This is a genomic window from Mesorhizobium loti (genome assembly GCF_003148495.1).
In the GTDB taxonomy this organism is placed as follows: domain Bacteria; phylum Pseudomonadota; class Alphaproteobacteria; order Rhizobiales; family Rhizobiaceae; genus Mesorhizobium; species Mesorhizobium loti.
Genome location: NZ_QGGH01000001.1, coordinates 1,531,084 through 1,640,814 on the forward strand (window position 1 = coordinate 1,531,084; position 109,731 = coordinate 1,640,814).

Sequence of the window (109,731 nt, forward strand, 5' to 3'; positions counted from 1 at the left end):
TCCCGAATATGAATTGCATCAGGTGATCTTCACCAATGGCCGCTATTTCGTCGGCGACTTCATCGGCGAGTTCGAGCCGGGCAATCTGGTGCTGACCGGGCCGAACCTGCCGCACAATTGGGTCAGCGACATCCCCAGGGACAGCTCGATCCCGCTGCGCGGCCGCATCATCCAGTTTTCCGAGAGCTTCATCGGTGACGCCATGCATGTGCTGCCGGAGCTGGCGGGGCTGGGGCACCTGCTCGAAGCGTCGCGGCGCGGCGTGCTGTTTTCCAACCGCACCAGCAAGGCGCTGGCGCCATTGATGGAAGAGATGATGCAGGCGCAGGGTGTGCGCCGCATCGAGCTATTCATGATGATCGCAGGCCTGCTCAGCCGCGCCCAGGAATTCCAGCTGCTGGCCAGCGCCAGCTACCGGCCCGATCCGTCGGGCTACATGACCGCCGGCATGAACAAGGCACTCGCCTATATCAGGGAGAACCTGACGCAGCTGTTCGACGAGGCGGATCTCGCTGCCATTGCCGGCCAGTCGACCGGCGCCTTCTCACGCTCGTTTCGCCGCCACACCGGCATGTCGCTGGTGCAGTATGTCAAGCGGCTGCGCATCAATCTCGCCTGCCAGATCCTGATGAGCGACGAGCAGGCCTCGATCACCGACATCTGCTACGAGGTCGGCTTCAACAATTTGTCCAATTTCAACCGGCAGTTCCTGGCGGAGAAGGGCATGCCGCCCTCGCGCTTCAGGCGCCTGCTGGCCGACAACATCAATGCGGGCAAAGCCGCTTAACGGAGGAGCCAGGGAGGAACCAAGGGAGGAACAACACTTTTTCGCCTGAAGGCGTGGCCCGCATGACGCGGTCCGCGATGGAGAGCGCTTGTCTTGAAAAAGGATGTCGGCGCGGCTCGAAAGGCCGGCGCCGGGGCTCTGGTTCCCAATTGCAGTTGGGGCGAGGGCGGAGGCGTGTCTTCACACCAAAGCAGTCAACGACCTTCTTACAACCATATCCAGAAACGGAGAAGACCGAATGACCAAACTTTCATTGAAATCCGCTGGGAAGTCCGCCGGCATGGCAGCAATTGCGCTGTCGCTGCTGGCCGGCACCGCCGCGATCGCCAGGGCCGCCGAGGTCACCGACGCCACTGTCGCCTTCCTGATGCCCGACCAGGCCTCGACCCGCTACGAGCAGCACGATTATCCCGGCTTCGCCGCCGAGATGAAGAAGCTGTGCCCGGGCTGCAAGGTGCTCTACCAGAATGCCGATGCCGACGCCTCGCGCCAGCAGCAGCAGTTCAACTCGGTGATCTCGCAGGGCGCCAAGGCGATCGTGCTCGACCCGGTCGACTCGACCGCTGCCGCCTCGCTGGTGAAGCTGGCGCAGAGCCAGGGCATCAAGGTCATCGCCTATGACCGGCCGATCCCGACAGCACCGGCTGACTTCTATGTCTCGTTCAACAATGAAGGCATCGGCAAGGCCATCGCCGACTCGCTGGTCGAGCACCTGAAGGCGCTGAAGGTCGATCCGGCCACGGGCGGCGTCTTGCAGATCAACGGCTCGCCGACCGATGCGGCGGCCGGCCTGATCAAGAAGGGCATCCATGCAGGCCTCGACAACAGCGGCTACCAGATCCTGGCCGAATACGACACGCCGGAATGGGCGCCGCCGAAGGCGCAGCAATGGGCCGGCGGCCAGATCACCCGCTTCGGCCCGAAGATCCTCGGCGTCGTCGCCGCCAATGACGGCACCGGTGGCGGCGCCATCGCGGCGTTCAAGGCGGCCGGCGTCGATCCCGTGCCGCCGGTGACCGGCAATGACGCGACGATCGCAGCACTTCAGCTGATCATCGCCGGCGATCAGTACAACACCATCTCCAAGCCGAGCGAGATCGTGGCTGCGGCCGCCGCCAACATCGCCATCAAGCTGCTTTCGGGCGAGACGCCGAAGGCCGAGATGACACTGTACGACACGCCCTCGCAGCTGTTCACGCCAGCCGTGGTGACGCAGGAAAACCTGAAGGCCGAGATCATCGACAAGAAGATCAACACCGCGGCCGAACTCTGCGTCGATCGCTACGCGGAAGGCTGCAAGAAGCTGGGCATCGGGAACTGACCGCGACCCTTGCCCGCTGCGCTGCCTGGCCGCCCGCGCGGCGGCCAGGCAGCGCACATCCGATTTATTGAACCGGTTCTTTTGAAAGGTGTTCCAGGCATGATCGATACCCCGGACGGACCGGTTCCGACAGGCGAGCTGGTGCTCAGCCTGCGCGGCGTTTCGAAGAATTTCGGCGCCGTCTCGGCGCTCACCGATATCGATCTCGATGTCCATGCCGGCGAGGTGGTGGCGCTGGTCGGCGACAATGGCGCCGGCAAGTCGACGCTGGTCAAGATCCTGGCCGGCGTGCATCAGCCGAGCTCGGGCAGCATCAGCTTTCGCGGCACGCCTGTGACGCTTGCCGACCCGAGTGCGGCGCTGACGCTTGGCATCGCCACCGTGTTCCAGGACCTGGCGCTGTGCGAGAACCTCGACATCGTCGCCAACATCTTCCTCGGCCGCGAGCTCAACCCGCTGCGGCTGGACGAGGTAGCGATGGAAGTGCGCGCCTGGACGCTGCTCAACGAGCTTTCGGCGCGCATCCCGAGTGTCCGCGAAGTCGTCGCGTCGCTGTCGGGCGGCCAGCGCCAGACGGTGGCGATCGCCCGCTCGCTGCTGCTCGAACCCAAGCTCATCTTGCTCGACGAGCCGACGGCCGCACTTGGCGTGGCGCAGACAGCGGAAGTGCTCAATCTGATCGAGCGGGTGCGCGACCGCGGCCTCGGCGTCGTCATCATCAGCCACAATATGGAAGACGTGCGCGCGGTCGCCGACCGCATCGTCGTGCTGCGGCTTGGCCGCAACAACGGCATCTTCTCGCCCGACGCCTCGAACCAGGAACTGGTCAGCGCCATCACTGGCGCGTCGAACAATTCGGTGTCGCGGCGCGCCGAGCGCCGCCAGGCCCAGACCGCCCGGCCGGATCAAACCCAGGAGCCACGCCCATGAGCAGCGACGTGCAACAGACGGCCCCGGTGCCGCCGCAGCTCGACCGCGCCGATGTGCGCGTCAAGCACGAGGCCGGGATCGGCGGCGCCATCCGCAGGTTCTTCGACCGGGTGCGCTCGGGCGATCTCGGCTCGCTGCCGGTCATCGTCGGGCTGGTCATCATCTGGACGGTGTTTGCCAGCATCAATCCGATCTTCCTGTCGAGCAGCAACCTGGTCAATCTGCTGTTCGATTGCTCCACCGTCGGCGTCATTGCGCTCGGCATCGTCTGCGTTTTGATGGTCGGCGAGATCGACCTGTCGGTCGGCTCGATCAGCGGCTTTGCCTCGGCGATGGTCGGCACGCTGTGGGTCAACCAGGGCTGGCCGGTGGCGCTCGCCATTCTTGCCGCTATCGCCGTCGGCGGCTTCATCGGCGCGCTCTATGCGCTGCTGTTCAACCGGCTCGGCATGCCGAGCTTCGTCTCGACGCTGGCCGGCCTGCTGGCGGTGCTTGGGCTGCAGCTCTACATCCTCGGCTCGACAGGCTCGATCAACCTACCTTACGGCTCGAACCTGGTGAATTTCGGCCAGTTGCTGATGATGCCGAAGTTCGTGTCGTTCGGGCTGGCGGCCGTTCCCGGCATCGTCATGCTGGTCACCGGCCTGCGCACCGTTGCGCGCCGCCGCGCCGCCAATCTGTCGGCGCCGTCGACGGGCGGTCTCATCACGCGAGCGGCCGTCATCACGGTCATTCTCGAACTCATCGTCTTCTATCTCAACCAGGCGCGCGGTATTCCGTGGATGTTCGGCCTGTTCGTCGGCCTGGTCATCGCAATGCATTACGCGCTGACGCGGACGAAATGGGGCCGCTCGATGTCGGCGGTCGGCGGCAACCGCGAGGCGGCAAGGCGCGCCGGCATCAATGTGCGGCTGATCTATTCCAGCGCCTTCGTGCTGTGCTCGATGCTGGCCGCCTTCGGCGGCGTGCTGTCGGCGGCCCGCCTGGCTTCCGCCAGCCAGCAGGCCGGCACCGGCGACGTCAATCTCAACGCCATCGCGGCGGCCGTCATCGGCGGCACCAGCCTGTTCGGCGGTCGCGGCAGCGCTTATTCGGCACTGCTCGGCATCATCGTCATCCAGTCGATCGCCAGCGGCCTGACGCTGCTCGATCTGTCCTCGTCGCTTCGGTACATGATCACCGGCGCCGTGCTTGCCATCGCAGTCATCGTCGACTCGCTGGCACGCCGCTCGCGTGTCTCGCATGGCCGGGCCTGAACCCATCAACAGGAAGCAAGACATGAGCGAAGAACTGTCCGGAAAAGTTGCCGCCGTCACCGGCGCGGCATCAGGCATCGGCCTCGAATGCGCCAGGCATATGCTGGCGGCCGGCGCCACCGTGGTGCTGGTCGACCGCGCCGAGGCGACGCTGAATACATTGTGCGCCGAGCTCGGCCCCAAGGCGATCCCGCTGGTGATCGACCTGATGCAGCCGGCAAGCGTCGCCAGCATGATGTCTGAGATTCTGGAGAAGGCCGGCCAGCTCGATATCTTCCATGCCAATGCCGGCGCCTATGTCGGCGGCGAGGTGGCAACCGGCGATCCTGATGCCTGGGACCGGATGCTCAACCTCAACATCAATGCCTGCTTCCGCTCGATACAGGCGGTGCTGCCGCACATGATCGAACGCAAGACCGGCGACATCATCGTCACCAGTTCGATCGCCGGACTGGTTCCGGTGGTCTGGGAGCCGATCTACACTGCGTCCAAGCACGCCGTGCAGGCCTTCGTCCACACGGTGCGGCGGCAGGTCGCCAAGCATGGCCTGCGCGTCGGCGCCGTGGCGCCTGGCCCGGTGGTGACGGCGCTGGTCAGCGACTGGCCAAAGGCGAAACTCGAGGAAGAACTCGCCGCCGGCGGCCTGATGCAGCCGCGCGAGGTGGCCGAAGCTGTCATGTTCATGCTGACCCGGCCGCGCAACGTGACGATCCGGGATCTGGTGATTTTGCCACAGAGCAATGATCTTTAGGGCAGTAGGGCAGTAGGGCAGTAGGATTGCTCTGCTGTTCAATGCCCGGGCCCAAGCCAAGCCACTATTCCCTATTCCCTATTCCCTATTCCCCTACTGCCTTACTGCCTTACTGCCCTACTCCCTTACTGCCCTAAACCGAAGGTTTCCCCCCATGCCCCACTATCTCGGCATCGACGTCGGCACCGGCAGCGCGCGGGCCGGGGTGTTCGACCACACGGGAAACCTGCTTGCCTCGGCCAAGCAGGACATTGAGGTCTGGCGCGAGGCAGGCGACATTGTCGAGCAGTCGAGCAATGATATCTGGCGGGCGGTGTGTGCCGCCACGCGCGCTGCCGTCGCTCAGGCTGGTATAGCGCCCGAGGCGATCGCCGGCATCGGCTTCGACGCCACCTGTTCACTGGTGGTGCTGGGCGAGGGCGGCGTGCCACTGGCTGTTGGCCCGTCCGGCAATCCCGAACGCAACATCATCGTCTGGATGGATCACCGCGCAGCCGAGCAGACGCGCCGTATCAACCGCAGCGGCGAGGCGGTGCTGAATTATGTCGGCGGCGTCATTTCGCCGGAGATGGAAACGCCGAAACTGCTGTGGCTGGCGGAAAACCTGCCTGCCACTTTCGACGCCGCCTGGCAGTTCATGGACCTCGCCGACTTCCTCACCTGGCGGGCGACCGGCAGCCTTGCCCGCTCGGTCTGCACGGTGACCTGCAAATGGACCTATCTGGCGCATGAGAGCCGCTGGGACGAGGCCTATTTCCGCAAGATCGGCCTTGGCAGCCTGGCCGACGAGGCGTTCGCGCGCATCGGCACCGAGATCGTGCCGGCGGGCGCAGCGCTGGGCGGCGGCCTGACCGCGCAGGCGGCGTCGGACCTCGGCCTTGTCCCCGGCACGGCGATAGCGGCAGGCCTAATCGACGCGCACGCCGGTGGCGTCGGCACGGTCGGCGCGCGCGGCGAGTTCGGCAGCGTTCTGTCGCGCATGGCCTATGTCTTCGGCACCTCGGCCTGCACCATGTCGTCGACCGCGGAGCCTGCCTTCGTCGACGGCGTCTGGGGTCCGTATTTCTCTGCCATGGTGCCGGGCCTGTGGCTGAACGAGGGCGGGCAATCGGCAGCCGGTGCGGCCATCGACCATCTGGTGGGCATGCACCCGGCGGCCGGTGAAGCGGCGGCCAAGGCGCAGGCCGAGGGGCTGAGCCTCAGCGCCTGGCTGTCGCTGCAGGCGCAAAGCCGCAAGGGAGCCGCGGCGACGCCGGCGCTGGTCGGCGGCATCCATGTCGTGCCGGAATTTCTCGGCAACCGCGCGCCTTTCGCCGATCCGGATGCACGCGCGCTGATTGCCGGGCTCGATCTCGACACCAGCCTCGACAGCCTGGTCGGGCTCTATGTCGCCGGCGTTTGCGGGCTGGGCTACGGCGCGCGCCAGATCGTGCGGGCCGAGCATGACAAGGGCATTCCCGTCGACACCATCGTCGTCAGCGGCGGTGCCGGGCAAAGCCCGCTGGTGCGCCAGCTGCTTGCCGACACGACAGGCATGGTGGTGGTGGCGTCGACCTCACCCGAGCCGGTGCTGCTCGGCTCGGCGATGCTGGGTGCCGTCGCTGCCGGGAGCTACAAGGACCTGGTGACGGCGATGGCCGGCATGTCGGAACTCGGCGAGGTCTATCATCCCGACGCTACGCTGGCCGACTGGCATGCCAAGCGCTTCGCCGCGTTCGAGCTGCTGCAGCAGGCGGGCAAGGCGATCCGGAGTTGAAGCGAGCGACTCCTGTCTGGCTTTGTCAGGAGCGTCGCGAACGCCGCTTGGCGGCTTAGCCGGAAGCTGGCAGCTTTGTTCTGACGCAGACCCTCTGGCAGCATGGCTATGCGACGAGGGCAGAGCGACAGGGAGGCCCGATGGCAGACGAGAAACCGCCCGTGCCATTCGCATCGGACAGCGTGCCATGGACGGAATGGTCCGATGTGCCGCGCTTCGGCGTGCGCTACCGGCATTTGTCGCTGGCCGCGCTTGGTGAGAATTACCATGTCGGCGTGGCGATCGAGGAGTTGCCGGCGGGCAAGCAGACCTCGCCGGCGCATTACCATATTTTCGAGGAGGAGCATGTCTTCATCCTCGAAGGGGCGCTCACCGCTTATGTCGCCGCCGCCGCCTATGCCATGAAGGCCGGCGACTATATCTGTTTTCCGGCCGGTGCAGCGGCGGGGCATTGCCTGATCAACACCAGCGACGCGCCGTGCCGCTATGTCATTGTCGGCGAGCGCAACCCGAACGACGTTGTCGTCTACACCGCCTCCAACAAGGTGCTGGTGCGCGCCCTGGGCAGCCGTGCGATCTTCGATCTCGCTGCAACCCGAAGCTACTGGGACGGCGAGGGCACCGGCCTTGCCGCCGGCGATCCGTTGCCGTCGGATGTGACGGCCGGTGTCACCAAGGCAGCAGCCACTCCGATCCCGCCGGTCGCCAGCGATGCCGTCGAGTGGAAACAGGAAGGCGAGGGGGTGCGGTTCGGTGGTCAGTCCAAACACCTCACCTATGCCGCCTTGGGACGGCCCGACTATCATGTCGGCGTACTGATCGAGGCGCCGGCCCCCGTGATGCGCCTGGCGCCCCGGCACTACCACATGCTGGAAGAGGAACATGCGCTGATCCTGGAAGGACAAGTGACGCTGCTGCTTGGCGAGGAGCGCTATGAAATGAAAGCCGGCGACTATGTCTGTTTTCCCGCCGGCCTGGCGGTCGGCCATTCCTTCCTCAATAGCGGTACGGGACCGTGCCGCTATCTGATGATCGGCGAGAAAAACCCCAACGAGGTCTGCGTCTATCCCGATTCCAACAAGATGGCGGTCGACGCCTTGCGCCGGCGCGACGGCATTTTCGACATGGCTGGGGTGAAGCGGTACTGGGATGGCGAGGCGACGGAATAAGACGCTCCAGCCACACCAATATCGCGCGCTGAAGCTGTTTCTCGTGAACTCATTGAACAGACTGGATGAGCCATAGGAGAGCGAGAAGGTTGGCGAGCGATGTGCCGGCCGGGCCGAAGGTTTTCATCCGGTCGTCGATCGAGGTGCCGATGACGGCATCCCCAGCCTGCACGAGGATCATTATCCAGGCGATGGCTTCAAGCCATTCCGTCGAACCCGTAAAAAATGGCACGGCGCTTGCGACCACCAAAGCTGCGCTGCGCGCACAGCCGTACAATGCCACTGTCCGGGCGCTGCCGGTTTCGTTCATGACGGCAGCCAAGGAGAAACCGAGACTGACAACCGCGCTGAGAGCTGTGACCAACGCGCAAACGATGAAGGGTGCGAACATGAGATTCCATGGTTTGTGTCAGGGACATCTTACTCGAATAGCCACCAGTGAGGAGATCAAGATTTTTCACGGCCTGCTGCCCCTCAGTTACAATGCCGGCGCGGTCACGTTCAGGATGGCGTCCACCGCGCTCACAGTTCCTTCTGCGCCAACTCCCTGAATTCGTCGGGCACCGAGCGTGCCGCCTCCAGCGCCACCGTGCCGTAGCCGACCGCCTGTTTGCCGAAGCGCTCGCGGATCTTGTCGATGGCGCGGTCGGCGTCGAAGCGCGCCAGGCCTTTCCTGGTGCCGGGCCGGCGTTTCTCGTCGGCGAGGCCAAGCGGCAGGTCGAGCTGCAATTCGAAGCTTTCCTCGAGATGCGACACCGAGATCGCCAGCAGCGAAATCGTTTTCTCCTGGCGGTGGTCGGCGAGCACGCCGCGCACCAGATCGCCGGCGATCTCGGCCAGCATCGTGGTCGCCGAGATCGGCTGGTCAAGGGTGATCGAGCGGGTGACGGCGCTGAGATCGGCAAAGCGCACGCGCACCGTCACGGTGCGGCCGGGCCGCGCCTTGGCGCGCAGCCGGCTGGCGACGCGGTCGGCCAGATGCAGCAGAGTGGGCACGATGACATCAGCCACGGCGGGCTTTTGGCCGAGCGCCGATTGGGCACCGGCCGAGCGCGCCCGGCGATGCGTTTCGAGTTTCCGCGGGTCGCGGTTCCATGACAGCGCGGCGAGCTTTTCGCCGGCGGCCGGACCGAGCAGCCGTGTCAAGGCGCTGCTGTGCGTCCTGGCCAGTTGGCCGATGGTCTCGACACCGATTTCCGCCAGCCGAGCCTTAGTCGCCGGGCCGACGCCCCACATCAGCCCGACGGGCAGGTCGTGCAGGAAGGCGATCTCCGTGCCGGGCTCGACCACCACCAGCCCGTCGGGCTTGGCGACCTGCGAGGCGATCTTGGCCAGGTGCTTGGTGCGCGCCACGCCGATCGAGATCGGCAGGCCGAGTTCGGCCCGCACGCGGCGGCGGATGGTTGTGGCGATCTCTTGTGGCGAGCCGAACAAATGCGTGCAGCCGGCGACGTCGGCAAAGGCCTCGTCGATGGAGATGCGTTCGACCAGCGGCGTGAAATCGTCGAGCACCTTGATCGCCGCGTCGCCAAGCCGCTGGTAGTCGCTGAAATTGCCGCCGACGAAGATCAGCTGCGGGCAGAGCTCGCGCGCCTTGCGCCCCGGCATGCCGCCGCGCACGCCAAAGGCGCGCGCCTCGTAGGAGGCGGCGAGCACAACGCCACCGCCCACCGCGATCGGCTTGCCGCGCAGCGACGGGTCGAGCAACTGCTCGACCGAGGCGTAGAAGGCGTCGAGATCGGCATGCAGGATGGTGGCTGTCGTTTCCATCCCGACCGCACATCCGCAGTTGCTGATAGACCGGAACAAATAGAGAACAAAGGCGGATCATTGTCAAGCTGCGAGCGATTTGTGCAGCAAAGAGCAGTGCCGGCTCGGCTTGAGCCCCGCCACCTAGACGATATGATCCGCCCGCAGCGCTGCTTTCATCTGTTCCAGCGCCGCCTCGCCACCGGCCGCCAGCTCGTCGGCGATCCGCGCCAGATGATCGTCGGCCTTGCGGTGCTTGCTGCCCCAGGCGCCGAGCGTCACCAGCACCGGCAACAGGTCGATGCCGGCCTCGGTCAACCGGTAGACCGTCTTCAGCCCATGCGTCGGGTCGTCGCTGCGAATGAGGATGCCTTCGTCCTGCAGCGTCTGCAGCCGCTCGGCCAGCGTGCGTGACGAGATGCCTTCGTCGGATTGCAGGAATTCGCGAAAGTGCCTTTTCCCGGCGAAAACCAGGTCGCGGATGATGAGCAGCGTCCAGCGGTCGCCGACGAGTTCGAGCGACAGGTTGATCGGGCAGCCGGATTTTTCGCGCGTCGACATCTATGGTTCCATTTTTAAATCACTTTACTGTTGACATCATTTTAGTCTTGCGTCAATAGTTCCAAATGTAAACCATTTAACGCTGACCATGCCGCTCGCTGCCCCGCAATTTCGCCTGCACGCTTTGAGCCGGGACAAACCGAGGAGAACGATGATGAAAAAGCTGATCCTTCAGATGCAGATGTCGGTCGACGGCTTTGTCGGCGCCAATGAGGACCATGCCTGGCAGCTCTGGGAATGGGGTGACGAGAGCGGCTGGGACGACGAGCTGAAGCAGGACTTCAACGCCGTCTTCGCCGGCATCGACACCATTTTGCTCAGCCGCAAGATGGTGCAGGAGGGGTATCTTACCCATTGGGGCAATGCGGCGAAGAAATTTCCGCGCGACCCGTTCTATGCCTTTGCGCAGCGCGTCGTCGACGCCCAGAAGGTGGCGCTGAGCGACAAGCTCAAGCACTCGGTATGGGAGCGCACAAGGGTCGCCAGCGGCGACCTGCCGCGCGAGGTCAATGCGCTGAAGGCGGGCGAGGGTGGCGACATGGCGGTGTTCGGCGGCGCCGGGTTCGCCTCGGCGCTGATCGCGGCCGGGTTGGTCGACGAGTTCCAGCTGTTCATCAATCCGGCGGTGCTGGGTGCCGGACGCCGCATCTTCGACCAGGGCGGTTTCCAAAACTTGGCGCTGCTCGGCTCGAAGGCCTATGCCTGCGGCATGGTGGTCAACAGCTATGCGCCGGTGGGGTGAGGCAGAGAGAGAAAATCAGGGCTCCGACGTATCTTTCTTGTCCGCCCGTTCGTCCTTGGCTTTGGAAGGTCGCGCAGCCCGCGATCCGTAACCAGGGAGATCATCATGGCGAGCACGCAGAGCGAGGCAAACAGGAACCACTACGCGGCGATCGCCGCCAATGCCGGCAGGCTGACCAGCCCGCAAGCGATCATCGACCACAACGACACCCATTGGACGGCACTGACCGGCGAACCCGGCGGCGTCGACTATATCGAGGTCGATGCCGGCGGCGTGCCGGCGATGTGGACGGTGCCGAAGGGCGCCGACGAGGGGCGTGTGCTGCTCTATGCGCATGGCGGCGGCTTCATCGGCGGCTCGATCTACACGCACCGCAAGCTGGTCGGGCATCTGGCCAAGGCCGTCGGCTGCCGGGCGCTGCTCTACGACTATCCGCTGGCGCACCGGGCCAAGTATCCGGCCCAGCTCGACGTGGCGATGACGGTCTGGAACTGGCTCGCCGATCGGGGCTTCGACGCCGGCGACATCGCACTTGCCGGCGATTCCTGCGGTGCGGTGCTGACCTATGGCGTCCTGCAGCGGCTGCGTGCGCAAGGGCGGCTGCTGCCCGTCGCCACGCTGATCATCTCCGGCTGGTTCGACATGGCGCTGACCGCCGCCAGCTACGAGACCAACCGCGAAAAGGACCCGGCCTTCGCCAAGGCCGCCGTCGACTGGCTGGTGACCAACTTCATCGGTGACGGCGACCGGCTCGATCCGGAGGTCAGCGCGCTTTATGCCGACCTTACCGGCTTTCCGCCCGTGTTCCTGCAAGCCGGCGCCGACGAGACGCTGGTCGACGAAAGCCGCATGTTCGCCGAGCGCGCCAGGCAGGCTGGGGTCGAGACACGGCTCGACGTCTTCGAGGGCATGCTGCACTCCTTCCAGATGATGGCCGGCCGGGCGCCGGAAGCCGACGACGCGATCGGCCGCTTCGCCACCTGGATGCGGCCGAAACTGGGCCTGCCGGCCACCCGTGACGAGGCCGCCGGCGACAAAGCGGCGTGAGTATGCGCCGGCTGGTCGTATCGCGATTCATGCTTGTGGATGTGCCGTGCCTGCGCGATGCTGCGGTGACGCTGACCGACGTGCCGCGATGAACCAGCAGATCCGCAAATCCCGTGAAACGAGGCAAGGCATGCAGCCGCGCCTCGACCCCGAGGGCCTGTTCGACCTGCGCTACGCCGCGTTCCTGGGGACGGTTTCGCATCTGCGTATCAAGCTGCACCGTTACTGCGCGCGCATGACCGGTTCGGCCCTCGATGGCGAGGACATCATGCAGGAGGCGCTGTTCGAGGCCTATCGCAAGATCGAACGGCTCGACGATGCGCAGGCGCTGCGGCCCTGGCTGTTCCGCATCGCCCACAACCGCTGCATCGACTTTATCCGCAACCGCCAGGCGCGACAGCGGGCCGAGGCCGGCTTTGCCAGCGACGACATCGTGCTGCCTGTCGAGCCCGCCGGTCCCGGCGCCGGCCGCGCCATCGAGCGGCTGGTCGTGCACCTGCCGCCGAAGGAGCGCGCCTGCGTGCTGCTCAAGGATGTCTTCGACCATTCGCTTGAGGAGATCGCCGAGCTGGTCGGCTCGACATCAGGTGGCGTCAAGTCGGCGCTCAATCGTGGGCGTGCCAAGCTCGCCGCCTTGCCGGCGCAACCGGGCGCGGCACCCGCACACGACCCCGAACTGGCGCGGCTGCTCGGCCGCTATGTCGAATTGTTCAACAAGCGAGACTGGGACGGGGTGCGGGCGCTGACCAGTGCCGATGCGCGGCTGCGGGTCTCGGATTGCTACAACGGCCTGCTGTCAGGCTCGCCCTACTTCATCGAATATGAGCGCAGCGAGCTGCCTTGGCGCATGCGGCCAGGCGTGATCGAAGGGGAGATCGTGCTGGTCCTCGACAGGCGGCATAGCGAGGAATGGCTGCCTGCGTATCTGGTGCGGATCCATGCCGATGGCGGCGTCATCGACCGCATCGCCGACTATTATGCGTGTCCGTGGATCCTGGAGATGGTCTTTGCCGACGTAGGACGAAGTGCCTCTCCTCCGTAACCCTCACTTCGCATCATGAAAAATGATACCGACGGTGTGGCGCATGCCTGAGCGCAAGCGGCTGACGCCGTGGCGCAGGTTGACGCGGTAGTTGCCTCTGGTTCCCTGCACCGGCCGGTTGTGGACGGCGAAGGCCACGGCGTCGCCCTGGCGCAATGGCACCACTTCGACGCGGCTCTGCATGCGCGGGCGCTGCTCGGTCAGCGCGAACTCGCCGCCGGTGAAATCCTGGCCCGGCTCGGAGAGCAGGATCGCCACCTGCAGCGGGAAGGCGAGGTCGCCATAGAGGTCCTGGTGCAGGCAGTTGAAGTCGCCAGGCACATATTGCAGCAGAAGCGGTGTCGGCCGCGTCTGGCCGGCGCTATGGCACTGGTCAAGAAACGCCGCATGCGTGGCGGGATAGCGCATGGCGATCGCCATACGCTCGTTCCACCGGTTGGCGACCGCGGCCAGCCTGGGATAAAGCGCGCTGCGCAACCCGCCGATGAGGTCAGGCAAGGGATAGCGGAAATAGCGATATTCGCCCTTGCCGAAGCCGTGCCTGGCCATGTGGATGTGACTGCGGAAATGCTGCTCCTGAGGGTAGAGGCCGGCGATCTGCCGGCACTCTTCGGGCGACAGCAGCTTTTCAATTACCGCGCATCCGAAGCCGTCGAGTTCGGTGGCAAGGGCCGGCCAGTCGTAACCGGCAATGCGTGTCTCGGCAGCTTCGACCACCGATGCGGCAACCTTGGTATGGGCGTTCATATCGCAGCCTCCTTGTTAAGCAGAGCGCGCTTGCGCTCGACGCCCCAGCGATAGCCCGACAGCGTGCCGTCGGCGCGGACAACGCGGTGGCAGGGAATGCCGAGCGCAATCGCGTTGGCCGCACAGGCGGTCGCCACGGCACGGGTGCCGTTCGGTTGGCCGAGACGCCGGGCCAGAGCGGTGTAGGTGATGGTGGCGCCGCACGGGATGGTGCGCAGCGCGGCCCAAACCTGTTGCTGGAACGGCGTGCCGTGGCGCATGTCGAGCGGCAGGTCGAGGCCGACGCTGGGCGTCTCGATGAAGCGCGCGATTGCCGCGAGATCGTTGCGCAGCGTTGTTTTGTCCTCGACCAGCGCCTTGCCGGGGAAGCGGTCGCCAAGGTCCTGCTCCAGCGCCTCGGCGTCCGAGCCGATCAGGATGGCGCAGACGCCGATATCGCTGCGCGCCGCCAGGATGTTGCCAATCGGGGATTCGCCGATGGCGTAGGCGATGGTGTCCAGGGCATTGTGGACGGTCGCCGCTGCGGTCATTTGAGTTCGCATGAGGTTCATTGCCTTCACTCCTTTGTCTGTGCCTGAACCCTACAGAGACGGCTTATCGCGCTCACTCCGATGCTTGCTTTCAAATTCGAAAAGGTAGGTGCTCATGCCACGCGGGTGACATCGAACTCTCCAAGCAGGAACACCTCGCCAGTCGACAGGCGCAACTCGATGTCGCCGCTCGTGATCAAGCTCCACTCGGCTTTGCCGTCATCGACCATCCGGCCGATGGCGGTCATCACCCGTGATTTCGCGTCAGGGGCGCGCCGGCGGCCGGCAGCTTGGGTCTGGGTGGTCGCATCGGGAGACCTTGCCATCGCGCGCATTGCCGGTCCTCGTCAGGCCCGCACCGACCGGTTGGCATTGTCGGACGCTGCCTCGCGGTCGAGCAGCGCGCGTTTGCGCTCCGCGCCCCAGGCGTAGCCGGATAGGGCGCCGTCCTTGCGGATCACGCGATGGCAGGGAATGGCGACGGCAAGGCTGTTGGCGGCGCAGGCGGCGGCGATGGCGCGGGTCGCTTTCGGCGCGCCGATGCGCTGCGCGATCTCGGCATAGGAAACCGTGCGGCCGACGGGGATGTCCTGCAGGGCTTGCCAGACGCGCTGCTGGAAGGCGGTGCCGCGCACGTCGAGCGGCAGGTCGAGGCCGAGCGCCGGCACTTCCACGAAACCGACGACGCGGGCGACCAGCGCCTCATAGTCGCGGTCGCCGCCGATGAGCCGTGCCTTGGGGAAACGGTCCTGGAGGTCGCGCACCAGCGCGTCGGGATCGTCGCCGAGCAGGATCGAGGCGACGCCCTTTTGGCTGGAGGCGACCAGGATGGCGCCGAGCGAGGATTCGCCGACGGCGAAGCGGATTTCTTCATGGGCGCCGCCGGCGCGATAGCGCGTCGGCGTCATGCCGAGCATGAAGGTGGATTTCTCGTAAAAACGCCCGCTTGAATTGAAGCCGGCATCGTAGATCGCCGTCGTCACGCTGGCGCCGTCTTCCAGGCCCTGGCGGACCCGGGCGGCGCGGTGGGCGGCGGCATAGTCCTTCGGCGTCAGGCCAGTGACGGCCTTGAAGATACGATGGAAATAACCGGCGCTACGGCCGGCGGCGTCCGCCAGCTCTCCGAGCGACGGTTCTTCTTCGCTCTGCTCGATCCTGCGGCAGGCAGCGGCGACCATTGCGGCGTTGCCGGCCTCGAGCGACGGGCCATCCGGGTTGCAGCGCCGGCACGGGCGAAAGCCGGTTGCCCTGGCCTGATCGAGCGTGCCGTGCAACTGCACATTCCTGGGGTTGGCGCGCCGCGACGGGCAGGAGGGCCGGCAATAGACGCCGGTCGTTGCCACCGAATACCAGAATTCGCCGTCGGCCGATTTGTCGCGCGCAACGATACGCGCCCAGCGCGGATCGTCGGCGACTTGCAGCGGCGCGGGGTGAAGATCCTTGGCCAGAGTGATGAACATGCCGCATTGAAGCCGCCAAAAGCCGGCCTCGCCACCCGTTTCCTGACAAGCGTCAGGAAAGTGCAAATCTGCCTTTCCCAATTTGGGAAAACACTCTTGTTCCCGATTTGGGAATTTGCTATATCAGGTCATGCAGATAATTGCCAAGAAGGCGCTGAAGGACTTTTGGGCCAAACACAATCAGGCCGAAGCTCCTTTGACGGCTTGGTATGTGGCTGTAGGCAATGCTGATTGGAAGACCCCGGCTGACGTTAAAGATGCGTTTGGAGCGACCGTTGATTTCGTCGGCGACAATCGCATCATTTTCGACATCGGCGGCAACAAGTACCGCCTGATTGTCCACGTCGCCTACAAGTTTCACCGTGTTCTGATCAAATTCGTCGGGACGCACAAAGAGTATGACAAGATTGATCCGGAGAAGGTGTGATGGAGAACATTCGACCCATTAAGACCGAAGCCGATTACGATTGGGCGATCGCCGAAATCACTAAATATTTCGAGAATGAGCCGGAGGTCGGCTCTCTCGAAGGTGACCGTTTCGACGTTCTCGCAACTCTGATCGAGGCTTATGAGGACAAGCACTATCCGATCGAAGCACCGGATCCCGTTGAAGCCATTCATTCGCACATGGAACTGTTCAACCTGTCGCGAAAGGCGCTGGCCGAGGTGATCGGATCATCGCCCCGGGCGACCGAGGTGCTGAACAGAAAGCGGGCGCTTACCCTGGATATGGTCTTCAAACTGAACAAGGAATGGAACATTCCTGCCGAAGTCCTCGTGCAACCCTATCACCTTGCAAATGACAGGGGCCGCAAGCGCGCCTAAGCCGTCGCCCGTGGTGCCTGATACCCTCGTTCCTAAGCCGCGCGCTTGGGTTCCACCGCGAACGGGCTGAGCCCGAGCCATGTCTGCATCTTCCTGCCGATGGCCTGGTCGCCGGTCAGGGCAACCTTCGCGCCGGCCTTCTCGACGGTCAGCAATCCCATCCAGATCGCCGTCATCGTGTGCAGGTCGGTCGAGACGTAAAGGTCGACATCGAAGCCCGGATCGTACCAGCACAGATCGACCTCGCCGTGCTTCTCGACGATGAGCCACCACGACCGTTTGGACGCCGGTAGCTCCTGATACAGGAATTGTATCACCGTGCGCCCCTCGGGCAGCGGCGAGGGGTTTAAGTTGCGCCGCATGTCCCACATCAGCAGCGACGGATCGAGGTTCTTCAGCGACAGTCGGGACTCGACCCATTTCTGCCCCCAGAAGCCCATTGCCTCGACGACCGGGCGCAAATCCCGGCCGGCTTCCGTCAGCCGATATTCGAATATCCCTTTTTCGCCCGGCACTTCCTTGCGCTCTACGATGCCGGCCAGTTCAAGTTCCTTCAGCCGTTGCGACAGAAGGGTCGGCGACATTTTGGGGACGCCGCGGCGCAGGTCGTTGAAGCGGGTCGAACCCGCCACCAATTCACGCATCAGCACCATCGTCCAGCGGGTGCACAGCACCTCGGCGGCCATCGATAGCGGGCAGAACTGTTTGTATCCGTGCTGGGTCATGATCTGTGTCCCTCCCTCGAAACTGGGCCGAACATTAGGCCTTCATGAATGAAGCGGCCAGTACGGAAACTGTACTGCCCCAGTACAGATCGCGGACTGGTTGGCTAGGGCCTTGCCATGCGAGCCCTTTGGCCGGTTGCACGGGATACCTTGTGCACCGCAACCAGGAGACTACCATGACCGCTTACGTTATCGCAGACATCAAGATAAACGACCCGCAGTGGGTGCCGGCCTATGCCGCCTCGGTGCACGACCTCGTCCACAAGCATGGCGGCAGGTATCTGTCGCGCAGCGGCAATGTGAAGACGCTCGAAGGCAAGCCGCTCGACACCACGCTGATCGCCCTGATGGCGTTCCCGTCAGAAGCGGCGGCCCGCGCCTTCACCAGCGATCCGGCCTATGCGCCCTTCGTTTCGGCCCGTCAGGGCGGCAGCGACAGCCGTTTCCAGATGATCGACAACACCGATCTGGCCGGAACGATCCCGTATCTGCCGAAGGGATGACCGGCATCCCTGGCATCGTTTTCGGGATCTCCAAGCAACAACAGCCACAGCGCTTGCCTGCCGGGCCTCCGTATTTTCGGCGGCCGGCCAGCTGGGCTTTTTCAAGAAGAATGGAATGAAGATGCTATCGAACTTTCACAACCGGCCAAATTTTCACTACAGGTTTGTCATGGCCGGGGCCATGCTGGCTGTCTGCACCACCTTCGCACAGGCGCATCAGGAAGCGGCCGCGCCGGTGTCCGGCCCCAATCCGCTGGCCGACAAGGTGCGGGCCGCCAACAGCCGGTTTCTCAACGTCAAGGCCGCTATATCAGAGGGCTATGCGCCGATTCCGTGCGCCAGCGGCATCACCGGCGGCGCCATGGGCATCCACTATGTCAACGGCCAGTATCTGAAGGACGACAAGATCGATATCGCCCGGCCTGAAGCGGTGATGTACGAGCCGATGGCTGACGGCACGCTGCAACTGGTGGCGGTCGAATACATTACCTCGAAGGGGCCGGCGTCGCTGGACGGACAGCTGTTCAATTTCAACAGCGCGCCCAACCGCTACGGCCTGGGTGAGTTTTACGAACTGCATGTCTGGGCCTGGAAGGGCAACCCGACCGGCACTTTCGCCGACATGAACCCGAAAGTGTCATGTGAGCACGCGATGGCGCCGAGCCAGTAAGCAATGAAGCCAGGCGGCGCCAATGCCGCCTGGCATTCTCCCGAGTCAGTCGGAACGCTCCCGCCCAGCGCCCCGCTTTGGGCGAGACAATCGTTGAAGGCCAGGCCGGTGTGTGTGCCGCTGCCGCTCCTCGCGGCGTCAGAAGGATACGGTCATCATGCCGCTTGATCTGGAATCGCCAGTCCCACCTCGCTGATGGTATCCCGGCTCGCTTGCGGCAAGACGAAGCGTCCCGTCACATACCAGAGCAGGGACACGACAAGGATCGAGAGATAGCCATCCACGGCATAGTGCCAGCCGGTGTAAACCGAGCTGAACAGGATGAAGGTTGCGAAGGACCAGCCGGCGATTGCCCACCGGCGGCCGAATCCGGCCAGGAAGAGTGCGTTGAGCGTGGCGATGGCGACATGCATGCTTGGCATGGCGGAGATGCCGCCGCCCAGTTCCGGGCGGCCACTCTGGTAGGCTGCAAGCAGATAGTCGGCATAGACATGGACCGACGCGGCGTAGCTATTCTGCGCCAGGGCGGTTCGCAGCCCGACGAAGCGGTCACCGCCATAGAACTGGTCGTGGAACATCGGGCCGGTGGACGACAGCAGGGTCGCAAGTACGGTGCCGCACAGGATCGTGGTCAGCGCGAACGCCCACAGATAGCGCAAGCGGCTGACCGGATTGTTCCAGAAGGCGACGAAGAGCACCGTGCCGAACCATTGCACGAGCCAGCCATATCCATAGCCGGCGAAAATGACGGCCGAGACCGGTTCGGGAACCACGCTGTGCGTCCATGTCCAGGGATCGACGCCATGCAGCCGAAGATCAAGCTCCGCCAGGGCACGGTCGGCGTAGAACGGCACCGTGTCCGGGATGGCGACCTTCAAGGTGGTGAAGGCGGTGACGCCGAGAAAGAACAGAAGGATAACGGGCGCGGCTGTCAGCCAACGCTGCCCGAGTATGTCGAGGATGAACCTCGTCGGGGTATGTCGGGCAAATGCCAGCCCCGCCACACCAAGGCCAGCCGCCAGAAGCGTGGGCAGGAAGAAGGCGAACGGCTCGGCATAGGATTGCGCCAGATGCAGGTAGCGATCCGGCTGCAGGCAAAGAGCGGTCAAGGCATAGGTCAGACACAAGGCAACCAGCAACCAGCCGCTCCTGGTTGTCGCGATGTCCAGGTCAAGGATTGCAGCTGGGCGGCGATTGTCGCCGCGCTGACCGGTGTGCTCACTCATGGAAGGACATCCCGCCAGCTGCCCAGAAGATTGTTATGGGGTATTTCGCAGATGATGTATTACCATTCAGTTACACCTGTTCCAAAGTAGAGTATTAAATATTAGATAGGTATAATTCATTATTTGTTGGCAATGATCTGTTTACGAAAATGCTACGCGGTTACGCGCAGGCATCATTCGTCGCCTTTCGAGGCTTTCAACGGTTACAGGCTGCCTGTCGTCGGGTTTCGGCTACGATTGAGAGAGGGAGGGCCATCGCCTGGTGGCGATGGCCCCTTTCCATCATGCGGCTCGATCAGGCGGCTTTGATCAGGCCGAGCTGGGTGAGGGCGGCGACGCCGTCATCGAGCCCGATCTCCTCGACGATCCTGCCGTTGACCACCTTCAGCACAGTGGTGCCGGTAAAGCGCATGGCGCGGCCGGTGGCAGCCGGCAGCGAGCCGGCGAGGAAATCGCCGAAGGCGGGGCCGGTATGCGTGCCGCCGCCCTCCCACTGGCCGACGACATAGTCGCCCTCGGCAATCAGGTCGGCCGTAGCCCAGAAGTTGAGGTCCGGGAAGGCGTTGCGGAAGTCGGTCATGAAGGCCTTGATGTCGTCGCGGCCGCGGCGCGGCTCGTGCAGCGAGTATTTCAGCAGCATGTCGGGTGCTGCGATGTCGTCGACGACGGACAGATCGCAGGTTTCACCCCAGAAGTCGGTGAACCATCTAACGACGACGGCCTTGTTGTCTTCTTGCTTGGTCATTGGGAGGTCCTCTTGTGTTTGCACGGAGAGATCACCGGATTGGCCGATGACCTGGAGCAAGCAGTAGGACGATCAGGCGGGTGCAAAACTCCGGTTCTTGCCGGCCAATCGAAAGGCGACAGGACCTAGGCTATCCGACTCGCGCCGGAAGCGAGCGGTGAACACCGTGACCAAGCATCGGTTCAAGTGCCGCTCAGCATTTTGCAACACTCTGCCTACAGAAAGCTGTCGATGAAAACGGCGCTCGCCCTCCTGTTGCTTTTGCCTGCCCCGGCCGTTGCCGGGCAGTGCTACATGAGTGAAAATCATCCGGGCTGGAAGGTCATAGTCGATGACGGGCCGGGCTTGCCGCATGAAATGAGCTGGTCGCGAAGCGATGGCTTCAACCAACGGCTTCGCTACGAGAGCGCCCCTCCGGGCGAGGCGCCGCGTTTCGTCATCGGCAGTACCGACGACGAAAGATTCAGCATCGGTTTTGTCGGAGAGCCCATGGTACTTGATGGTGAACTCTACAGGCCGGGCTGCCCATAATCTGGCAATGCCGGGTCGCCACTCTCGGCCGGCCTTCCAACGGTAACTGTTTCTTCTCTGGTTTTACTGCAGATTGCCGCGTGGCGGGGAATGAGCGAAACAGACGATGGCGCGTCAGGACAAGAAAAATCGCAATGGAACGTTCTGGGCGAAGGCCCTGGAACGCGCCCATCTTGGCGTCTGGGATTGGGATCTTGCGACCGGCGACTGCTTCTATTCCGCGACCTGGGCGCGGATGCTGGGCTATGATGAAGGCGAACTTGCCAACGCCAGCGACCTGTGGCTGCAGCTGACCCATCCCGATGATCGCGAGCGGGCGCTGGCCAGCGGCGACCGCCACATTGCCGGACGGACGGATGCCATCGAGACCGAGCTCAGGCTGAAGCACAAGCAGGGCCACTGGGTGTGGGTGCTCGATCGCGGCGGCATCGTCGAGCGTGACGCTTCCGGAAAGCCGCTCAGGCTGATGGGCGTGCAGACCGACATCACCAAGCAGAAGGCCGCCGAAGCCGAGCTCGAGCAGGTCAATGTGCGCTTCCGGCTGGCACTCGCCGCCAGCGGCACCGGCATCTGGCACTACGACATCGCCACCAACAAGAGCTATTGGGACTCCCGCACCAGAGACATATTCGGCCTCGTCGCCGATACCGACGAGGTAACCGCCGACCTATGGCATACTTTCCTGCACCCCGACGACAGGGAAGTCACCGAGCAGGCGCATTTGCCGACACCCGGCTCGGACCGAGTTACCGCTTCGCAATACCGCATCATCAAGCGCGACGGCGAGATACGCCATGTCGAATCTCTGGTGCGCTTTATCGCCATTGCCGGTGCGGCTGGCCAGGTTCTTGGCACGGTGCGCGACATCACCGAGGAAAAACTGCGTGAGCAGGAGCTAGCCTATGCCGCCCGTCACGATGCGCTGACCGGCCTGTACAATCGCTCCGCCTTCGATCGGCTGCTCGCTGACCATATCGCGGCGGGTGCGCCGCTGGCTGTGTTCTATGTCGATCTTGATTACTTCAAGGCGCTCAACGATTTTGCCGGCCACGCTGCCGGCGACCTGGCGCTGAAGAGCGTTGCCGCCGGCATCCGCGCCTGCCTGCCGCCGGCAGCACACGCGGCGCGGCTGGGTGGCGACGAATTCGCGCTGCTGGTGCCGCATTGCGATGCCGCACAGGCCGAGAGGATCGCCGCTGCGGTGCTTGGCGCGGTGCGCGAGGCCGATCTCGGCGCGGCCGCGTCGACGCGCAAGCTGGCGGCTTCGATCGGCATCGCCTTCGTTGATGACGCCAACACGACGGTGGCCGACGCGCTGGCCTGCGCCGACGACGCCTGCTACGCAGCCAAGGCCGCCGGGCGCAACCGCTTTGCCATCTTCTCCACCGAGACGGCATCGGGTTCCGGCGGGCTGAACGCGGCGCGTGTCGCCGCCGACACCGTCGATGCCATGGAAGACGGGCGGCTGAAACTGTTCGGCCAGGAAATCCATCTGCTGGGCCGGCCCTGGCAGGAAAGCCGCCATGTCGAAGTGCTGGCTAGGCTCGTCGCACGCAACGGCCGGCTGGTGCCGCCTGGCGAGTTCATTCCGGTGGCCGAGCGCTTTGGTATCGCGTCGCGGCTCGACCGCTGGATCATCCGCACCGCGCTGTCGCGGCATGGTGCTGCCTTGCGCTCGGGTGCATTGACACTCGGCTTCAACCTGTCGGCGCAGACGCTGAGCGATCCGCAGCTGTGGGACTTCGTCGACAGTGTCATCGAAGAGACCGGGGCGCCGCATTCGGGCATCGGCTTCGAGATCACCGAAACCGCCGCGGTCACCAATTTCGACGCCGCCGAACAATTCGTGCGCAAGGCGCGCGAGCGGCACTGCCGGGTCAGCCTCGACGATTTCGGCGCCGGCATGAGCTCGTTCGAGTATCTCAGGCGCTTTCCTGTCGACACGATCAAGATCGACGGTTCCTTCATCGAGCACATCACGCAAAGCCGCTTCGACCGCGAGATCGTGCTGGCCATCACCAGCATCGCCCGCAGCCTCGGCTGCGACGTGGTCGGCGAGAAGATCGAACGGCAGGACACGCTGGCGATGTTGAGCGACATGGGCGTCGCCTTCGGCCAGGGGTTTTTGCTGCACCGGCCGGAGCCGCTGGAGCAAATTGTCGTGCGCGCGGCAGGGGCAGAGACGGCCCGTAAGGCATCGTGATCCCGGATGTATCGAGATTCAGGCCGGGCCGGTTGGCCTGACCTGAATCTCGACATGTTCTATCCGGTTCGCCGCGCCGTTGATTGCGGAAACTCCAGCACTCCAGAATCGGATGGCCTGTGCTGCGCTTCCGCCACTGTTTCGATCAACAGATCGAGGGCGTCACAGGCCGTGCGGCTCGTCTCGTCATTGCCTTGCAGATAGTGATAGGCGCGTTCGAGGTGGATGCGGGCGGCTGAAAAATCGCTGGTCAATGGTCTCTCCATTATCCCACCCTAAAATACCTTGCCGGAGGCGAGGGAACGCCGGGTAAATATCCACAGGCGGCTTTTATTCAAATGCCACGGAAGGAAGGCAAGGCAGTGATGCGCTGTCAGGAAAGACGCGGCCCAACTCTTTGCCATGCCGTGCCGCGCGGCTAGACTGTGCCTCCCTGTCGGAGGTGAGACCGATGATCGTCCAGGCCTGCATCAATGGCGCACGTTCGCGCGATTTTCATCCCCAGTTGCCGCTGACTGCAGAGGCGATGGCGAGCGACGCGGCCGCCTGCGTCGCCGCCGGCGCGGCCGAACTGCATATCCACCCGCGCGGTGCCGACGGGCGCGAAAGCCTGGCGGCCGTCGATGCGATGGTGCTGGCGGTGCGCCGGGCCTGCCCGGGCACGCTTGTCGGCGTGTCGACCGGCGCCTGGATCGAGAGCGATGTCGAGCGGACCCGCGCGGCGATCGCAGCCTGGCGGGAGCTGCCCGACTACGCCTCTGTCAACCTGTCGGAGGCCGACGCGCCTCACGTGATGGAGCTGTTGCGGCAGTGTGGTGTCGGCATCGAGGCGGGGCTTGCCACCGTCGCCGACGCCGGGCGCTTCGTGGCGCTTCCCGGCCACGACCAAGTGCTGCGCATCCTGATCGAGATCGACATCCCAGACCTGTCGGCGGCACTCGACGAGGCGCATGGCATCGCCGCCGTGCTGGAGCGCGCTGGGGTGCGGCGGCCGATCCTGCTGCATGGCGTCGACGCCACCGTCTGGCCCTTCGTGAAGCTTGCACATCAAAAGCGCTGGTCGACGCGGGTCGGGCTGGAAGACGGCAAGACGCTCGCCGACGGAACGGTGGCGAAGGACAATGCGGAAATCGTCGCGGCGGCTGCTGCGATTTTTCGATCCACGCCGGCAGACTGATCGGCGGTCTGTCTCAAGCCTTCCCGTCTGCCGGTGCCATCCGTGCGCGCAAAATGTGTTTCTGGATCTTGCCGGACGCGGTGCGCGGCAGCGCCTGCGCGATCAAAAATTCCTTCGGCACCTTGTAGCGGGCGATACGGGCGCCGCAATGGCTTGCCAGACCGGCCGGATCGAGAACGCGACCGGGCTTCGGCACGACAAAGGCGCGTCCGACTTCGCCCCAGCGCTCGTCGGCGACGCCGATCACGGCTGCCTCGGCGATGTCGGGATGATCGAGCAGCGCCATCTCGATTTCTGAGGGATAGACGTTCTCGCCGCCGGAGATGAACATGTCCTTGCGGCGGTCGACAAGGGTGACGAAACCTTCCTCATCCTGCCTGGCGATGTCGCCGGTGCGGAACCAGCCATCGGCGGTGAAGGCCCGCGCGGTCTCTTCCGGCCGGTTCCAGTAGCCAGGTGTGATGCTGGGGCCGGACAGCCATATCTCGCCTAGTTCCCCGGTAGCGACATCGCGGCCAGCGTCGTCGACGATGCGCAGCCCGATGGTCGGCGCCGCAAGGCCCGCCGAGCCTGCCTTGCTGGCGATGCGGTCGGCCTCGATGGGCATGCCGAGCACGGTGCCGGCTTCGGTCATGCCGAAGCCGTCGACCATGCGCACACCCTGTGCCAGCCACCAGTGGATGTTTGCGGCCGGATTGGGCGCGCCGCCAGTGAAGATGGCGGTCAGCGCGGTCCAATTCGAAGGCGCAAAATCTGGATGGTCGCGCAGCATCCTGGCCATCTGCGGTACGCAGAAATAATGGGTGACCCCGAGCGCGGGATCAGCCAGGCGACGATTGGTGACGCCGGCGTCGAAGCCGGGCGAGATCAGCACCGTGCCGCCTTGCAACAGCGGCGGACGCAAGCTGGTGATGAGGCCGATGACATGGAACATCGGCGCGTCGCAGAGGAAGACGCTGGCGTTGCCAACGCGTCCCAGTACGCCGAAATTGACCGCAGTGGCCAACGCATTGCGTTCGGTGACGATGACCCCTTTCGGCCGGCCTGATGTGCCCGAAGTGTAGAGGATGATCGAAGGCGCATCGCTGGCCGGCAAGGACCGGCGCGGTGCCGGAACCTGTGCCTCGACTGCCGCCGTGAAGGCCGCGACTTCGATTGACATGCAGCCCTTGGGCGGCGCCATTTCAAGGGCGGTGTCATGCAACAGCAGCACCGGATCGCAATCGGCCAGGATCGCCTGCTTCTCGGCACTGGCGAGCCGCCAGTTGAGCGGCACGAAAATGGCGCCGAGCCGCATCGCTGCCTGCTGCAGGACAGCCAAGTCTGCGCTGTTGCGGGCAAGCGTGGCGATGCGCTGCCCCGGCTCGATGCCATGGCCGGTTTCAAGCACGCCGACAGCGCGCTGGATGGCCTCGTCGAGCGCGGCATAGGTCCAGCGGCGACCGGATGCCAGGTCGACACAAGCGATACGATCCGGCTGCGTCCTGGCGTGCAGGGCCACGGGATCCGATGTCGTCCAGGCCGGCATCTGCAGCTCCTCCCCAGGATTGCCTTATGCTTGCACGGTCACCTTGCCTTGTCGTAGGCGGCAAGGCCGGGCTTGTAGCTCTTCTCGTCGATAAACTGGCGGATGCCTTCCTTGCGGCCGTCATTGTCGTAGGAATTGGCGGCCTCCTGCGCCCGCACCAGATAATCCTCGGCATTGTCATAGGTCATCTCGGCGACGCGGCGGATGGCGTCCTTGGTCGCCTTCAGGGCAATCGGGTTCTTCTTCAGCAGGATGGTCGCGACCTCGGTGACGCGCGCCTTCAGATCCGCCAGCGGCAGGCTTTCATTGACCAGCTTCCAGGCGGCGGCCTTCCGGCCGTCGATGAGCTCGCCGGTCAGCGCGTGGTACATGGCATCGCGTATCGACAGGAGGTCGACCACCACCTTGGTGGCGCCGCCGCCGGGCAGGATGCCCCAGTTGATCTCGGACAGAGCGAACTGCGCCTCGTCGGCGGCGAAGGCGAGATCGCAAGCGAAGAGCGGGCCGTAGCCGCCGCCAAAACACCAGCCATTGACCATGGCAATGGTCGGCTTGCCGTACCAGCGCAAGCGCCGCCACCAGCCATACGCTTCCGACTGCGCCTTGCGGATGGCGCCGAGACCCTTGGCCTCGGTCTCGCGAAAGTACTCCTTGAGGTCCATGCCCGCCGACCAGGCGCTGCCTTCGCCGGACAACACCAGCACGCCGACATCGTCGCGGAACTCAAGCTCGTCGAGAACCTCCATCATGCGCCGGTTGAGCGCCGGGTTCATGCAATTGCGCTTGTCCGGCCGGTTGAAGCGCACCCAGGCAATGCCGTTCTCGACATCGAAGGCAACGGTCTCTTCGGTCATGGTCAGGTCCTCTCGTTCCGTCTGACAAATTGCTATGTAGCATAGCTATCGTATTTGCTATGTCGCATAGTCTTTTTTGCTTGACAAGAGGGGATGTTCGTGGCGATCGGTTGAAGCATGGAAAAGACCCGGCTCCGCACCAGTCCCGAAGACGCGCTCGACGCGCAGATCGGTTATAATCTGAGGCGCGCCTCAGCCTTGGCCTTGAATGATTTCGCCGTCGAGATGACTGACGCGGCGCTGCGCCCGGTCACCTACGCCATGCTGGCGCTGATCGACGAGAAGCCCGGCATCCGCGCCGCGGAGCTGTGCCGCCTGCTCGGCATGAAGAGCGCCAACATGGCGCCGCTGCTCGCCGAACTGGAAGAACGCGGACTGGTCGAGCGCGACGATCATGCCGAAGACGGACGCGTGCAGGTGCTCGCCCTGACGCAGGCGGCCAGGGAGGCCATGCCGGGATGGCGGCAACAGGTTCGCCGGCACGAGGACCGGTTCCTCCACAGGCTGACAAAAAAGGAGCGGGCGACGCTGCTTCGGTTGCTGCGGCTGATCTGGACGGACGAAGACTGAGGGGGCGGCCTACTTGGTTTCCTCGTCGGGCGCCGAAAGTCGCAGCAGCAGGGCGAAGAGCGCAATCACCGGTGGAATGACGAAGCACCATACATTGGCGAAGGCAAAGCCAAGTGCAGCGGCGGCGCAGCCTACCGCGAACACGGCGACCGCCAGTGCCATGCGCCGCAGGCGGGCGATCAGGGCAGGGCGGGTCTCCGGAGCTACGCCGCCGATGAGATCACCAATGTCGAGCATGATCTGGGTGGTGGTGCCGGTCATCAGTGTCGATGGCGGTGCGGCCGCGAGATGGACACGGTGCACCGCATTCTGGATCGCCATCGCGGCGACCAGCGCCATGCCGGTGACAATCGCGGCCGCGCCGTCGCCACTGGCGAAGGGACCAAAGCGGATCGCCAGCGCAGCACCAATGACGAGCAGCGCCAGTTTGGCCGCCAGCAGGACCCCGAGCGCCGGCAGCCCCCGTCTGCGCAAGCGCTCACCGGCGAGCCGGGTCAGGATGACGACGACGCAGAAGACCGGCAATGCCAGCAGCTTTGCCAGAACACCCGAAATGCCGAGCACCAGCGAGGCGCCCAGCGTGACGAAATTTCCCGTCACATGCGCGGTGAACAGGCCTTGCAGCGCCAGGAACCCCGCCGTATCGACATAGCCGCCATTGAGGCTCAGCAGTAGTGGCAGCGTGGGTTTCATGGCGGCATCTCCAGTGACGGGCCTGGGATACCGTCTCATATCTCGGCGAGCCGTTCCATCATCTCGCCGCGAGTTGATCGTCTGTCGCGGGGTAGCGCATCATGCGACGGCCCGCGGCGCAGAACACCCTTCACCCCAGAATGATCTGGATCGCCTTGTCGACTACCGGATGCAGCCCACTCGCCTGGAAGGACAGCCGGTTGCCGGAGCCGACATTGCTGGTCATGGCGATGGTCAGGCTCGACTCCGGATCGTGCAGCATGACGGCGACGTAGCCGGGGATGCTGCCCTGGTGGCCGTAGAAGGCGCGGTCGGCGTAGGCGCTCTGGAACATGCCGGCGCCCGTTTCGCGCATGCGTGTGCCGGGGAAACTTGCCGGCACGCGGTGTTCGAACATCCCGGAGAAGAATGGCGGCGACAGCAGTTTGCCGGAGAACAGGCCGCGTATGAAGCTCACCATGTCGGACGGCGTCGACACCATGTCGCCGCAGCCATAGGCGGCGCCGAACGGGAAGGAATCCGAAGAATCCTGCAACGCATCGGAGTAGGGCAGCACGCCGTCCATGCGCCACATCTCGCCGCCCGAGGCGATGTCGGTGGGCGCGTTCGCCGCCGGCGGCGGCCGGTGGTAGTAGCCGCGCACCATCGATTTTTCCGGGAAGGCTTCGGTGGCCGGCGACCAGGTATTCTCCAGGCCGAGCGGCTGCAGCACCGCGCTTCTGACATAGCCGCCCAGCGACTGGCCAGAGACGGCCTCGATCACCATGCCGGCCAGCACATAGCCGGTGTTGTTGTAGACGGCGGGTCCGCCCGGTGCCTTCTGCTTGTCGGAGGCGAAGGCGATGTCGACCAGCTGTTGCGGCGTCCATTGCCGGCTTGGGTCCATCGGAATGTAATATTCGAACTCCGGCAGGCCGCTGCGGTGGTTGATCAGCTGGCGCGCCGAAATCTCCTTGGCGCCCGGCAGGTCGGGAAACCAGGAGGCGATCGGCGCGCCGAGGTCGAGCTTGCCGTCCTGGGCGAGCTTGACCAGGGCGGCGGCAACGAAGGTCTTGGTGCAACTGCCGATCTTGAACAGCCGGTCGGGCGAGACGGCAACGTCATGTTCCCGATCGGCGAGGCCGGCGGTGACGGCAGTTGGCGTCGCGCCGTTCAGCGCGTAGGCAAGCGAGGCGCCCACCGCGCCGTCGGTGAGATAGGTCTTGAGGAGGGCGTTCAGGTCTTCACGCATGGATTCTGCTTTCGCCTCTAAATCGCTGGTTTTATACATGTTGGTGCACCCTCGGGTCGAGCCCGAGGGCAGGGTCGCCAAGCTTCACTCCGCCATATCGACCGCAGCAAAGTTCTGCCGGCCGAAGGGGTCGAGCACGTAGTTGAGCACGCCCTTGCGGATCGGGATCGCCACCACCGAATGGGCGATCGGCGCCACCGGCACCTCGATTTTGAGGATCGCCTGCGCCCTGGCGTAGATGTCGGCGCGTTGCTTGGGGTCGGCGGCGACGCGGCCGTCCTGCAGCAGCTTCTCGAAGGCCGGATCGCACCAGCGCGAGCGGTTGGAACCGCCCTTCACGCCGTCGCAGGAGAGCAGATAGCTCAGCATGTTGTCGGGGTCGCCATTGTCACTGCTACCACCAAGCAGGTAGGCGTCCTGCTCTCCCGCCGCGGTGCGCTTGAGGTATTCGCCCCATTCGAAGCTGACGATCTCGGCCTTGACGCCGATTTTTGCCCAGTCGGCCTGGATCATCTCGGCCATACGCTTGGCGTTGGGGTTGTAGGGTCGCGACACCGGCATCGCCCACAGGCTGATTTTCAGGTCGCTCTCGTGGCCGGCTTCCTTCAGCAGTTTCTTGGCGCCGTCCGGATCATAGTCGATGCCGGCGTCGGTGACGGCGCCGATCTGCGCCGGCGGCACGACGCTGCCAGCGACCGTGCCGGCGCCGGCATAGACGCCGTCGACGATCGCCTTGCGGTCAATGGCCTTGGCCAGCGCCATGCGCACACGGACATCGCCAAGTGGCTGGTGCTCGACATTGAAGCCGAGAATGCCGATGTTCTGGCCCTTGAGGTCGAGCACGGTGATATTGGGGTCGGTGCGCAAATCGGCGACGGCGCTTGGCGGCGGCGGGGCGGCGACCTGGCACTCATTGGCCTTGAGGCGCTCGACGCGCGTGGTCGGCTCGGGCGTGATGGCGAAGACCAGCGTGTCGATCTTCGGTGCGCCGCGCCAGTAGTCCTTGTTGGCGGCGTAGCGGACTTGGCTGTCAGGGACATAAGCCTGCAGCACGAACGGGCCGGTGCCGACCGGTTCAGAGTCGATCAGTTCCGGCGTGCCGGCGGCCACCATCTTCTCGGTCTGCTCCAGCGACAGGATGGAGAGATAGTCGAGCGCAATGCCGGGCAGGAAGGTGACGTTGGCCGCTGTCAGGGTGAAGCGCACCGTGTAATCGTCGACCTTGTCGACCTTTTCGATCAGCGTGCCCATGCCCAGCGCATTGAAGTACTCGTAAGCGCCGCCGCCGAGCTTGTGGTAGGGATTGTTGGCGTCTCGCTGACGGTTGAAGGTGTAGAGCACGTCGTCGGCGTTGAAATCGCGCGAGGGCGTGAAATGGTCGTTCGACTGGAATTTCACGCCGTGCCTGAGATGGAAGGTGTAGGTCTTGCCATCGGCTGAGACATCCCAGCTTTCGGCCAGCGCCGGACCGACTTCGGTCGTGCCCGGCTTGAACTCGACCAGCCGGTTGAAAATCGTCTTGGCGGCGGCGTCCATGGTGGAATCGGCGATGCCTATCGCCGGGTTGAAGGTCTCGGGATTGGCTTCCGAGCAATAGACCAGGGTTTTGGCGTAGGCCTGCCCGCCGAGAAGGACGGATGAGGCCAGCAGGGACGAGGTAAGGACTGCGCGCAGAACGGTGGATTTCATCGCAAACGCTCCTGATGACACGTTACGGGTTGAGGGAAGGGCAGGCCGGTGAACTTCATGGTGTCGCCGCCTCGGTGATGAAGCGATCGGGAGCTAGCGCCGCAGAAGTGACGCCGCGTGCCGCGAGATCGTCGGGCAGGGGCTGGCCGCGCAACAGCGCCGAACCCAGCCGCGCGAGCGTCAGCGACACCTGGAAACCGTAGCCGCCCTGACCGCCGAGCCAGAAGAAGCCGGGCAGCCGCGTGTCGAAACCGACGACCGGCGTGCGATCGGGCGAAAAGGTGCGCAGGCCCGCCCAGGGCGTCGACGGACGGCCGATGCGCAGCGATGTCGCCTGTTCGATGCGGTCGACTGCGATGGCGACGTCGATGTCTTCCGGATAGGCATCGCAGGGTTCGGAATCGGTTTCGTCGGCGAGCGAGCCGATCAGCCTGCCGGCATCGGGCTTGAAGTAGAACTGTTCGTGCAAGTCGACCACCAGCGGCCAGGTGCTGATGTCCGTGCCAGCGGGCGGATCGAACAAGAAGGCGGTGCGGCGCTTGGGCCGGAAGCCCAGGGCGGAGAGGCCAGCCAGGCCGGCGACGACATCGACCCAAGCGCCCGCAGCGTTGACGACGATATCGGCCTGGTAGGCGCCGGCACTGGTGGTGACGCTGAAGCCGGCTGCCGTGCGCGCGATCTCACGAACCTCTTCGCCGGCGCGGATCACGCCGCCGCCCGTCTTGAGTGTGGAGGCCGAAGCCGCCAGCATCTTGGCCGTGTCGACATCCAGCGCGCCGGGTTCATGCACGCCGCCGCAGGTGGTTGCCGTGGCGATGACCGGCACCAGTGCGGTGACTTCCGTAGCCGACAAGCGCCGCACGCTGGGCACCAGCGCCTGCATCTCCGCCGCCATGCGGTCGACGGCAGCATTGTCCTCGACGCCGCCGACATGCAGCGCGCCGCGCCGGTGCGCGGCAAAGCCGCCGTCGACGATTTGCGGCCGGCTGGCCAGCGACAGCGCCCGCACCAGCGCATTGCCGTAGGTTTCAGAAAACAGCGCCGCCGAGCGGCCGCTGGCGTGGTAGCCGAGATGCGGCTCGCGCTCGATCACGATGACCTCGGCCCAGGGCTGCACGGCCGCCGCCAGCGAGAGGCCGGCAATGCCGCCGCCGATGACGACGACTTTTTGGGGAGACTTCGACTGCATCCTCTAGGGGTAGAAATAATTTCGTATCCAGTCAATAATTAGCGTATAAGAAAATTGTTGATGTTGTTGATGGCAGCAGGGAGTTGGACTACCTAGGAATGACAGGCGGCTCGATGGGCCGCGCAACGGAGCTGACGATGTCGGAGCAACCGAACCTCGGTGATTGCCTGCGCGGCTTGAGGAAGACGCATGGCTGGACCTTGCAGGAGGTCAGCACGCTGACCGGCGTCGCGGTGTCGACGCTGTCCAAGGTCGAGAACGACCAGATGTCGCTGAGCTACGACAAGCTGCTGCAGATCTGCGAGGGGCTGGGCATCCATGTCACCGAACTGCTCAGCGGCGACCGCAAGCAGCCGTCCGCGCGCACCCGTCGTTCGGTGACCTCACAGTCCAACACGCTGCGCCAGCTGACCCGCAACTATGATTACCGCTATCTGGCGACCGACCTTGTGCGCAAGCGCATGGTGCCGATCCACGCCTTTGCGCGCGCCCGCACGCCGCAGGAGTTCGGCGCGCTGACCAGGCATGCTGGCGAGGAATTCCTGATCGTGCTCAAGGGCGAGATCGAATTGCACACCGACCAGTATGCGCCGGTGCGGCTGAAACAGGGCGAAAGCGTCTACATCGATTCCACCATGGGCCATGCCTATTTGTCGGTGGGCGAAGGCGACGCTGAGATGCTGTGCGTCTGCTCGGGCGACGAGCCGGATATGGAGGGCACGCTGCTGAGTGTGCTGGAGACGGTGGAGGGGTAGGGGCTGGCCCTGACTTCCCGACATTTGCGCCGCCCCATCTGGCTGCCGCCATCTTCTCCCCGTGAACGGGGAGAAATGCCCGGCAGGGCAATGCGGGGCAGCGCTGGCTTCAACAATCAGGCGGCTCCACTAAAGCACAACAGCCCGCCCCAATCCCCGCCGAACCGCCTCGCGATAGGCGAGGTCGGCTGCCACCATGTCCTCCATGGCGACGCCCATGGCCTTGTAGACGGTGACCTGATCGGTGCTGACGCGTCCCGGCCGCAGCCCGAGCAGCATGTCGCCGAGCTCGGTTCCGTTTTTCGGGTCAATGCCCGCCAGTTCGCAGGAACCGACCGGCGTCGCGACAAAGGCCTCCCTGGTCTCGACGAACAGGCTGGCCTTGCCGATAAGCTCGACCGGCAACTCGCCGCCGGGCGGGGCGACGCCGACCGATGAGACGTGGGTGCCGGGCCGCACCCAGTCGGCCGAGATCACGGGCTGGTAGGAATGCGTGGCAAGGCAGACGACGTCAGACGAGCGCACCGCGGCCTCGATATCGGCGACTGCAACGACACCCGGATGCCCAGCGGCAAGTGCTTGCGCATCTGAAAACTCCTTCGAGACGACGCGGATTTCGGCGAAGTCGCGCACCAGCGGCAGAAGATGCAGATGCTGGCCGGCCTGCACGCCGGCCCCGACCACCGTCGCGACCTTGGCGTCGCGGCGGGCGAGTTCACGCACCGAGAGCACGGCGGAGCCGGAGGTGCGCACGGCGGTGATATAGGTGCCATCCATGACGCAGACCGGCATGCCCGTCCCAGGGTCGAACAGATGGATGGTGGCGAGGTGGCTGGGGATGCCTTTGGCGATGTTGCCCTCGAAGACGTTGACGATCTTCACCGTAAGATGCATGCCCGCCGTCCAGGCAGGCATCGCCAGCGAATAGCCGGCCTGCGGAATGTCGAGCTGCGGCCGTGCCGGATTGACGACCTTGCCGCCGGACAGCGCCTTGAAGCCGCCGGCGAGCGCGTCGAGAAGCTGGCGCAGGTCGATGCAGGTTTTCACCTCGGCCTCGCTCAGGATGAGCACGGGCGCGTCGCCCTTGGCCTGGGCGCTGCGGGAGGTCGATAGAACCGATGTCATGGGATCCGCTTTCGTTGTCTGTTGCACGACAACGGTATTGCGATCCATCTGCGTGATGAAATATATTGTTTTCGCTATTTTAGCGTGACTATCACGCTTATTCCGGTTCAGAAGTGTGAATCCTGAAATGAACGATCTCGACCGCATCGACCGCATCGACCGCTCGCTGCTGCGTTTGTTGCAGGAGGACGGCCGCCGCACGACGCTCGATCTGGCACGGCGGGTCGGCCTGTCGCCGACCGGAGCGGCGCAGCGGGTCAAGCGGCTGTTCGCCGAAGGGTTCATCCGCGCGGTGCGCGCTGTGCTCGATCCGGCCAAAATCGGACAGGCGCAACTCGTCTTCATCGAAGTGCGGCTCGACCACACCGCGCCGCATGTCTTCGACCGCTTCGCCGAGGCGGTTCTGCGGGCTCCGGAGATCATCGAGTGCCACATGGTGGTCGGCGGCTTCGACTATCTGGTCAAGGCGCGCATCGCCGACATGGCGATGTTCCAGGATTTTCTGCAGCGCGTCATCCTGCCGCTGCCCGGGGTGCGGGAAACGCACACCTACGCCTCGATCGCCAATGTGAAGCCCGACGCCTTGCTGCCGATCTAGACCGGCGGCCTTTCTCCGGCATCGAGCAGCCACTGCCGCACGGCCTGCGTCGGCTCGGGATGGCGCTGCTTTCTCGGCATCACGACATAAAAATCCTGCGTGCCGCGCATTTCACCGCTGACCGGCTGAACCAGTCGGCCGGCGGCGAGGTCGGCGGCGACGAGAAAGCGGCTGGCCAGCGCTATGCCCTGGCCGGCGATGGCCGCGTCGATGGCGAGGCCCGTCTGGTTGAAGCGCATGCGTTTCAGCTCGGTCGTCATCTTCAGGCCGACTGCCTTTTCCATGAATTCCGGCCACAGATTGTGCGCATCGTGCAGCAGGACGTGATGCTGGATTTCGGTGGCCGCGATCTCGGCCGTGCCGTGTGGCAGCAGGGCCGAGCTGCAGACGGCGATGATCTGTTGGGGAAACAACAGGTCGACCATCAGGCCGGCGCCGAAGGGCGGCCGGCCTTGCCGCACCGCGATGTCGACACCGTCGACCTGGAAGCTCGACAGGCTCTCGCTGGCCAGCACGCGCAGGTCGACCAGCGGATTGTAAGTCACAAAATCCTGCAGCCTGGGGATCAGCCATTTGGTGGCGAAGGTCGGCGTCACGCTGATCGTCAGCCGCGCCGGTTCGGGACGAAGCAGCAGCGTCGCCTCCGAGATCAGGTCGAAGGCGCGGCGGATGTTGGGGACATAGGCGCGGCCCTCATCGGTCAGCGCCAGCCCGCGCGGCAGCCGCTCGAACAGCTTTGTGCCGAGATCGGCCTCCAGCCCGCGAATGTGCTGGGCGACCGCCCCTTGCGTGACGTTCAGCTCTTCGGCCGCGATGCGGAAGTTGAGATGGCGCGCCGAGGCCTCGAAGGCGCGCAGCGCATTCAACGGCGGCAGGCTGAGGAAGGCTTCGGGCATGCAGGAGTTTTTCTACAGGTTGATTTCAGGCATTCTGGTTCGAACCGGCAGGGAAAACCAGCTATATCAACGCTCAACTCCCGAAAACACCGCTTGCGGTGCCTGCCAACCCTGAGAGGAAAATCCAATGAGTGTAGAAAAAGTAGCTGTGGTCGTGGCCGGCGGCAGCGGCATGGGTGCGGGGGCGGCGAAGCGGCTGGCGGCGGACGGCTTCAAGGTTGCCATCCTGTCGTCCTCGGGCAAGGGCGAGGCGCTGGCTGAGGAATTGGGCGGGCTCGGCGTCACCGGCTCGAACCAGTCGAACGACGATCTGCAGCGCCTGGTCGATTTGACGCTCGATCGCTATGGCCGCATCGACGTGCTGGTCAACAGCGGCGGCCATGGGCCGCGCGCCCCGATCCTGGAAATCACCGACGAGCAATGGCACACCGGCATGGACGTCTACCTGCTCAACGTCATCCGGCCGGTGCGCATCGTGGCACCGCAGATGGTCAAGCAGAAGGGCGGCGCCATCATCAACATCTCGACGGCCTGGGTGGTCGAGCCGAGCCCGATGTTCCCGACGTCCGCCGTGTTCCGCGCCGGCCTTGCCGCCTACACCAAGATCTTCGCCAACACCTATGCCGCCGACAATGTGCGCATGAACAATGTGCTGCCCGGCTGGATCGACAGCCTGCCGGCCACCGAAGAACGCCGCGACAGCGTGCCGATGCAGCGCTACGGCACCTCGGAAGAGATCGCCGCGACCATCGCCTTCCTGGCGTCGGAAGGCGCCGGCTACATCACCGGCCAGAACATTCGTGTCGACGGGGGCATCATCCGCGCTATTTGAGGGCGTCGGCCGAGAGGTCGATTCTGACCTCTCGGCTCAAGGAGCAAGAAATGCGGCTTTTGATACTCGGCACCGGCTGGATGGCGCAGGAACATGCGCGGCGCTTCAGCGCCATCGAGGGCGTCGACATTGTCGGTGCCGTCGATGTCGACCCGGCGCGCGTCGGCGAATATGCCGACAGCTTCAAGATCGCCAATCGCTTCACCTCGCTGGAGGCGGCGCTGGAATGGGGCGCTTTCGATGCGGTGGCCAATGTCACGCCGGACCGCATCCACCACCCGACCACCATGGCGCTGATTGCCGCCGGCAAGCCGGTGCTGTGCGAGAAGCCGCTGGCCGAAAATTTTGGCAAGGCCACCGAGATGGCTGACGCCGCTGAGGCCGCCGGCATCGTCAACATGGTGAACCTGACCTATCGCAATGTCGCCGCACTGCAAAAGGCCCGCCAGATGGTGCAGGCGGGCGAAATCGGCACGGTCAGGCATGTCGAAGCGTCCTATCTGCAAAGCTGGCTGGTGTCGAAATTCTGGGGCGACTGGCGCACCGATCCGAAATGGCTGTGGCGGCTGTCGCGCGGCCACGGCTCGAATGGCGTGCTCGGCGATGTCGGCATCCACATCCTCGATTTCGCCAGTTACGGCGCCGCGCTCGACATCGACCATGTCTTCTGTCGTCTGCGCGCCTTCGACAAGGCGCCTGATAACCGCATCGGCGAATACGGGCTCGACGCCAATGACAGCTTCGCCATGACGCTGGATTTTTCCAACGGTGCCTTCGGCGTGGTGCATGCCAGCCGCTGGGCATCAGGCCATCTCAACGAGCTGCGCCTGCGCATCTATGGCGATAAAGGCGGCATCGAGGTGGTGCACAATCTCGACGGCTCGGCGCTCAAGGCCTGCGTCGGCGAGAATGTCGAGAACGCCAAATGGGAAGAGCTCGACGCCGGCACGGTGGCGACCAACTACCAGCGTTTCGTCGATGCGGTGCGAACTGGCGTGCAGGCCGAACCGTCGTTCCGACACGCCGCTGAGTTGCAGAAGGTGCTCGATCTGGCCGTCGTCTCGGACGAGAAGCGTGCCGAGCTGCGGGCAAGTGCGGATACGCAGTAGGCTTGGGTTCCGCGAGGCGCTGCCAATCTCGCGGCCAACGCGCAATTCTTTCAATCATTTCTTGAAATGAGGATTGGCCGTTTCGTGATTTGATGGCGTCGGAGAACAGGGGAGACGCCATTGACCGATTTCATCGGACTGCCGAAAGCCGAAGTGCACATCCACGTAGAGGGCTGCTTCGAGGCCGATGATGTGATCAGGAACTGCGAGGAAGCCGGCATTCCGCTGCGTGCACCGCGCGACAGGCTCTTCGAAGCTCATGACCTCAAGAGCTTCCTCGAGATGCTCGACTGGCTGTGCGGGACGTTCCGGACGCGCGAGCAACTCGCCACCACGGCCTACAAGTTTGCACAGCGCATGGGTCGAAGCGGTGTGCGTTACGCCGACGTCATCGTCAACCCGACGCATTGGCCGCATTGGCATGGGAATATCCCAGGGATGATCGACGCATTCGATGCTGGTTTCGCGGCCGCCGAGCAGGACGGACACCCGCCGGTCGGGCTTTGCGTCAGCCTGCTTCGCACCCAGTCGGCGGCGGATGCGATCGAGCTGGTCGAGTTGCTGAGCGAAATCAGACACAAGCGCGTCGTTGCCCTGTCGATCGACGGGAACGAAGCGGCCGCCGGCCGCACCGGCCCGCGCTTCGCCGAAGCGTTTCGCCGTGCCGGCGCGGCAGGCTTGCGGCGCACCGTTCATGCGGGCGAGTCGAGCGGCCCGGAAGGTGTTCGCGACGCGATCGAACTGCTTGGCGCCGACCGCATCGACCACGGCGTGCGGGCGATCGAAGACCCGGACCTTGTCGACCTGCTGGCGCAGAAGCAGATTCCCCTAGGCGTCTGTCCGATCTCCAACGTGGCGCTCGGCGTGTATCCGTCGCTTGCCGAACATCCGCTCGACGCTCTGCGCAAGGCCGGTGTCCCCGTCTCGATCAACACCGACGATCCGACGCTGCTCGACACCACGCTTGAAGCATCCTACGCCGCCTGCGCCGAGGCCTTCGGCTGGGACGGTGAAACCATCCGTGAACTCGCCGCGACGTCGGTGCAGGCGAGCTACGCCGACCCGGCGCTGAAGGCGCGGATCCTGACCGATCTAGCGGCCTGGCGGAGCTAGGTGCCGCTACCGATCTTGCCAGGAAGTATCCCGCGCGGCCGCCAGCGCCGCGTCGCCCAGTGCCATCGTGCTGTCTGGCGGATTACGCGGTCAGGGCTTCTGGCTGTTCGAAAAGCGCATGAAGCTCGGAGGCTGGCATTGGGCGGCCAAAGAACCAGCCCTGGACATCCGTGCAGCCATTCTCCCTGACCAGCCTGTACTGGTCCTCGGTCTCGACGCCTTCGGCTGTCGTCGTCATGCCGAGCGTGGTGCCGAGTTCGGCGACGGCCTTGACGATCGCCCGGCTTTCGCTGCTCTCGCACATCAGGCTGACGAAGCTGCGGTCGATCTTGATGCGGTTGAACGGGAACGACCTGAGATAGCTCAGCGAGGAATAGCCGGTGCCGAAATCGTCCATTGCTATGGAGATGCCGAGGTCGCGCAGGCCGTGCAGCGTGTTTAGCGTGTTTTCGTTGTTCGCCAGCAGCACCGACTCGGTGATCTCCAGCTCGAGCCGCGACGGCAGCAGCTCCGACGCCGCGAGCGCCGCGGCAACCTGAAGCGACAGCCCCTGCTGTTTGAACTGGGCCGGCGAGAGATTGACCGCGACCTTGACGGGCAGGGGCCATTTCGCGGCGTCGGTACAGGCACGCCGCAGGATCCACTCGCCAAGCGCGTCGATGACGCCCGTCTCCTCGGCCAGTTGGATGAACTCCGACGGCGGCAGCAGGCCGAGGCGCGGATGGCTCCATCGCACCAGCGCTTCGAAGCCGGTGAGTTGCGAGGTCTTTGCGTCGTGCAGCGGTTGATAGTGCAGGACGAACTGTTCTTTTTTCACGCCGAGTACCAGCTCGGATTCGAGTTGGCGCCGCTCCTGCAGTCTCGCGTCCATTCCTGGCTCGAACGACCTGCAGGTCCCGCGGCCTTCCATCTTGGCCTTGTACAAGGCAAGGTCGGCATTGCGAATAAGGGTTTCAGAATTTTGCCCGTCGTCGGGGAAGACGGCGATGCCGATGCTGCCGCCGATGTTGATCTTGTGGCCATGGATGGAGAATTCGTCGGACAGGGCATGAATGACGCGGCTTGCCAGCACGCCGGCCTCGTCGTTACCGTCGAGCAGGAGCTGAAGGATGACGAACTCGTCCCCACCAATTCTCGCCACCATGGCGGTTTCGCCGGCATGGTGTTTCAACCGCTTCGCCACCGCACCGAGCAGCTCGTCGCCGACCGGATGGCCGAGCGTGTCATTGACCGGCTTGAAACGGTCGAGGTCGACGCAGTGGACGGCCAGCTTCTCGCCGTCCCTGAGGCTTCTCAATGCCTCGTCCATCGTTTCAGCCAGCAGGCCTCGGTTGGGCAGGCCGGTGAGAATGTCATGCGTGGCCAGGTGCTGGATCTCGGCGGTGCGTTCCTCGACCCGCCGCTCCAGGGTCTCGGCTGCCTCGACCTGCATCGTCATCGTCCGCCCGATCGCATACCAGCAGGCCAGCGCCAGCAGCGTGACCACCGCGACCGCCGCATAACCGGCCAGTTCGAATTCATGCACGGACTGGACGTCCAGGTTACTGTCGAACCGGCTGTTGGGGAAACCGGCCCAGAGACGCCATGCACTCCTGGGATCGTTGAGCGAGAGCGGGATGACTTCGGAATAGATCAGATTGGGGTCGGCCGCCGTGAAGGCACGGGAATCCGCCGCGAGCGCCGTCGACATCTTGTGCTGGTCGGATTCAAAGCCGTAGCCTGAATTGACGATGACATAGTCGCTGCTCGGCAACAGTTTGCGCAGCGCCGAGGTAAGCATGATCGCCGAGACGGAGCCGCGCAGGTTGCCATCCCCGCCGAAGACCGGGACCGAAAGGATGAAGCCGGAGCGGTCCGCGTCATTGCCGGTGTGGATGAAATCGGTGTTGTCGCAGGTGATGAGCTCCTTCGTGCCGATAATCGGCACGTTGAGCCCGTCGATGGCGCTTGAATTCGGATAGTTCGTCTTCAGCCAGGCGAGCTGCTTTGCCAGTTCGTGGTATTCATAGGTCTCGATCTCCTCGGGGGGGCGGACCAGGGCATTCTGGTCCAACTTTCCGGGCTTCGCGTCCGCGGCGACCTCGGATCTCGCCTTGGCATTCACGATCAGCTGGTCGAATTGGAGGATCGGCTCCTCGAGCTTGCCGGTCACCGCATCGAAGCGGTCCGGGTTGAAATCCAGCGGCAGGAAGTAAACCTCGGAAATGGAGACGTTGTTGGCGAGGTTGTTGTAGATCTGCTGGATTGTCGCGCGGCCTTCGTCGCCCAGATTGGTGCCATGCCGGTCGAGGTTTTGGACGCTGGGCAGATAGGTCAAGGTCCGCACATTTTCATAGACGGCCCGCAAGGCGTCTTCGACGGTCTTGGCTGTCGCTCTGGAAGCGGCCTGGGAATTCTCGAGATAGCGCTCCTTGGCCAGCGCGAAGTTTCGCTGGGCATCGATATGCAACGCCGCCAGCGTCGCCGCGCCGGTCAACATGATAACAACAAATCCGGCCGCTCGCCTGAATGCGTTCATCGGCGCCCCACCATCGAGTGACGAGGATTACCGGAAAGCGGTTTAGGAAGCGCTAATGGGATATGTCTCTCTTTACCGGTCCCAAGCGTTGCGGCGCATCAAATCCGGCAAATCCAGAACCCTTTCTTTCGCCGGCGGGCAGGCCAAACGAGCAAGGCGGTTCAGTTCGCTGGCGCTGCCTGCTGGTCGGCGTCGGTCAGCGTTTGCAGGAAGGCGACGATGTCGTCGATCTCGGGATCGGTGAGAGCTGGCTTGTTGCCGGGCTTCTTGCCGAAGGGCGGGTCCTGGTTGAGGTTGACCCAGTAAGCCTTTGGCAAATCGGCGTTTTGCCGGACCGTGCCGTCGGTGTTTCTCGGGTACCAGCGGCCGGGATCGGTGTCGCGCGTCGCGTAGAAGGCGACCGCGTCGCGCAAGGTGTGGAAAGTGCCATTATGGAAGAAACTTTTGCGCACCGCCACGTTGCGCAGCGTCGGCGTGCGGAACAGGCCGCAGTAGTCAGCCCGGCTTTTGAAGTCCGTCCTGAGCGGGCCGCATAGGCCGAGATCGACATAGGCGGGGTCGGCATTGGCGGGAATCGCCCTGTTGCGTGGCACGGCAATGGCGATCAGGCCGAAATCGGTGAATTGCGGCGGTTCGCCGTCATTGGCCGGTTCGCTCAGATGGCAACTGGCGCAATTGCCCTTGGCCGCGTCCTCGAACAGCGCGCGGCCGCGCAATTCCTGTGCCGACAGCGTCGCCTTGCCGGCGAGGAAGACGTCGTAGCGGCTGGAATAGGGATAGAAGTCGGGCGCACTCTGCTCGAAGGTCCCAAGCGCCTCGGCGGCGGCGTCGAAAGCATCGTCCGGATGGTCGAGAACGTCGTCGCCGAAGGCCGCCTTGAAGTCGTCAGCATAGGCGGCCTTGCGCAAGGCGGCGGTGACGGCAGCGGCATCCTTGTTGGCCATCTCGAACGGCGACAGCAGCGGGATCTTCGCCTGATCGCTGCCGCGGTCGGCGCGGCCGTCCCAGGTCAGGCCGCCGGTTGGACCATTGTCGACGCTCTCGTCGCCCTCATCCTCCGAATCGTAGAAATGCTCGGTGAAGGCCGGCGCGGCCTGCAAATAGCGAAGCGAGGGCACGGCACGCAGTCCGGGCTGGTCGAGGCCCGCCCATTTCGACTGAAGCCGCCGAGGCCGGGCCGAAGGCATGGTGCGGGTCGTGGCAGGACGCGCAGGCCTGCTTGCCGGACGCAGACAGCGCCGGGTCGAAGAACATTTTTCGACCAAGCGTGGTTAGGGCGGCGGCGCGTGCGAAGGCATCCGCCCGCGACATCGGCCCGGGATGGACACTGCCGGTTCCGGCGCGAACAAGGGTTGCCGGCAGGGTCACGGCAAAGCCAAATATCGATGCTGCAGCGGCCGCGATCATCAGGCTTTTCCATCGTCCTGTCGTCATGGGTTCAATCCGGTTTGCCTGGGAATTAGGTGCGCACTGCAACGGATTGATGACTGGTCCAGCCGCTCACGCAACCGTGTTCGCCGGCAGCGCAGATGTCACAAAGGTGACAAGGCATCGACTTAGCCTTTGCAGCCATGGCCGTTGCCCCCAGCCATGCATTGCCCCCTCTAGCCATCACCCCAGCCATGAGGACTTCCCATGACGCGGCCTTTTATCTCCCTTTGCCTCGCCAGTACGGCCCTGGCATCCTTCGCCAGCGCGGCCATGGCCGCACCGCCCGGCTACGACAAGATCGACACCGTCGTCGTCATCTACGCCGAGAACCGCAGCTTCGATAATCTCTATGGCGGCTTCCCCGGCGCCAACGGCCTGGCCAATGTCTCGGCCGACCAGGCGCGCCAGCTCGACCGCGACGGCAAGCCGCTTACGGAATTGCCGCCGGCCTGGGGCGGGCTGACCGCCAAGGGCGTGACGCCGCCGGTCACCGAGGCGCAGTCGGCGCACCTCACCAATGCCAGCTTCGCCATCGACGATGCCAGCGGCTTCAACGAGAAGACCTCGGTCATCACGCGCGACCTTTGGCACCGTTTCTATCAGGAGCAAATGCAGATCGACGCGGGCAAGAACGACAAGTTCGTCGCCTGGGCCGATTCCGGCGGCCTGGTGATGGGCCATTATGACGGATCGGTGCTGCCGATGTGGGCGGTGGCGAAGAAATACGTTCTGGCCGACAATTTCTTCCAGGGCGCCTTTGGCGGCTCCTTCCTCAACCATTTCCAGCTCGCCTGCGCCTGCGCGCCGGTCTATCCGCACGCCGACACCAGCCCGGTGAAGGGGCAGATCGCCGTGGTCGAAGCCGACGGCAAGACGCTGAAGGTCGCCGACAATTCGCCGCCGTCGGCACTTGGCGGCGCACCGAAATTCGTCAATGACGGCGCCATCACGCCCGACTTCTATGCGGTCAACACCATGCAGCCGCCCTATCAGCCGAGCGCCAACAAGCCGGTCGAGGGCGGCGACAAGGCACTGGCCGATCCGGCGCAGCCGACGACGCTGCCGCCGCAGCACGACATCACCATCGGCGACCTGCTGACGCTGAAGGGCGTCGACTGGGCCTGGTATGCCGGCGCTTGGCAGGCAACGCTCGACGGCAAGAACGCGACGCCGGTGCCGAACTTCCAGTTCCACCACCAGCCGTTCAACTATTTCGCCGCCTACGCGCCGGGCACGACCGCGCGGACAGAGCACCTGCGAGACGGTGGCCTGGATGGCGCCGAGTTCATCAAGGCGATCGACGACGGCAAGCTGCCTTCGGTGAGCTTCTACAAGCCGCAAGGTAATCTCAACGAGCATGGCGGCTATGCCGATGTGGCGAGCGGCGACCAGCATCTCGCCGACCTCGTTTCGCATCTGGAAAAGAGCCCGCAATGGAGCCACATGCTGGTGGTCGTCACCTATGACGAGAATGGCGGCTTCTGGGACCATGTCGCGCCGCCCAAGGCCGACCGCTGGGGGCCGGGCAACCGCATCCCGGCCTTCATCATCTCGCCCTATGCGAAGATGGGCACGGTCGACCACACGCAATACGACACGACGTCGATCCTGCGCTTCATCACCGCGCGCTACGATCTGCCGGTGCTGACCGGTATCGTTGCCCGCGACAAGGCGCTGCGCAACAACGACCAGCCGCCGATGGGCGACCTGAGCGCAGCGCTCGATCTCAGCCGGTAGGTGGACTTCAAATCTTGCCGCCGCGTCGCAAAGGCGCGGTGGCCTGTTTCAAGGGCCGGTCACCAAAGCGAAAACCAGTTTCTGCAGATTGCCACCATCGCCGAATTCGACGCGGTCGAAATCGCGGCTTGCTTGTACACGCGCCTTCGAGATCGCGTCGAGCCGCTTGACCACCTCGGCCCTGGTCTTGCTGCATTTGGGATCGTCGGCAATGGTCAGGCCGTCCGTCGCCGCTTCAATGTCGTGGACCATCTGCACCATGCTGGCGCCATGCACTTGTTCATGGGCGCTGACGCTGGCGATGAAGACGTCCCAGCTCTTCTGGACGGCCGGCGGCAACGAACCCGCAGGCTTCGGCAAGGCGTAGGTGATGATCAGTTTCGGCCGCCCCATTGTCAGCACGCAGTCCTTGCCCCTTGGCTTGTAGTCCCTGCCGCTCCAGGTCAGTTTGAAGTTGGTGTAGGCCATGGTGCGCGTCTTGGCGCCGCGGATCAGCGGCCCTTGTTCGCCGATCGAGCGATAGAGTTCGGCGCCGGACTGGCCCGAGATGGCGTAGGTCTCGACTTTCTCGACCGGCTTCCACTGCGCATGGGCGGTGAGCGGCAAGGCCAGCAAGGTGGCCAACAGAAGACACAGACGAACACAGGCTCTCAACACCGCTCTCCGCAAAATCAGGACCGGGCGACATCTGCGCGACGGGCAATGCCACAGGACAGCTTTTCCTATAGAATGCCTGCTGGTGCTGCAAATGCCCTAGAGGGGGTCAATTGGGGGAAGTCATGAGAGCTGGATATCTCGTCGTCGCCGGTGCGGTCGCGGTCCTGCAGGCCGCGCAGCCGACTTTTGCCGCGTCGTGCGGCGGCTGGGCTGCGAAGATGGAGGAAGACGAGGGCGGCAGCGTGCTGACCGCCTCGGTCTGCGGCGGCCCGAAAGGCGATGCGTATCTGATGCTGACCTGTTTCGACACGCCGGTGCTGAGCTTCGATCTCGGCGCCACAGGCCAGCAACTGGAGCCTGGCATCAGCGGTTCGTTCGAGTTCAAGGCCGACGGCAAGACAGTGACCAAGACGCTGCAGCTCGAGGCCATGTACAATTACTTCGTGGTCAATCTGGCGAAAGCCGATCCGCTGCTGGACCTGCTGCGCGGAAAAGGCGAGGTCAGCGTCAGCGCGGCCAAATACGGCCAGACCAGTTTTCCGCTGAAGGGCTCGAGCGCTGCCATCGGCAAGGTGCTGGCGCAGTGCGGCAAGGCCAAGCCGGCGGGTGATGCGGATTGAACCTCAGAGGGTTGTGCCAGCGCCCGGTGGGAGCGTATCCAAATCTTGCCGCTGCCAGCGCCTCACGATATGCCCGACACCATGATCACCTTCCGCCGTGCGCAAGCCTCCGACCTGCCTGACATCGTCGCCATGCTGGCCCATGATCCGCTTGGCGCCGGCCGCGAGGACGCCTCGGTGCCGCTGGCGCAAGGCTATGTCGATCCTTCAACGCCATCGATGCCGACCCCAACCAGCTGCTGGCGGTGGCCGTCGAGGGCGCCGAGGTGGTCGGCACCTTGCAGATCACTTTCCTTGCCGGCCTGTCGCGCAAGGGCGCCTGGCGCGGGCAGATCGAGGCGGTTCGGGTCGCCGGCCACAGGCGCTCGGGCGGCATCGGCAGGCAGATGATGGAATGGGCGATCGCGCAATGCCGGGCGCGCGGCTGCAGCCTCGTCCAACTGACCACCGACAGGTCGCGCGCGGACGCGCACCGGTTCTATGAAAGCCTCGGCTTCATCGGCAGCCATCTCGGCTACAAGAAGAGCCTTTAGCCGGACGGAAAACCGCTGCACACTTTTTGTGGAATTGCTCGCGGCGTTCGTGCATTGCGCTGGCGCATTCGGGAAATCGTTCAGGCACACTTCAATTCGCAGGCAAGAGGGGATATAGGTCAGGCAAGTTGACCTATATTGCTGCGTCTGGGGAGGCGTGTCGTGACTTTGATGAACCTGTTGGCTTCGCGCTCGTCGCGCATGAAAGCGTCCGAAATTCGCGAACTCCTGAAGCTGCTCGACCAGCCCGACATCATCTCGTTTGCCGGCGGCATTCCCGATCCGGCGCTGTTCCCGGCCGAGGCCATCCGCGACGCCTATGCCGATGTGCTGGGCGGTGCAGAGGCGGGTGCCGCTCTGCAATACCAGGTCTCGGAAGGCTATCTGCCGCTGCGGCGCTGGTTGGCCGGGCAGATGGGCAAGCTCGGCGTCGCCTGCGACGAGGCCAACATCTTCATCACCTCTGGCTCGCAGCAGGCGCTGGACTATCTCGGCAAACTGTTCCTGTCGCCGGGCGATACCGCGCTGGTGACATGGCCGACCTATCTCGGCGCCTTGCAGGCCTTCAACGCCTACGAGCCGCGCTATGAGCGGCTGACGGTGGACGGCGGCAACATGACGCCGGATGCCTATCGCGCGGCGGCTGCCGCTAATGGCGGCAAGGCCAAGTTCGCCTATCTGGTGCCGGATTTCGCCAACCCGACCGGCGAGACCTTGAACCGCCAGCAGCGCGAGGCGGTGCTCGACCTTGCCGGCGAACTCGACATCGCCGTCATCGAGGATGCCGCTTATCGCGCGCTGCGCTACGACGGCGAAGGCGTGCCGCCGATCCTGGCGCTCGACTGCATCAGGTCCGGCGGCATCGACAAGGCACGCACGCTCTATTGCGGCTCGTTCTCGAAAATCCTGTCGCCAGGCATGCGAGTCGGCTGGGTCTGCGCGCCGCGCCATGTGGTCGAGAAGCTGGTGCTGATGAAGCAGGCCTCCGACCTGCACAGCCCGTCGATCAACCAGGTGGTGATGCATCGCGTCGCCGAAGCCGTGTTCGACGGCCAGGTGGAAAAGCTCATCGGCGCCTATCGCGAGCGCCGCGATGGCCTGCTGGCAGCACTGGAAGCCAACATGCCGGAGGGCGTGACCTGGAGCCGTCCGGAAGGCGGCATGTTCGTCTGGGTGACGCTGCCCGAGGGTTCCGATGCGACAGCGCTTCTGGCGCGGTCGGTGAAGGAGGCGCGGGTCGCCTTCGTGCCCGGCAGTGCCTTTTTTGCCGACGGCACCGGGCGCAACACGCTGCGGCTGTCCTTCACGCTTGCCGACCGGCGCGCGGTGAGCGAAGGCATTCCAAGACTGGCCGCCATCCTGAAGGGATAGGCCAGGCGCCGGAGGCCGGCCTCCTACGCCGTTACGCTCACCAGGTGCTCGAGCTTCGACAGCCTGGCGCGAGCCAGCTTGCCCAGCGATTTCCGGAACCCTTCCTCGCCGTTCTCAACGACGAAGACCAATGTCTTGAAGTCCAGCATGAACTCGTCGATCGCCGTCGTAACCGCCTGCGACCTGCCCTTGAACCGACGCAGCAGGGCGTTCGCTTCTTCGATGCCGTTGATGCCGGCGCTATCGACAAGCGCTTCGAGCCTTTGAAAACAGTCCAAGCAAAATTCCTCCCAGCCGCGCCACAAAACCCAGTTGGGAGCGGAAGGTTCCAGTTGGGAGAGGTCCCGCGAAAAGAAATCGCCTCCTACCGCTTGAATTACGCGGATTCGACAGCCCGCCGGTTATATTTCTGTTCGGGTGGAACCTCTGCGGCCAATAAAGGTTCTCACCATGTCTGATCCCCCGTCAGACATCTGAAAGCTCGAGTATCCGCTTTCCAAAGGCCCGCTGGAGTCCCCCTCCCGGCGGGCTTTTTGTTTGCAAGACAATGGGCTCTTTGTTTGCAAGACAGACTGGGGGTTTGCAAGACAGACTGGGGCCGGGCTTGCGGCAGGGGTTGGCAGTTGGAAGGCGCGCCCACATTGACGGCGCGCTCTCCGAACCTAAATTCGAAAGCCTCACGAGGAGGCGTTTCATGGAAACCCAGGAATTGCATCGCGGCCGGCTCATCGACCATCTCCAACTGGTGGTCAGGGATCTCGCCGCCAGCAAACGCTTCTACGAGGCGATCTTCCGGGTGCTCGATGTTCCGATCGGAGGTGTCGGCGAGGGGTATTTCTGGGCCGACGAATTGTTCATCTCCAGTGCCGACAGCCCGGCGGCGTTGGGAAAACTCACCGGCCGCCATCATCTGGCCTTCCAGGCAAAGGACCATGCCATGGTCGAGGCCTTCTACAAGGCCGGCCTCGCCGACGGCGGGACGGACAATGGCGCGCCGGGCGAACGGCCCTATCACCCCGGCTATTACGCCGCCTTTCTGCTCGATCCAGACGGCAACAACATCGAGGCCGTCTATCACGGTCCGCACACACGCAGCGCCGCTTCGGTGAAGATCACCTTTTAAGATGCGGCGCAGGCTCTCATCAAACACAGGTCATTGCTGCAGAGCCCGTATTTCCGTGTCTATCCGTCGGGCCGCGCGGCGGTTCAGGATGACGACGAAAACAAGAAAGGCAAAGGTCGAAGCTCCCCCGACAAGCGCGAAGATCGGACGATCTGGATGTGCCGCCCATGACCCGAGATAGATCAGGACGAACCCAGGCACCATTGGCCCGAGATACCAAAGCCAGGCGGAGCGGAGCAGGTCGCGCTCCCCGAGCAGCCGACGCTGCAGATGGTCAATTCCGCTTGCCGCCAGATCGGCGTCGGCGCGCGTGCTTTTGCGGAAGATATTCAATCCCACGGCCACAAGGCCGAGAGTAAGCGTCGCAAATCCCGCTGCCATGGTCCAGTCGGCCGCGGTCCGGGCGGCAAGGAATGTCACCACGCTCATGACGAGCAGAAATGCCGCGGCCATGCCTCCCGCGATATATTCCAAAGTGTTGCGACGGGTTGTGGTTCGACTCAGAGTGGCATGTAGTGCCTTGATCCGGTCGAGTTCGATGGCTGAGGTCGTCACGGGCTGTTCCATCCATGAATGTTGGGATCTGTCTGTCATCGTATTGCCTCCAGGTCGAGCTGACCGGCCAGAAGGCGTTTGATGCGGCTGATACGGGTCGCCACGGCGCCGGCTGAAAGACCGGAAACCTCTGCAATGGTCGCGGCATTCTCCTCTTCCAAATAGAGGATCATCACCTGCCGGTCGATCGGCTGCAGGCGGTGGAGCATCGCGTGGATCTGCGCCAGCGCCAGCCTGTCGGAGACCTCCTTCTCCGGAGAGGGATGCGGGTCCGCAACGATCTCCGCCGCCTGATCGAGACCGATCATGCCCTTTTGGCGTCGGGCTCGCCCGACATGATCGACGGCTACGTTGTGTGCCACGCGGTAGACCCAGGTGCGCAGTGAGCAGCGCCCGTCGAACGACTTCAGGCTGCGCCAGACCTGCAGATGGATATCCTGCAACAGGTCCTGCCGCTCGACGGGATCGGCTTCATATCCTGCCGCCAGCCGGGCCAGCGCGCGCTCCAGCAGCTCTACGGCCAGCTTGTAGAGCTCGTCAGCATCTCGTGGCGCAGCCGGCTCGGCATCGCCTGTCTTGTCCTGGTGTACCATGGTCATGTTCAGATAGTCGTGCCTGGGCGGAATTTCTTACACACCAACGAAGAACGGCCACGCCAGGCGGCTCTTCGTGGCTTTTCACGCGCCAGGGATCCTCGTAGACGATACTGAAGCGAACCGCCCAAGGGGGCTTCATGGACGCATTGCCTGAAACCGTGCCGTTTTTCAGCCAGTGGGAAACGCCAGACATGACCATGGCCGTGCTTGCCGACGGCGCCGAGGTGGCGCTGCGGCGCGATCCGCTGTGGCGGGGGTCGGGCGCGGAAACGCTCGAAGAATACGCGGTCTGGGCCGCCAACATCTGCGGCATGGCATGCCTGAAGATGATCCTGGCGAGCCGCGGCGAGATCGTGCCGACGATCGAACTGGCCAGGCGCTGCACTGGATATGGCGGCTATGTCGTCAACGAGGGATCGATCAGGGGGCTGATCTACGCGCCCTTCGTCAGCTTCGTGAAAGAGGTTTTTGGGCTCCGTGCCGAGGTGATGACCAATGTCGCGACAGCGGACATTCCGGCGATCCTGGAGCGGCAGCGCTTCTTCATCGCTTCGGTCAGCAGTTCGATCCGTTGGCCCGAGCGCGAGCCGCCATCGAAGGGCGGCCATCTGGTGCTGGTCACAGCGACGTCGGACAAGGGTTTCCGCTTCCACAATCCGTCCGGCCATACCAGCGCCACACAGGCAAACGCAGTGTTGGCGCCAGCCGATTTCGACCGTTTCTTTGCCAATCGCGGCATTGCCGTCGCCATATGATCTTTGACAGTTGAGGGATTTCGATGACCGGTAAGACAAGAGTGGCCATCCTTTATGGCGGGCGTTCGGCCGAGCATGACGTGTCGCGCCTTTCGGCCGCCAACGTGCTGAAGGCGATCGACCGGACGCGCTACGACATCGTGCCGATCGCCATTTCCCGCAACGGCAGATGGCTGCTGCAACAATCCTCCGTGGCCGACGGGGCAGGGGCGCCGGCATCCGAGGACGGCATGGAGGTTGCGCTTTTGCCCGGCGGCAAGGGCAGGCTGGTCGCCGTGTCGCGGGATGGAACGCAGCCTGACCCGGTCGACGTCGTCTTTCCCGTGCTGCACGGGCCGTTCGGCGAGGACGGCTCGGTGCAAGGTTATGCGGAAGTCGCCGATGTTGCCTATGTCGGCTGCGGCATCCTCGCCTCGGCCGCGGCCATGGACAAGGATGCCGCCAAGCGGCTGATGCGCGAGGCGGGACTGGCTGTTGCCCGCTCGCTGACCTTGCGGCGCTGGGAGCCCGTGTCCTTCGAGGAAGTCGCGGCGAAGCTCGGCCTGCCGGTGTTCGTCAAGCCGGCACGCCAGGGCTCGTCCTTCGGGGTCAGCAAGGCGACCGACAGTGCCGGCTTCACCGCGGCCGTCGAGGCGGCTTTCCAGCATGACAGCAAGGTTTTGGTGGAGGAGTTCGTCGAAGGCCGCGAGATCGAATTCTCGGTGCTGGAGCGCGCCGACGGCACCCTGACGGTCTCATTGCCCGGCGAGATCATTCCGGCCGGCAAGCACGGCTTCTACACCTATGAGGCGAAATATCTCGATGCCGACGGTGCGGTGGTCAAGGTGCCCGCCGATGTCCCGGCCGCCGTCGCCGACAGGGCCAGGGAGATGGCGCGGCAGGCTTTCCAGGCACTCGGCTGCGAGGCCATGGCGCGCGTCGATTTCTTCCTGCGCGCCGACGGCAGCCTGCTGGTCAACGAGGTCAACACCATTCCCGGTTTCACCGACATCTCGATGTATGCCAAGGCACTGGCGGCGTCAGGCATCGGCTACAGCCAGACCATCGACGTGCTGATCGAGCACGCGCTGGCCAGGCATGCGGCGCGCTGATCCCGTTCGGGGAGCGGGGCCCATATTAGCCAGGTCTTGAAGGCCATGTGAAGCGTAGTTACATCAATGATTGAGCGTGCGTTGCACGCGTACTTAACGCTTTGGTCAAGCTTCATCTATGGAGGTTGTCATGGCTAATACACTCATGGAAGGAAAGAAGGGCCAGGACTGGCTCAATCTGGTCCTTGCCATCTGCCTGTTCATCTCACCTTGGATAATCGGCTTCGCTGCTGAAACCGCTCCCGCATGGAACGCCTGGGTTGTTGGCGTCGTGCTGGGCGTCATGGCTCTGGCGACGCTTGCCGCATTCGCCGAATGGGAGGAATGGGTTAGTATCGTTCTCGGGCTCTGGCTGATCGCTTCGCCCTGGCTGCTCGGCTTCGTGGCGAATGGGTACGCGATGGCCACCCACGTCATTCTCGGCGTGCTGGTGGTTGCCGCATCAGGTTGGGCCGTCTGGGACTTCCGTCATCCGCACGCACATGCGTGACCGGTAAAGGGTGGGGGCCTGGCGCGCGAGCGGCGGGCTCCTCCGGATTTGAATACGCCCATGCGTTTGTCGTCCGGGCCGTGCGGAGCCGGGTTGCCGGCTTGCAATCCTGCGACCGCGCCATGGATTTCGGTGAGATTGGGTCCCAAATCCTGCCCAGGGAGCCCATATCCTGCCCAGGGAGCTTTGAGCGTGACCTTCGCGCGGGTGGCCCTTCTTGCCGCGGCCTTTGTCGCCGCAGCTGTCTTTTCTCCCTTCTCTTCGGCCGGGAGCGAGAGGGTCGCGCTGAGCGTCGCCATTGACGGCGTCATCGGACCGGCAAGCACCAGACAGCTCGAGGACGCGCTTGATGCAGCCTCCACGCGGGGCGCCGAAGTCCTCATCCTTCAGCTCGATACGCCAGGCGGACTCGTCACCTCGATGCGCGAGATGATCGCCGATATCCTTGCCTCGCCCGTTCCCGTCATCGGCTATGTCGCGCCGGCCGGTGGCCATGCCGCCAGTGCTGGAACCTATATCCTCTACGCCACCCATGTCGCGGCGATGGCGCCCGGCACCAATCTGGGTGCGGCAACGCCGGTTGAGATGGGTGGGCTGCCGTCGCTTCCCGGCGGCGACAAGGACAAGGACGAGAAGGACGCCACCGGGCGGCCGGCGGGCGACGCTATGATGGCCAAGGTGACCAATGACGCGGTCGCCCTGATCCGCTCGCTCGCGGAATTGCGCGGTCGCAATGGCGACTGGGGCGAGAAAGCCGTGCGCGAAGCGGCGAGCCTGTCGGCCAATGCGGCGCTGCAGGAACATGTTATCGACTTCGTTGCCGGCGATACCACCGAGCTGCTGCGACTGGCCGATGGGCGCACCGTCGACGTGGGCGGCAAAAAGCAAGTGCTGGCGACGAAAGGGCTGCGGGTCGAGACGCTGGAGCCTGGCTGGTTCATCCGTCTGCTCTCCGTCATCACCGATCCGAATGTCGCCATCGTCCTGATGCTGATCGGCGTCTATGGCATCATCTTCGAGTTCACCAGCCCCGGCGCGGTGGCGCCCGGCGTCATCGGCACCATCTGCCTCGTGCTCGGCCTCTATGCGCTCAATTTCTTGCCGATCAACTATGCCGGCCTTGCCCTGATGCTGCTCGGCATCGCCTTCCTCGTCATCGAGGCCTTCAATCCCACCGTCGTGCTTGGGCTCAGCGGTGTGGCCGCCTTTCTGCTCGGCTCCGCCATGCTGCTCAAGACCCAAGGTCCGGGCTTCGAGGTGTCGTGGGCCGTGACCGGCGCCGCCGCCACCGTCACGCTTGGCCTGGCATTGCTCACCGGCACCTATCTCTGGGCGGCGCGCAGGAGCCTGCCGCGCGTCGGCGGCGAGGCGATGCGCGGCTTGCCGGCCGAGATCCTCGACTGGCAGGGCGGCGAGGGCCATGTGCTGGCCCAGGGAGAGCGCTGGCGGGCGAAGGCCGACGAACCCGTCGCACCGGGCGACAGCGTCGAGGTGACCGACATCAGGGACCTCGTGCTGACGGTGCGGCGGCGCGATGCGGGAAGGAATGGAGCAAGACAATGATGATTGGTTATGTGGCCTATCTGATCGTTGCGCTGGTCGTGATCATGTTCCTGTCCGCGGCCATTCGCATCCTCAGGGAATATCAGCGCGGTGTGGTCTTCACGCTCGGCCGCTTCACCGGGGTCAAGGGTCCCGGTCTCATCATCCTCGTCCCCTTCGTCCAGCAGATGGTGAAGGTCGATCTGCGGGTGGTGGTGCAGGACGTGCCGCCGCAGGACGTGATTTCACGAGACAACGTCTCGGTGAAGGTCAACGCGGTGCTCTATTTCCGCATCGTCGACGCCGAGCGGGCGATCATCCAGGTCGAGGACTTCATGGCCGCCACCAACCAGCTGGCGCAGACCACATTGCGCTCGGTGCTCGGCAAGCACGAACTCGACGAGATGCTGGCCGAGCGCGACAAGTTGAACAGCGACATCCAGGAGATCCTCGACCAGCGGACCGATGCCTGGGGTATCAAGGTCTCCAATGTCGAGATCAAGCATGTCGACCTGAACGAGAGCATGATCCGCGCCATCGCCAAGCAGGCCGAAGCCGAGCGGCTGCGGCGCGCCAAGGTGATCAATGCCGATGGCGAGCAGCAGGCGGCGGCAAAGCTGGTCGAGGCCGGCAAGATGCTGGCGGCGGAGCCGCAGGCCATGCAGTTGCGCTATTTCGAGGCGCTGCACGACATTGCCGGCGAGCGTTCGTCGACGGTGGTGTTTCCGCTGCCGATGGACCTGCTGACGATCTTCAACAAAAAGCCGGACGGGGCCAAGTGAACTGGCCTCGTGCGCCGAGCAGCCACGCCGCCCAAAATGAATCGTCGTAGCGTGCATTTCCGGCTCTTGTCGACCTCACGGAGCGCCATAATTCCATTCAAGGCTGAGCGAATTCAGCTGCTGAATAGGAGGCGTCCGTGAAGCATCAAACCGTTGACCAACTGCATGCCGTTGCCGACGTCCACGCCGAGGCAACCTATCTTGTCGCGACTCGAGGAGAACGCCTCGAACGTTGGGCGCAGCTTCTGGAGCAAAATCCCAACAGGTGCCTAGGGGCGCTGGCGGGGACCGAATACCAATCTGTGGAGATGCGCGAAAGGATGCGTTCCGCGGGATCACCGATCACAGTTGCTTTCGAAGATCCGATCTTTCGCGCGCTGGGCTTGAAGGAGGATACCTACGGGGAGGCCAAGCGCTTCTTCGAGCTGAGCGATTGGCAGCTCCACGAAATCGTCTGCCATTGCCATGTCGGCGCCACGATGCCGGCACGATGGGCCGCATCCCGTGTCCGCGCGGCAATGTCGGGAAGATCCGGTTTCTTCGCGTGGCTGCGAGGAACGTTTCTGCACTGAAGGCCGATGCTCCGGCTGGTAAACATCGCGCACGGTGTCGGCTGAACGACTGCTTGAAGAACGATGAGGCGGCAGTGGATCTGTCCGCCTCCTGTCGATTGTTCTGGACGGTGCCGCTTATCGGCTACCAGCGGTGATCTCGCCGAACACGATGTCGAGCGAGCCGATCTCATCGCGTCGAACATGGGAACGCTCGCTGATGGACTGAGAAAGTTGCACGCCGGCTCAATATGCCGGATCATGGCGGCGTGGCAGGGGGAGACATCGCGTGGCCAATCGTCGAAACGGCATGGCGTCTCCGGCTGATGGGTCGGAGGACATGCTTTCGGCCGTCGCGCCCCGCCCGCGAACCGCATTGCCCAACGTGGCAACCACCGTCACCACAGTGGCGGCGCTGTATTTCGGGCGCGAGGTTTTCCTGCCGATCGCGATTGCGCTGCTGCTGACCTTCGCGCTCGCGCCGCTTGTCTCGGTGCTCAAAAAGGTCGGCATTCCCCGGATTGCCGCCGTCATCGCCAGCGTGCTCGGCGCTTTCGCGGCGCTTGGCCTGTTCTCCTTCATTGTCGCCACGCAGGTCAGCGAACTGGCGCAGAACATCCCGGTCTACCAGACCAACATCCTGACCAAGATCCGTTCGCTCAAGGAAACCGGGGTCGGGGGAGGGATCATTGCCCGATTGAGCCAGGTGGTCGAGCGCGTCGGCCAGGAGATCGACAGGCAGGACGCCTCGCTGCCGGCCGCCACCCCGGAAAAGCCGCCGCGCGAGCCGGTGCCCGTCGAGATCGTCGCGCGCGAAAGGCCGCTCCAGGTCCTGCAGAACATAGTCGGGCCGCTGATCAGCCCGCTCGCGTCGGCCGGGCTGATCATCGTCGTCGTCATCTTCATGTTGCTCGAGCGGGAGGATCTGCGCGACCGCTTCATCCGGCTTGTCGGCTACGGCGACCTCCACCGCACCACCGAGGCGCTTCAAGATGCCGGCAAGCGGGTGGGCCGCTATCTGCTGATGCAGTTGGTCGTCAACATCGTCTACGCCATACCGATCGCGATCGGGCTCTGGGTCCTCGGCATCCCGAATGCGTTGCTGTGGGGGCTGCTCGCGCTGGCGCTGCGTTTCGTTCCCTATATCGGCCCGATCATAGGCATGCTTTTGCCGCTGTTCCTGGCGCTGGCCGTGGCGCCGGGCTGGTCGCTCGTCCTGTGGACGGCCGCCCTGTTCGTGGTGATGGAGCTGATCACCGGCAACGTCATCGAACCTTGGCTTTACGGTTCGCGAACCGGACTGTCGCCGCTGGCGATCATCGTCGCGGCGATTTTCTGGACGTGGCTCTGGGGGCCGCTCGGGCTGATCCTGTCGACGCCGCTCACCGTCTGCCTGGTGGTGCTGGGCAGGCACGTGCCGCAGTTTGAATTCCTCGACGTGCTGTTCGGCAACGAGCCCGTGCTCGAACCCCATGCGCGCCTCTACCAGCGGCTGCTGGCCGGGGATCCCGAAGAAGCTACCGACCACGCCGAGGAGATGCTGGAGGAGAAATATCTCGTCGAATTCTACGACAAGGTCGCCATACCGGCACTGCTACTGGGCGAGCGCGACCGGGTGCGCGGCGTCATGGGCGACCTGCAAAGACGGCAGCTGGCGGCCAGTGCCCTGACGCTGGTGGCCAACCTCGACGACAGCGCGCAGGAGGAAGCGAGCGAGGAGGAGGAGCCGCACGTGGTCGCAGAGGGGGACGACGATGGCGATTCCAGCGGCGAGGACGAGACCGAATTGCCCGACGGCACCGGCATGTCAGTGCTTTGCGCCGGCGGGCGTGGCGAGCTCGACGATGCCGCCGCCGCGATGCTGGCGCAGGTGCTGGAAGTCCAGGGCGCGACAGTGTCGAAGGCCGGCTTTGCCGATATGGAACCCGCCAACATCCGCCGCCTCGACCTCGAAACCGTCGACACCGTCGTGGTCGGCTTCCTGAACCGGGATTCCGTCAAGCACGCCCGCTTTCTGGTGCGCCGGCTGAAGCGCGCGAAGGCCGCACTTCGGGTCGGAATCGTGTTCTGGTCGGAGACCGCTGCTGAGGATAAGGAAACGGCGGCCAAGCTGGCCCAGGACATGAACGCCGATTTCGTGGCGCATGGCATGGTCGACGCCGTGTTGGGCGCGCTGTCAAACGAGCCGCCGGTTGCGCTCAAGCTCATCGCCAAACGCCGCATGCGGCGACAGCGGGCGACCCCCAAGAAGGTTGCGGCAGCGGCGGCGAGTTAGGTCGAAACTCGCAATGATCGTGTTCGGCCCGAAACACATCCTCAGAGGTGGAAGGCGCGCATGGCCGCTTTGCGCCTCGACGCCGCCATTTGGCATCGTCAGGTGCGGATGCGACGAAAAAGCGTTTCTACGATCACGTTGAACCGCTCCGGGTCATCGAACGCCCGGGCGGCAAGCATGGCTCCGTATACGGTCGCCATGAAAGCTTGCGCCTCGACCTCGGGGGATGCCTCGAGATGCACTGCCCCCTGCTTTACACCAAGTTCCAAAAGCCGTTCCAGCCATTTGCCGAGGTCGACGAAATGACCGCGGACGGAAACTGCCACCTCTTCGGGCAGACCCGGGAATTCGGCCGCCAGCACGGCAGCCAGGCAGAAGGGAGCGGACTGATCCTTGATACAGCGCTCCCAATACCCTGTATAAAACCGCAGCTGATCCAGTGCCGGCGAACCTTCCTCCAGTGCCGCACTCTGGGCTCGGATACCGGCGCGCGCTTGTTCGACAACTGCTACGACCAAATCGACTTTGGAGGGGAAGTGATGGTGAATGCTGGCCTTACGGATGCCAAAGCGCTCCGACAGGTCGGCATAGCTGAAGCCGTTGTAGCCGACACGCATGATCAACTGGGCGGCTCCGCCAACCAGTTTGCTCGCGGTGTCACTCAATGCAGTGTTCATTGTCACCCTTCCGGTAAGTTGAGGTAGGAAATTTTGCCGGTCCTCGCAAGGTTTGTCCGAGCCAGCGGAACAGGAGCGCGGCTTGACCGCCATTCTCTTTTGAAGGGAGATGCGCCGTCCTCCAGGAAGGGCAGCGCACCACTCGTTAGCAGATCAACAGTTCTTCAAGACGCATCTAGCTGGCGATCCGCGGTGACTTCCGAAGGATATCGGTGACCGTCAGCCACGCTGCCGACACCAGGAAGTAGAAAGCACCGAACGCAGCGTAGGGCGCGACATTCGTGATGCCGATATCTTCAACGCCGCCGGCCATCTTCACAAAAAAGATGCCGGCCAGTGCCGATTGAGCGCCGCTCAAGATCATCGCCCACTGCGCGCCGGTGGTCTTCCAGCGCCGCAGTGCGGTAATCAGTTGAAACAGGCCAGATAGAGCAGCCCAGACACCGTAGACCGCGAGCACTGCGTTCATGCTGTTGGTTAGCGCGACAGCGACCGCCAAGGTGGCAAGCACGCTGACGACAAAATTCAGCAGCTGCGACTTATTGCGGTTCAATCCGCCGGTGCGCTGGGCATCGACGACATTCGCAAGGGCGTCCCAGGCAGGATACGCCACCAGCATGATCGCGGCCAACGGCGGCATGGTCTTAGCGAGGGTAAAGGCCAGTGCGACCCATGCCGCGGAAACGCCGAACCGGACAAAATAATAGCTTTTGAGCCATGTGTTGGAAGCTTGGGTGAGGGTGGCGGTGTTTTGAACAGGCATACCGATTTTCCAATGTTGGTTGATAGCAATCTACCTACTAGAAGGTAGACAAGCTTTGGTCAACCGATTTCACCGCTCATCGAGTAAGTTTGGTTGCGTGCGAGGGCGGGCCGTTGCCAGAGGCCGCGGGAGGCCCTGGGCGAAACTGTGCTGCACCGCAGCGCCAGAAGAGCGTGGCTGCCGGATCTCGATCGGACGTCATGAAACCTTTTGATTTTTAAGCCGTTATCGGCCTTATGTCCGGGGCCAAACTCAAGCCGAAATCGGTCGACGGCGCCAAGCCACGCGGGGCTGGAAAATCGCGCCCAAAAAAGGCATCGGCCGCCCAAGCCGCGCCCGAGGCCGACAGCCAGCCCGCGCCCGAGGTCGACGGACAGGCCGCGCCGCCACCCGATGCCGTCGAACCCGATCCAGAACTGACGCCCGAGGAGGCGGAGCAGGCGCGCAAGCGATATTTGCTGCGGCGTTTCTGGATCAGCGCCCGCGGTTACTGGAGCCGGCGCGGCGACCGGCTGGGCTGGCCATTGACGATCGGGGTGCTGCTGCTGATCTGCATCAATATCGGCTTCCAGTATGGCATCAATGTCTGGAACCGCTCGATGTTCGATGCCCTCGAGCAGCGCAACGCCGGCAGCGTCTATTTCCTCAGCGCCGTCTTCGTGCCGCTGGTGATCTGCAGCGGCAGCCTTGTCGTCGCGCAGGTCTACCTGCGCATGACGATCCAGCGCCGCTGGCGTTCCTGGCTGACCACCGCGGTCATCGCGCGCTGGCTGGCAAGCGGCCGCTACTACCAGCTGAACCTCGTCGGTGGCGACCACCAGAATCCCGAGGCCCGCATGACCGAGGATTTGCGCATCGCCACAGAGTCGCCGGTCGATTTCATCTCCGGTGTTCTCAACGCGTTTCTGTCGGCCTCGACCTTCATCGTCGTGCTGTGGACCATCGGCGGCGCGCTCACCCTGCCGATCGGCGGCGAGAGCATCACCATTCCCGGCTTCCTGGTCATCACCGCGGTAATCTATGCCGCCATCACCTCGACCTCGATGGTGGTCATCGGTCGCAATTTCGTCCAGCTCTCCGAGCGGAAGAACCAGGCGGAGGCCGAACTGCGCTACACGCTGACGCGCGTGCGCGAAAACGGCGAGAGCATCGCCCTGCTGGGCGGCGAGGAGGAGGAGCGCAGCGGCATCGACAGGAATTTCGGCCATGTGCTGAGGCAATGGGCGCTGCTGACCGGCCAGCATATGCGCACGGCGGCGGTGTCGCAGGGATCGAGCCTGTTTGCGCCGGTCGTGCCGATCCTGCTGTGTGCGCCAAAATTCCTCGAAGGCTCAATGACGCTTGGCGAGGTGATGCAGGCAGCGTCTGCCTTTGGCATCGTGCAAGGCGCTTTCGGATGGCTGGTCGACAATTACCCGCGTCTTGCCGACTGGAACGCCTCCGCGCGGCGCATAGCCTCGCTGATGATGTCGCTCGACGGGCTCGAGCGTGCCGAGCAGAGCGACGCGCTTGGGCGCATCCAGCACGGTGAAACCGATGACGGTGCGATGCTCGTCCTCGACAATCTCGCGGTGACGCTGGACGACGGCACCTCCGTGGTCAAGGAGACCGAGGTTGCGATCGAACCGGGTGAGCGGGTGCTCGTGGCGGGCGAATCCGGCTCAGGCAAGTCGACGCTGGTGCGGGCCATTGCGGGCCTGTGGCCGTGGGGCGGCGGCGGCGTCAATTTCCACGCCGGCAGGCGTCTGTTCATGCTGCCGCAACGTCCCTACATCCCCTCGGGGACCCTGCGCCGCGCGGTCGCCTATCCTGCGGCGGCGGATAAGTGGACGATCAAACAGATCAAGGCCGCCCTCGACAAGGTGGGCCTTGCGTATCTTGCCGACAGGATCAAGGAAGAAGCGCCATGGGACCAGACGCTGTCGGGCGGCGAAAAGCAACGCCTCGCCTTCGCGCGCCTGCTGCTGCACCGCCCCGACATCGTCGTGCTGGATGAAGCGACCTCGGCGCTCGACGAGAAGAGCCAGGACAAGATGATGGAGACTATGATCCGCGAATTGCCTGACGTCACCATCATAAGCGTGGCGCATCGCGCCGAGCTGGAGGCCTTCCACAGTCGCAAGGTCACATTGGAGCGTCGCGCGGGCGGGGCAAAGCTCGTCAGCGATGTCGACCTGGGACAGCGCAAGGGCAGGCGCAACCTGCTCCGGCGCGCGCTGTGGGGCTCCGGCACGCGCAACAAAAGGCAAGCGTGAGCTTCAACAGAGCGGACCTCGGACGTAGTCACGCCGGCCGATAAATCTACGCCACCGAGCCGCCCCAAGCGGGGAAGCAGGGCGCGCCGCCGAAACCTTCGGCGGAGCGCGTCACCCGAAATCATAGCCACCGCGGCCTTGGCCGCATGGACAGCTACGCCGCCTTTACGATCTCGACCAGTTCAACGTCGAACACCAGATCCTGCCCGGCCAGTGGATGGTTGCCGTCGAGCTTGACTCTGGCGTCGTCCACTTCGACGACTGTTACCGGCATGGGTTGCCCGTCGCGGGTTCTGACCTGCAATCGAGTGCCGATATCGACGTTGATGTTGTCTGGCACCTTGGCGCGGTCGATGGTCACGACCGCTTCGGGGCGGTGGGGGCCATAGGCGGCGTCGGCGGGAACGGTGACGGTGCTTCTCGCACCCACCTCCATGCCCTCGACATGGGTTTCAAGACCGGAGATCACCTGTCCTTCACCCAGCGTGAATTGCAGCGGTTCGCTGCCGGAGGCATCGAATTGAGTGCCGTCGACTAGGCGTCCATTGTAGTTGATGCGCACGGTGTCGCCATTCTTGGCCTGTGTCATAGCAGTCATCCTTTCGGAAGTTTTTGAGGGGGCCGGCTGAGGTTCACGGTCCCGTTCTCGATCATCCACGCACTCAGGTGCACGGCGCGAAACCCTAAAACTAGGTGCCTGGCCGCCGATGTAAACCCAAAATGCCGATTGATTATCCAGAGCGCCTCTTACCGATCGACCATGGCCATGGCGCGCTCGGTGTAGCGCGGGCCGGAGATCTTTCCCGGCGCGAGCGCCTCGTCGAGCGCGGCCATCTCAGTGGCGTCGAGCATCAGCGATGCGGCGGCTACGTTCTCCTCCAGATATCTGATCCGCTTGGTGCCGGGGATCGGCACGATGTCGAGGCCGAAGCCGTTGCCCTTCGCCAGCAGCCAGGCCAGTGCTATCTGTCCGGGCTTGACGCGGCGGGCCGTCGCAATGTCGCGCACCTTGGCCGCCGCCTCGACATTGGCGTCGTAGTTCTCGCCCTGGTAGCGCGGGTCGTTGCGGCGATAATCGCCTTCGGAATAGTCCTCCGCACGTTTGACCTCGCCGGTGAGAAAACCACGGCCGAGCGGTGAGAACGGCACCAGGCCGATGCCGAGTTGTCTAAGCAGCGGGATGATCTCCGGCTCGAGATTGCGCTCCCACAGGGAATACTCGCTCTGCACCGCCGACACCGGATACACTGCATGCGCCCGGCGGATGTTGGCCGCACCCGCCTCCGACAGGCCGAAGAAGCGCACCTTGCCTTGCTCGATCAGTTGGCCGACGGCGCCCGCGACATCCTCCATCGGCACCGCCGGATCGACGCGGTGCTGGTAGAGCAGATCGATATGGTCGATGGCGAGCCGGACGAGCGAGGCTTCCACGGCCTCGCGAATGTGCTCGGGCCGGCTATCGGTTCCGACCTGCTTGCCGTTTTCGATGCGGAAGCCGAATTTGGTGGCGATGGTCACCTGGTCGCGCTTGCCCTTCAACGCCCGGCCGAGCAGGGCTTCGTTGATGTAGGGGCCATAGACCTCGGCGGTGTCGAGGAAAGTGCAGCCAAGCTCGATGGCGCGGTGCAGCGTGGCGATGGATTCGGCCTCGTCGGCCGGGCCGTAGGACTGGCTCATGCCCATGCAGCCGAGGCCGATGGCCGAGACCTGCAGCCCCTGGCTGCCGAGCTTGCGTGTTTTCAGGGTCATCGGGGCGCTCTCCGGCGAGGTTGCAGAAACTATGGCGTTGGCTGATTTTGTCGACACGCCTTACTCGACAAGGATGTGGGCTTCACGCGCGGCTTCGACAAGCGCCTCCCTGGCGATCTCGGCGGCAACATCGCCGCTCGTCGCCCGGCGGCAGGCGCGCAATGCCGATTGATGTTTTGGACTGCCGGCGTCACGCCAGTGTGTCGTGAGCAATTCAATGGCTTGCTGCGTGTTGGACAGATGGCGGATGGAACCGGTGACACCGACAGACACCGCCACGGGTTTGGAAAACCATGCAGTTTGCATTGGAACCTCGACTGGCTGAAGCGATAAACGCTTTGGGCAGTCCAAGGTTTCGTCACTCTGGCGTGAAAGTTCCGAAGCAGGCGTTTCAACGAACCATCCACATCGAGAGACGCCCGGTCTGTTCGCCTTTCGGCGTCACTCACATGTTCGAGGCGACGTCGCGGGTGGGCGGTGGTTTGGGCTTGTGGGCAGCACGCTGCCTTGTCGTTTGTTCGGCGAAGCGGGGCGCGGCCTTGACCGTGTTCACGGTATTGGGCGATTGCGCCTTGCGGCGCTTGAGCCAGCTGGATGACAATTCGGCAAGGAGACTGCGCAGGTCTTTCACGACGTCCTCCTCTTGTAAGGCGACAGGATAATTTCCGTCAGTCCAACTTGTTCCGCCGGAAAAAATCGTCCCGACCAAACAGAAGATTCTTGCCGTCGAAAGCGGCCCAGCATCACCTGCCAATATAGGCGGCCAGTTCGTCCGGCGTCCCATTTGGGAAGGCCTGTTTCAGGAAGTCCAGGAAGGCCGACACGCGCGCGCTGAGCAGCCGCCGGGATGGGTAGAGCGTCCATAGAGCGATCTCGGGGCCGTCGATATCGCCCCAATTCACCAGTGTACCGTCAGCCAGGTCGTGGGCCACCAACGAAATGGGAAGCCGTCCAGCGCCGACGCCGGCTCGCACAGCATCCCGGACCATGATGAGCGTTGACAAAACGAGGACGGGCTCGATTGTAATTGTTGACCGGCCACCTTGTGTCTTCACGTGCCATGTTTGCGGTTCGCCTGCCCCTCGCGCAACGCCAGGGGCGGCGCGCTGACCGGTCGTGCGAGGAAGGTCGGGGCTCGCCACGACAATCAGACGGTCGCGGAGAAACGCCCGTCCGACCAGGCTTTCGTCGGGATCTGGATTGACCCGGATTACCAGATCGTAGCCTTCCTCGATCATGTCGACAGCCCGGTCCTCAGTCGTCACTTCAAGCCTCACCTCCGGATATTTGAGGGCAAACCCCGCGGCGATCCTCCCCATAGCGGTCTGCGAGAAATGGAGAGGTGCGCTGATCCGCAGTCTGCCCTTGGGTCTCTGACCGCCCGAGGCAATCGCCGAAGCCGTCTCGTCCAGTTCGGCAAGCAATGCCCCCGTCCGCTCGAAGAGCGCCCGTCCTTCTTCGGTCAGCTTCAGGTTACGCGCACCCCGTTCAAACAGGCGCAGATCGAGACTGCTTTCCAAGTCTCCAACGCGCCGGGACAGCGTTGCCTTGGGCCGGCCGGTGGCCCTTGCCGCTTTGCCGAAGCCACCATGGCGGGCAACGAGATTGAAATCGGCCAGCGCAAGAAGATCCATGAGTGTTCCACCAGTGGGACGGTGCGTCCAAAATATCCGTCTGTTGGACTGTTTGTGAGCCGCACATATTGGGCGTGTCAAGCAACCCAACAGGAGAAATTCCCATGACCATTCTCGTTACCGGCGCCACCGGCAATATTGGCCGCCAGGTCGTCGAACACCTCGTCAAGCGCGACGCCGATGTCCGTGCTCTCGTCCGCGATCCGTCGAAAGCCGGCTTCCCGGCAGGCGTATCCGTCGTGCAAGGCGACTTTCTCGATGTCGATTCGCTGCGCAAAGCCATGTCTGGGGTTTCCACGCTGTTCCTCTTGAACGCCGTGGTTCCGGATGAATTCACCCAGGCTTTGGTCGCGCTGAACGTTGCCCGATCGGCCGGCATCGAGCGGATCGTCTATCTCTCGGTGATCCACGCCGACGTGTATGTGAACGTGCCGCATTTCGCGGGCAAGTTCGGCGTCGAGCGAATGATCGAGCAGATGGGCTTCAAGGCTACGATCTTGCGCCCGGCCTACTTCATCCAGAACGATCTGATGGTCGAAGACATCATCACCGGCTACGGCACCTATCCAATGCCGATCGGCGCCAAGGGTCTTGCGATGATCGACGCCCGTGATATCGCCGAGATCGCCGCCCTTGAGCTGCTGCGCCGCGAACAGTCCGCAGAGCCGCTTGCGCTCGACCGGATCAACCTCGTCGGTCCGCAGACACTGACCGGGACGGACATCGCCGCCATCTGGTCAGACGTGCTCGCTCGCCCGATCAAATACGGCGGCGACAATACGGAAGGTTTCGAGCAAAATCTCAAGCAGTTCCTGCCTGCCTGGATGGCGTACGACATGCGCCTTATGGGCGAGCGGTTCTTGACCGACGGGATGCTGCCTGAGGCCGGCGACGTCGAGCGACTGACGGCGCTTCTGGGCCGCCCACTGCGCCCATATCGCGACTTCGCCTCGCAAATCGCGGCCTCCGCCTGAGCAGCTATCTGACTACTAGGACTATCATCATCTCCAGAAACAAGAACAGGGCGCCACTCGAGGGGGCACCCTGCCTTGTAGTCGAACGCGGCTACGACAAAACAGCGCTTCTGCGCCCGCTCCCTACTGCAGGGAGGCCGGGTGTGGCAGATCGACCGAGGCGTTTAGACGTTCGCCATCCTCGCCAGCAAGGCCATCCACGAACATACCGGCCATGCCGTCGAATTCAATTGCCACGCCGATGAGTTGCGCGGCCTGCAGGACCAGATATTCGATGTCTTCGAGGGCGACGTTCTCGGCCAGATTCTTGACCCTGACGTGTTCGGCCACCGCCGTGATGTTGACGATGCCGGTCTTCTTGAATGCCATCAGGACCGCTGAACTGACGTCACCGCGCAGTTGCGTCGAGTAATTGTACCGCATAGAAACCTCCCAAAGGGAACGGTTTTCTCTCCATAGTCGACCATGCGCCGGCTGCTCAGCGATGGCAAGTAACAATATAAATAATATCCAAATAAATCAATTAGTTAGCATAGTTACACAAATGCATGTCCAGCGCCGAATCCTCATCATGCGCGTGATGCGTCATTCACCCATCGCACGCTCTTGACGCGTTATGCGGCCTATCCTAACTATAAGTGGAGTGAGGTAGATACTAACTCGACGTATTCTTGGTCTTGAGCGAGAAAAGCGCCATGGCTGAACTGGAACGCCCCGAACGACTGCAAATCATGCTGACATCTGACGAACTGGCCGCGCTGGAAAACTGGCGCTTTGACAAGCGCATGCCGAGCCGCTCGGCCGCGGTTAGGGAACTGCTGCGGCGCGGTTTGGCCTCGGATGGGTTCCTGACGGCGGAGCAGGGGGCGAAGTCGCAGGATTTTGGCATCTTGCCTGCGGACGGCAACGGGATTGCCGACAGCGGCAAGGAATAGGCGCGGCCGCCGGTCTGCTGGTCGCGACCGGCGGGCAGAGTGCCGGCTGGTATGCCGGACCCTGACTGCTCTCGGCTCTACAGGATATTGGTCGTCACTTCGACGACGATGGCGGCACCTTCCAAGCTGCCGTTGGTCACATGCACGACACGCGATACCCGCAGATCCTGCGCATTTCCGTTGATCGACAGGGAAACGCTTTCGCCGATCCGCGGAACCGCCTGGAAAACGGCATCGGTGGCTTCCGGCCGGTTGTCGATGGATATGCGGCAGTTGACGGTCATGAGATGTCTCCTGGTCTGGCGGGTGCCCCGCCCATCAACGCAGGGTCCGCGAAATGGTTTCAGGAGCGCCAGATGCAACTTAATGGCGCCCGAATTCGTAGAGCAGTAATTGCTCCATTGTTCATCGTAGCGGAGCAGCAGGCTCGCCGGGGAGGCGTTGGGGTTGCCCCGGCGAGCTTGACCCTCGTTGCCATCGGCGTTGCGCCACCATGACCAGCGTCAGCGTTGATGATGGCCAAGCTTCGGCGGATCGCCTCTAATCATTTTGCGGCCCGCGGCACGAGATAGCTCGTCGCAGCGCCGTTCCCAATGCCTCGCGTGACCACGACCGTGGTGTAGTCTGTCGGAAGTGAAGCAGTGACGGTGGGATCAATTGACCGGCACCTTCCGACGATTTCGCCGTTGGGCGAGCTTGCCAACCTGTCGGCCAAAGACGCTCGGCATTGATCGAGGGATGCGTACAGTGTCGGCGCCATATCGACGGGTTTGCATATTGACGCCTCTCCTTGGCTGCAGGAGAGCAAAAGCATCACTGCCTGGGTTGCTAGATCCATTCTCTGAACTCCACGTCGAACGAGGCTCAACGTGGAAGTGCGACCTTGGTTTCGCTGTTGCTAAAAAACGGATTCGTATTGCCTGGCGGGCTCATGGGCTCGAACCACGGTTCACGCTTCAAAGGCAGTTCCTATCACTTCTCCCCTCGGGCGTGGCGTCACCGAGGTGAGAGGGGGACGAGTTTCGGTGCCCGCAATTCCCCGGCCATTTTTGCCGCCTGGAAAATTGTCAGCAAAACCAGGATTGGCTCACCTTCAGTCGGGTTGATGGTCAGGACCACACGGCCAAGCTCGTCGCTCATGCCGCAAGACCAGTCCTTGACCGCAATCATCTTTCTCCCGGACATATCCATCTCCCGGACGGGAGGCACCTCGCGGGCTACACCGTCTGGAGCTGTTCGATAGAACCTTCGCCTGACATTGCAGTCAGCCGTACGGCGGCAAATGCTGCCAAAATCATGAAAACCGCAGTGATGTTCAGGAGCATTGTCGAGGCAAAGATGCCCCCGCTCTGGTCAAAACAACTCAGTTCCATGGCGCTGCACCCCTTCAAGCCGCTAACAGCTTGCATGATGATCCTGCTTCAAGGGAAATACAAGCATATGCTAATAAGCATGGGTTGGAGCGGTTTCTCTGGAGGATCAGGTGAGCTTTCTTCGCCCCCGGCAAAAACCGAAAAAGGCCTACCCGAACAGCGATCGGTTCGGAGAGGACGGTCGGCGGCTCTATAGTGCCTACGCCAGCACAGATCGAAAGCAGCCGGTTAAGACCCGCAAGCAGAGACACCTGGCGCTGATCTTGGGTGGGGCGGCAGTCACTGCCATAGTGAGCGTGTTGATGTATTTGATATCGGCGGGCTAGGCCATGCGCGCCGCTTCGGCTCTCTGTGGTCGAGGCCTGCAAGCGCTTGATTTTGGTTCCCGCTCATGGGCTCGAACCACGATTCACGCCTTCAAAGGGCGCTGTCCTACCATTAGACGAAGCGGGAGAAAGCAACTGCGCCCACACCCCTAGCCGGTTCGCGCGCCGGGATCAACGCGGTGCAGCGGCAAAGGCTGCTGGCAAGCGACATCAGTTCGGGAAGTTGTTGACCGGTTCCTCGCAGCGGTAGACCGGACAGCTTCCGTCACGGGTCGGCACGTAGGCCGACATCGGTACCTCGGGCCAGTCGCATTCGTTGCCGAACTGCCTGACATAGCGGTCATAGGTGTTGGGGCCGGTGGTCAGCACCACGGCGCGATGGCTTTGGATCAGTTGCTGGAGTTGGTCGCAGCTCATCGTGCGGGTATCGGGCCGAGCGTCGGCCAGGCCGGTCGCGGCAAGCAGGATCGCTGCCGTCATCGAGGCAATTCGGCGGATGGGCATGGCGGTTTCCTCAAGCTGATGTGTCACGCCAAACTCGCATCCAGGCCGGTGGTTCCGCAACAGCCGGCTGGCCGTCTTCGGCGCGCAACCAAATGGTCCGTCGCGCATTGCTGGGGATGGATGGCAGGAAACCCTACGAGACCCCGCAATGGCGGCCCGGAAACGGAGATCGCGAAGCTATGTGCTGTTCCTTTTGCGGCGGCCGCGACCACCGCTATGAGGATTGCCCGCAGCGGGACCCCGCCGCCAATCCTCCCTTGGATGCTCCCGACCGTGTCATCCCCAAACCGAACTGATTGTGAGTTGGCTCCCGGGCGCTACTTCGAGCCCGCGCAATGCCGCGTGCCGATTGCAACCAAAATGCTCCGCCACGCATTGCTGGGCGTAGGCCCCAAGGGCGGTTGCGAGACCGCGAGACGCAAGGCGGTCGACGTGATGTGGGGAAGGTGGGGGCAATGACGGAATTGGCAAGCAGCGGCCTGATCCATATCACCGCCGATTCTCGGCTGGCGGCGATCGTCGAGTCGTCCTTCGACGCCATCATCAGCAAGGACCTGAACAGCGTCATCACCAGTTGGAACGGGGCGGCGCAGCGCATGTTCGGCTATGCTGCCGAGGAGGCTGTCGGCCGATCCGTGCTGATGCTCATTCCCGACCATCTCAAGGATGAAGAGGCCGATATCATCGGCCGGGTTCGCAATGGCGAAGTCGTGGCCAGCTATGAGACGATCCGGCGACGCAAGGATGGCGGGATCATTGCCGTTTCGCTGACCGTCTCGCCGATCAGGAATGAATCGGGCGAGATCATCGGCGCCTCCAAGATCGCCCGCGACATCACCGCGAGCAAGGAGAGCGAGCGCCGGATCCGGCTGTTGCTGCGCGAAGTGAATCATCGCGTCAAGAACCAGTTCGCGGTGATCCTCTCGATGGTCAGGGAGACAAGCAAACGCTCGACCGATCCACGCGAGTTCGAGGCGCTGATCCGCTCCCGCATCATGGCGCTGTCGCGGTCGCACGATCTGCTGGTGAACTCGGAATGGGCCGGCGCCAGCCTTTTCGACCTCATCCAGGAGCAGCTCAAGCCGTTCGGGCACGAGGAGCAGGTATCGCTCTCCGGACCGCTTTTGACCTTGCAGCCGAACGCCGTGCAAAATCTCGGCATGGCATTTCATGAGCTCGGCACCAACTCGTCCAAATACGGCGCTCTGGCTGGTGATGTAGGGCGGCTTGAGATCACCTGGCAGATCGCCGCCGGTGTTTCGGGAAAGCGGGAAATCCATCTCGTCTGGGACGAGACGATGCCGGTGTATGAAGGGGACCGACGGGACGAAAGCACACGCAAGGGTTTTGGCACCGTCGTCCTGCAGCGGGTCGCGCCGCAATCGCTGAACGGCTCGGCGGTGCTGGAGCGCAGCCCCGGCCATCTCAGTTGGTCGCTGACGGCGCCGCTGGACTCGATCATCGTCCCGCAGCTCGGCGCCGAAATCCCTGCTGCCGAGCCCGAGCCGTCCTTCGGCCCTTGAGGGCTCACCGGCGCGAAAGGATCTTCTGGGCGGCATGGCCCGGTTCGCCGAAGAAGCCGGCCAGCGCGTCGACGGTCTGCGCCGGATTCTCCTCGGGAAAGAAATGTCCACCTGGCATCGCCTGGCCGCGCACGTCATCGGCCCAGCCGCGCCACAGCGCCAGCGGCCCGCCTTCGCCGGCATACCATTCGGCCAATGCGCCTTGACCGCTCCACAGCGCCAGCAGCGGGCAACGGATGCGCCGGCCGGCGGCCTTGTCCGAACGGTCGTGCTCGCGGTCAAGCGTCGCCCCTGCCCGGTATTCCTCGCAGATTGCATGGATGTGGGAAGGGTCGCGCAAGGCATCGACATAGGCCTGACGCACCTCGGCTGGAAACGCCGATGGTGATGAGCCCCAGCCGCTCAGCGCATTTTCGATGATCGCCTCGGCAGCGCCAGCCAGGATCGTTTCCGGCAACGGCTCGGGCTGCGCCAGCAACGACCATGGCCAATAGCCCAGCGCCAGCCTGGCGTCGGCTCGATCCCAGACATCGGCCGTGGCTATGATGTCGAGCAAGGCGAGCTTTTCGATGCTGTCGGGATGATCAAGCGCCATGCGGTAGCCGACACGCCCGCCGCGATCATGGCCGGCGACCATGAAGCGGCTGAAACCAAGTTTTTCCATCAGCGCCACCATGTCGGCGGCCATGGAGCGCTTGGCGTAGGGCGCGTGATCGGGAGTGGAGGCCGGACAGGAACTGCCGCCATAGCCGCGCAAATCGGCGCAGACGACGCTGAACCGGTCGGCCAGGACGGGCGCAATGTCGTGCCACATCAGATGTGTTGGCGGAAAGCCGTGCAGCAACAGCAACGGCGGCCCGCTACCGGCACGCAGGCAGAATATGCCGGCATCACCGGTGTCGATTTCCGCGCTTTGAAACTCATCGAACATAGTCGCCTCCGGCACGCGCAACGGGCGGCGAACGGATTTGGTTGCAACACGGCTGGCGCGCAAGCGGCCAACCTTTTTCATCGACAAGCGTTGTCCCTGTGAAGGCAAAGGTCGCGCGGGCGGCCGTGACAGGAAGAAGGAGGCCGAGATGAGAATTCTCGCCATCGTCCCATTCAGCCTGATGCTGGCGCTGGCAATGCCGGCTACGGCCCAGCAGCAGGACGACAGCCAGGCGCCGCAGGCCGACAAATGCCGGGTCCAGACGGAGCAAGACGCAAAACAGGAACAGCAGCCTGGCAGCGACAATCTGACGGAGAAGCTCAACGATTGCGGCGGTGTGCTGAAACCGCCCGCCACCGGCGACCAGGGAATGGCAGCGCCGGCGCCCGATGAAGGCAAGATGCCGGTGATCAAGCCGGGTCAGGTGCCGGCTCAGCCGCCGAAACAATAAACGCAGGCTCGCCGGTATCATCGCTCAAGCTAATGGAACCTCGGTTTCCTAGGAACGTTTCTCTCACGACTGGAATTTGGAGAGATTATTGTGAGAGATATTGCGACCACGGCCACATTGCTTGCCTCGATTGCCGTTGTGATTGCTTTGGTTCTGCTGGCGCCAAAGAGTTTTGGCTTCGAAAGCTCTAACCCGATCGTACAGGGCGAGCTTCCCGCCGAGTGATCAGACCGATTTTGCACCAAAAAGCAGGCGAGGCACCGTGCCTCGCCTGCTTCTTGGTGCCTTACCGAACCAGCACGCCGGCATGGTTGCAGAGCGCGGCGAACGCTTCCTGCGCCTCGGCGGCACCCGCCTTGCCTTCCAACGCTGCTTCGACCTGTTCGCGCGCGGCCTGATAGAACGGGCCGCGCTTGGCCTGCGGCCAGTCGATGAGGATTTCGCTGGCGTCCCCGAGCGTGGTGATGTCGCGGATCGTGTCGGAGCCATGCGGTCTGATCCGCATCGGCGTGGACAGCATCAATTGGGCCATGTCCCGTTTCCGGCTACTGGAGGAATTTTGCTTCGCGCGCGGCGTCGATCATTGCCCGCATCGCCTTTTCCGGCGGCGTCCAGCCGTCCAGCGCGTCGCGACAGCTGCGCAGCGCCGCCCGGTATTGCCGGCCCTGGCCGGCCGGCCAGTCGCCGAGGCATTCCAGGCCTTCCCAGGCACTGCGCACGACGCGCTCACGCTCGGGGGCAAACTTCAACTTGATGGGTCGGGGAAACATCTTGTCGTTCAACGGTCGTCTCCGTGACTGATGCATGTCGCCCAAAAGTGCACAGCGGTTTTGGGGAAAACGATATGCACAAAGAACGAGGCGCCGGATAACGTCGCCGGCAGGGGTGGGTTCCCTGCCGGCGAGATCAAATCTCACTCGGCCGCGTCGGCATCCGACAGCGACCTCGGCGTCGGCACTTCGGCGTCGTGCGCCGCCGGCCGGTCATGCTCGAACTGTTCGGTGTCGGGCAAGGCATGCAGCCAGGTCTCGCGCCTTGAGGTCCACAATTCATATTCGGGTACGAGATCGGTCGGCGCGATGTCGAGGCTGCCGATCGTCACCTCGGCCTCGTTGTCGTCAACCCAGGCGACGCGGCCACCGCAGGTCGGGCAGAAGCTGCGTGTGCCATAGGAACTGACAAGGCCTGTCGTCTCGAAGGCCTCGCGCGGCCAGATGGCAAAGGCCGAATAGACCGAGCCGCCGGCCTTGCGGCAATCCTTGCAATGGCAAAGACCAATGCGCAGCGGCGCACCACTGACCGAGAACTGCACGCCGCCGCACAGGCAACTGCCGGTCCTGCGTATGGTGTCGGACATGGCAACCTCCGTCATTGCGTGGCGCTGCGGGCGGGCGGGACAGGTGTCCGAAACAGAGCCGGATCGGCTCGTCCGGGACAGAGCCGGATTGGCTCGTCCGGATTGAGCCCCGTCCCGATCCCGGGAAAAGGCTCTAGCCGCGCGCCGCCATATGGGCATCGAGCTTCTTGCGCGATGGCCCGTAGCGCTTGATGATGGTCTGCGCCTCGCTTGGCGGAATGCCGTATTTGCGGGCAAAGGCGGCGACCTCGTAAGGCTCTTCGCTCGAGACCAGCTTCCTGTTTCGTCTTCGACTTGTCGTCAGCCATCCCAGGCCTCACTTTCTGTTGTCGGGGAAACGCGCAGCCGTCGGCGCCCGATCCCGCGATCAACAGGACATAACACAGATCGACGTCGCTGGTTCCACCGGCACGACAATAACGCCATGCCCCGCCAAACGCCGCCAGGTGCGGCTACGGCTTCGCAAGCCTGTATCAGGCCGATGGCCGCATCGGGTCGGCGTCGGAAAGGTGGTCGCCGTCACATTCGGAACAGGCGGTGCTGACTCCGGGGCAGCCGCGCTGGTGCGTGCCGGCGGGGCAGCAATTGCCATTGGAACTCGTCCAGCGCGGGCATTGGAAGACTTGGCCGGCGCCGCCGCAGCCGCTGCATTCCAGTGCCGTCGACCGGACGGCAAGGGATTTTATCCTGAACCTGAGGTTCGTGCCCAATTTCAAACCCGCCCGAATTAACTGCACCGGTACACGCCTGTGCATTAGCCCCAGCTAACAATAGCACAATCGCGGTTACCAACAAGTTTCATGATCAAGGGATGCACCGATGATCAATGCCTTGGCCATGTCCATTTCCCCCTTCGAGCGGGCAATAATATACCGTCAGCCGGCAAACCGAAAATCGGTCCTGCCGGCACGGTGCATGGTTTCAAGAGGCATCCCGGATCCCTGGCGGAGCGCCTGCATCGCGCTTGTCGATTAAAAAATTGGCCTGATGTGTCGGACCTGGCGATCGTCGCGCGTCCTAGGAGCGACCAACCTGCAAAGCTGGAGAACGAGCATGTCGTCGCAAATCACCCAATCGCCGTGGCAGACCGCGGCCCTTCTCATCGCCCGGCTGATCTTCGCGGGCGTCTTCCTGATGGCCGTGACCTTCAAGTTCATGGGCATGGAGGCGACCGCCGGCTATATCGCCGCCGCCGGCTTTCCGTTTCCGCTGTTCCTGGCCTGGTGCGCGGCGATTCTGGAAGTCGCCCTGGTGCTGTGCTTCCTGACCGGCGCCTTCTTCACCCAGGCGGCCCTGATCGCCGCCGCCTATGTGCTGTTCCTCGCCTTTGCCTTCCACGGGCCCAGCCACTGGGCCGGAAACCAGGCCGAGTTCGGCTTCTTTATCGACCATTTTTCCTTCCTGGCCGGGCTGCTGTTTGCGGCGGTGCACGGGCCGGGCCGGGTGCTTTCGCTAAACCTGGGATGGCCGGGCAGGGCGTGAGCACCATGCGGCGCGGTCGCGAAAGAATGGCCTGGCTATTCCTGCGTCAGGCGCTCGCCATACTCACGCCAAAGCGCCTTCACCTCCAGGCTGCCGAGGCGAGGGGCCGAAGGATCGCTCGAGGTGATGGCGACGGCGCTGATATCGTATTGGGGATAAGCGTGGGCGACGAAGCGGATCGCTTCGCCGAGCGAACGCACGCGGATGACCGGGTCGGCCTGGCCCTGGCCGGTGCTGCGCACCCCGGAAACCGTGGCCGGTGCATGCCGCACCCTGAACACGGATGCCATGGCTGGTCTGTCCATCGTCTTCTCCCACAAGGGCGTGTGACGGGAATCATTCCATGCGTGTTGGCTAATGATTTCACAGCCGTCGGCCAAAAACCAGCCAGCCGGCAAAAGCGGGATTTCCGCGGGGTTGCCAGTGTCGGTCCGTCGTCCTGGAGCCCTCATAGCTGGTCGTTGTAGGGTTCCTTGATCTTGCCGACCATGCGGGCCAGCTTCGAGAAGGAGGGCATGTCCGCCTCCGGCTGGCACTGATTGGCGAGGCCCAGCAGCCGGATCGGGAAGTTGACGGCGTCACGGCTTGAAGCGGACATGCCGTCGGATCGCTCCTGACTGGTTTCGCCGGCCTCGGTCTTGCGCAGCGCCAAATCGATTTCCTCCGCCGTCAGCACCCCTTTTTGAACCAGGAGGTGGTTGATAGACGCGACGGCCATCAGCAGGCCTTCGAGTTGAAGATTGGCGACATTCATGGTGATTGCTCCCGTGGCCAGAGCAATTCCAGGAAAAATGTGAAACGGTTTTCCGTCCGGAATTGCGCCAGATCCAGATCGAAACGCGCGAGCGGCGTTTTCGCTCCGGAGGGCGCGGCGAGGCTATGCCTTTGCAGATCTTCAGGATCGCCCGGAAAAGCGGTATAGGAATTTTTTCTTAGAGAATCGTTGACGGGTGAGGGCAGCTTTGCATTCCAGACGCTGAACCCTATCGTTGGAATCAGCGACATAGTGCTCAGCTTCTACCAATCCGACGACATCGTCGGGGATATCCGGGACGCCACGCAAGACATCATCGACCAGGCCCAGGCCGCGGCCAATGTCGCGGCCGAGGCGATGACAACGGTGATCGATCCGCAATTCGCCACGCTCGCGGCCGCCCAAGCGTTTTCCCCGGTGATCGCCCCGACCTACATCCGCACCGCGTTCTACGACAGCCATCAGGTGGCGGGCAGCGGCGCGGTTTATCGGAAGAACGGGACCACGGCTGGGGATCTGGTGATCACCTTGAGCGATGGCTTGACGCTCGCGGGGTATACGTTGTCAGGCACGCCTCTTGCTTCACAGAAAGGCGCTCGCAAGAATAACTACAATGACGATGCGCCAGCCGTGCAGGCGGCGCACGACCTGGCGCTGGGCGGGGTCAGGCTGCCAGCCGGTTCCTACAAAATGGTGCCAGGTTCGGTCTCACCTTTCACCTTCGGCAATTTCCCTTCGGTGAATGTCTATCGTGCGGTTGCGCTGACTGCGGACAATGTTACTTTCAGTGGCGATGAGGCGGTGTTGCACGGCGTGAGCCGGGCTAGTGTTATCGCGGCGGATGTCCAGCCGGTCTTCTCGACTGACAAGAACATGACCGTCGGCGCCCGCAAGAACATCACGTTTAATGGTGTTACCTTCGATCCTGAAAATAATGCCGATGCCACGAACAGCAACCAGCGTTTTGTCTATGCAGTCGGCGTCGACGGACTGAGGTTTCTTGATACCAAGGGTGGTTCCAGCGGCAGCCGGCGTGGCTACTACGCCCACATCCAGAACAGCAAGAATGTGCAGGTCGACGGGCATAGTCACCAGAAGGTGACGGGCGGTTTCAATGTTCGCTATGTCGACGGCTTCGTGATGACGAATTTCCTTTTCGAAGATTTCTCGGAAGCGATCGATCTCGACGGCGCCAGCCAACGTGTCGTAATCCGGAATGGAGTGTTCAAGTCGACCTCGCGCGTGAACCAGTGCATCGACGTCAACGATCAGGTCGACGCTTCGATCGGCGATTTTTCAGTCAACAACGCGGGAAATATCGTCACCGTAAACTATAAGACGACGACGCCCGATACCTTTGCGGAATATGTTGCAGGCACGATTGTCAGGAATTTCCAGGTCGGGAAGCGCATCCTTCTGTCAAATATCTCCGGCTCGGCGGCCGGTTCAGCGGCCATTCCGGCTTTTTACATCGGGTGGGATTGGTCGGCAGGGAATCATGCCGGAGCGGCCCCCGTGCAGGACATTACCCTGCAGAACATTGTGCTCGACGATCACGGCTACTTCGATATTCGCGAGGCGGTCAACCTGAAGCTCAAAGACATTACCTCCTACCGGGCACAATGCGGCTTCAACCATGCTGTGAACTGTATTTCGGCCGCGTCGAATGCCGATCAGATCGCCTGGTCTGATCTCGACGTCGATATCGACGGACTGCGCATCGAGGCATCTGACAAAGGCGGCCTGAATATTTCGACACCTTCACAGGCAAAGGTTCGTCGGCTGATCACGCGGGGCAACAACACGCTTGGTGGCACATTTACGGATCTAACAATCACGGGGCTCGCCACTCGCGCCGGACGCGCTTCGGTCGACGAGTGCGATATCGGCGGCAATGTGGTGCTGAACGGCGACAGCACCGCCGTAGCGGCTTGGGCTGGTGACACGATCTACAAGCGCAACGCTATTGTTACCAACGGTGGGAATTTCTATCGCGCGACAGCGGAGGGGAAATCAGCAAGCAGCGGCGGGCCAACCGGAACGGCTCTTTCTGTCACAGATGACGGTTCGGCATCGATTGCCGTGTGGGCGGCGTCGACGGCTTACGCTGTGGATGCAGTACGATCGAGCGGTGGCGCGTATTTCATCTGCGTGACGGCAGGCACTTCGGCGGTCGCAGGTGGTCCGGCTGGGACGGATCATCGGATCGCCGATGGCACCGTGGTTTGGCGGCCATTTGGCGGCGCGGTGAAGTGGGAATATCTACTTTATCCGTATTCTCTTAGATGGGGGAAAAACAATCATGTCAGGGGAACGGTTACACTCCAAGGTGACGCGCAAAAGTACATATTCGGCGAAAGCATCGCCGCTCAACTCGGCGATTACGCTGCAACCGGGTTGATAAACAAGAGCATGTTCGTAGCGCGTCGCCGTGGCCGGATTGTTCGAGCCAGCTACCAAGTGACTGCCGATGCGACCGCCGATGCGGCCAATTACAGGAACCTGATTTTGCGACGCCTCCGGGCAGGTGCTTCGGCAAACGTGTCGACCATTGATACCAGCGCAACAGGGCTGACTGCCTTCGTCATGCGCGACGGCGCTGTTACTGCCAACTCGGCTGGCGCTGACCTGGAGCCGGGCGACATCATATTCGTCAACTCGAACTCAGCCGGCACAGGCAGGGCTCTGACGGGACTTGGCGTGACAGTTGAGTTCATTGAGTTTTGAGCCGCAATCGGGACCGCCCTCGGCAAGCATCGGAGGTGCTTTCAACGTTGATCGGCGGGCAGCGTGAGTCGCGATCACTGCGGAAAATGAGGACCATGTCTAGCGAGCCCACGTGGCGCTGGCCGGCAACTTTATTTGGAGGGCGTCAGCATTTTGCGTTTCGTATGATAATAATGAAGGGTGCTATTGCACCTGTCGCCAAGAATCAAAGAGGCGTTCGAATGCGGTCCATTCGCCAACTCTGGTTCCCCACGTTGGTCTTTCTAGCCCCGGTGCTCTTCTTCGCGGCTTCTCGAACCGACTATGCGAATTATGTCTCATATGCTTTGGAAGGCGATATTGTCGCCTACTCGAGAGATTTCGCCTATGCGACCAGGGCAACGTTCCTAGTCTATATGACGGCTGTGGCGCACGAGCCCGTATTCATCGCCATGCATTGGATATACGCCAACCTGGGGTTTTCTATCTCTGACAGCATGCTAGCCAACAGCATGGTCATGGTTTCAGTCTACTATCTTTACTCGGTCAGACAAAGCGATAGCGTAGTGCTAGGTGCGATATCGACTGTCGGCCTAATCATGCTGCCATGGTTCGAGCAACTGGGCCAAAACACGTTGCGTCAAGGGTTTTCGCTTATCTTCATTCTCGCATTCTTCCTAGCGATCAATGACGGCAAGAAGTACCGAGCAATTTTCTTTGCCGCCTTGGCGATTGGTAGTCACTATAGCGCTATTCTATTCGTTGCAATCTATGTCTTGGCAGATTTTGTTCCTCGCTCAGGAAAATTTATCGTTGGCGTAGTTTCCTTGATTTTCGCGGGCTACATTACCAACTCCATCTCTGGTATTTCCAATATAATAATCGGCCCGATTTTGGCGCAGGTAGGTCTGTACACTCAGTACTCTTCCGACGTGTTTATGAGTTATCGGGTAGGGTTTAAGGCTTTGTTTTTTGCCTATTCGCTAGTTCAATGCGTCGCAAGTGTCTTGTTGATCAAGAGGGCGGCAAAGAAGTCAGATGAGCGCTTGGGAAAATATTGTATCCTCATGACCGTTATCTACATGTTGGCGAGCGGACTACCTTACTACAACCGGGTCGCCATGATGCCGATGCTTTTGCTCCCGGTGGTGCTCGTGACGCTGTATGCTCGTATAACCGCGCCGCGCCGTTTTTTTCGGCGCACCGATCCCAGTACTGAAACTCGCTCGTCCAGCCGCTGGCAAGGCGCCTAACTCATATCCACGGCTTGCCCGGTTTGGGCCCTTCATCGGCTCGGAGTTCTTGCCTTGATCATCATTTGAGCATCGCTCTGCGCATCGACTGACGTGCCGCGTGCGGTCTTCTCGTCTCCTCGATCGTGAAATTCCTCGTCGCCCCTGCCGACCAATCTTCAAAGGAACCATCACCATGGACCGCAACTTCGCGCGGGCGCTTGCGCTTGTTCTCAAATCGGAAGGCGGCTGGTCGGACAATCCGGCCGATCCCGGCGGCGCCACCATGAAGGGGGTGACGCTCGCCAATTTCCGTCGCTACGTGAAGGCCGACGCGACAAAGGCGGACCTGCGCGGGATCAGCGACGCACAGGTCGCCGCGATCTACCGCCGTTTCTACTGGGACGCAGTGCTCGGCACCGAGCTACCCGATGGTGTCGACTATGCCATTTTCGATTTCGCGGTGAACAGCGGGCCTGGCCGGGCGGCGAAATATTTGCAGGCGGCCGTGGGCGTTGCCCAGGACGGCCGGATCGGACCGGCGACCCTCGCAGCAGCCAAGGCAAAGCCGGCCGGTGTCATCATCGATGCGCTTTGCGATGCGCGGCTGACGTTTCTCCAACGGCTGCCGACATGGAAAACCTTCGGCCGAGGTTGGTCCGATCGCGTCAGATCGGTGCGGGTTCAGGCCTTGCTGATGTCGGCGCAACGCCCGGCGGCACCGGGGGCCGCGCCGGCGCCGCAGCCGGCCAGGGTCGAAACATCAACTGGTGGGGCGCCGACGGTCCAGCCCATGCCGCCGGCACCGCCACCCGGCGGCAAGACGGCTGCCGTGGCCGGCATCCTCGTCCTCATCGCCGGAGCGCTCGTGGCCTTCTGCCATCACGTCACCGGGTTTTTCGGGAGCCTCTTTTGATGACATGGTTCAACACCAACGCGCTGCACAATCTTCTCAACACGCTGATCGCGATCATCTGCGGCGGCGCCCTGGCCGGCTTCGACTGGACGATGTTCGGGGTCAGCGACCGCACTGCGCTTCAGATCAGCGGCGCCATTGCGCTGGCCAAGATCATCATCAACGCCGTTCGCGACGGGCCGGCGGGCATGGTCGCGCCACCGCCACCGGCAGAGGAGCAGTAAGATGGAAGGTCTCCAACAACTCGTCATCGCTTGGCTTGAAGTGTTCAAGCCATATTGCATCGGCTTTTCGATTGGTGTGTCCGTTTGCATCATAGTGAGGCATCTATGACCGCGCTCATCGCCTTTCTGCTCGAGCATGCAGGGATAGCCATCGCGGCTCTTGGTGCCATCGCCACCGTTGTTGCGGCAGGGTGGGGCAATCTGCGAGGCGCGAAGCGAGAGCGGGACAAGCAGGCTCTGAAAGATGCTGCTGCTGCAACCGAAGCCCAGAAGATCGACGACGCCGTCGCCGGGCGGACGCCGGACGACAACCGGGGGAGGCTGGGCAGATGGTCAAGATCATAGTGCTCTCGCTCACGCTGGCCGGCTGCACAACATCAGGCGGGTCGTTCTGCGCGGCCGGGCATCCCATCCGGCCGACACGGGCAGAGGTGGCGACCCTTTCCGGGACGTCGGTGGCGGCGATCCTGGCTCACAACGAAAAGGGCCAGACGCTCTGTGGATGGAGGCCGTGATGCACGATCTTTTCGACCTGCTTGGCATCAAGGGGCCGGTCGTGGCGGCTGGCCTTGCCGGCGGTGTTCTGCGGGCGCTGTCGCGGCATCGCTATAAGCTGCGCGAAATGGTGGCCTCGCCGATCTGCGGCGCGCTGGCAGCGGCTTACCTGACGCTGCCGGTGGTGTCCTACGCCAGGATCACCGGCTTGCCGATGCCTGACCTGGCCGACGATACCACCACGCTGGCCGCCGCCTTCCTGATTGGCGTCTGCGCCATGTGGATTTCGGACGTCCTGTTCGAGTTTGTGGTGCGCAGGTTCAAGCCCGCGCCGGAGGAGTAGCTGCTGTCTCCGGTTGGCGACTGCTTGGTAGAACTACCGAGGCACGTTCTCGCGCGACACTCGAACCGTCGAAGATAACCCAAAATAGCCCGTTCCGGTTCGCCGGGCGGGCTATTTTCTGCGTTTTGGCCTGATCAAGCCAGGATATTGACGGCGCGCGCCGCGACTAGGGCGATGGTCAGCAGCGAGATCATGGCCTCGGCCATCATCAGCAGCTTGGCGCGTTGGGAGAGTGGCAAGGTATCGGTCGGCGAGAAGGCTGTCGCATTGGTGAAGGCGAGGAAGAAATAGTCGACGAAGCCGGGCAGCCAATCGCGAAGCTCACGGTCGTTCAGCGTCATCTGCGCAAACAGGAAATCGGCCTGCGCAAGCTTGACGAGGCCGCAGGTCGGCGGCCCGCCGCGGTCGGTGCTCCAGAACCACAAGGCAAAGACGATGACGTTTGTGACCCAGATGTTGAGGGCGTCGATCAGCAGCGTCGTGCCGCTGTTGCCGGCATGGCCCTCCAGCAAGGCACGCACCAGCAAGACCAACGAACCGCAATTCATGACGCTGATGATGGCGGTCATGGTTAGGGCGGTCCTGCGGATCATCACGCGAAACTGGCCGATCGCATGCCACTCGTGATCCTCGACCGCCTTTCGGGTGGCGGCCTGGGTCCAGGCCGTGGCCACCGACAAGGGCAGCAGCAGGGCGGCCTCCAGCGCCGGGGCCAGCCAGCGTGGCCCGAATGAGAGGTTGTTGATGACCAGAAGCTGCAGGCAGATGATGACCAGAACGGCCGCGCGCGCCATCCAGAAGTCGAGCGCACGGTAGTGGATGACGGCATGGTGGTGGCGCATTTTGAATCCTGGATGCTTGTTGGTGGGGGACCGGGGGCCCGGTCAGGCGCAAACGACGCCTGCCGCGATCACGGCCAATGCGCCATGCTTGGCATGTTCGAGGTGCCGCAGGAGGGCGTTTTCCATTGTCGTCTTGCTTGCATGTGAGGGGAGAGGCAGCATCGTGAGGCGAAACTCTGCCTCAATCTTGGTTTTGCAATGGTCGTTTAGGTATACATTTTCGTAAGCTTTGAGTTCTGGGCTGTTCGAAAAACCGTCCGATGTGATTTACCCACCGCATGACGCGAATCGATGAACCCATGAACGGCTGGCTGCCGGTCGGCAGTTCTGTTCCAGGCGACTGGCGCCAGTCGTCGATCTGGTCGGATCTGCCCCGTTATCCGGAAGCTGTTCTGGCAATTTTATGCCTGACGCAGATCCTGTGTTGGACCGTGATGCCGGCACTTGTCGACGCCGCCCCGCCCGGCGATGTCGTCGAGGGCTTCATGTGGGGTCGCGAATGGGTGCTGTTGACCTACAAGCATCCGCAGCTTCCCGGCTGGCTGCTCGAGACCAGCCATCTTCTGACCGGATCGTTCCGCTGGCCGCAATATCTGCTTGCCCAGTTCGTCGTCTCGGCGACCTTTATCTTCGTCTACCTGCTGGCCCGCGACATGCTCGGGAGAACGCGCGCGCTGGCCGCCGTGCTTTTGATGCCGTCGTTGTATTTCTTCGGCTGGCCCACTCCGCAGTTCAATCATGACTACGCGCAGATGCCCTTCTGGGCCGCCATCTGCTGGCTGCTGTGGCGTGCAAGCCGTGGCGGCGGGCCGGGCTGGTGGCTGGCGCTCGGCTTGGTGTCCGGCGTCGGCCTCTATGCCAAATTTTCCACCGGGCTGCTGTTGCTCTTCGGCGCGATTTGGCTGTTGTCGGACACACGGGCACGCAGTCGGCTGGCCACGCCCTGGCCATGGCTTGGGCTGGCGGGTTTCATCGCTGTCGCAGCGCCGCTGGCCGTCGAGCTCTACCGCATGGATTTCCTGCCGCTGACCTATGCCGCTTGGCGCGATCAGTGGGTGCTAGCCCATCGCTCCCGCTTTTATTATATCAGCGTCCAGATAGCCGGGCTCTGCGGCTTCGTTCTGGTGCTGGCGATATCGGGGCTGTTGCGGCGCTCGCCCGCGCCGGAAGAGCCCGTCGGGCGCGGCACGCTGGTCTATGTCGTGTGGATGGGGCTTGGCCCGGCGGTCCTCGTCATGGTGGCTTCGCTGTTCACCGGCGCCGGCGAGGCCTGGGGCGCGCCGATGTACAATCTTGTCGGCGTTGTGGCGATTGCCTTGCTGGGTCATCGGCTCGGCGCCGTCGAGATGCGACGGCTGGCGATCTGCGCGTTTGTCTGCATTATCGGCATGTCTGGTGCATATGCGGGTATCCGCTGGACGAGCTGCAATTTGCGCGGCCGGATGGATGCCGTGTGCTGGCCGGCCCAGCAGATCTCGGATGAGGCCGAGGCCGTCTGGCACACGGCGGTGCCCGGTCGGCTCGACATCGTCGGCGGCGATACCCGTATCGCGTTGCTGGCGGGCCTGAATGCCTATGACAAGCCGTCGATCTTCACCGAGCTCGATATGCGGCTCGCCCCCTGGATCACCAGCCAGCGGCTGCGCGACCACGGCATACTCCTGGTCTGGCCTGGGCGCGGCGTGCCACCTCGGCTGCAGCCGTGGCTGGACAACATCCCGGTCAAGACCGTTCTTTTCAGCTGGTCGCTCAAGGCGCCGCCGGTGGCGATCAGTTTTGCCGCCGTTCCGCCCGGCGTGAGGCAGTTGCCGGGTGTGATCGACAGCCTCGCCCGGCCGAGCAACTGAAGCAGATCAGCCGGTCCGCTGGACGAAGCAGGTGAGAATACCCATTTATGGGGAGATCAACTTGCTTTTGAGGAGACGTGATATGGCGACTTCGACCGAACGCGCAGTCCTTGCGGGCGGCTGCTTCTGGGGTATGCAAGATTTGATACGGCGCTATCCCGGCGTCATCTCCACCCGTGTCGGCTACAGCGGCGGCGACGTGGCCAACGCCACCTATCGCAACCATGGCAGCCATGCCGAAGCCATCGAGATCAATTTCGATCCGGCCATCATAAGCTATCGCACGCTGCTGGAGCGCTTTTTCCAGATCCACGATCCGACGACCCGCAACCGGCAGGGCAACGACGTCGGGATGAGCTATCGCTCCGCGATCTACTACACCAGCGATCAACAGAAGCGCGTCGCCGAGGACACCATCGCCGACGTCGATGCCTCGGGTCTGTGGCCGGGCAAGGTCGTCACCGAAGTCGCGCCGGCCGGTCCCTTCTGGGAAGCCGAGCCTGAGCATCAGGACTATCTGGAGAAATACCCCAACGGCTACACCTGCCACTTCGTCAGGCCAGGCTGGAAGCTGCCGGTTCGTGAGAAGGCTGTTTCGTAGGGTTCGGAGCCGCCATGCATTGCCGCTCGACGAGGTCGTCGAGCGGCGCATCGTACATCCCAAACACCTTCAGTCAGCGCGCCTTGTCGCGTCCCCCAAGTTCAAGCGTTATAAGAAAATTGCGAAACCTTATAACTGCCCAAACTGAACATTTCTACTAGCCGCCCTGTTAGGCTTCCCCCCATAAGGTCCACTGGCGCCACTTTCATACGCCACGGGCAATCGATCGCGACTGGGGACGGGCTGCGGGTTTTCATGCCTGCTGCGTCGGGTAGAGCGTCAGGATGTTGACGTTGACCCTTGGTGGCTGTGAAACCGCGTAGAGCATCGCAGCGGCGATATCCTCGCTCTCCAGCTGTTCCATGTCGCCCAGTCTTTGCTCTACCGCCAGGCGCACGTCATCGCGCATGTTGGCCGTGAACTCGGTTTTGACCGCGCCTGGCTCGATCACGGTGACGCGGATGCCGTTCTTGCCGATTTCGCGGCGCAGCGATTCCGCCATGGCGCTGGCCGCGTGCTTGGTGCCGGAAGAGACGACCGAAGGGTGGATGTAGCGGCCGGTGCCCGACGAGACGATGACGATATGGCCCGAACCCTGCCGTTTCATCGCCGGCAGCGCTGCGTTGATCGTATAGAGCAAACCCAGAATGTTGATGTCGACCATCGCCCGGTATTCGCTGGTGGTGGTGTTCTGGAAGGGGGCCGCGACGCCGACGCCGGCGACATTGAACAGCATGTCCAGTCGGCCATAGCTTTCCAGCACGCGACTGACCATCGCGGTTGCCTGCTCCTCGTCGGCGATGTCGGCCCCGATCGCGAGCGCCTCGCCGCCGACGTCGCGGATGCGCTTGGCCAGATCGTCAAGCCGCTGCCGGCGCCGCGCCGCAATGGCAACGACCGCGCCTTGCGCTGCAAGCGCAAGTGCTGTTGCCATCCCGATGCCGGAGGAGGCGCCGGTCACCAAGGCGATTTTTCCGTTGAGTTTCCACATGTTCGTCGCTCCTGCTCAGAGGGAGATTCAGATGAGCTCGATGCCGATGATCGGCGACGTTCGAGACATGTCCTCAAGCTAGGCAGCAGACCCCCTACGGAAAATGCGATAGAATTCCATCATACTCATTGGAGAATATGGCATAATGCGCGGAAGTGACTATGCGGAGCTGAAGGCCTTTGCCACTGTCGTCGCGCATGGCAATTTTGCTCGTGCCGCGGACGATCTCCGGATTTCGGCATCGACGCTCAGCCAGATGATCCGCCAGCTCGAAGCGCGGCTTGGCTTGCGCCTGCTCAACCGCACGACCCGCAGTCTCTCGCTGACCGAAGCCGGCGCGCGCCTGCACGCGCGCTTCGCGCCGGCCATGGCCGAGATGGAGGCGGCGCTCGGCGATGCCGCCGCCTTGCGTGACACGCCGGCCGGCATCTTGCGCGTCCATATGCCTAGCGTCGCTGCCGCCACCTATCTGGAGCCGGTGCTCGGTCGTTTTTATCAGACATGGCCGGACATCGTGCTCGATGTTACGATCGACGATGCCGCCATCGATAGTGTCGAGGCCGGCTATGATGTCAGCGCCAGGCTTGGCGAATTTCTCGAAGCCGATATGGTTGCGGTGCCGCTTGGCGGCGCGCAGCGCCAACTCGCCGTGGCCTCGCCGGACTACATCGCCCGTCACGGATCACCGTCAGCACCCGCGGATCTGCTCCAGCACCGCTGTATCAACTGGCGCCGGCCGGGCAGCGCCGGCCTTTACACATGGGAATTCGCCAGGGGTGGCCAATGGTTCTCGGTCGCGGTCGATGGTCCGCTGGTCGTCTCCAGCCGCGACATGGCCGTTGCCGCCGCGGTGCAGGGCGTCGGCATCGCCTTCTGGGCGGAAGAGCTGGTGCGTCCGCTGATCGACGCCGGCAAACTGGTCTCGCTGCTGGATGAGTGGTGCGCGACTTTTCCGGGCTGGTTCCTCAGCTACCAGAAGCAGCGCCATACGCCGCCGACCGTGCGCGCCTTCGTCGATTTCCTGCGGCATGCGCATGCCGGCCAAACACGGTCAGGTGGTTGACGGCGTGCACGAAGGTGATTGCATCGCGACTGTGGAGAACCGCTCGCGGCAGCGAGGGTGCCCGATAATCCCGCTCAGGCAGCACCATGTCTGGCGCAATGCTTTTGGCGCAGTGCGCTGAAAAAACGGCTTTCACTTCAGCTCGAATGGTGCTTTAACCCGCGCATCCACAGGGGTGCTCCGTACGGTCGGGGCTGAGACGGGGGCGGCAAGCCCACAGACCCTAGAAGCTGATCTGGGTAATACCAGCGGAGCGAGGCGGGCGATGTTTTCAGGCGCACAGATTTCCCTATATCCCATGGCCGACGATTTCGTCGGCGTCATCCTTGGCGCGCTTGGCGCGCTCGATCCCTGGCGTGACAAGCTCAGGATCGAGACCGACGACATCTCGACCTTGCTGGTCGGGCCGCCCGAAGTGCTGTTTCCAGCCATGCGCGACCTCTTCGTGGCGGCGGCGCGCAGCGGCAAACATTGTGTGTTGTCGGCCACCATCTCGCGCGGCTGCCCTGGCGAGCCGGATGATCCGATCTGCCGCTCCGATGCACTTGGCGGGCCTGTCGGGCCACTCGGTCCGCGCAAGGATGCGGCCATCGCGGCGGTGCACAATGCAGCTGCCACCGGCCAGCCGGCGGCAGCGCAGTTCTCGCTCTATGTGATGGGCACCGACGACCACATGGACGAGATCTACGGCTGCATCGACTTTCTCAAGCAGTCCGGCGTCTATGAACGTTCCAAGCATTTCTGCACGAAATTGCGCGGTGATGCCGGCGCGATCTTTTCGGCGCTGGACGAGGCTTTCTGCCGCTTCGGACCAGGCGCCGGCCACGTAACCCTCGACGTCACGGTCTCGGCCAACAGCCCGTCGGCTGTCTGAAGCTGCCGCCGCCTCCGCGCGGCCGTCAAAGGTTATCTCCAGTGGCCTCATCATCCGTCGCTTCGCGCCCGATCGCGAGCCTTCTTGTCAAGGCGGGACCGGCCATTATCTCGGTCGGGCTGCTCCTGCTGGCATGGGAGCTTTATGCCAGCTATTCCGGCATCAAGCCGACGATACTACCGGCGCCGTCGCGTGTCTTCGAGCAAGCGATGCTCAATCGCGAGGCGCTGGTCGACAACGCCATTCCGACCATCCGCGCCACGCTGCTTGGCTTTGCCTGCTCGCTCAGCGCCGCCTTTGCGCTGTCGATGCTGGTCGACTTCTTCCAGCCGCTGCGGCGTGCGCTGTTTCCCGTCTTCATTGTCAGCCAGACCTTGCCGCTGGTGGCGATTGCGCCGCTGGTGGTGCTGTGGTTCGGCTTCGGACTGGCGCCCAAGATCATGCTGGTGGCGCTGGTCACCTTCTTTCCGATGCTGGTGGCATTGGTCGAGGGCTATGAGGCGACCGAGGCCGAGGTCGGGCAAATGCTGCGCGCGATGGGGGCAGGGCGCTGGCGCATCTTCGTGCTGGCGCGGCTGCCTTCGGCGCTGCCCTATTTCTTCGCTGGCCTGAGAATCTCCATCACCTATGCGGTGGTCGGCGCCATCTTCGCCGAATATGCCGGCGCCGCGAAGGGGTTGGGCATCTACATGCTCAACGCCAAGAACAATTTTCGCCCCGACCTGGTGCTGGCCGCCGTCGGTGTCAGCGCCGCGCTGACACTTGTCCTGTTCGGGTTGACTGTGCTGCTGCAGCGCCTGGCCATGCCCTGGGAGCGCGCCGGCAAGGAAACCGCAGGGAAGAGGCCGTGGCGATGAGCCGGCTCGAGCTGCGGCATGTGCGCAAAGCGTTCGGCGGGCTCGACGTGCTGGCCGATATCTCGCTGAGTGTCGGCGCTGGTGAATTCGTCTCGATCCTTGGGCCCTCGGGCGCCGGCAAGTCGACGCTGTTCCAGCTTCTGACCGGCGCCGAGCATGGCGAGGGCGAGATGTTGTTCGACGGCGCGCGCCTCGACGATCACGGCAGGCACTTCGCCTTCATGCCGCAACGCGACGCGCTGATGCCTTGGCGACGCATCCTCGACAACGCGACGCTCGGGCTCGAAGTGCAAGGCATCAGGCGCAAGGCGGCGCGGGCGCGCGTCGCGCCGCTGTTTGCCGAGTTCGGGCTTGCCGGCTTCGAGCGGCATTTTCCCGCGCAGCTCTCGGGCGGCATGCGCCAGCGCGCGGCGCTTTTGCGCACCGTGGTGCAGGAGCGTGACATGCTGCTGCTCGACGAGCCGTTCGGTGCGCTTGATGCACTGACCCGCACCGCCATGCAGCGCTGGCTCGAACAGATGTGGCGGCACCACCGCTGGACGGCGCTGCTGATCACTCACGACGTACGCGAAGCCGTGTTCCTCTCCGACCGGATCTATGTACTGTCGGCGCGCCCGGCCCGCATCGTGCGTGAAATCGAGGTGCCGCTGCCGCGCCCGCGCAGCCTTGGCGGCGATGCCGCGCGCCAGGCAAGTGCGCTCGAGGCCGAGATCCTCGACATCATCCTCAACCCCAACCCATCCAAAGGACACGACCATGACTGACTTGACGCGCCGGCAGGCCTTGTTGCTGACCCTTGCCACCGGCCTTCCGCTCGTTACCGGATCGGGGCGAGCCCAAGCACAATCGGCTGCACAAAAGGTCACCGTCGCCCTCGACTGGACGGTCAACACCAACCACATCGGACTGTTCGTCGCCCGCGACAAGGGCTTTTATCGCGAGGCCGGACTCGAGGTCGAGATCCTGCCCTACAGCGATACCGGTGCGGGCACGCTGGTCGCAAACCGCGTCGCCGATTTCGGTATCAACGGCACCATCAGCCTGTTCACCCAGAAGACCGCCGGGGCGGACCTGAAGGGCGTCTATGCGGTGGTGCAATCCGAAACCGGTCGCGTGGTGTTCAATGAGGCACGCAGCGAAATCAAAAGCCCGAGGAACCTCGACGGCTTGACCTATGGCGGCTTCGGCAGTGCCTGGGAAAACGCATTGATATCGACCATCATCCGCCATGATGGCGGCAAGGGCAATTTCGAGACGGTGACGCTCGGCACCTCGGCCTATGAGGCGCTGGCCAATGGTTCGGTCGATTTCACGCTTGAAGTTTCGACCTGGGAGGGTGTCGAAGCCGAACTCAAGGGCGTCAAGCAGCGCAGCTTCGTCTATGCCGATTACGGCGTGCCTGATGAGCACACGACGCTGATCTCTTCGAGCGAAGCCTACATCCAGGCAAACCCCAAGCCTGCGTCCGCTTTCGTCCAGGCGACGCGGCGCGGCTACCAGTTCGCTGTCGACCACCCCGAAGATGCGGCAGCCCTGCTGATCGCTGCCAACAAGGATGCATTGACCAATCCCGCGCTGATCGAGGCTTCGCTGAAGGCGCTGATCGACGGTCATTATCTACGCAGCCAAAGCGGCGCCATCGGGACGATGGATCCGGCCAAGATGGAAGCGATCGGCGACTATCTCTTCGCCTCCGGCATATTGCGTGATGCCGACGGCAAAGTTCTGGCGCAACGCCCTGATTTTGCAAAGTATTTCAGCAATTCAGCTCTGGGGTAAGGCGCCAATCGGATTCTCGAGCTTCGAGGAGATGGCTAGCCAGTCAAAGAGGTTTACGGGGCGCGACAGATCCATGTCAGACGCACGGATCAGCAGATCCCGGCTAATTCCGGGCGATCTCATAGAGCAGAGTGGTTTTGATGTGTCGCCCGGGTTCACCCTGCAGCGACAGGGCGGCTGCGTAGAGTTTTGCTACGGCTGGACAGAGACCTTCGAATTCCCGGCTGACATTGGCAATGGCAGTTATCTCGGCGGGAGTGCCGCCAGCATTGGTGAAAGCGTCGGCCAGCAGCGACCAGTCTCCGTCGCTGGCAACAGCGGCAGGCAGACTGCCATTCTTCGCTGCGCCGAAGGCGCGGAACAGGGTGGCGCCGACCTTGTCCATGTCGATCAGGAAATCCTGGTCCTGCGTGCTGAGCGCGCCCGGCCCTTCACGGAGGTAGTTGTTGCAGATGGTAGCGGTTTCCCGCGCCATGACATGGTTGAGCATATCCAATTGTGCACGTAGCGCCTCGGCGGCTTTGCTGTCCGGAGCCGAGGACAGCAGGGATGCGTATCGTTGCCTGAGATCGGCGACCGCCATCCTGCTCGTGTTTCGCACCTGATCGACATTTCCAAGCCTGGCCACGGCCGTGATCTTTTCCACGACGACGTCGTAGTCTTCTGGGAACTCCTGCTTGATTGCCTTGAAGATCTGGCTTCCCTGGCTCTCAATCTGTTCGCTCACCTGAGCCGCGGTCAGCGTCTGCGGATCGGGGGAACCCGCCACTGTCTGGTAGAGATATTTACCGCCGGCAAAGCCGAACGCCCAGGGCAACACCTTTACCGCAACAAAGGACAAAGCGGCGACCGCCGCCACGCCCAGGCCTTTCCAACGCGACATCTGGCAGTCTCCCAAACCTTGTCTCTATTTCGCCCCGAGGCTCAGCGCTTTCTTGCGGTCGGCCTCGGCGCGCTTGTGGTTGCCCTTGGCGTCCCACGCCCTGCTCCGCACTTTGTAGGCGACGGCGAAATCCGGTTTGAGCTTTATCGTCTGGCTCAAATCGGCGATGGCCCCGTCATAATCCGCCTTGCTGATCCGAATCACGCCCCGGCCCAAATAGGCAAAAAGGTTCTTGCGATCGAGGCTGAGCGCCCTTTCGAAATCACGCAACGCTGCGGCGTCCTCATGCCTGCCCATCAAGATGAGGCCCCGATCGGCATAGACCCTTGCGTCCTTGGTATTGAGACTGATGGCCTTTCCGTAGTCAGCAAGCGCCCCATCGTAATCTCTTTGGAAACCGCGGTTCTGGCCACGGTCGTAGTAGGTATCGGCAAAATTCGGATTGAGCGTGATTGCCTGACTGTAATCTGCGACGGCATGAGCGTAATCGCTCTTTGCCTCCCGGGCCATTGCTCGGGCCAGATAGGCGTCGTGGAATGCCGGGAAGAGCGCAATCGCCTTGTCATAAAGCGCTATGGCGCCGTCATAGTCGTCCCTCTCATGCAGCGTCCAGCCCTTGCTGAACGTCTGCGCGGCTGGCGAAGCGCTACTTGGCTTGATTGCCTCCTCGCCGGCCTGACCTGCGGCTTCGTCTGACGTCTTGGAGGCGTTCGCTTTCGCCGCCACCGCCACCTTGCGACCTTTGCGGGCGATGGCCAGCTTTGGATCAAGCTCGAGCGCCTGGTCGTAGTCGGCAATGGCTCGATCGTAGTTGCCCTTGGCGAACCAGGTGCTGCCACGCCCGAAATAAACGGGCACATAGCTGCCATCAAGTTCGATCGCGCGATTGTAATCGGCGATGGCGCGATCGAATTGATCCTTCTTGCCCCAGGCAACGGCGCGGCCGAAATAGGCGTCGAAATAGGTCGGATAGAGCTCGATCACCTTGCCGTAGTCGTCGATGGCACCATCATAATCGCCCTTCTCGACGCGTGACAGTCCTCGCCCGACATAGGCGGCGGCCTTCCTTGGATCGAGCGTGATCGAGCGGCTGTACTCGGCGATCGCGCGATCGTATTTGCGCTTCCTGTAGAACGCATCGCCACGATCCATGAAGGCCTTGAGGTTCTTCGGGTCCGAGCCGACGGCGTCCTGCGTGGCACCACCTTTCTTCAAGGCGGCCACGGCCGCCTTGCGGGCGACCGCGTAGTCCGGATTGCCCGGATAGAGCCTTATCGCCTGGTCGAAGTCGGCAATGGCGCCGCTATAATCCTTGCTGTCGGCCCGTTCTATGCCGCGCCCGTAATAGCTGGGGGCATCTTTGGCATCGATCTCGATCGCCGCCGAATAGGCTGTGATCGCGCGCTGGGCGTTGCCCTTCACATGCCAGGCCATGCCTATGCAGAAATAGGCATCCAGCACCTTCGGATCGAGTTCGGCGGCCCGGCCGCAATCGGCGAGAGCACCTTCGGCATCCTCGGTCGTGGCCTTGGCCATGCCCCGGCGAACATAGGCAGAGACCATATTCGGGAGGAGCTTGATCACCCGGTCATAGTCGCCAATCGCCCGGTCATAGGCGCGCTTGGCGTCCCAGGCTTTGCCGCGGCCGAAATAGGCGAGGGGACTGTCAGGATCGAGCGCGATCGCCTTGCCATACGCGCCGATTGCCTGGTCATACTTGCCGGCATCCGACAAGCTGTCGCCGTTCTGCACCGCGACGAGAACGCGCGGGTCGGTCGCCTGAATGAGCTCCGCCATCTTGGCGGTCGAAAGCTTGGCATCGGGCTGGGTATCATTGTCGGCGCCCTGCGGGACCGCAGGTTCGGCGCCGGGTTGCAGCTCGGCTTTCGCCGCCGCAGCCGCTTTGCGGCTGACGAGATAGTCCGTATTGCCCGGATCGAGCTTGATCGCCTCGTCGAAATCGGCAATAGCGCCGTCATAGTCTTTCCTGCCGGCCCGCGCTATGCCGCGCCCGTAATAGCTGGCATCGTCCTTCGGATCGATGCGGATCGCCTCGTCATGTTCGGCGACGGCGCGCACTAGGTCGTCCTTCCTGTCCCAGGCGGCGCCGAGGCCGGCATGTGCGTTGCCGTTCTGTGGATCGGCCTCGATCGCTTGTTGAAAATCGAGAATAGCTGCATCGGTACGGCCTTTGCGCAGGAATGCGGCGCCGCGGCTGGAATAAGCATCGCTGGACCATGGCTCCAGGCTGATGGCGAGGTTGAAGTCCGCGATAGCGCGGTCGTTGTCTCCCTTGTCGTACCAATCGGCTCCGCGGTTGAAGTATGCCGATGCCTGCTTGGGATCGAGCGCAATCGCCTCACTGTAGTCCGCGATCGACCGATCGTAGTCCTGCTTGTCGTCCCGGGCGACGCCCCGATGGAAGTAGGCCATGACGCGGATGCGCGGCGGCTGCGTGATGTCCTCAGCGATCGGCGTGCAGGCGGCGATGCGCTTGTCCGGCTCGACGTCCTTGCCTATGCAGGTTGCGTAGTCCCTCTCTGTGGCGAGCGCCGGTGCGTTCAGGGCAAGAATGACAGCAAGCCCAGCCAACAGCCGGCCGGGCGAAACCTTCATCGGCACACGCAATCCAATCACGGCGACGGGCAACCCCGCACCTTTCCAGCTCGCCATATCGCTGGTCCTCCCCCCGAAAAACCTTGGTCCGCCTCAGCGGTAATTGATTTATTGTTCTTTATTTGTTCCAAAATGCAAGCATAAATTGCAATGATGCCGAAACAATCTGTCGCGCGATGCGGTGGCGGCTCGGATGCCTTCGGTAGCATTGATCCCGTTTTAATGCCGATCTGAGGTTGTTGATTAACTGCCCGGCAATGGTTGCATGCAAAGGTCGCCCTGAGGGATCATTGGGGTGCCTGCCTTGCTCATATCAAAAAGCGAAACCCTTTCGCGTATCAAAGACGACGGGATTTTGTCCGCAGTCCGAAAGCGCGAAATCCTGGTTGATTTGCGGGAAGGCTTCTTTCGGATCTGCGCGCTAGCCTTTGCGGGACTGTTCGTCTACCGCGGCGTGTACCACCTTATGCTCGACCCGACGCGTATCAATGTGGCGCTGTTGGCGATTTCCGAGATCCTGACCTTTACCTGGCTGCTTCTGTCGCGGCGGCCGCAGGTTCGCGACTGGAATCCGCTCACGGTGGTGGTCTCGGTGATCGCCAGTTTCGGTGTCGGCTTCATCGATCTGGAGCCGGGCGTGGCTATCGTTCCGGTCTATTTCGCGGCGCCTCTGCAGGCCCTGGCGTTGGGGTTTGTGATCTGGGGAAAGATATCGCTGGGCCGTTCGTTCGCCATTCTGCCGGGCAATCGCGGCGTGATGACCGGCGGCGCCTACCGCCTTGTGCGGCATCCGATCTATGCCGGCTACCTTGCCGGCCATATCCTGTTCCTGCTGTCGGCCTTTTCCTTCTACAATCTTGCCGTCTACGCCGTGATCACCTTCTTCCAGGTGCATCGCATCCTGCGCGAAGAGGCGCTGCTGGCCGCCACGCCGGAGTACCGGGACTATATAAAACGCGTCCACTACAGGCTGTTCTACGGGATCGTCTGACAACAGGGCGCCCACCCGCAATACCGGGCTGGGCCGCCGGCCGCATTTGCGAGCGGATGGCAAGCTTTCCGCGCGATGCAGGTTTCCGGATTTCCTGCGGAATGGCCAGGCGGCCAGCTCTGCCTGCTCATCGCACGCCGCTGACATCAAGACTGCCGGATCGGAAGTGCCGAGCCGTGAGGCTTGACCGCACTCTCCTGGCCTCCGGCCGATCGGAAAGCCCGCCATCCTTGGCGGGCTTTCTGCGTGTTACCTCGGTTGGGCATCGCTCGCCGGGCGGAACGCTAATGCTCTGAAAGCGTTCACATCCCCAGCAACATCCGAATAACGCGATGTTCAAACCGGCGCATCAGCGCTTACAGGAGCGGGAAAGCCATGAGCCTAGGAACCATTCTCATCATTATCCTCATCATTGCGCTGCTTGGCGGCTTCAGCGGTCTTGGCGGCGGTCCGTTCTACGGAACCGGTTATTATGGCGGCGGTGGCCTCGGGCTCGTTCTGCTCATCCTCATCGTGCTGGTTGTGCTTGGGCGGATCTAGCCGCGCTGCTCGCTCGATTGACTCCGGGGCGATCGCAATCTCGTGACCGCCTCGGTGCCTGTCGCGCACCGGATTGTGATGTGTGCGGGGCTGCTTGTGATCCAGCTCGTTTCGAAATTTTTGTAAGGTGATTGCGGTCCACACCCCCCGTGGAAACAAGAGGAGGGGTCCCACCCCTTGTCCTCCTCCAAGGCCCGCTCCGGTTCACCGTGGCGGGCTTTTGCTTGATGGTGCGAGGGAACCGGCTTGCGTCGATGCCGTTGAGTTACGGAAGGCTGCCAATGCCCATGACGCTGCGGACAACACTCTGCGAAATTCACGATGATCTTCACGTCCCGCGGCGGATGGTGGCGGCTCGCGGTCCATCCAGGGAATCGATGCATTGATTGGCGCGGCGGGAGCAGAGGCCATCAAGGTCATCCGCCGCATCGACCGTCATGCCTGAACAGAAAAAGGATCGCGATGAAGGTCGAGGCATCGTGGTAGCGGCTTTACGCCGCTCGCGGCACCCGTGAGGTGAACGTCGCCCGGGTGACCGACACGCTGGTGCCGTTAGTGTCGCTGACAATTTCCACCTTGGCTTCCAGCTGTTTGACCAGCGCCTCCACGATGGCTGTACCAAGCCCGACGGTCGGTAGGTCGTTGGCGATCTTGCCAACGCCATTGTCCGAAACCGTTAGTTTCCAGTCGCTGCCCGCGGTCTCGTAGCTCACCTGGATGTGAGCGCCGGCCTTCTCCTTGGGAAAGGCATATTTGATGGCGTTCAGCACGAGTTCGGTGACGATCAGGCCGAGGCTGACGGCCCTTTGCGAATCCATCCTGCCGCCTTCGGCCGTCACGGTAACCGTGATCGGCTGGGTTTCGCCGACCATCGACGAGGCGAGGCTGCTACACAGTTTCGGAAGGTAAGAGCCGACATCGATCTCGTCGATGCCGGCCGAGGTGTGGAGATGGCGTTGCACCTCGGCCACGGACAGAACGCGCTGATGGGCATCCTTGAGATGCTGGCGTGTCTCTTCCGACGTGACCGAGCGTGCCTTCAGCAACAGGATCGAGGCAATGATCTGCAGGCTGTTGGCGACCCGGTGCTCCATCTCGCGCAGCAGGACGTCTTTCTGCCGAAGCAGATCTTCGGTGCGGCTGAGCAGCTCTTCCTTCTCCCGCTCGATGATACGACGGGCCGTTATATCATTGAAGGCGAGAAGGATGGTGATGGCCGGACTGTGGTCGTAAAGCACCTTGCGGGCATTGAGCAGCATAGTGCGGCGGCCAATCTGCGGGAAATCATGCTCGACCTCGAAATCGTCCATGGCGGTCTTCTCAGGAATGATCGTCTCCAGCAGCAGGCGAAGTGCCGGAATATCCCACTGACCGTCGCCGAGCGCGTAAAGCAGCGAGCCTTGGGTCTGCTGCGGGTCGACTTCAAATGTGTTGTAGAAGGAGCGGCTGGCCGCCAGCACGCGAAACTGCTCGTCGAGGACGAGAAACGGCTCGGTGATCGTATTGACGATCGCTTGCGCCAGCGTCTGCGCGTCTTCGATATTCACGATGGGTTGAAACATGGGCACAAGCCAGACGAGCGGCGTTTTGCCCCTCCAACCATCAGCACTATACCTTTGCCCAGGTGTTGTCGCGAATTGAATCCGCCGGCACGATGATGTGATGTCGTACATCGTCCCTAAAAAAGGCGGGCACTTGGCCCGCCTCCGGCCGTTCTGTTCGGGCATTCGCCCAAATCCTGCTGCGTCAGTTCGCGCCGCCGAGCTGCTTGGTCATCTTGCAGAAATTGTCATGCGACTTGGCAATGGCCTTGTCGCCACATTCCTTCATCATGCCTGCGCGGTCTTCTTCCTTCATGGCCATCCAGGCGGCCTTGAATTCCGCCTCGGATTTCATGGTCTTCATGCCGGCATCGGTGAAGAAGGGCGACATCTTCGCCGGATCATCGAGTGCCGACGTGTTGCTAGCGGCCAGCGCCGAGCCAGTCATCATCGCAAGCGCCATTGCGCCCATCGTGAGCATCTTGAGGTTCATTTGGGAATTCCTCTCTGTCGAGGTCATTGGAATAAACGACCTGCAGACAAACGGGATCGAGAGAAAACGGTTCCTTCAGAGGAATATATATTAAAACGATGTTCTATTTCACCGGCTTTGCCGCCAATCGATCATTCCATATCAGGTACGTCGCCGCTGACGAAGAGCGTGTTCGGCGGGCCGTATTCGCCCAGCGTCGGATCGGCCTCGCGGCTCCAGGCGATAACGCCGGCATGCTTTGCCGCCAGAGCCCTGGCGGTGCGTATGGCGCGGTCCTCGCTCTGCTGGTCGGCGGGTCCAAAGGCTGGGAACAATTCGCCATCCTCGCCGCGATCGAACGCGACCACGACGATCAGCCTTGGATTTTTCTGGCCACTGGAATCGGACATCTTGCACCTTTGGCGCGGAACCTATCACAATACAGGGAATTGGGTCGGCACGTTCGATTTCGGAGGTGGGGTGGTGCAAGACCAGCGTTTCGATGAGCCGGTCAGGATTGCGCTCGGCCGATCGCGAAACTCGATCTTCAATGTGGAGAGGGTGGCTCAGGCTGCCGACATCCTGATGAACCGCTGGCCGGTTGTGACGGGGCAAAGGCATATGGTTGCCCGCAAGGTCTGCCTGGCCGTGCTTGAGGGCAAGAAAGAAGCCTCGGCGGCACGGGCGGCATTCATCAACGCCGCGATCGAGGCGGACATCCTCGTCGAGCCCCGTGAGGTGTCGATACCGTAGCGTGCCCGGTCAAGCTTGAATCAAGAACTGGCGCTATCCTCCTGATTGATTGCGGCCTTTTCGGTTGATCGGTGGTCGGTTTCTCGGAATCCGTATGCCGGCCTGTCGTCAGCGGTTTTGCAGGCATTCCGCAACGTTCGCGCCCGTTGGCCTGCTTTTGGATCCCGTTGACACGGCGTCCGTGTCTATATATTGAACAGGATTATACAGGTTCACTGAACAGGTACCCATATGAAGCGGCGCGCGGTTCAACTGTCTCCCGGCACGGGCAAGCCCGAGCAGATCGCCACCGTCCTCGAACATGAGATCCGCTCCGGCGTTCTCGGCTTCGGCGACCGCCTTCAAAGCGAAAACGAACTCGTCCAGCGCTTCTCCGTCAGCCGCAACACGGTCCGCAAGGGTCTCGAGGAACTGTCCAGCCGCGGGCTGATCACCACCAAGGTCGGCATCGGTTCGTTCGTCACCTTCGACGGTAAGCCGGTCGATGACGCCATCGGCTGGTCGCGGGCGTTGGCCGATGCTGGCGCCAATGCCGAGACGCGGACGCTGCGGCTGGAGGTCATCGAGGACACCGATCTGGCTGCGCTGCTTGGTATCGAAAGCCCGTTCTTCATTGCCGTTGACCGGGTGCGCACCAACGCCAGCGACGGCCATGCGATCTCTATCGAGCGCAGCCGGCTGCCATTGTCACCCGAGCTTGAGGACGTACCGTTGCGTGGATTGCGCGAGGGCTCGCTGCACCAGACGCTGCGCGCCGCCGGCCTCATTCCCGACCATGGCGAGGAATGGGTCGAGATCGAGATGCTCAATGCCGAGGATGCGGCCATCCTCGGCTGCCCGCAAGGCACGCCGTTCCTGCGCGGCCGTCGGCTGACGCGTGCGGCCGATGACCGGCCGATCGAGTATGTCACCAGCCTGCTCAACCCGGCGCATTTCGCGCTGCATATGAGGTTCTGAGCGATGTCGGATGCAACCAGCAAGGCCATTGATCGCGCCATGGGCGCACTTGTCGGCGGGGCGCTGGGAGACGCGCTCGGCATGCCGACGCAGCTTCTGTCACCGGCCTGCATTGCCGAACTCTACGGCCATGTCGAGGATTTCATCGCGCCTTTCGCCGATCATCCGGTGTCGAAGGGACTGGCTGCCGGCACCATCACCGACGACACCGAGCAGGCGCTGCTGCTCGGCCGCATTCTGGTCGAATCCGGCGACCGCTTCGACCACGCGCGCTGGGTCAATGCACTGCTCGACTGGGAGCGCGAGGTGAAGGCGCGCGGCAGCTATGATCTGCTGGGGCCGTCGACCAAACGAGCCATCGACGCCATCAACAATGGTGTGCCGGCCGAGGAAGCAGGACGCAGCGGCGACACAAATGGTGCGGCCATGCGCATCGCACCTGTCGGCATCATGATGCCGCTCGAACCCTTGGAGGCGTTCGTCGCCAAGGTGGCGGAGACCTGCCGGGCCACGCACAACACCTCGATCGCCATCGCTTCGGCTGCAGCCGTCGCTGCCGCGGTCAGCCGCGGCGTCGCCGGTGGCGGTTGGCGCGATGCTTCCGCGAGCGCCGTCGCGGCGGCGAGGCGAGGGGCGACGCTCGGCCATTGGGTCACCGGCGGCGACATAGCCGCGCGTATCGTCTGGGCACAGGACATCGTGCGCGGCAAGGCGATCAGGGATGCCATCCGGCTGATCACCGATCTGGTCGGCACGGGCGTCGCCAGCCAGGAATCCGTTCCGGCGGCCTTCGCCGTGCTGGAAGTCGCTCGTGGCGACCCTTGGCAAGCAGCCATCATCAGCGCCAACCTCGGCGGCGACACCGATACGATCGGTGCCATCGCCGCCGGCATGGCCGGCGCCTGCAGCGGTTTTTCCCGATTGCCGCAACAGCATATCGCGCGGCTTGTCGGTATCGACATGTCAAAGGTTCGCGCGCTCGCCGCGGACCTCGTCGCGGCAAGGGTGGCGAAAACCGGTTCCGGCAAGGATGCGGCGGCATGAGCGGCCGCCTCGTCCATATCGGTAGTGCTGTGGTCGACTATGTCTACCGCATCGACGCCTTGCCGGCGCCCGGCATGGAAAAGACGGCGTCGAGCTTCGCCCAGGTCGCCGGCGGCGGCTTCAACATGATGGTCGCGGCCAGCCGAACGGGCATGCAAGTGGTGTTCGGCGGCCAGCTCGGCAGCGGGCCGAACGGCGACTTCCTGCGTGCTGCTTTCATGGCCGAGGGCATCGCGACGCTGACGCCGCCATCGCCCTTGATGGACAGCGGCAATTGTATCGCCATGATCTCGAGCGACGCTGAACGCACCTTCGTGTCGTGGCCGGGTGCGGAAAGCATACTCAGCCCCGACATGATGAAGCCTATTGCGGTTGCGCCGGGCGACTGGGTGTTCACCTCCGGCTATACGCTGAGCTATCCTAAGAGCCGCGATGCGCTCACCGACTGGATCGAGGCATTGCCTGACGAAACACCTTTCGTCTTCGACCCGACGCCGGTCATCACGGACATTCCACGCCCCATCCTGTCGCGCGTGCTCGCGCGAACCACATGGCTGAGCTGCAACACGACGGAGGCGGCCGAAATTGCCGGTCCTGGCGATGTCGAGGGCCTCGCGGCAAGGCTGCTGGGCGATCACTGCCCGAAAGCAGCGGGCGTGGTCATCCGCGCTGGCGCGAAGGGTTGCCATGTCCGGTTGGCCGACGGGTCAGCACAGACCATTGCCGGCTTCAAGGTCAGCGCCATCGACACCAATGGCGCCGGCGACTCCCATATCGGCGCTTTCGTCAGCGCGCTGGCGCGGGGCCTCCCGCCCTTCGAGGCAGCGCGCTATGCCAATGCGGCGGCGGCCATATCGGTCACCCGCCACGGTGGCTCGTCGGCGCCGACGAACCGCGAAATCCAGACATTCCTGAGCCATGCCGCCGACCCGTCGGATGCAGGCCGGACACAGAAGGCCAATGCATAACAGCTGGAAAGCCTGACAAGTCCGGGAACCGGGCAAACCCACAGAGAGGAACCAACCATGCGCATGCCTGACTTGACTGCTCTGCTGACGGCGACCGCCGTCTTTACCTCCGCACTCGCGTTCGCCGCCAAGGCCGACGAAGTGCATGTGCTCAACTGGAAGGGCTACGGCGCCGACGAGCCGTGGGCCGTCGAGGCGTTCGAAAAGGCAACCGGCAACAAGGTCGTCAACGATTTCTTCAATTCCGAACAGGAAATGCTGACCAAGATCCGGACCAATCCCGGCCTCTACGACGTGGTCATGATCAATGCCGCCTTCAACGACCAGGCGATGGACGGCAAGCTGATCCAGCCGATCGACGTCTCCAAATTGCCGAACTACGCCGACATCAGCAAGGACAAGGCGGGATCGCCGATGCTCGTCCATGATGGTAAGGTCTATGGCGTGCCGTGGGTGTGGGGCCTGACGGCACTCGCCATCAACGACAAATCCTTCGACAAGCCGCCGACGAGCATCGCCGAGATGTGGGATGCCGCCCACAAGGGCCGTGTCGTCATTCGCGACGACGCCGTCGAGGCGGTGCAGTTCGGCGCCATCGCCACCGGCCAGAACATCAACGACATCAAGGATATGGATGCGGTCAAGGCGAAGCTCACCTCGCTGATGCCGCAGATCAAGACCTTCTGGAGCTCGGAGAACGACTGGAACCAGATGGTCGCCTCCAACCAGATCGACATCGGCACCTATTGGAGCGGCTCGGCCGATCGCGCCAAGACGCATTTCAAGCTGCCGGTCTCGCTGGTCGTGCCGCAGGAGGGCGCCGTCGCCTGGCTCGACGCGTTTTCCATTCCGGTCGGCGCCAAGAACGTCGCCGGTGCCGAGGCCTTCATCAACTACATGATCGACCCGAAATTCTACGTCGAATGGGTCACCAAGGTCGGCGCTCCAGTGTCGGCCAACACCAAGGCGGTGGAAGCGCTGCCCGAGGATGCGTTCAACCGCAAGGTCATGGGTGACCCCGAAGTGGCCAAGCGCATCCAGTTCCAGGCGCCGATCACCGACGCGCAGCGCGAAGCCTATCTGGCGCTGTGGCAGCAGCTGAAGGTCGACGTGAAATAAAGCCGACATCCGGATCAGCCGGCGGTTCGCGCCGGCTGGCACTTCAATCCTGGGGAGGAGGGTATCATGGCAGCTGCGACAGCATCGCGAAACGGGCTGAGATCGGCATTGCCGCTGCTGGCGCCGGCCTATCTCTGGCTGACGGTGGCGATCTTCCTGCCGCTGTCCGCCATGGTCTTTTTCTCGTTCATGACCGAACTGCCGCTGTCGGGAAAGCCGTGGGCATTCACCCTTGGTAACTATGCCGCCTTCTTCTCGCAAAGCCTTTATCTGACGCTGTTGCTGGCCTCGCTGCGCCTTGGCCTCGAAGTGACGTTGTGGTGCGTCGTCATCGGCTATCCCGCCGCTTACGTGCTCGCCAAGGTGCTGAAAGGCCGCAGCCGCGAGGCGATCTTCCTGCTCGTCATCCTGCCGTTCTGGTCGAATGGGCTGGTGCGCATCTTTTCCTGGGCGATGGTGCTGCGCGAAGGCGGCATCCTCGACACCGCGCTCAACGCCATGCTGCCGTTCAAGATCAACATCGACCTGATGTATTCCTATCCCGCCGTCATCATCGGGCTGGTGCATTCCTACGTGCCCTACATGGTGCTGACCTGCTATCTCACGCTGCAGGCGATCGATGACTCGCTGATCGAGGCCGGGCGCTCGCTTGGCGCATCGCGGCTGCAGGTTTTGAAGCGAGTGATCATCCCGCTGTCGATGCCCGGATTGGTCGCGGGCGCGGCGCTGATCTTCGTGCCGGTCGTCGGCTCGTTCATGGAGCCGCGCATCCTCGGCGGCCGCACCGGCACCTTCTATGGCACGGTCATCGAGGACCAGTTCGTCGCGGTGTTCAACTGGCCGCTCGGTGCTGCGCTCTCCTTCATCCTGCTGGCCGTGGTGCTGGTCATCCTCGCAATTGCCTCGCCGGTGCTGCGGAGGGCTGCGTGATGGCAACGACCCGCATCCTCGAATGGCTCGGCCGCCTCTATATCTTGCTGCTGCTCGCCTTTCTTTATCTGCCGATCATCATCATGGCACTGATGTCGTTCAACGTCTCGCCCTTCTACCAATTGCCGTTCGAATGGACGACCGAATGGTATGCCTCGCTGTGGCAGAACGACCAGCTGATCGCGGCGACCTGGAACAGCGTCGAGATCGCCGTCATTACGACCGTCATCTGCGTCGTGCTCGGCTCGGCGGCTTCGTTGGCGCTCTATCGCTATGAGTTCCGCGGCAAGAAGTTCCTGCAGGCGCTGCTGTTTCCGCCGATCGCCATACCGTGGCTGATCACCGGCACGGCAATGCTGATCTTCTTCTTCGGCGTCGGCATCGGCCGCGGCCTGCATGCGATCCTGCTCGGCCATGTCGCGCTGGCGCTGCCCTATGTCATCGTCGTCGTCTCGGCGCGGCTGCAGACCTTCGCGCCGGAGCTGGAAGAGGCGGCCCGCTCGCTCGGCGCCAACCAGTGGCAAGTGACAAGGCGCGTCACGCTGCCGTGGATCATGCCCGGCGTCATTGCCGGCGGGCTGTTTGCGTTTGCCGTCTCGTTCGACCAGTTCGTGGTGTCCTATTTCCTGGCGACGCCGGGGCAGACGACGCTGCCGGTCGAAATCTATGCCGCGATCCGCAAGGGGTTCACGCCCGAGATCAATGCGGTGTCGACAATCATCATTGTCGTGTCGATGGCGCTGATGCTGCTCACGGCGCGCTTCTTCAAATTCGGCGGAGAAAAATAATGGCCGGCGTTCAGGTATCGAATGTCTCGCGCAGCTTTGGCGCGCACAAGGCGCTGGACGATGTTTCCATCGACTTCGCCGATGGTGGTTTCTATGCGCTGCTGGGGCCATCGGGCAGCGGCAAGACCACGCTTCTCAGGCAGATCGCCGGCTTCGATTTTCCCGACTCAGGCCGCATCGCCATCGGCGGCGAGAGCGTCGAGCGGGTGCCGGTCGAAAAGCGACGCATCGGCATGGTGTTCCAGAACTATGCGCTGTTTCCCAACATGAGCGTCGCCGACAATGTCGCCTTCGGCCTGTCCGTGCGCGGTGAGGCCAAGGCAGTGATTGCGACGGAGGTGCAGCGCGCGCTCGCCCTGGTGCAGCTCGGCAAGCTCGGCGGCCGCCGCCCACACCAACTCTCCGGCGGCCAGCGCCAGCGTGTGGCTCTCGCCCGCGCGATCGTCACCAAGCCGCGCGTGCTGCTGCTCGACGAGCCGCTCGGCGCGCTCGACAAGGCGCTGCGCGTCGACATGCAGATCGAGCTCAAGCGCATCCAGCGCGAGATCGGCATCACCACCATCTTCGTCACCCACGACCAGGAAGAAGCGCTGACGATGAGCGACCGCATCGGCATATTGCGCGACGGCAGGCTGGTGCAGGAAGGGCCGCCGGAGGAGATCTATAACAGGCCGAAGAGCGAGTTCGCCGCCACCTTCCTGGGCGACGCCAATATCTTTCGCGGCGATACGACGGGCAATGGCATCCGGCTGGCGGACGGCACAGCGATTGCCGCCGGCGCGGGTGCGACGCTTGCAGCCGGCGCCAAGGCGAGCTGCGCCGTGCGGCCCGAACGCATCCGCATCGCCACGGATGCCGGAGCGCCGGATGGTAACGCCAACATTCTCAAGGGGCAGGTCTCCAAGCGCATCTTCGCCGGCAACAACAGCACTTATTTCGTCGAGCGTGCGGGGCAGACGCTGAAGGTGATCGTGCAGAACACCGGCATGGAACGGCTGGCGGAGGGCCAGGATGTCGTGCTGCGCTGGTCGCCTGAGAGCACGGTGTTGATCGCGGCGAACTGATCCCCCGGGTCTTGCCATACTGTTCGCAATCGGGGACAGCATAGAGGGGCAAGAGCCCGGAGCATGCCGATGACCTTGGAGCTGAATGCGCGGGACCGATCCATGCTCGACGGCGAGCAGGGCCCGTCCGCAGCCGCCGCCATGAAAATCCTGGTCGCGTTTTCCAATGCGGTCGGGGCAGACAGCCTGCTCGATATTTCCGGCGCCCATATCGATGGTTGTCTCTTCCACGGCAAGGCGGGGCTCGATTTCGTCGAACGGCTGGTCGAGGGCGGTGGCCGCGTCCAGGTGCTGACGACATTGAACGTCGGCTCTTTCGATCTCATCCATCCCGGCATGGTGAAGATGCCGGCGGCGGAAGAGGTGCCGGCGCGGCGGCTGATGAAGGCGCATCTGGAGCTCGGCTGCCAGGCGACCTTCACTTGCGCGCCTTACCAGACGCGGTTCCGGCCGAGTTTTGGCGAGCAGATCGCCTGGGGCGAATCCAACGCCATCGTCTTTGCCAATTCGGTGATCGGCGCGCGCACCAACCGCTATGGCGATTTCATCGATCTGTGCTGCGCCATGACCGGGCGCGCGCCGGCCTGGGGCCTGCATCTGAGCGAGAACCGGCGTGGCCGGATCTTGTTTGAGCTGGATGTTCCGGACCCCGAGCCGAGCGACAGCCTGTTCGTCGGCGTTGGGCTGATCATCGGGCAAGCGAGTGGCGACCGGATTCCGGTGATCACAGGCCTGCCGCGGCCGCGCGACGAGGACCAGCTGAAGGCGCTGGGGGCAGCGGCGGCAACGACCGGCGCGGTGGCGCTGTTCCATGCGGTCGGCGTCACGCCGGAAGCAAGCACGCTCGATGAGGCGTTCCAGGGCCATGCGCCTGACGAGACGATCCGTATCAGCCGCGCCGATATCGGCCATGCGCTGGCCAGGCTGTCTGGCGTACCGGACGGTGCGCCGCTGGCGGCCGTGTCGCTCGGCACGCCGCATTTTTCGCATCAGGAATGGATGCGGCTGTTGCCGTTGCTGCGCGAGGTAGCGCCGGGCAGGCGCATTCCGATCTATGTCAACACCGGGCGCGCGACCCTGACGCGACTGCAGGAGGAGGGCGCGCTAGCCGGCATGGAGGCGTTCGGTCTGATCCCGGTCGCAGACACCTGCACCTATGTCACGTCGATTCTGGAACGCCTTGACGGCGTGGTGATGACCAATTCCGGCAAATGGGCGCACTACGCGCCCGGCAATATCGGTGTGTCCGTCGCCTTCGCCGAGATGAAGGATTGCATCCGCTCCGCTGCGGTAGGGTATGTCGTGCGGAGCGCCTCATGACGCGGCCGGTGCAACGAACCGGCACCTTCCAGCTGACCGGCGAGGCCGAGGGCCTGGCTTTGGTGTTTTCGCAGCCACTCAGCTTCTGGGGCGGCATCGATGCCGAGACCGGCGACATAACAGATCATTCGCATCCCGGCCTTGGCCAGAATGTCGCCGGCAAGATCCTGGTCATGCCCAGCGGGCGCGGCTCGTCGTCTTCATCCTCGGTCCTGGCCGAGGCGATCCGCAGGGGCACGGCGCCGGCCGGTATCCTTCTGGAGCGGCCGGACCCGATCCTGGCGGTCGGTGCCATAGTTGCCGAATTTCTCTACGAGATCCGCATGCCGCTGGTGGTGTGCGACATTGCCGGCATAGCCTCCGGCGACGGGATAGCAATCGGCACTGGCGTGGATGGTCGGGCGATCGTTACGATTCAACCCGCCATCAATCCAGCAGTACCGCGCCACTCGTAGGCGGCGATCGCGCCCCCGCTGGTCGCGCCGGTGTTCGTTGAGATTGGACCGTCGCACGGTGGGTGGCACCACCAACGAGATGCGCGACCTGGCAAGCGCGCTCTATCTCTATTCAGAAACGAAAAGCTGTTGCTCAGATCTCCGGGATGTTCTCCTTGAAGATCACCTGCAGCCTTGGCTGGTGCAATTCATAGGGCAATCCTCTGACCGCATGGGTCAGAGTGTTGAGCGCTTCGCGGGCCTCGACGCGCGGGTTCTGGTCGATCACCGCGTCGAGCGTGCCGTCGAGCAGAAGGTCCTTGGTGCCGTCCGTCACCTCATGGCCGAGGAAGACCATGGACTGCGCGCGGCCGCGCTCCTTGAGCGCGCGGGCGATGCCGGTGTTGCCGGCGCCGACATTGTAGATCGCGGCAAGATCGGGATGCCGCTCCAGCAGGGCGGACGCTTCCGAATAGGCCTTCTCGCGGTCGTCGAGCATTTCACGCATCTCGACGATCTGCAGATTGGGCGATTCCTCCGTCAGGATATGGCGGAATCCCATCTCGCGTTCTTCGTGGCCGCGATAGGACAGCGAGCCGGCGAACAGCGCCACCTTGCCCGGACGGCCTGATCCCATGAAGCGGTTGAGCAGATAGCCGGCCAGCCGCCCGGCGGCCCGGTTGTCGATGCCGATATAGGCGACCCTGGGCACATGCAGGATGTCTGAGGCGATGGTCACCACCTTGATGTCGTTGGCCGACAGCGAGCGGATCGCCTCGCGCACCGTTGGATGGTCGAGCGCGATGACGCCGACGCCTTGCGTCTGTCCGCGCAGATCCTGCAGCAGGCGGGCGAGACCGTCCGGGTTGAAGCCTTCGATGGTGGCAATGTGTACATCGAGGTCGGGCCGTGACTGCGCCTGCGCCTCGATCTGGCGGTGCAGCATCTTGATGAAGGAATTGGTGCCGGCGGGCAGCGCGAAGTCGAGCCGGATGACATCGCCCGGCAAGGGCCGCGGCGGCGCTCCGTTCGGGCTTTCGGCGATATAGCCAAGGCGCTGCGCCATTTCGAGCACGATTTCGCGCGTGCGCGCTCGCACGCCGGGGCGGTTGTTGAGCACGCGGTCGACGGTGGCGGCGGAAACGCCGGCTTCCCGGGCTATGTCAGTCAGGGTGGAACGCACCGTCTTTCATCTCCTCAACGCATCAGGATCACGCAATGCCGGCAGCCCGTCTGACGGCGATGGCTGCCTGTCCTCGGCGATTCTGATGGGAAATGATGTATCCGGCCTTGGCCGAAGCGCAAGCCGTTGGGCTAAATCAAGTCGTCCGGCACGGCTATTCCAGGATGGGAAGATACATTTCCCATCAAATCGAGGCATATGGAGCGGTATGTGGACCCAGGCATGACGCATTTCCTCGCCTCATTGCGATGTTGTGAGGTATTTTGATTATTTATGATGTTGACAGCCTTCCGATACTGCCGTCAATATCCCTCATGGGCTCGTGGAGGAAACGTGGGCCCTGAGGGAGGAATTCCAATGTCTGATCTGATCCGCATATCGCGACGCCGATTGCTGACGTCCGGAGGAAAGGCGGCGGTGTTCGTGGCCGCCACAGGTATCGCACCGCAATTCATTCGTCCCGGCCGCGCCTATGCGGCCGACGCGCTGGCGCCAGGCATGATTGGCGGCCCGACGGGCTTCGATGGGGCCGAGCGCTACCAGTATGGCGCCGACACGCCGGAAGGCCGCGCCATCGAGGCGGCCAAGGCGCTGAAGGGTGCCGGCAAGGCGCCGGCCAAGATCGTGCTCGGCCTGTCCGATGGCTCGATCGGCCAGCTCACACAGCCGTTTCCGGCCGGCGCGCCGTCGATCAAGGACCTGTGGGAAAAGGAGACCGGCATCCCGATCGAAATCGTCGGTCTGCCGAATGGCCAGGAATTCACCAAGACGATGCAGGACATCTCCACCAAGGGTGGGGCCTACGACATCTATTCGACCGAATGGAACCGCCTCGGCGACCTCGCCGAAACCGGCGGCATCGCCAAGCTCGATGATTTTGTCGCGCAGTACAAGCCCGAGTGGGATGATCCGGTGACCGGCTATGTCAATGGCGCCAAGGGCGTGTCGCTGCTCAACAAATATCGCGGCTCGAACTATGGCGTGTCGCTGGACGGCGACTTCCAGACCTGGGTCTACCGCACCGATCTGTTCGGCGACGAAGCCGAGAAGAAAGCCTTCAAGGACAAGTACGGCTACGATCTGGCGCCGCCGAAGACCTGGAAGCAGCATGGCGACATCGCCGCCTTCTTCCAGCGTCCCGACAAGGGTCTGTTCGGGTCGACCGATTTGCGCAACCAGGGCTGGGGCTATACCAACTGGTATCAGCGCTATGTTTCGATGGCCTCGCCCAACCAGTTCCTGTTTGGCGATGACGGCAAGCCGATGATCAATTCCGAGCAAGGCATCGCTGCCACCAACGAATATGTCGCGTCGCTCGCGCATCATTCGCCGGATGCGATCTCCTGGGGCTGGCCGGAACAGTACGGCAATTTCGCCAAGGGCGGCGCGGCGATGACCTGCGCCTTCTCCAACCTGCCGAAATTCCTCGACAATGCCGGTAACAAGGACTCGGCTGTCACCGGCAAGATCGGCTCGATGCTGCCGCCCGGCCGCGAGATCGACGGCAAGCTGATCAGCCGTTCCGTGCTGTGGTTCTCGCTGACCGGCATGGTCTCGGCGCAGTCGAAAAACCAGGAGGTCGCCTATCTCCTGCTGCAATGGCTGGGCTCTGCCCGCATCTACGCCTGGATGAGCGCCAACCCCGGCGGTTATCTCGACCCGTTCCGACTGTCGGATTTCTCCGATCCGCTGGTGCGCCAGACCTATCATGCCTACCACATGGACGTGGTGCGCGAGACGGTGGCGCGCACCGTGCCGACCATCAACTATCCCGGCGCAACAGCCTTCCACAATGCGCTCGACGAGAACCTCATGGCGGCGCTGACCAAGGCCAAGACATCCGAGCAGGCGATGGCCGACACCGAGGCCGAGTGGAAGAAGATCGCCCGGCGCACCGGCGAGGACAAGCTGCTCGAAGCCATCAAGACCAACAAGGAGGCCTGGCCGACAGTTCTCGATCCAATCGTCTGATCCATCTCCCTGGATCACATCGAAGGAGGGGAGGAGCCTGCTTCTCCCCTCCGCCCACAACGCCACCAGCAAAGCCGCCAGATGAAGCGTTCCATTCCTTTCGAGATCTTCCGCTACGCCGCGATCTTCGTGGCCATGGCGGTGACGCTGGTGCCGATCCTGTGGATGGTGTCGATGGCCTTCAAGCCGATCGCCGAATGGTCGGCGACCGGCGCCGACCTGACATGGTGGCCGAAGAACCCGACGCTCAGCAATTTCCGTTTCGTCTTCGGCGAGTCGACCAACAATCTGATCGTTGCGCTTGACCGCACCGCGCTGAAGCCGATCCTCTCATCGCTGCTGTCGGCGGTTTTCGGCACGGTGATCGCGATGTCAGCGGGTACTGCCGCGGCTTACGGACTGTCGCGTTTCGGCTCCGGACAGAATCTGCCGCTGGC

At 63.2% G+C, this 109,731-nt stretch carries 121 protein-coding genes, 1 tRNA gene, 2 pseudogenes and 1 riboswitch (2 of these 125 cut by a window edge); of the genes and pseudogenes, 70 read left to right on the forward strand and 54 right to left on the reverse strand.

Annotated elements, in window-relative coordinates; translation table 11 throughout:
- From C8D77_RS07745 to C8D77_RS38275, 7 genes are all read left to right on the forward strand, one after another.
- On the forward strand, positions 1-787 hold the 3' portion of the coding sequence (locus tag C8D77_RS07745; RefSeq protein ID WP_109660775.1) for an AraC family transcriptional regulator. It extends 98 nt beyond the left edge of the window; the window shows 787 of its 885 coding nt (coding positions 99-885); the start codon falls outside the window, past its left edge; the stop codon is at positions 785-787.
- 238 nt (positions 788-1,025) lie between these two features.
- Positions 1,026-2,108 (forward strand): ABC transporter substrate-binding protein, encoded by a 1,083-nt coding sequence (locus C8D77_RS07750; protein ID WP_109660777.1) that lies wholly within the window; start codon positions 1,026-1,028, stop codon positions 2,106-2,108.
- Between the two features lie 99 nt (positions 2,109-2,207).
- Positions 2,208-3,038: an ATP-binding cassette domain-containing protein gene (locus tag C8D77_RS07755; RefSeq protein WP_109660779.1), complete on the forward strand. Its 831-nt coding sequence runs from the start codon at positions 2,208-2,210 to the stop codon at positions 3,036-3,038.
- A complete protein-coding gene (locus tag C8D77_RS07760) occupies positions 3,035-4,294 on the forward strand; it encodes a sugar ABC transporter permease (protein ID WP_109660781.1) in 1,260 nt (419 codons plus the stop codon). The genes C8D77_RS07755 and C8D77_RS07760 overlap by 4 nt, the downstream gene beginning before the upstream one ends.
- 22 nt (positions 4,295-4,316) lie before the next feature.
- Positions 4,317-5,045 (forward strand): SDR family oxidoreductase, encoded by a 729-nt coding sequence (locus C8D77_RS07765; protein WP_109661416.1) that lies wholly within the window; start codon positions 4,317-4,319, stop codon positions 5,043-5,045.
- A 154-nt stretch (positions 5,046-5,199) separates the two neighbouring features.
- A complete protein-coding gene (locus C8D77_RS07770; protein WP_109660783.1) occupies positions 5,200-6,801 on the forward strand; it encodes an FGGY-family carbohydrate kinase in 1,602 nt (533 codons plus the stop codon).
- Positions 6,802-6,941: 140 nt separating this feature from the next.
- A complete protein-coding gene (locus C8D77_RS38275; RefSeq protein WP_109660786.1) occupies positions 6,942-7,970 on the forward strand; it encodes a cupin domain-containing protein in 1,029 nt (342 codons plus the stop codon).
- A gap of 49 nt (positions 7,971-8,019) precedes the next feature.
- On the opposite strand, the gene C8D77_RS07780 is transcribed toward C8D77_RS38275, so the two are convergent.
- The 3 genes from C8D77_RS07780 to C8D77_RS07790 form a co-directional block, all read right to left on the reverse strand.
- Positions 8,020-8,280, reverse strand: coding sequence for a hypothetical protein (locus C8D77_RS07780; RefSeq protein WP_215732040.1), 261 nt, complete (start codon positions 8,278-8,280; stop codon positions 8,020-8,022).
- 212 nt (positions 8,281-8,492) lie between these two features.
- The gene (dinB, locus tag C8D77_RS07785) at positions 8,493-9,740 is read right to left on the reverse strand and encodes a DNA polymerase IV (protein ID WP_109660788.1); all 1,248 of its coding nucleotides are present in this window, start codon (positions 9,738-9,740) and stop codon (positions 8,493-8,495) included.
- A 123-nt stretch (positions 9,741-9,863) separates the two neighbouring features.
- Positions 9,864-10,280 (reverse strand): winged helix-turn-helix transcriptional regulator, encoded by a 417-nt coding sequence (locus C8D77_RS07790; RefSeq protein WP_109660790.1) that lies wholly within the window; start codon positions 10,278-10,280, stop codon positions 9,864-9,866.
- Between the two features lie 154 nt (positions 10,281-10,434).
- Between C8D77_RS07790 and C8D77_RS07795 the strand changes: the two genes are divergently transcribed.
- From C8D77_RS07795 to C8D77_RS07805, 3 genes are all read left to right on the forward strand, one after another.
- The gene (locus C8D77_RS07795) at positions 10,435-11,022 is read left to right on the forward strand and encodes a dihydrofolate reductase family protein (RefSeq protein WP_109661420.1); all 588 of its coding nucleotides are present in this window, start codon (positions 10,435-10,437) and stop codon (positions 11,020-11,022) included.
- Positions 11,023-11,127: 105 nt separating this feature from the next.
- Entirely contained in the window at positions 11,128-12,069 is a 942-nt protein-coding gene (locus C8D77_RS07800) for an alpha/beta hydrolase (RefSeq protein WP_109660792.1), read from the forward strand.
- Between the two features lie 88 nt (positions 12,070-12,157).
- Positions 12,158-13,111 (forward strand): sigma-70 family RNA polymerase sigma factor, encoded by a 954-nt coding sequence (locus C8D77_RS07805; protein ID WP_109660794.1) that lies wholly within the window; start codon positions 12,158-12,160, stop codon positions 13,109-13,111.
- Positions 13,112-13,114: 3 nt separating this feature from the next.
- Here C8D77_RS07805 and C8D77_RS07810 read toward each other — a convergent pair whose 3' ends face one another.
- From C8D77_RS07810 to ada, 4 genes are all read right to left on the reverse strand, one after another.
- A complete protein-coding gene (locus C8D77_RS07810) occupies positions 13,115-13,858 on the reverse strand; it encodes a 2OG-Fe(II) oxygenase (protein ID WP_109660796.1) in 744 nt (247 codons plus the stop codon).
- The gene (locus C8D77_RS07815; protein ID WP_109660798.1) at positions 13,855-14,409 is read right to left on the reverse strand and encodes a methylated-DNA--[protein]-cysteine S-methyltransferase; all 555 of its coding nucleotides are present in this window, start codon (positions 14,407-14,409) and stop codon (positions 13,855-13,857) included. The genes C8D77_RS07810 and C8D77_RS07815 overlap by 4 nt, the downstream gene beginning before the upstream one ends.
- 92 nt (positions 14,410-14,501) lie before the next feature.
- Positions 14,502-14,723 (reverse strand): hypothetical protein, encoded by a 222-nt coding sequence (locus C8D77_RS07820; RefSeq protein ID WP_109660800.1) that lies wholly within the window; start codon positions 14,721-14,723, stop codon positions 14,502-14,504.
- A gap of 12 nt (positions 14,724-14,735) precedes the next feature.
- Entirely contained in the window at positions 14,736-15,848 is a 1,113-nt protein-coding gene (gene ada, locus C8D77_RS07825; RefSeq protein WP_109660802.1) for a bifunctional DNA-binding transcriptional regulator/O6-methylguanine-DNA methyltransferase Ada, read from the reverse strand.
- A gap of 130 nt (positions 15,849-15,978) precedes the next feature.
- Here ada and C8D77_RS07830 point away from each other — a divergent pair, with 130 nt between their 5' ends.
- Entirely contained in the window at positions 15,979-16,275 is a 297-nt protein-coding gene (locus tag C8D77_RS07830) for a type II toxin-antitoxin system HigB family toxin (RefSeq protein WP_109660804.1), read from the forward strand.
- Positions 16,275-16,673, forward strand: a complete 399-nt coding sequence (locus C8D77_RS07835; protein ID WP_109660806.1) for a helix-turn-helix domain-containing protein — start codon at positions 16,275-16,277, stop codon at positions 16,671-16,673. The genes C8D77_RS07830 and C8D77_RS07835 overlap by 1 nt, the downstream gene beginning before the upstream one ends.
- Positions 16,674-16,705: 32 nt before the next feature.
- Here the strand turns inward: C8D77_RS07835 and C8D77_RS07840 are convergent, their stop codons facing one another.
- Entirely contained in the window at positions 16,706-17,398 is a 693-nt protein-coding gene (locus tag C8D77_RS07840) for a winged helix-turn-helix transcriptional regulator (RefSeq protein WP_109660808.1), read from the reverse strand.
- A 176-nt stretch (positions 17,399-17,574) separates the two neighbouring features.
- Here C8D77_RS07840 and C8D77_RS07845 point away from each other — a divergent pair, with 176 nt between their 5' ends.
- Positions 17,575-17,901 (forward strand): DUF1330 domain-containing protein, encoded by a 327-nt coding sequence (locus C8D77_RS07845; protein WP_109660810.1) that lies wholly within the window; start codon positions 17,575-17,577, stop codon positions 17,899-17,901.
- A gap of 169 nt (positions 17,902-18,070) precedes the next feature.
- Complete coding sequence (locus C8D77_RS07850; protein ID WP_109661422.1) at positions 18,071-18,571, forward strand: hypothetical protein; 501 nt, start codon at positions 18,071-18,073, stop codon at positions 18,569-18,571.
- Between the two features lie 155 nt (positions 18,572-18,726).
- Here the strand turns inward: C8D77_RS07850 and C8D77_RS07855 are convergent, their stop codons facing one another.
- Both C8D77_RS07855 and C8D77_RS07860 read right to left on the reverse strand, forming a co-directional pair.
- Positions 18,727-19,797, reverse strand: coding sequence for a phosphatase PAP2 family protein (locus C8D77_RS07855; protein ID WP_109660812.1), 1,071 nt, complete (start codon positions 19,795-19,797; stop codon positions 18,727-18,729).
- Positions 19,798-20,092: 295 nt separating this feature from the next.
- Positions 20,093-20,542: an ester cyclase gene (locus C8D77_RS07860; protein WP_109660814.1), complete on the reverse strand. Its 450-nt coding sequence runs from the start codon at positions 20,540-20,542 to the stop codon at positions 20,093-20,095.
- Between the two features lie 231 nt (positions 20,543-20,773).
- Between C8D77_RS07860 and C8D77_RS07865 the strand changes: the two genes are divergently transcribed.
- Both C8D77_RS07865 and C8D77_RS07870 read left to right on the forward strand, forming a co-directional pair.
- Positions 20,774-21,073: a hypothetical protein gene (locus tag C8D77_RS07865; RefSeq protein ID WP_109660816.1), complete on the forward strand. Its 300-nt coding sequence runs from the start codon at positions 20,774-20,776 to the stop codon at positions 21,071-21,073.
- 106 nt (positions 21,074-21,179) lie between these two features.
- Positions 21,180-23,276, forward strand: a complete 2,097-nt coding sequence (locus C8D77_RS07870) for an EAL domain-containing protein (protein WP_109660818.1) — start codon at positions 21,180-21,182, stop codon at positions 23,274-23,276.
- 59 nt (positions 23,277-23,335) lie between these two features.
- Here the strand turns inward: C8D77_RS07870 and C8D77_RS07875 are convergent, their stop codons facing one another.
- Positions 23,336-23,530 (reverse strand): hypothetical protein, encoded by a 195-nt coding sequence (locus C8D77_RS07875; protein WP_164548734.1) that lies wholly within the window; start codon positions 23,528-23,530, stop codon positions 23,336-23,338.
- Positions 23,531-23,727: 197 nt separating this feature from the next.
- Here C8D77_RS07875 and C8D77_RS07880 point away from each other — a divergent pair, with 197 nt between their 5' ends.
- Complete coding sequence (locus tag C8D77_RS07880) at positions 23,728-24,453, forward strand: 3-keto-5-aminohexanoate cleavage protein (RefSeq protein ID WP_109660822.1); 726 nt, start codon at positions 23,728-23,730, stop codon at positions 24,451-24,453.
- Between the two features lie 13 nt (positions 24,454-24,466).
- Here C8D77_RS07880 and C8D77_RS07885 read toward each other — a convergent pair whose 3' ends face one another.
- Positions 24,467-25,981, reverse strand: coding sequence for an AMP-binding protein (locus tag C8D77_RS07885; RefSeq protein ID WP_109660824.1), 1,515 nt, complete (start codon positions 25,979-25,981; stop codon positions 24,467-24,469).
- A gap of 38 nt (positions 25,982-26,019) precedes the next feature.
- On the reverse strand, positions 26,020-26,835 hold the full coding sequence (locus C8D77_RS07890) for a p-hydroxycinnamoyl CoA hydratase/lyase (RefSeq protein ID WP_109660827.1): 816 nt from the start codon (positions 26,833-26,835) through the stop codon (positions 26,020-26,022).
- Positions 26,836-26,952: 117 nt separating this feature from the next.
- Between C8D77_RS07890 and C8D77_RS07895 the strand changes: the two genes are divergently transcribed.
- A complete protein-coding gene (locus tag C8D77_RS07895; RefSeq protein ID WP_109660829.1) occupies positions 26,953-27,405 on the forward strand; it encodes a MarR family winged helix-turn-helix transcriptional regulator in 453 nt (150 codons plus the stop codon).
- 9 nt (positions 27,406-27,414) lie between these two features.
- Here the strand turns inward: C8D77_RS07895 and C8D77_RS07900 are convergent, their stop codons facing one another.
- From C8D77_RS07900 to C8D77_RS07915, 4 genes are all read right to left on the reverse strand, one after another.
- A complete protein-coding gene (locus tag C8D77_RS07900; protein ID WP_109660831.1) occupies positions 27,415-28,098 on the reverse strand; it encodes a YoaK family protein in 684 nt (227 codons plus the stop codon).
- Between the two features lie 130 nt (positions 28,099-28,228).
- Positions 28,229-29,329 (reverse strand): serine hydrolase domain-containing protein, encoded by a 1,101-nt coding sequence (locus C8D77_RS07905; RefSeq protein WP_109660833.1) that lies wholly within the window; start codon positions 29,327-29,329, stop codon positions 28,229-28,231.
- 84 nt (positions 29,330-29,413) lie between these two features.
- Positions 29,414-31,018, reverse strand: a complete 1,605-nt coding sequence (locus C8D77_RS07910) for an ABC transporter substrate-binding protein (protein ID WP_109660835.1) — start codon at positions 31,016-31,018, stop codon at positions 29,414-29,416.
- 55 nt (positions 31,019-31,073) lie between these two features.
- Positions 31,074-32,207 (reverse strand): NAD(P)/FAD-dependent oxidoreductase, encoded by a 1,134-nt coding sequence (locus C8D77_RS07915; RefSeq protein WP_109660837.1) that lies wholly within the window; start codon positions 32,205-32,207, stop codon positions 31,074-31,076.
- Between the two features lie 137 nt (positions 32,208-32,344).
- Between C8D77_RS07915 and C8D77_RS07920 the strand changes: the two genes are divergently transcribed.
- Positions 32,345-32,962 (forward strand): helix-turn-helix domain-containing protein, encoded by a 618-nt coding sequence (locus C8D77_RS07920; protein ID WP_109661424.1) that lies wholly within the window; start codon positions 32,345-32,347, stop codon positions 32,960-32,962.
- Between the two features lie 129 nt (positions 32,963-33,091).
- Here C8D77_RS07920 and C8D77_RS07925 read toward each other — a convergent pair whose 3' ends face one another.
- A complete protein-coding gene (locus tag C8D77_RS07925; RefSeq protein WP_109661426.1) occupies positions 33,092-34,087 on the reverse strand; it encodes an ornithine cyclodeaminase family protein in 996 nt (331 codons plus the stop codon).
- A 127-nt stretch (positions 34,088-34,214) separates the two neighbouring features.
- Between C8D77_RS07925 and C8D77_RS07930 the strand changes: the two genes are divergently transcribed.
- Positions 34,215-34,685, forward strand: a complete 471-nt coding sequence (locus C8D77_RS07930) for an Lrp/AsnC ligand binding domain-containing protein (protein ID WP_109660839.1) — start codon at positions 34,215-34,217, stop codon at positions 34,683-34,685.
- Here the strand turns inward: C8D77_RS07930 and C8D77_RS07935 are convergent.
- Positions 34,682-35,581, reverse strand: coding sequence for a LysR substrate-binding domain-containing protein (locus C8D77_RS07935; RefSeq protein WP_109660841.1), 900 nt, complete (start codon positions 35,579-35,581; stop codon positions 34,682-34,684). The two genes, C8D77_RS07930 and C8D77_RS07935, sit on opposite strands and share 4 nt — an antisense overlap.
- Before the next feature lie 127 nt (positions 35,582-35,708).
- On the opposite strand from C8D77_RS07935, the gene C8D77_RS07940 reads away from it, so the two are divergent.
- From C8D77_RS07940 to add, 3 genes are all read left to right on the forward strand, one after another.
- Complete coding sequence (locus C8D77_RS07940; RefSeq protein ID WP_109660843.1) at positions 35,709-36,413, forward strand: SDR family oxidoreductase; 705 nt, start codon at positions 35,709-35,711, stop codon at positions 36,411-36,413.
- Positions 36,414-36,463: 50 nt separating this feature from the next.
- Complete coding sequence (locus tag C8D77_RS07945) at positions 36,464-37,522, forward strand: Gfo/Idh/MocA family protein (protein WP_109660845.1); 1,059 nt, start codon at positions 36,464-36,466, stop codon at positions 37,520-37,522.
- Between the two features lie 120 nt (positions 37,523-37,642).
- Positions 37,643-38,635 carry an adenosine deaminase gene (gene add / locus C8D77_RS07950; protein WP_109660848.1) on the forward strand — a complete coding sequence of 331 codons (993 nt, stop codon included), beginning with the start codon at positions 37,643-37,645 and terminating at the stop codon, positions 38,633-38,635.
- Positions 38,636-38,717: 82 nt separating this feature from the next.
- On the opposite strand, the gene C8D77_RS07955 is transcribed toward add, so the two are convergent.
- Both C8D77_RS07955 and C8D77_RS07960 read right to left on the reverse strand, forming a co-directional pair.
- Entirely contained in the window at positions 38,718-41,153 is a 2,436-nt protein-coding gene (locus C8D77_RS07955) for a putative bifunctional diguanylate cyclase/phosphodiesterase (protein ID WP_245951669.1), read from the reverse strand.
- Positions 41,154-41,314: 161 nt separating this feature from the next.
- A pseudogene (locus tag C8D77_RS07960) lies at positions 41,315-42,587 on the reverse strand (cytochrome-c peroxidase).
- A 201-nt stretch (positions 42,588-42,788) separates the two neighbouring features.
- Here C8D77_RS07960 and C8D77_RS07965 point away from each other — a divergent pair.
- Positions 42,789-44,321, forward strand: coding sequence for an acid phosphatase (locus tag C8D77_RS07965; protein WP_109660850.1), 1,533 nt, complete (start codon positions 42,789-42,791; stop codon positions 44,319-44,321).
- A gap of 48 nt (positions 44,322-44,369) precedes the next feature.
- Here the strand turns inward: C8D77_RS07965 and C8D77_RS07970 are convergent, their stop codons facing one another.
- Complete coding sequence (locus C8D77_RS07970; RefSeq protein WP_109660852.1) at positions 44,370-44,975, reverse strand: DUF922 domain-containing Zn-dependent protease; 606 nt, start codon at positions 44,973-44,975, stop codon at positions 44,370-44,372.
- A gap of 125 nt (positions 44,976-45,100) precedes the next feature.
- On the opposite strand from C8D77_RS07970, the gene C8D77_RS07975 reads away from it, so the two are divergent.
- The 3 genes and pseudogenes from C8D77_RS07975 (at position 45,101) to C8D77_RS07985 (ending at position 47,502) form a co-directional block, all read left to right on the forward strand.
- Positions 45,101-45,598, forward strand: a complete 498-nt coding sequence (locus C8D77_RS07975) for a hypothetical protein (protein ID WP_245462878.1) — start codon at positions 45,101-45,103, stop codon at positions 45,596-45,598.
- Positions 45,599-45,679: 81 nt separating this feature from the next.
- Positions 45,680-46,131: pseudogene (locus C8D77_RS07980) on the forward strand (N-acetyltransferase family protein).
- Between the two features lie 171 nt (positions 46,132-46,302).
- Positions 46,303-47,502, forward strand: coding sequence for an aminotransferase-like domain-containing protein (locus C8D77_RS07985; RefSeq protein WP_215732047.1), 1,200 nt, complete (start codon positions 46,303-46,305; stop codon positions 47,500-47,502).
- A 23-nt stretch (positions 47,503-47,525) separates the two neighbouring features.
- Here C8D77_RS07985 and C8D77_RS07990 read toward each other — a convergent pair whose 3' ends face one another.
- Positions 47,526-47,780, reverse strand: coding sequence for a hypothetical protein (locus C8D77_RS07990; RefSeq protein ID WP_109660857.1), 255 nt, complete (start codon positions 47,778-47,780; stop codon positions 47,526-47,528).
- A gap of 416 nt (positions 47,781-48,196) precedes the next feature.
- Between C8D77_RS07990 and C8D77_RS07995 the strand changes: the two genes are divergently transcribed.
- Positions 48,197-48,625 carry a VOC family protein gene (locus C8D77_RS07995; protein ID WP_109660859.1) on the forward strand — a complete coding sequence of 143 codons (429 nt, stop codon included), beginning with the start codon at positions 48,197-48,199 and terminating at the stop codon, positions 48,623-48,625.
- 30 nt (positions 48,626-48,655) lie between these two features.
- Here C8D77_RS07995 and C8D77_RS08000 read toward each other — a convergent pair whose 3' ends face one another.
- The gene (locus tag C8D77_RS08000) at positions 48,656-49,219 is read right to left on the reverse strand and encodes a hypothetical protein (RefSeq protein WP_245951670.1); all 564 of its coding nucleotides are present in this window, start codon (positions 49,217-49,219) and stop codon (positions 48,656-48,658) included.
- Positions 49,216-49,779 carry an RNA polymerase sigma factor gene (locus tag C8D77_RS08005; RefSeq protein WP_109660863.1) on the reverse strand — a complete coding sequence of 188 codons (564 nt, stop codon included), beginning with the start codon at positions 49,777-49,779 and terminating at the stop codon, positions 49,216-49,218. The genes C8D77_RS08000 and C8D77_RS08005 overlap by 4 nt, the downstream gene beginning before the upstream one ends.
- 134 nt (positions 49,780-49,913) lie before the next feature.
- On the opposite strand from C8D77_RS08005, the gene C8D77_RS08010 reads away from it, so the two are divergent.
- The 7 genes from C8D77_RS08010 (at position 49,914) to C8D77_RS08040 (ending at position 57,262) form a co-directional block, all read left to right on the forward strand.
- Positions 49,914-50,531, forward strand: coding sequence for a C39 family peptidase (locus C8D77_RS08010; RefSeq protein ID WP_109660866.1), 618 nt, complete (start codon positions 49,914-49,916; stop codon positions 50,529-50,531).
- Between the two features lie 23 nt (positions 50,532-50,554).
- Positions 50,555-51,622 (forward strand): D-alanine--D-alanine ligase family protein, encoded by a 1,068-nt coding sequence (locus tag C8D77_RS08015; protein WP_109660868.1) that lies wholly within the window; start codon positions 50,555-50,557, stop codon positions 51,620-51,622.
- A gap of 130 nt (positions 51,623-51,752) precedes the next feature.
- Entirely contained in the window at positions 51,753-52,112 is a 360-nt protein-coding gene (locus C8D77_RS08020; protein ID WP_109661433.1) for an SPW repeat protein, read from the forward strand.
- A gap of 192 nt (positions 52,113-52,304) precedes the next feature.
- The gene (locus C8D77_RS08025) at positions 52,305-53,675 is read left to right on the forward strand and encodes an NfeD family protein (protein WP_109661435.1); all 1,371 of its coding nucleotides are present in this window, start codon (positions 52,305-52,307) and stop codon (positions 53,673-53,675) included.
- Positions 53,672-54,436, forward strand: coding sequence for a slipin family protein (locus C8D77_RS08030; protein WP_109660870.1), 765 nt, complete (start codon positions 53,672-53,674; stop codon positions 54,434-54,436). Before C8D77_RS08025 ends, C8D77_RS08030 begins: the two co-directional genes overlap by 4 nt.
- Before the next feature lie 137 nt (positions 54,437-54,573).
- Positions 54,574-55,008 (forward strand): hypothetical protein, encoded by a 435-nt coding sequence (locus C8D77_RS08035; protein WP_109660872.1) that lies wholly within the window; start codon positions 54,574-54,576, stop codon positions 55,006-55,008.
- A 289-nt stretch (positions 55,009-55,297) separates the two neighbouring features.
- Complete coding sequence (locus C8D77_RS08040) at positions 55,298-57,262, forward strand: AI-2E family transporter (RefSeq protein WP_425453711.1); 1,965 nt, start codon at positions 55,298-55,300, stop codon at positions 57,260-57,262.
- 98 nt (positions 57,263-57,360) lie between these two features.
- Here C8D77_RS08040 and C8D77_RS08045 read toward each other — a convergent pair whose 3' ends face one another.
- The gene (locus tag C8D77_RS08045; RefSeq protein WP_109660876.1) at positions 57,361-57,939 is read right to left on the reverse strand and encodes a TetR/AcrR family transcriptional regulator; all 579 of its coding nucleotides are present in this window, start codon (positions 57,937-57,939) and stop codon (positions 57,361-57,363) included.
- 175 nt (positions 57,940-58,114) lie between these two features.
- Positions 58,115-58,702, reverse strand: coding sequence for a DUF308 domain-containing protein (locus C8D77_RS08050; protein WP_109660878.1), 588 nt, complete (start codon positions 58,700-58,702; stop codon positions 58,115-58,117).
- Positions 58,703-58,938: 236 nt separating this feature from the next.
- Here C8D77_RS08050 and C8D77_RS08055 point away from each other — a divergent pair, with 236 nt between their 5' ends.
- Positions 58,939-60,957 carry an ABC transporter ATP-binding protein/permease gene (locus C8D77_RS08055; RefSeq protein WP_109660880.1) on the forward strand — a complete coding sequence of 673 codons (2,019 nt, stop codon included), beginning with the start codon at positions 58,939-58,941 and terminating at the stop codon, positions 60,955-60,957.
- Between the two features lie 154 nt (positions 60,958-61,111).
- Here the strand turns inward: C8D77_RS08055 and C8D77_RS08060 are convergent, their stop codons facing one another.
- The 5 genes from C8D77_RS08060 to C8D77_RS08080 form a co-directional block, all read right to left on the reverse strand.
- Complete coding sequence (locus C8D77_RS08060) at positions 61,112-61,546, reverse strand: FKBP-type peptidyl-prolyl cis-trans isomerase (RefSeq protein WP_109660882.1); 435 nt, start codon at positions 61,544-61,546, stop codon at positions 61,112-61,114.
- Positions 61,547-61,704: 158 nt separating this feature from the next.
- On the reverse strand, positions 61,705-62,706 hold the full coding sequence (locus C8D77_RS08065; RefSeq protein ID WP_109660884.1) for an aldo/keto reductase: 1,002 nt from the start codon (positions 62,704-62,706) through the stop codon (positions 61,705-61,707).
- 60 nt (positions 62,707-62,766) lie between these two features.
- The gene (locus tag C8D77_RS08070; protein ID WP_109660886.1) at positions 62,767-63,012 is read right to left on the reverse strand and encodes a DUF982 domain-containing protein; all 246 of its coding nucleotides are present in this window, start codon (positions 63,010-63,012) and stop codon (positions 62,767-62,769) included.
- Between the two features lie 139 nt (positions 63,013-63,151).
- Positions 63,152-63,337, reverse strand: coding sequence for a hypothetical protein (locus C8D77_RS37535; protein ID WP_170136679.1), 186 nt, complete (start codon positions 63,335-63,337; stop codon positions 63,152-63,154).
- 112 nt (positions 63,338-63,449) lie between these two features.
- Entirely contained in the window at positions 63,450-64,340 is an 891-nt protein-coding gene (locus C8D77_RS08080; RefSeq protein ID WP_109660888.1) for a LysR family transcriptional regulator, read from the reverse strand.
- Positions 64,341-64,444: 104 nt separating this feature from the next.
- On the opposite strand from C8D77_RS08080, the gene C8D77_RS08085 reads away from it, so the two are divergent.
- Positions 64,445-65,314 (forward strand): SDR family oxidoreductase, encoded by an 870-nt coding sequence (locus tag C8D77_RS08085; protein ID WP_109660890.1) that lies wholly within the window; start codon positions 64,445-64,447, stop codon positions 65,312-65,314.
- 123 nt (positions 65,315-65,437) lie between these two features.
- On the opposite strand, the gene C8D77_RS08090 is transcribed toward C8D77_RS08085, so the two are convergent.
- The gene (locus C8D77_RS08090; RefSeq protein WP_109660892.1) at positions 65,438-65,737 is read right to left on the reverse strand and encodes a hypothetical protein; all 300 of its coding nucleotides are present in this window, start codon (positions 65,735-65,737) and stop codon (positions 65,438-65,440) included.
- Positions 65,738-66,009: 272 nt separating this feature from the next.
- Here C8D77_RS08090 and C8D77_RS08095 point away from each other — a divergent pair, with 272 nt between their 5' ends.
- The gene (locus C8D77_RS08095; RefSeq protein WP_109660894.1) at positions 66,010-66,249 is read left to right on the forward strand and encodes a hypothetical protein; all 240 of its coding nucleotides are present in this window, start codon (positions 66,010-66,012) and stop codon (positions 66,247-66,249) included.
- 77 nt (positions 66,250-66,326) lie between these two features.
- Here the strand turns inward: C8D77_RS08095 and C8D77_RS08100 are convergent, their stop codons facing one another.
- The 5 genes from C8D77_RS08100 to C8D77_RS08130 all read right to left on the reverse strand — a co-directional run bounded on the left by C8D77_RS08100 (position 66,327) and on the right by C8D77_RS08130 (position 68,452).
- Entirely contained in the window at positions 66,327-66,533 is a 207-nt protein-coding gene (locus tag C8D77_RS08100; protein WP_109660896.1) for a hypothetical protein, read from the reverse strand.
- 712 nt (positions 66,534-67,245) lie between these two features.
- Entirely contained in the window at positions 67,246-67,419 is a 174-nt protein-coding gene (locus tag C8D77_RS08110) for a hypothetical protein (protein ID WP_164548732.1), read from the reverse strand.
- Between the two features lie 47 nt (positions 67,420-67,466).
- A complete protein-coding gene (locus C8D77_RS08115; RefSeq protein WP_109660901.1) occupies positions 67,467-67,658 on the reverse strand; it encodes a hypothetical protein in 192 nt (63 codons plus the stop codon).
- A gap of 343 nt (positions 67,659-68,001) precedes the next feature.
- Positions 68,002-68,075 (reverse strand) — tRNA-Gln (locus tag C8D77_RS08125).
- A gap of 83 nt (positions 68,076-68,158) precedes the next feature.
- Positions 68,159-68,452 (reverse strand): hypothetical protein, encoded by a 294-nt coding sequence (locus C8D77_RS08130; RefSeq protein ID WP_109661437.1) that lies wholly within the window; start codon positions 68,450-68,452, stop codon positions 68,159-68,161.
- Between the two features lie 455 nt (positions 68,453-68,907).
- Between C8D77_RS08130 and C8D77_RS08135 the strand changes: the two genes are divergently transcribed.
- Positions 68,908-69,975: a PAS domain S-box protein gene (locus tag C8D77_RS08135; protein ID WP_109660905.1), complete on the forward strand. Its 1,068-nt coding sequence runs from the start codon at positions 68,908-68,910 to the stop codon at positions 69,973-69,975.
- A gap of 4 nt (positions 69,976-69,979) precedes the next feature.
- On the opposite strand, the gene C8D77_RS08140 is transcribed toward C8D77_RS08135, so the two are convergent.
- Positions 69,980-70,906 (reverse strand): alpha/beta hydrolase, encoded by a 927-nt coding sequence (locus C8D77_RS08140; protein ID WP_109660907.1) that lies wholly within the window; start codon positions 70,904-70,906, stop codon positions 69,980-69,982.
- Between the two features lie 148 nt (positions 70,907-71,054).
- Between C8D77_RS08140 and C8D77_RS08145 the strand changes: the two genes are divergently transcribed.
- Together C8D77_RS08145 and C8D77_RS38795 are read left to right on the forward strand one after the other, a co-directional pair.
- The gene (locus tag C8D77_RS08145; RefSeq protein WP_109661439.1) at positions 71,055-71,357 is read left to right on the forward strand and encodes a hypothetical protein; all 303 of its coding nucleotides are present in this window, start codon (positions 71,055-71,057) and stop codon (positions 71,355-71,357) included.
- A gap of 90 nt (positions 71,358-71,447) precedes the next feature.
- Positions 71,448-71,582 (forward strand): hypothetical protein, encoded by a 135-nt coding sequence (locus C8D77_RS38795; RefSeq protein ID WP_274533679.1) that lies wholly within the window; start codon positions 71,448-71,450, stop codon positions 71,580-71,582.
- 61 nt (positions 71,583-71,643) lie between these two features.
- Here the strand turns inward: C8D77_RS38795 and C8D77_RS08150 are convergent, their stop codons facing one another.
- From C8D77_RS08150 to C8D77_RS08165, 4 genes are all read right to left on the reverse strand, one after another.
- Entirely contained in the window at positions 71,644-71,889 is a 246-nt protein-coding gene (locus C8D77_RS08150; protein ID WP_109660909.1) for a DUF982 domain-containing protein, read from the reverse strand.
- A 13-nt stretch (positions 71,890-71,902) separates the two neighbouring features.
- Complete coding sequence (locus tag C8D77_RS08155) at positions 71,903-72,139, reverse strand: DUF982 domain-containing protein (RefSeq protein ID WP_109660911.1); 237 nt, start codon at positions 72,137-72,139, stop codon at positions 71,903-71,905.
- Between the two features lie 131 nt (positions 72,140-72,270).
- Positions 72,271-72,714, reverse strand: a complete 444-nt coding sequence (locus tag C8D77_RS08160; RefSeq protein WP_109661442.1) for a GFA family protein — start codon at positions 72,712-72,714, stop codon at positions 72,271-72,273.
- Positions 72,715-72,847: 133 nt separating this feature from the next.
- Positions 72,848-73,027, reverse strand: a complete 180-nt coding sequence (locus C8D77_RS08165; protein ID WP_109661443.1) for a DUF3606 domain-containing protein — start codon at positions 73,025-73,027, stop codon at positions 72,848-72,850.
- Positions 73,028-73,767: 740 nt separating this feature from the next.
- Here C8D77_RS08165 and C8D77_RS08170 point away from each other — a divergent pair.
- The gene (locus C8D77_RS08170; protein ID WP_109660913.1) at positions 73,768-74,196 is read left to right on the forward strand and encodes a DoxX family protein; all 429 of its coding nucleotides are present in this window, start codon (positions 73,768-73,770) and stop codon (positions 74,194-74,196) included.
- 35 nt (positions 74,197-74,231) lie between these two features.
- Here the strand turns inward: C8D77_RS08170 and C8D77_RS08175 are convergent, their stop codons facing one another.
- The 3 genes from C8D77_RS08175 to C8D77_RS08185 all read right to left on the reverse strand — a co-directional run bounded on the left by C8D77_RS08175 (position 74,232) and on the right by C8D77_RS08185 (position 75,201).
- A complete protein-coding gene (locus C8D77_RS08175; RefSeq protein ID WP_109660915.1) occupies positions 74,232-74,501 on the reverse strand; it encodes a hypothetical protein in 270 nt (89 codons plus the stop codon).
- A gap of 143 nt (positions 74,502-74,644) precedes the next feature.
- Positions 74,645-74,950, reverse strand: coding sequence for a hypothetical protein (locus tag C8D77_RS08180; RefSeq protein WP_109660917.1), 306 nt, complete (start codon positions 74,948-74,950; stop codon positions 74,645-74,647).
- Positions 74,947-75,201 (reverse strand): hypothetical protein, encoded by a 255-nt coding sequence (locus C8D77_RS08185; protein WP_109660919.1) that lies wholly within the window; start codon positions 75,199-75,201, stop codon positions 74,947-74,949. Before C8D77_RS08185 ends, C8D77_RS08180 begins: the two co-directional genes overlap by 4 nt.
- Position 75,202: 1 nt before the next feature.
- Between C8D77_RS08185 and C8D77_RS37540 the strand changes: the two genes are divergently transcribed.
- The 7 genes from C8D77_RS37540 to C8D77_RS08220 all read left to right on the forward strand — a co-directional run bounded on the left by C8D77_RS37540 (position 75,203) and on the right by C8D77_RS08220 (position 80,866).
- On the forward strand, positions 75,203-77,677 hold the full coding sequence (locus C8D77_RS37540; protein WP_170136680.1) for a hypothetical protein: 2,475 nt from the start codon (positions 75,203-75,205) through the stop codon (positions 77,675-77,677).
- Between the two features lie 95 nt (positions 77,678-77,772).
- Positions 77,773-78,909: an EpsG family protein gene (locus C8D77_RS08195; protein WP_170136681.1), complete on the forward strand. Its 1,137-nt coding sequence runs from the start codon at positions 77,773-77,775 to the stop codon at positions 78,907-78,909.
- 175 nt (positions 78,910-79,084) lie between these two features.
- Positions 79,085-79,804 carry a glycoside hydrolase family 108 protein gene (locus C8D77_RS08200; protein WP_109660923.1) on the forward strand — a complete coding sequence of 240 codons (720 nt, stop codon included), beginning with the start codon at positions 79,085-79,087 and terminating at the stop codon, positions 79,802-79,804.
- Positions 79,804-80,028, forward strand: a complete 225-nt coding sequence (locus C8D77_RS08205; protein WP_109660925.1) for a hypothetical protein — start codon at positions 79,804-79,806, stop codon at positions 80,026-80,028. Before C8D77_RS08200 ends, C8D77_RS08205 begins: the two co-directional genes overlap by 1 nt.
- A 105-nt stretch (positions 80,029-80,133) precedes the next feature.
- On the forward strand, positions 80,134-80,373 hold the full coding sequence (locus C8D77_RS08210) for a hypothetical protein (protein ID WP_109660926.1): 240 nt from the start codon (positions 80,134-80,136) through the stop codon (positions 80,371-80,373).
- Positions 80,358-80,543, forward strand: a complete 186-nt coding sequence (locus C8D77_RS08215) for a hypothetical protein (protein WP_109660929.1) — start codon at positions 80,358-80,360, stop codon at positions 80,541-80,543. Before C8D77_RS08210 ends, C8D77_RS08215 begins: the two co-directional genes overlap by 16 nt.
- Positions 80,543-80,866, forward strand: coding sequence for a hypothetical protein (locus tag C8D77_RS08220; protein WP_109661445.1), 324 nt, complete (start codon positions 80,543-80,545; stop codon positions 80,864-80,866). Before C8D77_RS08215 ends, C8D77_RS08220 begins: the two co-directional genes overlap by 1 nt.
- A gap of 134 nt (positions 80,867-81,000) precedes the next feature.
- Here the strand turns inward: C8D77_RS08220 and C8D77_RS08225 are convergent, their stop codons facing one another.
- Positions 81,001-81,708 (reverse strand): hypothetical protein, encoded by a 708-nt coding sequence (locus C8D77_RS08225; RefSeq protein ID WP_109660931.1) that lies wholly within the window; start codon positions 81,706-81,708, stop codon positions 81,001-81,003.
- Between the two features lie 299 nt (positions 81,709-82,007).
- On the opposite strand from C8D77_RS08225, the gene C8D77_RS08230 reads away from it, so the two are divergent.
- On the forward strand, positions 82,008-83,555 hold the full coding sequence (locus C8D77_RS08230; protein WP_109661447.1) for a glycosyltransferase family 39 protein: 1,548 nt from the start codon (positions 82,008-82,010) through the stop codon (positions 83,553-83,555).
- An 82-nt stretch (positions 83,556-83,637) separates the two neighbouring features.
- The gene (msrA, locus tag C8D77_RS08235) at positions 83,638-84,156 is read left to right on the forward strand and encodes a peptide-methionine (S)-S-oxide reductase MsrA (protein WP_109660934.1); all 519 of its coding nucleotides are present in this window, start codon (positions 83,638-83,640) and stop codon (positions 84,154-84,156) included.
- 253 nt (positions 84,157-84,409) lie between these two features.
- On the opposite strand, the gene C8D77_RS08240 is transcribed toward msrA, so the two are convergent.
- Complete coding sequence (locus C8D77_RS08240) at positions 84,410-85,147, reverse strand: SDR family oxidoreductase (protein WP_109660936.1); 738 nt, start codon at positions 85,145-85,147, stop codon at positions 84,410-84,412.
- Positions 85,148-85,292: 145 nt separating this feature from the next.
- Here C8D77_RS08240 and C8D77_RS08245 point away from each other — a divergent pair, with 145 nt between their 5' ends.
- From C8D77_RS08245 to C8D77_RS08265, 5 genes are all read left to right on the forward strand, one after another.
- Entirely contained in the window at positions 85,293-86,210 is a 918-nt protein-coding gene (locus C8D77_RS08245; protein WP_109660938.1) for a LysR family transcriptional regulator, read from the forward strand.
- Positions 86,211-86,371: 161 nt separating this feature from the next.
- Positions 86,372-86,485, forward strand: a riboswitch (TPP riboswitch).
- Positions 86,476-87,084: a YkoF family thiamine/hydroxymethylpyrimidine-binding protein gene (locus tag C8D77_RS08250; RefSeq protein ID WP_109661449.1), complete on the forward strand. Its 609-nt coding sequence runs from the start codon at positions 86,476-86,478 to the stop codon at positions 87,082-87,084. Its footprint overlaps the riboswitch before it by 10 nt.
- 71 nt (positions 87,085-87,155) lie before the next feature.
- The gene (locus C8D77_RS08255; RefSeq protein WP_170136705.1) at positions 87,156-87,941 is read left to right on the forward strand and encodes an ABC transporter permease; all 786 of its coding nucleotides are present in this window, start codon (positions 87,156-87,158) and stop codon (positions 87,939-87,941) included.
- Positions 87,938-88,705, forward strand: a complete 768-nt coding sequence (locus C8D77_RS08260; RefSeq protein ID WP_109660940.1) for an ABC transporter ATP-binding protein — start codon at positions 87,938-87,940, stop codon at positions 88,703-88,705. Before C8D77_RS08255 ends, C8D77_RS08260 begins: the two co-directional genes overlap by 4 nt.
- Positions 88,698-89,720, forward strand: a complete 1,023-nt coding sequence (locus C8D77_RS08265; protein WP_109660942.1) for an ABC transporter substrate-binding protein — start codon at positions 88,698-88,700, stop codon at positions 89,718-89,720. Before C8D77_RS08260 ends, C8D77_RS08265 begins: the two co-directional genes overlap by 8 nt.
- Positions 89,721-89,823: 103 nt before the next feature.
- Here the strand turns inward: C8D77_RS08265 and C8D77_RS08270 are convergent, their stop codons facing one another.
- Positions 89,824-90,579 (reverse strand): hypothetical protein, encoded by a 756-nt coding sequence (locus C8D77_RS08270; RefSeq protein WP_245951674.1) that lies wholly within the window; start codon positions 90,577-90,579, stop codon positions 89,824-89,826.
- Positions 90,580-90,627: 48 nt separating this feature from the next.
- Positions 90,628-93,276: a tetratricopeptide repeat protein gene (locus tag C8D77_RS08275; RefSeq protein WP_245951676.1), complete on the reverse strand. Its 2,649-nt coding sequence runs from the start codon at positions 93,274-93,276 to the stop codon at positions 90,628-90,630.
- Positions 93,277-93,574: 298 nt separating this feature from the next.
- Here C8D77_RS08275 and C8D77_RS08280 point away from each other — a divergent pair, with 298 nt between their 5' ends.
- Positions 93,575-94,210 carry a methyltransferase family protein gene (locus C8D77_RS08280; RefSeq protein WP_245462875.1) on the forward strand — a complete coding sequence of 212 codons (636 nt, stop codon included), beginning with the start codon at positions 93,575-93,577 and terminating at the stop codon, positions 94,208-94,210.
- Positions 94,211-94,585: 375 nt separating this feature from the next.
- Positions 94,586-94,750 (forward strand): DUF3309 family protein, encoded by a 165-nt coding sequence (locus C8D77_RS08285; protein WP_082525567.1) that lies wholly within the window; start codon positions 94,586-94,588, stop codon positions 94,748-94,750.
- A 491-nt stretch (positions 94,751-95,241) separates the two neighbouring features.
- On the opposite strand, the gene C8D77_RS08290 is transcribed toward C8D77_RS08285, so the two are convergent.
- The 3 genes from C8D77_RS08290 to C8D77_RS08300 all read right to left on the reverse strand — a co-directional run bounded on the left by C8D77_RS08290 (position 95,242) and on the right by C8D77_RS08300 (position 97,173).
- Entirely contained in the window at positions 95,242-96,312 is a 1,071-nt protein-coding gene (locus tag C8D77_RS08290) for a sensor histidine kinase (RefSeq protein ID WP_109660950.1), read from the reverse strand.
- Positions 96,313-96,496: 184 nt separating this feature from the next.
- Positions 96,497-96,784, reverse strand: a complete 288-nt coding sequence (locus tag C8D77_RS08295) for a hypothetical protein (protein WP_109660952.1) — start codon at positions 96,782-96,784, stop codon at positions 96,497-96,499.
- Positions 96,785-96,915: 131 nt separating this feature from the next.
- Positions 96,916-97,173, reverse strand: a complete 258-nt coding sequence (locus C8D77_RS08300) for a hypothetical protein (protein ID WP_023814060.1) — start codon at positions 97,171-97,173, stop codon at positions 96,916-96,918.
- A gap of 73 nt (positions 97,174-97,246) precedes the next feature.
- Here C8D77_RS08300 and C8D77_RS08305 point away from each other — a divergent pair, with 73 nt between their 5' ends.
- The 10 genes from C8D77_RS08305 (at position 97,247) to C8D77_RS08350 (ending at position 106,161) form a co-directional block, all read left to right on the forward strand.
- Positions 97,247-97,516, forward strand: coding sequence for a DUF982 domain-containing protein (locus C8D77_RS08305; protein WP_109661454.1), 270 nt, complete (start codon positions 97,247-97,249; stop codon positions 97,514-97,516).
- Between the two features lie 231 nt (positions 97,517-97,747).
- Positions 97,748-98,473 carry a GntR family transcriptional regulator gene (locus C8D77_RS08310; protein WP_109660954.1) on the forward strand — a complete coding sequence of 242 codons (726 nt, stop codon included), beginning with the start codon at positions 97,748-97,750 and terminating at the stop codon, positions 98,471-98,473.
- A gap of 3 nt (positions 98,474-98,476) precedes the next feature.
- Positions 98,477-99,517, forward strand: coding sequence for an ADP-ribosylglycohydrolase family protein (locus C8D77_RS08315; protein ID WP_109660956.1), 1,041 nt, complete (start codon positions 98,477-98,479; stop codon positions 99,515-99,517).
- A complete protein-coding gene (locus C8D77_RS08320; RefSeq protein WP_109660958.1) occupies positions 99,514-100,485 on the forward strand; it encodes a PfkB family carbohydrate kinase in 972 nt (323 codons plus the stop codon). Before C8D77_RS08315 ends, C8D77_RS08320 begins: the two co-directional genes overlap by 4 nt.
- A 57-nt stretch (positions 100,486-100,542) precedes the next feature.
- The gene (locus tag C8D77_RS08325; RefSeq protein WP_013530805.1) at positions 100,543-101,604 is read left to right on the forward strand and encodes an ABC transporter substrate-binding protein; all 1,062 of its coding nucleotides are present in this window, start codon (positions 100,543-100,545) and stop codon (positions 101,602-101,604) included.
- A gap of 66 nt (positions 101,605-101,670) precedes the next feature.
- The gene (locus C8D77_RS08330) at positions 101,671-102,534 is read left to right on the forward strand and encodes an ABC transporter permease (RefSeq protein WP_109660960.1); all 864 of its coding nucleotides are present in this window, start codon (positions 101,671-101,673) and stop codon (positions 102,532-102,534) included.
- Positions 102,534-103,322 carry an ABC transporter permease gene (locus tag C8D77_RS08335; RefSeq protein ID WP_109660962.1) on the forward strand — a complete coding sequence of 263 codons (789 nt, stop codon included), beginning with the start codon at positions 102,534-102,536 and terminating at the stop codon, positions 103,320-103,322. Before C8D77_RS08330 ends, C8D77_RS08335 begins: the two co-directional genes overlap by 1 nt.
- Positions 103,322-104,386 carry an ABC transporter ATP-binding protein gene (locus C8D77_RS08340; RefSeq protein ID WP_109660964.1) on the forward strand — a complete coding sequence of 355 codons (1,065 nt, stop codon included), beginning with the start codon at positions 103,322-103,324 and terminating at the stop codon, positions 104,384-104,386. Before C8D77_RS08335 ends, C8D77_RS08340 begins: the two co-directional genes overlap by 1 nt.
- A gap of 69 nt (positions 104,387-104,455) precedes the next feature.
- Positions 104,456-105,706 (forward strand): aconitase X, encoded by a 1,251-nt coding sequence (locus C8D77_RS08345; RefSeq protein WP_109661456.1) that lies wholly within the window; start codon positions 104,456-104,458, stop codon positions 105,704-105,706.
- Positions 105,703-106,161 carry an aconitase X swivel domain-containing protein gene (locus C8D77_RS08350; protein ID WP_109660966.1) on the forward strand — a complete coding sequence of 153 codons (459 nt, stop codon included), beginning with the start codon at positions 105,703-105,705 and terminating at the stop codon, positions 106,159-106,161. The genes C8D77_RS08345 and C8D77_RS08350 overlap by 4 nt, the downstream gene beginning before the upstream one ends.
- Positions 106,162-106,294: 133 nt before the next feature.
- Here C8D77_RS08350 and C8D77_RS08355 read toward each other — a convergent pair whose 3' ends face one another.
- On the reverse strand, positions 106,295-107,323 hold the full coding sequence (locus C8D77_RS08355; RefSeq protein ID WP_056590241.1) for a LacI family DNA-binding transcriptional regulator: 1,029 nt from the start codon (positions 107,321-107,323) through the stop codon (positions 106,295-106,297).
- Positions 107,324-107,680: 357 nt separating this feature from the next.
- On the opposite strand from C8D77_RS08355, the gene C8D77_RS08360 reads away from it, so the two are divergent.
- Positions 107,681-109,294, forward strand: a complete 1,614-nt coding sequence (locus tag C8D77_RS08360; protein ID WP_109660968.1) for an extracellular solute-binding protein — start codon at positions 107,681-107,683, stop codon at positions 109,292-109,294.
- A gap of 81 nt (positions 109,295-109,375) precedes the next feature.
- Positions 109,376-109,731, forward strand: partial view of a carbohydrate ABC transporter permease gene (locus tag C8D77_RS08365; protein WP_109660970.1) — the beginning only. Its footprint extends 505 nt past the window's final position; 356 of the gene's 861 nt are visible here — the first part of the coding sequence; it begins with the start codon at positions 109,376-109,378; the stop codon falls past the right edge of the window.

Coding starts and splice junctions, on each gene's coding strand:
- C8D77_RS07830 (WP_109660804.1), top strand. CDS start 15,979: ATGCAGATAATTGCCAAGAAGGCGCTGAAGGACTTTTGGGCCAAACAC.
- C8D77_RS07820 (WP_109660800.1), bottom strand. CDS start 14,723: ATGCGCGCGATGGCAAGGTCTCCCGATGCGACCACCCAGACCCAAGCT.
- C8D77_RS08330 (WP_109660960.1), top strand. CDS start 101,671: ATGGCAGCTGCGACAGCATCGCGAAACGGGCTGAGATCGGCATTGCCG.
- C8D77_RS08220 (WP_109661445.1), top strand. CDS start 80,543: ATGCACGATCTTTTCGACCTGCTTGGCATCAAGGGGCCGGTCGTGGCG.
- C8D77_RS07995 (WP_109660859.1), top strand. CDS start 48,197: ATGGAAACCCAGGAATTGCATCGCGGCCGGCTCATCGACCATCTCCAA.
- C8D77_RS08090 (WP_109660892.1), bottom strand. CDS start 65,737: ATGCGGTACAATTACTCGACGCAACTGCGCGGTGACGTCAGTTCAGCG.
- C8D77_RS08110 (WP_164548732.1), bottom strand. CDS start 67,419: ATGATTGCGGTCAAGGACTGGTCTTGCGGCATGAGCGACGAGCTTGGC.
- C8D77_RS07865 (WP_109660816.1), top strand. CDS start 20,774: ATGAAAACGGCGCTCGCCCTCCTGTTGCTTTTGCCTGCCCCGGCCGTT.
- C8D77_RS08335 (WP_109660962.1), top strand. CDS start 102,534: ATGGCAACGACCCGCATCCTCGAATGGCTCGGCCGCCTCTATATCTTG.
- C8D77_RS07810 (WP_109660796.1), bottom strand. CDS start 13,858: ATGAACGCCCATACCAAGGTTGCCGCATCGGTGGTCGAAGCTGCCGAG.
- C8D77_RS07940 (WP_109660843.1), top strand. CDS start 35,709: ATGAGTGTAGAAAAAGTAGCTGTGGTCGTGGCCGGCGGCAGCGGCATG.
- C8D77_RS08215 (WP_109660929.1), top strand. CDS start 80,358: ATGGTCAAGATCATAGTGCTCTCGCTCACGCTGGCCGGCTGCACAACA.
- C8D77_RS07770 (WP_109660783.1), top strand. CDS start 5,200: ATGCCCCACTATCTCGGCATCGACGTCGGCACCGGCAGCGCGCGGGCC.
- C8D77_RS07890 (WP_109660827.1), bottom strand. CDS start 26,835: ATGACCGAAGAGACCGTTGCCTTCGATGTCGAGAACGGCATTGCCTGG.
- C8D77_RS08210 (WP_109660926.1), top strand. CDS start 80,134: ATGACCGCGCTCATCGCCTTTCTGCTCGAGCATGCAGGGATAGCCATC.
- C8D77_RS07885 (WP_109660824.1), bottom strand. CDS start 25,981: ATGCCGGCCTGGACGACATCGGATCCCGTGGCCCTGCACGCCAGGACG.
- msrA (WP_109660934.1), top strand. CDS start 83,638: ATGGCGACTTCGACCGAACGCGCAGTCCTTGCGGGCGGCTGCTTCTGG.
- C8D77_RS07985 (WP_215732047.1), top strand. CDS start 46,303: ATGAACCTGTTGGCTTCGCGCTCGTCGCGCATGAAAGCGTCCGAAATT.
- C8D77_RS08300 (WP_023814060.1), bottom strand. CDS start 97,173: ATGTCCGATTCCAGTGGCCAGAAAAATCCAAGGCTGATCGTCGTGGTC.
- C8D77_RS08145 (WP_109661439.1), top strand. CDS start 71,055: ATGAGAATTCTCGCCATCGTCCCATTCAGCCTGATGCTGGCGCTGGCA.
- C8D77_RS08020 (WP_109661433.1), top strand. CDS start 51,753: ATGGCTAATACACTCATGGAAGGAAAGAAGGGCCAGGACTGGCTCAAT.
- C8D77_RS08115 (WP_109660901.1), bottom strand. CDS start 67,658: ATGCAAGCTGTTAGCGGCTTGAAGGGGTGCAGCGCCATGGAACTGAGT.
- C8D77_RS07935 (WP_109660841.1), bottom strand. CDS start 35,581: ATGCCCGAAGCCTTCCTCAGCCTGCCGCCGTTGAATGCGCTGCGCGCC.
- C8D77_RS08350 (WP_109660966.1), top strand. CDS start 105,703: ATGACGCGGCCGGTGCAACGAACCGGCACCTTCCAGCTGACCGGCGAG.
- C8D77_RS08095 (WP_109660894.1), top strand. CDS start 66,010: ATGGCTGAACTGGAACGCCCCGAACGACTGCAAATCATGCTGACATCT.
- C8D77_RS08050 (WP_109660878.1), bottom strand. CDS start 58,702: ATGCCTGTTCAAAACACCGCCACCCTCACCCAAGCTTCCAACACATGG.
- C8D77_RS07800 (WP_109660792.1), top strand. CDS start 11,128: ATGGCGAGCACGCAGAGCGAGGCAAACAGGAACCACTACGCGGCGATC.
- C8D77_RS08275 (WP_245951676.1), bottom strand. CDS start 93,276: ATGGCGAGCTGGAAAGGTGCGGGGTTGCCCGTCGCCGTGATTGGATTG.
- C8D77_RS08065 (WP_109660884.1), bottom strand. CDS start 62,706: ATGACCCTGAAAACACGCAAGCTCGGCAGCCAGGGGCTGCAGGTCTCG.
- C8D77_RS08170 (WP_109660913.1), top strand. CDS start 73,768: ATGTCGTCGCAAATCACCCAATCGCCGTGGCAGACCGCGGCCCTTCTC.
- C8D77_RS07870 (WP_109660818.1), top strand. CDS start 21,180: ATGGCGCGTCAGGACAAGAAAAATCGCAATGGAACGTTCTGGGCGAAG.
- C8D77_RS07765 (WP_109661416.1), top strand. CDS start 4,317: ATGAGCGAAGAACTGTCCGGAAAAGTTGCCGCCGTCACCGGCGCGGCA.
- C8D77_RS07945 (WP_109660845.1), top strand. CDS start 36,464: ATGCGGCTTTTGATACTCGGCACCGGCTGGATGGCGCAGGAACATGCG.
- C8D77_RS08315 (WP_109660956.1), top strand. CDS start 98,477: ATGTCGGATGCAACCAGCAAGGCCATTGATCGCGCCATGGGCGCACTT.
- dinB (WP_109660788.1), bottom strand. CDS start 9,740: ATGGAAACGACAGCCACCATCCTGCATGCCGATCTCGACGCCTTCTAC.
- C8D77_RS07955 (WP_245951669.1), bottom strand. CDS start 41,153: ATGAACGCATTCAGGCGAGCGGCCGGATTTGTTGTTATCATGTTGACC.
- C8D77_RS07900 (WP_109660831.1), bottom strand. CDS start 28,098: ATGAAACCCACGCTGCCACTACTGCTGAGCCTCAATGGCGGCTATGTC.
- C8D77_RS07910 (WP_109660835.1), bottom strand. CDS start 31,018: ATGAAATCCACCGTTCTGCGCGCAGTCCTTACCTCGTCCCTGCTGGCC.
- C8D77_RS08200 (WP_109660923.1), top strand. CDS start 79,085: ATGGACCGCAACTTCGCGCGGGCGCTTGCGCTTGTTCTCAAATCGGAA.
- C8D77_RS08085 (WP_109660890.1), top strand. CDS start 64,445: ATGACCATTCTCGTTACCGGCGCCACCGGCAATATTGGCCGCCAGGTC.
- C8D77_RS08040 (WP_425453711.1), top strand. CDS start 55,298: ATGGCGTCTCCGGCTGATGGGTCGGAGGACATGCTTTCGGCCGTCGCG.
- C8D77_RS08005 (WP_109660863.1), bottom strand. CDS start 49,779: ATGACCATGGTACACCAGGACAAGACAGGCGATGCCGAGCCGGCTGCG.
- C8D77_RS08230 (WP_109661447.1), top strand. CDS start 82,008: ATGAACGGCTGGCTGCCGGTCGGCAGTTCTGTTCCAGGCGACTGGCGC.
- C8D77_RS08030 (WP_109660870.1), top strand. CDS start 53,672: ATGATGATTGGTTATGTGGCCTATCTGATCGTTGCGCTGGTCGTGATC.
- C8D77_RS08160 (WP_109661442.1), bottom strand. CDS start 72,714: ATGTCCGACACCATACGCAGGACCGGCAGTTGCCTGTGCGGCGGCGTG.
- C8D77_RS08360 (WP_109660968.1), top strand. CDS start 107,681: ATGTCTGATCTGATCCGCATATCGCGACGCCGATTGCTGACGTCCGGA.
- C8D77_RS08325 (WP_013530805.1), top strand. CDS start 100,543: ATGCGCATGCCTGACTTGACTGCTCTGCTGACGGCGACCGCCGTCTTT.
- C8D77_RS07925 (WP_109661426.1), bottom strand. CDS start 34,087: ATGACATCGGTTCTATCGACCTCCCGCAGCGCCCAGGCCAAGGGCGAC.
- C8D77_RS07840 (WP_109660808.1), bottom strand. CDS start 17,398: ATGACCCAGCACGGATACAAACAGTTCTGCCCGCTATCGATGGCCGCC.
- C8D77_RS08205 (WP_109660925.1), top strand. CDS start 79,804: ATGACATGGTTCAACACCAACGCGCTGCACAATCTTCTCAACACGCTG.
- C8D77_RS08015 (WP_109660868.1), top strand. CDS start 50,555: ATGACCGGTAAGACAAGAGTGGCCATCCTTTATGGCGGGCGTTCGGCC.
- C8D77_RS07845 (WP_109660810.1), top strand. CDS start 17,575: ATGACCGCTTACGTTATCGCAGACATCAAGATAAACGACCCGCAGTGG.
- C8D77_RS08225 (WP_109660931.1), bottom strand. CDS start 81,708: ATGCGCCACCACCATGCCGTCATCCACTACCGTGCGCTCGACTTCTGG.
- C8D77_RS07965 (WP_109660850.1), top strand. CDS start 42,789: ATGACGCGGCCTTTTATCTCCCTTTGCCTCGCCAGTACGGCCCTGGCA.
- C8D77_RS07835 (WP_109660806.1), top strand. CDS start 16,275: ATGGAGAACATTCGACCCATTAAGACCGAAGCCGATTACGATTGGGCG.
- C8D77_RS08045 (WP_109660876.1), bottom strand. CDS start 57,939: ATGAACACTGCATTGAGTGACACCGCGAGCAAACTGGTTGGCGGAGCC.
- C8D77_RS08060 (WP_109660882.1), bottom strand. CDS start 61,546: ATGACACAGGCCAAGAATGGCGACACCGTGCGCATCAACTACAATGGA.
- ada (WP_109660802.1), bottom strand. CDS start 15,848: ATGTTCATCACTCTGGCCAAGGATCTTCACCCCGCGCCGCTGCAAGTC.
- C8D77_RS07860 (WP_109660814.1), bottom strand. CDS start 20,542: ATGACCAAGCAAGAAGACAACAAGGCCGTCGTCGTTAGATGGTTCACC.
- C8D77_RS08175 (WP_109660915.1), bottom strand. CDS start 74,501: ATGGACAGACCAGCCATGGCATCCGTGTTCAGGGTGCGGCATGCACCG.
- C8D77_RS08130 (WP_109661437.1), bottom strand. CDS start 68,452: ATGCCCATCCGCCGAATTGCCTCGATGACGGCAGCGATCCTGCTTGCC.
- C8D77_RS08150 (WP_109660909.1), bottom strand. CDS start 71,889: ATGGCCCAATTGATGCTGTCCACGCCGATGCGGATCAGACCGCATGGC.
- C8D77_RS08320 (WP_109660958.1), top strand. CDS start 99,514: ATGAGCGGCCGCCTCGTCCATATCGGTAGTGCTGTGGTCGACTATGTC.
- C8D77_RS08310 (WP_109660954.1), top strand. CDS start 97,748: ATGAAGCGGCGCGCGGTTCAACTGTCTCCCGGCACGGGCAAGCCCGAG.
- C8D77_RS08140 (WP_109660907.1), bottom strand. CDS start 70,906: ATGTTCGATGAGTTTCAAAGCGCGGAAATCGACACCGGTGATGCCGGC.
- C8D77_RS08000 (WP_245951670.1), bottom strand. CDS start 49,219: ATGACAGACAGATCCCAACATTCATGGATGGAACAGCCCGTGACGACC.
- C8D77_RS08295 (WP_109660952.1), bottom strand. CDS start 96,784: ATGAACCTCAAGATGCTCACGATGGGCGCAATGGCGCTTGCGATGATG.
- C8D77_RS08010 (WP_109660866.1), top strand. CDS start 49,914: ATGGACGCATTGCCTGAAACCGTGCCGTTTTTCAGCCAGTGGGAAACG.
- C8D77_RS08245 (WP_109660938.1), top strand. CDS start 85,293: ATGCGCGGAAGTGACTATGCGGAGCTGAAGGCCTTTGCCACTGTCGTC.
- C8D77_RS07790 (WP_109660790.1), bottom strand. CDS start 10,280: ATGTCGACGCGCGAAAAATCCGGCTGCCCGATCAACCTGTCGCTCGAA.
- C8D77_RS08185 (WP_109660919.1), bottom strand. CDS start 75,201: ATGTCGCTGATTCCAACGATAGGGTTCAGCGTCTGGAATGCAAAGCTG.
- C8D77_RS07760 (WP_109660781.1), top strand. CDS start 3,035: ATGAGCAGCGACGTGCAACAGACGGCCCCGGTGCCGCCGCAGCTCGAC.
- C8D77_RS07930 (WP_109660839.1), top strand. CDS start 34,215: ATGAACGATCTCGACCGCATCGACCGCATCGACCGCTCGCTGCTGCGT.
- C8D77_RS07895 (WP_109660829.1), top strand. CDS start 26,953: ATGGAAAAGACCCGGCTCCGCACCAGTCCCGAAGACGCGCTCGACGCG.
- C8D77_RS07805 (WP_109660794.1), top strand. CDS start 12,158: ATGAACCAGCAGATCCGCAAATCCCGTGAAACGAGGCAAGGCATGCAG.
- C8D77_RS07975 (WP_245462878.1), top strand. CDS start 45,101: ATGAGAGCTGGATATCTCGTCGTCGCCGGTGCGGTCGCGGTCCTGCAG.
- C8D77_RS07880 (WP_109660822.1), top strand. CDS start 23,728: ATGATCGTCCAGGCCTGCATCAATGGCGCACGTTCGCGCGATTTTCAT.
- C8D77_RS08340 (WP_109660964.1), top strand. CDS start 103,322: ATGGCCGGCGTTCAGGTATCGAATGTCTCGCGCAGCTTTGGCGCGCAC.
- C8D77_RS08055 (WP_109660880.1), top strand. CDS start 58,939: ATGTCCGGGGCCAAACTCAAGCCGAAATCGGTCGACGGCGCCAAGCCA.
- C8D77_RS08180 (WP_109660917.1), bottom strand. CDS start 74,950: ATGAATGTCGCCAATCTTCAACTCGAAGGCCTGCTGATGGCCGTCGCG.
- C8D77_RS08265 (WP_109660942.1), top strand. CDS start 88,698: ATGACTGACTTGACGCGCCGGCAGGCCTTGTTGCTGACCCTTGCCACC.
- C8D77_RS08260 (WP_109660940.1), top strand. CDS start 87,938: ATGAGCCGGCTCGAGCTGCGGCATGTGCGCAAAGCGTTCGGCGGGCTC.
- C8D77_RS07750 (WP_109660777.1), top strand. CDS start 1,026: ATGACCAAACTTTCATTGAAATCCGCTGGGAAGTCCGCCGGCATGGCA.
- C8D77_RS07920 (WP_109661424.1), top strand. CDS start 32,345: ATGTCGGAGCAACCGAACCTCGGTGATTGCCTGCGCGGCTTGAGGAAG.
- C8D77_RS07780 (WP_215732040.1), bottom strand. CDS start 8,280: ATGAACGAAACCGGCAGCGCCCGGACAGTGGCATTGTACGGCTGTGCG.
- C8D77_RS08345 (WP_109661456.1), top strand. CDS start 104,456: ATGACCTTGGAGCTGAATGCGCGGGACCGATCCATGCTCGACGGCGAG.
- C8D77_RS08285 (WP_082525567.1), top strand. CDS start 94,586: ATGAGCCTAGGAACCATTCTCATCATTATCCTCATCATTGCGCTGCTT.
- C8D77_RS08290 (WP_109660950.1), bottom strand. CDS start 96,312: ATGTTTCAACCCATCGTGAATATCGAAGACGCGCAGACGCTGGCGCAA.
- C8D77_RS07855 (WP_109660812.1), bottom strand. CDS start 19,797: ATGAGTGAGCACACCGGTCAGCGCGGCGACAATCGCCGCCCAGCTGCA.
- C8D77_RS08195 (WP_170136681.1), top strand. CDS start 77,773: ATGTCTAGCGAGCCCACGTGGCGCTGGCCGGCAACTTTATTTGGAGGG.
- C8D77_RS08100 (WP_109660896.1), bottom strand. CDS start 66,533: ATGACCGTCAACTGCCGCATATCCATCGACAACCGGCCGGAAGCCACC.
- C8D77_RS07815 (WP_109660798.1), bottom strand. CDS start 14,409: ATGAACCTCATGCGAACTCAAATGACCGCAGCGGCGACCGTCCACAAT.
- C8D77_RS07795 (WP_109661420.1), top strand. CDS start 10,435: ATGAAAAAGCTGATCCTTCAGATGCAGATGTCGGTCGACGGCTTTGTC.
- C8D77_RS08080 (WP_109660888.1), bottom strand. CDS start 64,340: ATGGATCTTCTTGCGCTGGCCGATTTCAATCTCGTTGCCCGCCATGGT.
- C8D77_RS07755 (WP_109660779.1), top strand. CDS start 2,208: ATGATCGATACCCCGGACGGACCGGTTCCGACAGGCGAGCTGGTGCTC.
- C8D77_RS08240 (WP_109660936.1), bottom strand. CDS start 85,147: ATGTGGAAACTCAACGGAAAAATCGCCTTGGTGACCGGCGCCTCCTCC.
- C8D77_RS08135 (WP_109660905.1), top strand. CDS start 68,908: ATGACGGAATTGGCAAGCAGCGGCCTGATCCATATCACCGCCGATTCT.
- C8D77_RS07850 (WP_109661422.1), top strand. CDS start 18,071: ATGGCCGGGGCCATGCTGGCTGTCTGCACCACCTTCGCACAGGCGCAT.
- C8D77_RS08070 (WP_109660886.1), bottom strand. CDS start 63,012: ATGCAAACTGCATGGTTTTCCAAACCCGTGGCGGTGTCTGTCGGTGTC.
- C8D77_RS38275 (WP_109660786.1), top strand. CDS start 6,942: ATGGCAGACGAGAAACCGCCCGTGCCATTCGCATCGGACAGCGTGCCA.
- C8D77_RS08250 (WP_109661449.1), top strand. CDS start 86,476: ATGTTTTCAGGCGCACAGATTTCCCTATATCCCATGGCCGACGATTTC.
- C8D77_RS07905 (WP_109660833.1), bottom strand. CDS start 29,329: ATGCGTGAAGACCTGAACGCCCTCCTCAAGACCTATCTCACCGACGGC.
- C8D77_RS07915 (WP_109660837.1), bottom strand. CDS start 32,207: ATGCAGTCGAAGTCTCCCCAAAAAGTCGTCGTCATCGGCGGCGGCATT.